The sequence below is a fragment of the Deinococcus aestuarii genome (genome assembly GCF_018863415.1).
In the GTDB taxonomy this organism is placed as follows: domain Bacteria; phylum Deinococcota; class Deinococci; order Deinococcales; family Deinococcaceae; genus Deinococcus; species Deinococcus aestuarii.
Genome location: NZ_JAHKSN010000021.1, coordinates 1 through 91519, shown reverse-complemented (window position 1 = coordinate 91519; position 91519 = coordinate 1). Strand labels below are relative to the sequence as shown.

Below are 91519 nucleotides of genomic sequence, written 5' to 3'. Positions count from 1 at the left end.
GCAGCCGAGGGCGCTTTCCCGGCTGCCCGTTCAGCCACGGCCCAGCCCGCTGGGCGGCATCTGCACCCGGAGGACCACGTCTGGCCTCCCCGGAGGTTCCCCATGACCCATCCCGCCCCCCTGCCCCGGGTCGAACTCCTCCCCCTGCGGCCTGCCCTGCCCGCCGGGCAGGCGACCGAACTCCCGGTCCTCGCCCGCCTCCATCCCGCGCCCGCCCCGCAGGCCAGCGAGGCGCGGCCGCCCCTGAACCTCGCGCTCGTCATCGACCGCAGCGGCAGCATGGACGGCCGCGCGCTTCGGATGGCCCGCCTCGCCACCCAGGTCGCCCTCCGCGCGCTGGCGCCGCACGACCGGGTGAGTGTCGTCACCTTCGATCACACGGTGCAGACCCTCCTGCCCCCGCAGCCGGTCACAGACCCGGAGGCCCTCTGCGCGGAGATAGATGCGGTCACCGCCGGGGGTGCCACGGCCCTGCACGCCGGCTGGCTGGAAGGCGCCCTGCTCGCCGCCCAGCACCACGACCCGCGGGCCCTCAACCGGGTGCTGCTGCTCAGCGACGGGCGGGCGAACCGGGGCGAGACGCGGCCCGACGTGATCGCCGGGCACGTGCGGGCCCTCACCGCCCGCGGCGTCGGGACCAGCACGGTCGGCCTGGGCCGCAGCTACGACGAGGACCTGCTGCGCGCTATGGCCGACGCCGGGGACGGCAATTACGAGCACATCGAGGACGAGGCGGCCCTCCCGGGGTTCTTCGCGGCGGAATTGCACGGCCTCACGCGCACCACCGGGCACACGGTGAGCCTCGGGGTCGAGCCCAACCCGGCGCTGGGCCAGGTCCGCACCGAGCTGCTCAACGACCTCCCCGCCACGGCCCTGGGCCGCCGGCAGCTCCCGAACCTGGTGGCCGGACACCCGGTGGAGCTGGTCTTCACCCTTCAGGTGCCCGCCCAGCCGCCCCAGCCGGATCTGGGACTGACGCGGGTGCGCCTCGCCTGGACCGGCCGGGACGGCGTCCGTCGGCGGGTGCGGGCGCAGCTGAGCCTGCCGGTGATCAGCCCGGAGGTGTGGGCGGCCCTGCCCGAGAACGCGCAGGTGCGCGTCGCCGAGCAGTTGCTGCGCGCCGCGTGGGCCCGGCGCGACGCGGTGGGTTTCGCGGACCGGGGAGCGGTGGAGCGTTCGCGGGAGACCCTGGTCCGGCAACGCGGTCGGTTGCAGGCCTACGCGGCGAGCCCGGCCGTGGCGGCCGAGCTGGACGCGCTGGAGGCCCTGGACCTGGACTTCGCCTCGGACGTGACCCTGGCCCGCAAGCGCGCGCTGAGCCAGAGTTACGACCGCAGCCGCAGCAAACCCCAGCGCGGGGACTGATCCCGGGGGCCCAGCTGAGGGAGGAGACGCGCGGGGCGCCTCCTCCCCTGCAGGGTCTGGGCCCGGCTCAGGCCTCGCCCTCCGGCGGGCCTCCATCCAGCTCCCGTTGCAACTGCTGAAGCAGCCCCACCACCCGCGTTCGGCGCGCGCCGTCCAGGCGGTCGAGCTGGCGGGCGCCCAGGCGGCCCCGCACCTCCGCGGCCAGGGTGCGCCAGGCCTTGCCCTGGTGGGTGTCGACCACACCGGTCAGCTCCTTGAGGGAGGCCCCGGCCAGGGCCCTGTCCAGCAGCTCCGCGCGCAGCGCCGGGTCGGCCTGGCGGTGGATCAGCAGGGCGCTGCGTCCCGCGATCCGCCCCTCCCGCACCGCCGTCAGGAGGTCGTCTGGCAGCTGCAGCAGGGGCAGGTGGTTGGTGGTGTACGACTCCCAGGTCAGGGTCCCCAGCTGCTCGAACAGCCGGCGCAGCGCGGCCGTCTCCTCCGGAAACTGGTCGGGCGCGTTCCGCAGGGCGTGCAGCCGCCGCCCCACCTCCTGGGCGAGCTTGGAGGTGGTGGCCCCGGCACCCACGTCCAGGCCCAGCGCATCCACCACCAGCAGCAGGCGGTAGCTCGCCTCGTCCACCGGGTCGAGGTTCTCCCGCTGCAGGTTCTCCACGGCGCTGAGCCGCCGGGCCTCCCCGTCGTCCAGCGTCACGATCAGGCACGGCAGGGTCCGGGGCGCCTCCCCCTCCAGGCTGGCGACCTCCTCCGGGGTCAGGGCCAGGGACGCCGCCACCTCCGGGTCGCTCGCCCGCCAGCGGCGCTCCCCCGCCACGATCTCGTAGTGGCCGCCACGGGTGGGGTGGGGGCGGACCACCAGGTTCTGCCGGACCCCCTCGGCCCGCACGCTGCGGGCCAGGGCCAGCAGCGCCGACCGGTCGAAGCTGCGGCGCGGTTGCCAGGGGGCCGGCACGAGCTGCTCGCGCCGCAGCTGGCGCAGGGTCCCCTGCGCGGCCACCCGGCTCAGCCCCCCGTCGAGCAGGTCCTCACGCGCCATGGTCGCCCCCCACCTCCCTGAGAAAGCGCTCCGCCACCGCCATCACCTCGGCCCGACCCTCCCCCTGGTCGAGTTGGGGCACCGGGACGGCCCGTTCCATCGCCGTGGGGTAGAGCCCCGGGCGCTGCTTGATCACACCGAGCGTGCTCCCGAACTGTTCCGTGATCTCCCCCATGTACCGCCGGGCGAGCACGGTGTTCGGGGCCTGGGTGATCACGGGCGGCAGCACCCGCAGCCCGGGGTTGAGGCGGTGGTAGTGCCCCTTCTCCACCCGGGAGCGGATGAAGGTGCCCGCCCGCAGCCCCTTGCGGTTGGGCGGGATAGGCAGCAGCACCCGGTCGGCCGCCAGCAGGGCCAGCGTGGCCATGTCCCCCAGGGTGGGGTTGGTGTCGATGAAGACGAAGTCGTACTCCCCGGCCGCCCGCACCTCCTCCAGCGCGTACCGCAGGCCGACGACCATGCTCACGTCGGCCTTCAGTTCCTTTTCCAGGTTGTAGAGGGTGATGCTGCTGGGGATCAGGTCGAAGCCGAAGGTCGGACGAGGCCGGGGCAGCGCCCCCGTGCCCAGCACCGCGGGTCCGACGGTGCAGGCGAACGAGTCGTCCGCGTTCTCGAACTGCTCGTCGACATCCACGCCGAGGCTCACGCTCAGGTCGGCCTGGTGGTCGGCGTCGATCAGCAGCACCCGGTGGCCCAGGAGGGCCAGGGCGGTGCTCAGGTCACGCGCCGTGGCGCTCTTGGCCACGCCGCCTGCGTAGCTGTGGATGGTGGTGATCAGGGTCATGGCTTCTCCTGCCGTTCTGGAATCACGTGATTCTAACGTCACTCCGGCCCGGCGGCCGCGCGCCACAGCGCCCCACCACAGGTCAGGCAAAAGCGGCCCGGCGGATAGCGATACCTTTGGTCCGAACCGGCACCGAAGACCCCCGAAATTGCCCGGCTTACGGTCGGCCGATGGGGCGGCACCGTAGCGACACCTTTGGTCCGTCCCAGGTCTGAGGGGAGAAAAGGTGCTCTACAGCGACATTTCCTGGTAGCGATACCTTTGGTCCGTTTTCGCCACGGGTAGCGATACCTTTGGTCCCACGCGAACGGGGAGCCTAGCGATACCTTTGGTCCGTTCTGGGGGTTTCTGTCGGCTGAGGCGATGTTCTTTGCGCTACGGCGTGTTTTCGCGGCCAAAGTTATCCACAGCGATACCTTTGGCCCCTTCCCCCCCAGAACTAGCGATACCTTTGGTCCGTTTCCCCCGGAACTAGCGATACCTTTGGTCCGTTCGGGACGGAAAACACCGTCCTGGCGGGGGGAGACGCCTGCGCTTGTTGTTGTTCTTTTATATCTTTTAAACAGAAAGGAACAACACCCATGCGACCAGCCAAAAAACCGGGTCAGGTCACGCTCCTTGACGAGCGCAACATCGCGCGGCTCGGCATCGTCAGCATCCAGACCCGGCTGGGTCCGGAGACCCGCTGGACCAGCGAATTCCAGATCGGAGAGCGCCGCTACCGGGTGGAGGGCCGCTCGGCCGACGGCCGGCCCCGGGGGGGCGACACCAACGTCATCCTCGGCATCGAGACCCTGTTCGGCCTCAAGGGCACGCCCGAGGACAACTGGCTGCACACCAGCGCCTACGAGTTGCGGGAGGCCAGCTTCCTCGCCAACAACGGCAAGAACTACCACCGGCTGCGCGAGTCCCTCCTGCGGCTGTGGTCGACCGGGTTCATCGTCAGCGAGGGCTGGGTGGCCGACACCGGCCGGACGACCTGGGCCAACCAGACGCTGCGCCTGATCGACCGCATCACCTACTGGGACCAGAGCGAGGGAGCCGACCCCGACGCGGACCGGGCCCGGCAGCTCGTTCCGGACGCCACCCTCAGCATCAAGCTCGGGGACCAGCTCGCCGCCAGCATCCGGGCAGGTTACACCCAGGCCCTCGACGGCCGGCTGCTGCACCAGATCGAGCAGCCCCCCGCGCGGGCGCTCTACCGCCTGCTGGAGGCCCACCGCTACCGGGAGACGGGCGTGCGCGCCGAGAGCATCTCGGTGGGCCTTGAGGACTGGCGCGCGGCCTGCGGCATCAGCGACGGCAAACCGTCCCGGGTGCTGCGGACCCTCGACGAGGCCCATCAGGAGCTGATCGCGCAGGGCTACCTCGAGGAGGTGCGGCCGGAGGGCCGGCGGGGTCAGCTCACCGTCACCTACGTCTTCCGGGCGGCCGACGCCCCGGACCCCTCGCTGGTGCAGGCCCTGCGGGAGGCCGGGGTCTCCGCCCCACGCGCGAACGTCCTGGCCAAGCAGTACCCGGACCGCGTTCCGGGAGCGCTGACCTTCCTGGAGCACCGCCGGAGCGTCAGCACGACCCCTGTGCGCAATCCGGGCGGCCTGCTCGCCGACTACCTCGAACATCCCGAGAAGTACGTGGTGCCGGAGGGGGTCGGCCCGACACCTGCCGAGGAGCCGGAACGCGTCCGGGAGCGCCAGGCGCGCGACCGCAGGGCCCAGGAGCAGGCCGCCCAGCAGCAGTTCGAGGCCGAGCAGCAGGTGCTCCTCTCGCTGCCGCCCGAGGAGCAGTGGACGGCGGCGGCCCCCACCCTGAGGACCCTGCTGTTCCGGCGCCTGCGGGAGGGCGAGTGGCCGGAACTCGAACGCCTCTGCCGGGAGGGTGACCTCTCGGCCACCTCCCTCGTGCGGGAGGCCAGCGCGTACGCGGCGCGCGGCCAACTCCCGGAGTTCCTGGCGTCCCTGCGCCAGCAGTTTCGGCCGGCCTCGCCGTAGGGCCTGTCTCGACCCTGGCGGTTTCCAAGCTTCCGCGTAGTAGCCAAACATCCAAAAACGTTCCCGTTCAGGCCAGGAGCGCAGACGGGAGAAACCGACGTGACAACGGCCGAAGAGGGTAGGCGCCCGCGTAAGAGCGGCGTCGAGGCTGGCACCTTGGCCGGTAACTCATGTCCCCACTTGTCTGGTCAGTGAAGGGGAGGGCTTCGACGACGTGGCCCGGCAGCTTGAGCACGCGGCCCTGGTATCACCGTACATCTGGACCAGATGGGGGGACGAAGATCTGCGGCGGAGCCCACCTGAGAGCTCACCGTCGAACACGTCGCCCCGTCAGCATCCTCCTCAGCATCGCACCCTACTTAACATGCAAGTTTATTTTGGTGAACTTATGTGTTAAGATTGTCGTATGCCGCCGATCGACCCTATCCCGAACTTCGACCAGCGCGGCCTGCTGCCGGCGGGTGACTACCATGTCACCTTCGACCAGATCCGGGACTCTCATCTCGTCCGGGGTGACGGTTCGAGCGTGACATGGGATGTGGACTGGCGCCGGACGCTGGTCGACCACTGCGAGGTGATGGTACGGCAGTTGTGGGCGGCCGGGGTCACCACGGTGGTGCTCGACGGCTCCTTCGTCGAGGCCAAAGACCGGCCCAGCGACATCGACGGCTACTTTGAGTGCGACATTCGTGAGCTGGCCGCGCTCGTGGGACGGCTCAACGACGGTGATCCCGCGCGCCTCTGGGACTGGAATCCGGACCGGCGAACGCTGGACGCCGCCACCGGGAAACGTCAGTTACCGATGTGGCATCGCCACCACGTGGAGTTGTACCCGCATGTGGGGCAGCCCTCCGGCATCCCCAGTCGGCACGGGCATCCCCAGCTCTTCCCGGCCGCTTTTCGGCAGCAGCGCGGCACGTATGAACCCAAGGGCGTTCTGGTCGTGGTTCAACCACAAGGAGGAGTGCAATGATCAGGAACGACGCAGAGTACAAGCGGGTCCTCCAGCAGATCGAGGAGGGCCGGGCCCACTTCCACGCCCAGCGGGCCAGCTTCCAGGAGCAGGGCGTTCCCGCGGAGGCCGCCGACATCGCCCTCCAGGCCACCGAGAGTTTCCTGCTGGGCCTGGAGGAGGATGCGGCCGCCTACCTGAACGCCAAGAACGGCCACCTGGCCCCCCTGGACGACCTCAAGCACATCGGGCGCTGGCTGGTTCATGCCCGCATCGCCCGTGGGCTCTCACAGAAGGAGCTGGCCGAGCGCCTGGGGGTCTCCGAGGCACAGGTCTCCCGCGACGAGCGCAACGAATACGCCAAGGTGGGTGTCGACCGGGCCCAGGCGATCCTCGACGCCCTGGGGGTTTCGCTGCGCATCGTGGAAGAGCGGCCGGTCCTCATCCCCGGGGCGGAGGGCGCCGCCTACACCATCCCCTTTGAGCCCCACGGCGTGTCTGTCGCCGGCTCAGAGGTGGACAGCGAGCTGTACCGCATCGCGGGAAATTTCCGGGCCAAGAAGAATCTGTCGCCTGAAAAGTCGCGCCAGATCGCCCACGCCCTGAACCACCTGCTGAATTCGCTTTCCGACGACGACGTTCCGGCGACGAGACAGGAGTAGCCCTATGGCCAAGACCGACCCACCGTTCACGCACGACTACCTTGAACATCTTCAAAGGAACGCCGATACGCTGCGCGCACGGGTGGGAGCCGGTCCGGACGGGCCACTGGACCCTTTTGCCCTGGCGGTGGTCTTTGGCGCCCGCATCGAGTACCTTCCCGTGGACGTCGACCCCAGCGACTTCTCGGGCATGGTCACCATGCGCGGGGGCCGCCCCGTGATCGTGCTCAACCGGAGCATGGCCCCGGAGCGCCGGACCATCACCCTGCTCGAGGAGTTGTGCCACCTGCACTACCGGCATCCGGTGGAGGAGTGGGACGGTCAGGGGCGGCAACACACCAACGCCGTCGAGTCGGAGGCCTACCAGACCGGGGCCGCCGCGCTGCTGCCGGCCGTCGTCGTGGCCAAGGCGGTGTACAAGAACCGCGCGGCCGCCGACGTGGCCCGCGAGTACGGAGTGAGCACGGAGTTGTTCGAGATGCGCGTCAAGGTCCTGGGCCTGTGGCGCCACTACCAGGGGAGGAATGCCGCATGACGCCTGAGACCCAGCATTCGACGGAAACAACGCTGCTGAGGCGCTGGGAAGCCACACGGCCCGCGTCCCTGCGCGAGTTCGACCAGATTCCGATGGTGGGCGTGGACCTTGTGGAGAGCGTCAAGGCTGTGGCGCCGCGGCTGGCTGATCGGCGCGTCGTCTTCATGGGCGACCATGACGGCGTCAGTGTGCTCACCGGGATGTTCGCCTCCCGTGGTCTCGTGCCGGCACCCAGGAGCATGCACCTGCTCGACTTTGACGAACGTCTGGTCGAGCGGGCCCGGCAGGTCGCGGCGGAGTACGGTTTCTCTCACCTGCTGACCGCCGAGCTGTACAACGCCTTCGACGCGGTGCCCGCCCACCTCGTGGGCGCTTTTGACGCGTTCTACACGAACCCGCCCTACGGCATGAGCAACGGCGGCGAGAGCGTCCGGCTGTTCATGGGCCGGGCCATGGAGATGGCGAGCGCCCCGGGGTCGCTGGGCCATGTCGTGCTGCCCTGCGATCCCCAACGGCCCTGGACTCAGGATGCCGCCGCGCGCACCACGGATTTCGCCGAGGCGCACGGCTGGGACACCGTGGAAATGCTCTGTGAGTGCCACGGCTACCACCTCGACGACGACCCGCAGTTGCGCTCTGCGCTGCTCACCCTTCGGGCACGCGGGGGACACCGGGCACGCCTGCCGTGGCAGGGCCGGGACGTGGACCACCACGAGATCGCCCATTTCTACGGGCGGTCCGTCGCGCCCCCCTACCCCCGCTACATCCGGAGTGACGGGCGACGCGTGCACTCCACACCGGTGGCGTCCTAGTGCAGGAGGAGACGACGGCGCCAGCCACCTGGATTTTTCAGGCCAACCCCCGGGAGTACGACATCGCCGCGTCGCTGGCCACCGAGCGGGTGGAGCTGTGGAACCTTCGCCAGCACGCGTCCAAGGTCAAGGTGGGCGACCGCGTGCTGGTGTGGATCTCGGGCCGGGAGTCTGGCATCTACGCGGTAGGTGAGGTGATCAGCGCCCCGGTGGACCAGCCGGACTCTACCGTGGGGCGGCAGTACTGGAAGTCCGCGGGCGGCCACCAGGTCTGGCCGCGCGTCGAGGTGCGCTACAGCCGGGTGCTGCTCGACCGTCCCCTGTACAAGAAGTACCTGGAGTTCGATGTGGCGCTGAACAGGCTGGCGATTCTTCGTCAGCCCCGGGGCACGAACTTCGCCGTGACGGCAGACGAGTGGGAGGCCTTGAACAGTTGGTTGTCGAGCTAGGCCCTGTGCAGGGCGCTCATAGGGGTATGAAAATGTGTCAGTTATGGACGTAGAGGCACTGCAACAGGACCTTCGCCGGTTCTCGGCGCGCCGCGGCTGGGGGCGTCACCACAACCCCAAGAGCCTGGTGATGGCCCTGACCGTGGAGGTCGCCGAGCTGGTAGAGCATTTTCAGTGGCTCACGGAAGACGAGTCGTTTCGCCCTGCCGATCCGGAAGGCGTGCAGGAGGAGGTGGCCGACGTTCTGATCTACCTGATCCAGATCGCCGACCAGCTCAACATCGACATCGCCGAGGCCGTGAACCGGAAGATGCAGCGGAACGCCGACAAGTACCCTGAACCGGTGACCGTGCTGCGGACCGACGGTGGTCTTCACTCCCTGACTGAAGTGTGTCAGCGCGGCCCGGATGGGGCGTGAGACGAAACCTCCTCGGGAACTGAGCACGCGCAAGCGGCTCGCGTGGTTCATGACGTCATGCAGCACGGTATCCAGCAGGCGCTGCCCCTTCTCTTTGCGGTCCCCGAAATCCGGGTCTGGCTGCACGATGGAGACGACAACCGGAAGTTCTTGCCTGGGAGACGCTGCCAGAATCCACGGGGCATCTACCTGGGTCCCAGCCACCTCCAGCGACGCGCCTCCGGACCGGAGCCGCTCGTGCCGCCGCAGGTGCTGTTCCTGAACTCGGTGTTTTGCTGCCCAACCCGACGGCTTCTGGAGCCCGAAAGGGTGCAATAGGTATGCCGGGTGGATTTCGTCCCGGATGGGATGGAAAGCCCCAACGGTTGTTTCAGGGTAGATGTGATGAGAACGCGCACACGTACGCCGTGGGGATAGAGACCCACGAAGGCTTCGTCAAGGCCGTCACCGCTCAGCAGGAGTACGCCGACCTGTTCTTCTCCCCGGATGAGCTGATCCCGTACCTCGCCTCCAACGCTCACCTTCCCGTCAAAGGCTGATTCAGCCAGTTCCCGATGGCTGGTCGTGCCGAACATCCTCCCGGATGGCGTGGACATGAGCGGACAAATAAATGCTCCCCAGTCCCACCTCGCGCCGTTCCCGGGACCAGGCACGCTGGTCGTTCAGAACGCCGCCGCAGATCAGTTGGGACGCAGCAGCTCCCAGAGGGGCATCCCGAGCGCCCCCGCCAGGGCGGACATGTTGTCGATCGAGACGTTGCGTTCGCCCCGCTCCAGGCCCGCGATGTACGACCAGTTCATGTCCGCGAGGGCGGCGACGTCCTCGAGGGTCAGCCCGCGCCGATGACGCTCGGCTCTCAGCCTCGAGCCGAAGACGATCCGGTCGGCGCTGGGAGGACGTTTGGTACTGGGCACCGCCCCAGCGTCCCGCCCTGGCGACGGCCGAGTACAGTCGATCGACGTACTATCAGTCGTAGTACAATACGGAAGTACTTCCCCCAGGAGAATGCATGCGAAAAACGATGTGGTTGACCCTGCTCAGTCTGCTGACGGCCGCCGGCGCGCAATCCGCTCCCCGGGCCAACGTGTTCGCCATCGACGTGGTGCCGGAACAGCAGCAAATCGCCGTCAGCCTCGACGTCGATCTGGGATTCCCGCTCGGCAAACGGGTGGCCGTGCTGGAACTGGACTGCGCCAAGAAGACGCCGGCGAAAGTGACCGGGTACAAGGAAAGCTTCGAGGGGTACGGCGAGGACCCGGAGGGAGCCAAGGGTGTGCTCGCGGCCAGGGTCGTGCAGGTGGCGGGCCAGAGCGCGACCGTCAACGCCTGGTACCGGCCGCTGACGTTCTCCTGCCAGCAGGGGCGGGTCACCCTCGACTACAGCAAGCTGGCGGCCGATCCCGCGGCCCTCTTCGCCGTCCACGGGATGGATACCCGCCTCAACATCGAGCGTGTCGCCACGAGCACGAGCCTGTCCTTCACCGTGCCGGTGATGTCCCGGGCGGGTACGGGCGGCAACGCGCAGTCCGCCGGCGTGAACATCCGTATCCGGTCCTCCGGGCGCCGGGTCATCGAGGCCGTGAACGTGGGGGGCGTCGCTCGCAGCGGCAAACAGGCCCTGTTCCTGTACAACGCGGGGACCAAGACCCTCGCCCCACTGCAGTACGGAGGCGACGACGCGGGGGCACGGAAGGTGGTGGGCCAGGCGGTAGGCAACACCGTCGAGCTGTACTACGCGCCCGACTACTCCGTGCCCACCGGCTGGCGCAAGACGACGATCGACCTGATCAAGTCGCTCATCTGGTGGGCGCCGGCCTCGATGCCCGCCGGGGCGAAGTTCGCCCGGTAGGAAGCGGTTCAGAGCGGGCGACGTTTCGACGTCGCCCGCTTTTCTTGGTGCCGGGCCTGGGAGCGGCACCCGCTCACCGGCGGAGCAAAGCATTCACCCGGTTCCCGGGTGAGGGGGAGGAGGCAGTCGCCAGCGACTGACTTCCCACTCCGGTCCCTCCGGGCCGTTGGAGCCGCCCATGCCCACACCGCCGCCCCTCACCCGCGCCCACGTTCGCCTGCTCGGCCTCGCCCAGGCCGCCCCGACCCCCCCGCCCGACGCGGAATCCGCCCTCTCCGCCGTGGTCGTCGAGCCCCACGCCCGCCGGGCCCTGATCCGGCAGCTGTACCTGACCGGCCGCGCCCAATGGGGGGTGACCTTCGGGGAGCGGATAGGGGAGACCCTGCACGTCCACCACGCCGCGCCCCACGGCCCCCGCTGGGCGGAGCCGCCGCCCCAGCCCTACGCCTACGACACCCGGTACCTGCTGGGCTACGTCGACGCCCTCGTCGCGGAGCACGGCGGCCGCATCGACTGGCAGGGCGTGTGGCGGGTGGCGCCGGACAGCCGCTCCCCGGACCTGCGGGAGGTCCTCGCCTGGGTGGGCGCCGCCGCCGGGCAGGGCCTGTGCGACGACCGGTCCCCGCTGCTCACCGCCGGCTGGCTCGAGGGGTCGCTCTCCGTCCGGGCCTACCACCTGCAGGACGACGAGCCCCTCGAACTGCCCGTCCTCGTCCTGCGCTGAACGCCGTTCCCCCAGGCCACCCGACCCGGGTGGCCTGGCCCCTTGTGGAGGTCCCGACCATGGCCAGACACGACCCCGACCGCTACTGGGTGCAGATCAAGACGCCCAGCTACCCCGCCGTCCGGCGCCTCACGCGCCGGCTCCAACCGCTCGCCGGGGGCCACACACTCTGTGGTCCGGTGACCGAGGCCGTGTGGCAGGTCCGGCCCACGACGGAGCTCCTCGTCCTCTCCGACGAGGAGCTCCGGATCGACGGTGAGGTCCTGCACGCCGAACTCAACCACCTGCCGACCCACGCCTACTGCGCCCTGGTCGCCGGCTCGCCCGAGTTCTCCCAGTACGGCCACCTCGGCCCCCTGTACGACCTGGTGCGGCGGCCGGCCGGCACCTGGACCGTCACGTCGTTCACGGCGCTGCTGGAGGAGACGGTCCGCGCCGGGCGGACGGGAGACCGGGAGCCGCGGCTGGTGGTCCCGCCCCGGACCTACGCCGCCGAGTGGTGGCCGGGGGAGACGTACCTGGGCCTCACGCCGCGGGGACACTGGATGCTGGCCCTGACGTTCCGCGCCTCGTACCGGCCGGCCGGGCGAACCCGGGTGAAGGTGGCGGTCGGCCTCGACCTGGGCCTGGACCCCCTGACGGTGGCGTACGACCGCACGGGTGAGAGCCGCATCTTCCCCCCGACGTCGCTCGAGCACCTGCGTTCGCTGGGCCGGGTCACGCTGAGCGCCCCGGCGCGGCGCCTGCTGCACCACCTGGTGTACGCGTCGGGGCGCCAGGACGCCGAGCGCGTGATCGGCTTCCTCAACTGCACGGCCAGCCACGTCTACGCCGAGCGGCTCACCCACCGCGGGATGTCTCCCGGGTTCGTCCACACCGCCCGGGAACGCGCGGTCCACGACCACCACTTCAGCCACCTCAGCCAGCTCCTCCACACGTCGGGGGTCGTCTTCCGCCGGGTGCCGGCGGCCTACACCAGCGTGACCTGTGCGCGGTGCCTGGAGCGCGACGGCGTGGAGGTCCGGGGCCGCCGGGAGGGCCGGCGCTTCTCCTGCCCGCGGTGCCGCAGGACCGTCCACGCCGACGTCAACGCCGGCCACAACGTGCTGCTGAGGGGCCTGCGGCTCCCGCCCCTGCACCGCTGAGCAGGCTGGAACTCCGTCCTGACCCAAAGCCTTCTCCACCCGCCCGGGGGCTGTCCCAGAAAAAAACACACTAACTAGCTGGGCACCCGCCCGTCTTTCTGGCTTCATCTGATGTTAACCTAAAAAAGTGCCTCAAACCGACGTTCCCGGCCTCCCCCAGCTCATCGTCCTGGGGGAAGCCGTGGGCCTGGTCACGGGCACCCTCACGGTTGATTCGGAGCCCTGCTCCTGTGGAGGGCCCCGTCGCCGCGACGGCCACGTCTCCATCAAGCTGTGGGACCTGCCGCGGGGCCGGGAGCCGACCAGGCTGCACCTGACCGCCCAACGGTGGTGGTGTCCCGCCGGATGTGCCCAGCCCGACCCCTGGGGGGCTGTTCAGGCGCGGAGCGTCGGCGGACGGCGGCCACGAATGACCCAGCGTCTGCTGGATGAACTGACGGGACGTCACCTGCGCGGTGCTCCCGCGAGCACGCTGGCGGCCTGGTGCGGCGTGACCGCGTCCGGGCTGCGCCCGCTGCTCAAACAGGTGACCGAGGAGAGGCTGGCCCGGCCCCGGCTGGCCGCACACTGGGCGGCCGTGACCCACCTGGGAATCGACGAGCTGTTCTGGCAGGGCCGGGTGTTGTGCGTGGTCGTCAACCTGGTGAGCGGTGAGCTGCTGGACATCCTGCCCGACCGCGAGAAGGACACGCTCAGGGCGTTCCTGACCGAGATGAACAGCCTGCGGCCGGGCTGCGGGGCCCCGGTGGTCGCGACCGACATGTGGCTGCCGTACCGGGAGGTGCTGCGCGAGGTCTATGGCGCCGGCTTGAGTCACGTTTGCGATCGATTTCACGTCCAGGCCAAGGTGGGGATGGACCTGAGGGACGCGGTCCGTCTCATTCTCCCGGCGTCGGCCATGCGGCCCAGGCAACTGCGTCGGGTCAACGAGGCGTTCGTGCAGGCGCTGCGGTCAGGTGAGGTTCGCCTCCAGGTCGAGGGGATCACGGCGCGGGAACGCGAGGTGCTCGCCACCCTCGTGGAGCTGGCGGTGCAGGCGGCCGGGATCTGGCGAAGCGCCACGGTCGAGGAGGCCCAGGGGCGGCTGTCGGACTGGATGTGGCAGCGCGCCCTGACCCAGCTGGCGTTCCGACAGGAGGGACGAACCGGGCAGCCGTTCGCACGCCTGGAATATCTGCTGCAGGCGTGGCGTGAGGAAATCCTGGCGTACTTTGATCCCGCGTGCGCATTGCCGGGCGGCAGGCGGCCGTCCTCGGGCCGGGTGGAGAGTGCCAACGGGCGCCTGCGCCAACTGCTGCGGGAGAGCTGGCACGCGCGGCGACGCCCCTACGCGGCGACCGCCCGGGACTGGGACGAGCAGGGCCAGTACGAGCGGCTGTGGGTCAGGGCGATGCACGGGCTCAATGTGGCGGCCGGGCCCCCTGAACGGCTGTCCGTCCGGCTGCGGCCGGGCGTTCCCCCCTGCCCGTGCGGTGTGCCCGCCGAGCGCCTGGCGGTCACCTGGTCCTATCAGGCCGCGCTGTGGGACCGTCCCGCCGGACCACATCACGTCCGCGCCGTGGCGGAGACGGCCGCCACCCGGTGCCCGGAGTGCCGCCGCCGAGGCCGGCTGCGGGTCGACGTCCAGCACGGGATGACGCGGGCCCTGCAGGCGGACCTCCGGGAGTGGCGCCGGGAAGGGCTCAGCCTGCGGACCCTGCACCGCATGACCGGCGTCTCGGCCGGGCGGCTGCGGGCGGCGACCGAGAGGGCCCTGGGGGCGCCGGCCGTGAGGCCCCCGGGGCTGATCGGCCTGCAACGCTGGCGGTGGCGGGGCCGCGACCGGTGGGTCGTCACCGATCCGGAGCAGGGGACCCTGGTCGACCTGCTCGAGGGGCCGGAGGAGGACGATTTCGGCGCGGTGGTGGCTGAGCTGCGGGAGTGGCTGACCCTCGCCCACCGCCGGGGCACCACCCACGTGATGGTGGGGGACCTGGCCTGGGCCGGCCACCTGCCGGGTCCCCTGACCGGCCTGGCCGACCGGTTCACGGTGATGACCGCGGCCCACCGGGCGCTGCGCGAGGTCCTGTGGCGCGTGACCATGTCCCTCCCCGTCGCGGCCCGGCGGGCGCCGGAACTGCACCGGCACCGGTTCGTCGTGCTGGCCAATCCGGACCGCTACCGGCGGCTGGAGGACCACCTCGCCCGACCGGAGCTGCTGGCGAAGCGGTCGGTCCTCCAGCACCGGTTCCAGGCCGTGCAGGTGGCGACGGCGCTCGTCGACGAGCTGCGGACGCTGTTCGCCCTGACCGACGAGGACGCGCTGCGCGAAGCGCTCGACACCTGGCTGGAACAGGTCGACCTCCACCGGACCGTCGAGGACACGGTGGTGGGGGCCAGGAGCCTGCGGTTCGGGTTCCGGGACGCGGCGGCGCTGCTGGAGGAGTACCGGGACGCCGTGGTGGGGGGGCTGCACCTGCAAGCGGCCCGCGGCCTCAGCCTGGGGGCGTCGCGCCGGTTGCTCCGGAGCCTGAACGAACATCCGGCCGCGGCCCAGGGCGACTTCGAGTTTCTGAGACGTTCTGCCCTGTACACCCTGGGGGGCCGCCCGTGAAGGGGCCCCCGTTAAGCGGCGCCCAGGAGGCGGTGCGCGTCGCCCCCACCGTCCGCCGCATGCATGTCGGGGCGGTGGCCGGGGCGGGCAAGACGCGGGTGCTGCTCGACCGGGTCCGGTACCTGGTCGGTCAGGGTGTGGAGGCGCGGCGCATCTGGTTCGTGGCGTTCAGTCGGGCCGCCCGGGGCGAACTGGAACGGCGCCTGAGGCGGGAGGGCCTGCACTGCCGGCCGCAGACCCTTCACGCCCTGTGCCTCGCTCAGCTCGGGGGCAAGCGGCGGGTCGAGGTCCTCGAGGACCGGCATCCCGCCTGGAAGGCCGTCGTCGCGGAACTGGAGCTCGTGCACACCAGGTTCGATCGGCCCCTGACCCGCGTCCTGGAGCAGGTGTGGCAGGTGCCGCCGGAGCAGCTCGACCCCGCCCGGCGGCGCCTGCGCGAGGACGCCGGGCGGCGGCTGCGCGCGTTGGACGCGGCCGCCGGGCGCCGGCACCTCACCTTCGCCGGGCTGCTCGCGGAGGTGCGCGCGCGGTGGGGCCGCGATCCGCGGAGCCTGGACGCCCTGCGGGCCCAGTTCGACCACCTCATCGTCGACGAGGTCCAGGACATCTCGCCCCTCCAGGCCGAGCTGGTCGAGCGGCTGGCGGGCGACCTGCCGCTCCTGACCGTCGGGGATCGCGACCAGTCCATCTTCGGTTTTCAGGGCGCCACGCCGGACGTGTTCGACGGGTTCGCCGCCCGCGCCGACCGAGGTCACGTGCTGGACGTCACCTACCGCTCCCCGGCGCAGCACGTCCTGGCCGCGGAGGCGCTCACCGGGCGGGTCATGGTCCCTGCGGCCGGCTTCCGCGGCTCCCTGGCCGTGTACCGCATGGACAGGTCGGCCGACCTGATCGAGGGGCTGGTCACGGTGGTCGGGGGCATGGCCGAGACGGCCACGACCGCCCCCGTGGCCGTGCTGGCGGCGACCAACGAGGAGGTCGGCGCCGTAACGGGCTGGTTGCGGGAGGCGCACCTGGTGGTGAGGGCGTCCAGCGAGCGGGACCGGGTGTCCGACCCGTACTGCCGGGACGTCCTGTGGCCGGTGGCCCAGTACCTGGCGCGGCGGGCGGACCCGCGGGGACCCCACCCGCTGCTCGCCCTGGCGCCGACCGACGACGCGGACGAGCGGGACCTGCTGCACGCGGCCTGGCGAACCGGCCGGACCGTGAGCGAGGTCCGGCGGGTGCTCGCGAATCCCCGCCTGGGGGAGCTCCTGGGGGTCTGGGAGCACCTGCAGGACTGGCGGGGTTCCCTGACGGAGCTGCCCGATATGTTGCGGACGGTCCTGCCCATCCCGTGCAGCGACGTGGCCCGCCATCACTGCCTGCGCGCCGAGGACGCTCAGGACCTGTGCAACCGGCTCGGCGCGCAGGTGCCCGAGGGGGGCGTGCAGGTGGTCGTCAGCACCATCCACGGGGCCAAGGGCCTCGAGTGGCCGCAGGTGGTCCTGTACGACGGTGGGCAGGCCCAGGGCCGGGACCCCCGGACCCCCGAGGAGGAGCAGGAGGCCGTCCGGCTGCGCTATGTGGCGGTCACGCGCTCCACCCGGGACCTGGTGGCCCTGCTGCACCGCGACTGCCACCCGGCGTACGACCGCATGTTCGCCCCGGAGGTGCTGGGCCGGATCCGCCGTCTCGAGGAACTTTTCGGCGAAGGCCCGGCAGGGCACCTGGACGAGACCCGAGTCGCCGCCGACCTGGCCGCGTCCGCGCCGGTCCTGCGCTACCTGCGGGAGTTCCCGGCACACCTCCCTCCCGAGAGGCGGCGGCGGCTGGACGCGGTCCTGGGCCGTGACCCGGGGGAGGACCGTCCCCCATCCACGCCCCCGCGGGTCAGGCGGATTCCGCTGGTCGGGAGGCCGGCGCGGCCAGAGGCGGATTGACGCGGCCCATCTGACCCGGACCTCCGAAGAGCCCGCGGGCGGCGGTGGACGTGGGCTTTCGAACCCTCCCGCCTAGCGGGACCCTGATGGTCATGGAGCGGAAGTCCCCGGTGGCGCGCGTGGTCCCCGTTCCGGCTCGTGGGACGTGGGCGACGAGGTGGGCCCGCCTCAACCAGGCAGAGAGGAGGTGACAGCGTTCACCCGCCACAGGCGGGTCAGGGTGCGGCCGCTTTTCGTAACCGAGGTTCGGAAAGACGCCACTCATCCTGAGGTCCCCATGACAACCTACGTCTCGATCACGCTGGAGCTCCTGTCGTCCGTCCCCGATGGCGAGGCCGTGCTGCTGACGGGCCGCTACGCCCGCCACGCGGAGGGGGCGGTTCTCGCTCAGGGTGAGCGCCGCCTCTCCCTCATGGGCGTGCCGTTCGGTTGGGTGCCCCCGCAACACGCCTGGATCGACATCTGGGGCATTCTCCTCCAGGGTTCGCGGCGACGCCTTCTCGTGCACGACGCCCGGCCCCACGGTGCAGCGTCTCCCGTGCCCGCCCCGAGTGCCCAGCCCCTGATCGGGGACGATCTGTATGTGCTCGCGCGGGTGACGCATGTGGGGGGTCAGCAGATCGCCACAACCGCGGACCACCGGGCCTACCTGCTCCTCGGTGAGGAGGTGGATGCCCGGATCTACGGCCTGCTGGGACGGGTCCTGACGCTCGACCCGCCCACTCTGCGTCTGGCACAGGCGCTCCCGCTGCTCCCCGTGGTCCCTGGCCCCCCAGGTGAGGAGGCCTGAAGGCCCACGGGGAGGCTGAACGCACGGCGCTCACGTGCTGGCCCCAATCGTCTTCAGCCGTCTCTCCTCTGGAGTCTCCGATCGAGGGTATACCGGAGACCGACCGGTTGACAGGCAGCCCGAAAAGGGTCTGGCAGTCCGGCCCGTGTATGCGGCACCCGGCCATTCACGGACGACGGGAGAGCCGGAGTTACTCGCGCTCCTGGCCCCCTGGACCCTTGTGCGTCTGGGCGGTCGCCAACAGGTTCTGAACACGGCCGTCGTACGCGAACTCGCCGTGATCCGTGTAGGTCAGGTTTGCGAAGCCGGCATGCGCCGGATTGATAAGGTAGTTGGTGCTGAGCGGGACGACGACGCTGGGGACGGCCAGGGCCAGGCTGCGCGCCTCCCGAACCCAGAGATCGCCGAAAGGCCTCGTTTGTGCGTAGTCGTGGATGTCGATGGTCGTCGGCACGTGTTCGACGCTGCCGTCGGGAAGCGTGAGGCTGAACAGCCTGTACCCGCTGAGGGTCGGGTAGTTGTGCCAGTACGCCAGAATCTCCATCGCCACAAGCGCGGGATGTTCCGAGGTGTAGGCGACCCGGACGCCGGCGCTGTTCCAGCGCGCTTGGCCCGGCGTGGGGATGAACGGGTGCGGGTTCCTCTGCAGGGCCAGCCGGTGGGAGAGCCGGTAGACCCTCAGAGAAAGGCCCCATTGAGGAGCGACTCGACGACGTTCTCGACCTGGCGCTCGCCCGTGCGGGTGCGGAGCAGGTCGAGGGGCGTGTGGTCATCGAAGGCCGGGCTGGGGGTGCGAAACCAGGTCCGGGCACCGTCGGGACCCAGCACCGCGGCGACGTTGGCGAACACCTCGCTCGCGGCGAGGGTCCGGTCGAGGACGTCGGGGCTGGGCTTGGTCCGGCGGCTGACGGTGCTCTCGCTCACGCCCAACAGCCGCGCGGCCTCCGCCTTGCGCACGCCGAACACCTCCGCGAGGCGGTCGGCGACGCGCCCCACGCTGACTCCGGCGGGGATGAGGCGGCCGTCACCACCGATGATGATGGCGATCACTTCGGGGGCGTCGACCCCGGTGACGTACTTGAACACCTCATCGCGTCCCCCGGCGCCCACATGTGGGCTGGAGGCGGGGCGACGGCGTGCCGTAGATGCTGAACTGGTCATCGGTCCTCCTTTTCACACTATACGCAATCTGCAAGATAATCGTCTTGCAGATTGCACAAAATTTGTGGAGAGGCACTCTGCGAGCGAGAGGACCACCGGGTCGCGCTGCCGGAGTTGGGCGGATGAGCCGTTGCCTCAGCTGCTTCCCACACATGTCGAGTGAACCTGCCGCTTTGATGACGGCCGCGAGTATCCGTGTGCGCCCTGAACTTACGTTCCGTGCTCTGTGGGGCGACCACCTTGCCGCCGCGCCCACTCTCTGGTCAGAATTTCGGCTGCTTCAAAAAACGGGGGGCAGATATAACGGTCGCCCGGTACCTCCGGGGGAATCAGTTCGCCGTGGTACAGTGACGAGCTGAGCATGGTCAGCCCGTGGTGGAGTGGTACAGTACCCGCGAGCTCGCGGGCAAAGGCCTGCTCAAGGTCCGACTGCTCCATGTAGTCGATGTTCTGAGGCGCTGCGACCAGCGAATCGATATTAAGCTTAAATTCGAACAGGAGCCGCAGGGCGGCGACACTCAGCACACCAGACGGCCCGGTACTGGAGTCGGCGACGGTCTGGATCGATGCTGCCAGTTCAGCCAGAAGCCCTTTGGACTCCCTTGTGTACTCGCGAAGTTCCTGGGGATCTAGGTAGTTCAGGGCGTACAAGCGCAGGTAGAGCGTGCGTCCAACCTTTGCCCAGGGCGTGCCCGCAGCTGCCATCGGAATAACTGCAAGAAGGCCGTTCCGGCCGAGAGCCAGGACCCGTTCTGGCGTTGAGGCGGGCTGGCGGTACGAGGCGTGTTGGTTAGGCAGGCCCCGCAAAACTCCCACGCTTTTGCGCAGGTTAGTCTCGATGGTGGCGGCAGCCAGCGGCGACGCACGGTACAGAGGAGGGGTAAGCGGCACGGACTCTCCTAACTCGGCGAGTGGTGGTGACGGTGGGAGCACCCTCCTCAGGGTGGAATTAGCAGGAAGCCACGGGCAAGGTCGTGGGGCAGGCGCTCGTCCTGTGTGCCGGTGGCCGCGTCGGCACAAGGAGCAAACGCCGGTTGTAAATATATACAACACCCTAGTTCCCCTCCGCAACCCCCCCTATCCTCCCCCCATGCCCCCCTCCGCCGACCTGCTGCGGCGCCTGCTCGAGCAGCAGCAAGACGAAGCTGTTCTTGATCTGCTCTCCCCGGAGATTTCGGTCAAACCGGCGACCAGGAAGAACGTGCTGTCCGGATGGCGGATTCTCCTGCGCTGGCTGCGGGCGGAAGGGGAGAGCGTGCTCAACCTGCGGGACCCGGAGGAGTTGGCGCGGGCGTACGCGGCCTGGCTCTGGCGAACCTACCCTGAGGCGCCCGCGACGGTGAACAACAGGCTCACCCAGGCGCGCAAGCTGTATCAGGCGCTTCAGGACAAAGGCCTCACCGAGCTCAACCCCTTCGTCCTCGTCCACGGCGAGGTGAACCACGCCCATGAACGGAGGCGCGTATACACGCCGGAAGAGGTCACCCGGCTCCTCGCTCACGCGAATAGGGAAGAGCAGGCCTTGCTCCTCCTAGGGGCCCACGCCGGTCTGACGGGTCCCGAGGTTCGTCGGCTGCGGTTCGAGGACGTCCATGCGCTGGGCGAGAGGATCCACGTGGGTGCACGAATCGTTACCTGTACCCCTGAGCTCCAGTTCGCGCTTCAGGCCTGGGCCGGGGCGAGGGGGGAACTGCCGCTGTACGGGATGAGGCCCCACGGCCTGTTGTTCGAGGAGGAGGGCAGGCCCGTCACGGACGCCCAGTTGCGCGCGAAGATGTTTGAACTCTGCCGGAGGGCGGGTGTCCACTACAAGGCCTGGCACGCCTTGAGAAATTCGGCTGGGGTGAAGATGCTCGGGGAGCAGGACCGCCGGAGCGTGACGGAGGCGCTTGGCCTGGGGGGGCGGATGGCACTCCGGCCCCTGGTCAAGTTGAGTGGGGGTGGGGACGCACGGCGGGGAAAGAAGGGTGGGTGAGAGGGGAGAAGCGGTTGTGTCTTCTTTGTATATATTGACACGGCTGGAGAGGAGCCTGACTCTTCTCTCTGAACCAAGCTGTGCCGACAGCGTTCCTTACTGGGGTCCTCGGCTCTGCCACAGTGTGCCCACCGGGACGGCGGAGAACCTGTCCCCGAACGGAATGGCGGCGTCACCTGTGTACAGCAGCACGCCCCGGTGGAAGCGGGCGCCAAGTTCTTCCTGCAAGGCCCGCAGGCCGCGGAAGTCGCCGGACGTCACCGTCCGCGCCGCCTTGACCTCGACACCCGCGATCCGGCCGTCCCGGTGCCCGAGCAGCAGGTCCACCTCCTGTCCCCCCGCCGTGCGGTAGTGAAAGGCCTGGGCCGCCACCTCGCTCCAGCCCAGTTGCCGCCGCACCTCCCCCACCACGAAGTTCTCCAGCAGCGCCCCGAAGAGGGAACGGTCACCCTCCAGCCGCGCGGCCGTCATGCCGAGCAGGTGGGCGGCCAGGCCGGTGTCCGGAAAGGTGACCTTGGGAGCGCGGATCACGCGCTTGCTCACGTTGACGGCCCAGGCCGGGAGGGGATCGACCAGATACAGGGCGCGGAGCAGGTCGTGGTAGCGCGTCGCCGTGACGTTGTTCAGGCCCGCGTCCCGGGCCAGGTCGCTGAAGTTGAGCAGGTTGCCTGTGCGGGCAGCGAGCAGGGCCAGCAGGCGGGGCAGCTCGGTCAGCCCGGCGATGCGGCTCAGGTCCCGGACGTCGCGTTCGATCAGCGTCCGCAGGTAGTCGGCGAACCAGGCGTCGCGGCGCCGGTCGCTCGCCCGCAGGGCGGCCTCCGGGTAGCCGCCGCGCAGGACGCGCCCGGTCAGGTCCGCCGGGGTCTCGCCCTCCAGGGGCCCGTCGCCGAACAGGGTAGCCGGAAAGTCCTCCCGCTGCCCGCCCAGCTCCCCCTGGGAAAGAGGCCACAGGTGGAGCAGCCCGAGGCGGCCAGCGAGGGAGTCGGCCACCTGCGGCAGGGTGAGGACGTTGGCGCTGCCCGTCAGCAGGAAGCGGCCCGGGCGGCGATCGCGGTCCACGCTCGCCTTGATGGGGAGCAGGAGGTCGGGAACACGCTGAATCTCGTCGATCAGACAGCCGTCCGGCAGGCTCTCGACGAACCCCACCGGGTCGGCCCGGGCGCTGGACTGCACGCTCAGGTCGTCCAGGGTGAAGCGCCGGGAGGGGGGCACGACGGCCTGGGCCAGGGTGCTCTTTCCCACCTGCCGCGCCCCGGTGAGCAGGGTCACCGGAGTGTCCGCCAGGGTCGCCTGCAGCTCTGCCAAGAGATGTCGCTCAAACATTCTGATAATCTAACAGCTTGTGTTAGATTGTCTTGCCACTGCGGGCAAACAGGAGGTGGGGTCTGCCGCAGCCGCACGTCCTCACGCGACCATCCCCCAGGCTTTGTTGGGCACCAGATTCTTGACGAACCTGTCAGGCACGCAGCACCGCCAGGTCGGCCCGGATGACCTTCTCCACCCGGCATACCCGGGCGGCGGCGAGCAGGGGCGAGGTCGCCCCCGGTGTGCCACCCGGTCCGCCACGCTCCAAGTAGGCTTTGAGGATGGTCAGGTAGGTGCCGCGGCCGAGCTTGTGGCGGCGGGCGCAGAAGTCGGCCACGGTCTTCGCGGCGTCGAAGGTGCGGATGGGCGTGCCGGTGCTGGTGTCGACGGTCTGGCCGTGGCGGTAGACCTCGTCGGTCATCCAGTGGAAGTGAACGCCACCGGCTCGGGGGGTCCAGCCGACGCTCCTCCTGGGCAGGGCGAGGTCGATTTCAAGGGGCTCGGCGGCCGTGAGGCGCAGGAGACTCGCGGCGCTTTCCAGACAGGCGACCGTCTTGGGGAAATGGAGCTGCAATTCGGCGAGGCGCTCGGCATGGCTGCCGGCGGAGCCGCCGGCCGAGGGAACTGCGTACACGCCACGCTCGACCCGTTCGAGCTGGCCCCGCTCCACCAGACGGGTGACTTCCACGCCCTGGAATCCCGCCCCCTTCAGTTGGGCCGCGGTCACCAGGCGCGCCCGCTCGGGAGGAGTCCGCCCCCAAAACGTCGCCCAACGTCGCTCGAGAGAAGTGTTCAAAGCTTCAGGCATGATTGACCTAAAAGCTATTACTTCCGAACACTTCTTTCTGTGGACTCCTGCGGAGGGACCAGACATCCGGGTAGGTGTTTATTTCAAAGTGGAGGAACTGGAGGAACACAGTCCTCGAGCTTGGAACACGGCGTGGAAGAGTTCAGCCTCCCGTCTGGCTGCAGGCTAATGTGAGGCAACGTAATTTCAGAACGCAGGCTCACCTCGTGTGAATGGATCGCCGGGCGACCCCTGGTCGCCCGATGCGTCTGTTGCGGCCTCAGAACATAAAGTCAAAGAGGCTGGGCATGGGTTTCACCTGCTCCTCTTGCTGCTGCTCGTCCTCCTCTGCCTCAGCGAGCTCGTAATCGGGCGTGTATTCCTTGAGAAGTGACGCGAAATGCAGCGGACCGGGACTGTTGATCCAGCTGCCGAAATGCGCGAATTCCGTTCGCAGCGCCTCCACGAACTTCGCGAGTTCATCGGGCGTATGCGTGCCCGGGCGGACGACGGTCACCTCGATGGCGTTCGGCGTGATCCACGCATCGTTCTTCGGGTGAATCACTTCTCCCTTGCCGTCGATCATGTCGCGGTATGCGCTGCGGGTGCGGCGCCCCTTGAAGATGCGCGAGCCGAAACTCAGGTAGGTCTGCATGCCGTCACCGGTGTCCGTGACCCGGTACAGGTCCCCAGAACTCCACGTGCTCGCCGGGCGAATCTCCCCGTCGATAACGACATCCACGTCACTGTCCTTGAGGACTTTCGGCGCGTGATCCGGGCGGATGCGGAGGATGGCCGCGTCCGGGAAGTCCATGAGCGCGTTGGGTTCATCATCCAGGGGAACGCTGCGTGGGTCGATGTTTTCATCCGCCAGCCACGGCCAGATGCCGCTGAGGGTGCCGGCGTCCGCGAGGACGATCAATCCCGGGTGGTTGCTCGCACGTTCCGCGATGACGCGGTGTAGGAACTGCTGTGTGAGGGCTCGGCGTTCCGCCATGGTTTCCTTCGGGTTGCGGCGCCGCACCAGGTAACTGGGGCCGTTCGCGTTGAGTTCATGCACCAGTTCGGGCAGGGGCAGCATGGGCGTCCGGACGGGCACATGACTCCCCTGGCTGAGCAGCAGCGTGCCCATGCAGGTGCCGCTCTGCGGGTCGAGTTCGATGGCGTAGGGGATGAAACTCGTCACGTTGTTCGTGCTGCGTTTGCGGTTCAGGCGGATGATGCCCACACCCAGCAGGGTCAGCGCGCGGGGATCGCTCGGCGGCGTGTCGAAGCTGAGGCGGATCTTCTCCTCCATCGCGTTCATCTTCCCGATGCTCTTCCATGCCAAGTCCCGCCACGCGTTGATCGTGCGGATGCGGAAATTTTGCGTTTTCGCATCGTTCAGCACGCCCGTCTTCAGACGAGCGCGGGGCAGCAGGTACTGCACCATCAGGTTCAGCTGCCGGTTCAGGGTGAGGCGCGCCGCACGTTTGTTCAGGGGATCATCCTTGCGGTTCTTCCCGTCGCGGGGGCTTTTGTACCACAAGTCAGCCATGATGATCACGCCGGTCACCGGCAGGTCCGGCCTGCCGCTCGCGTACTCGCGGACCTCTTGAACAAAGGGCGTCCACGCCTGCTCGCGCGAGGCGGCGCGGTCCACGGTCTTCATGTCGCGCCGGCCACCGTCCAGATCCCAGCGGCTGCCGTGCGTGCCGGCAGGAATGGCTTGCAGCTTGATGACGGCCTTGTCCTGCAGGGTCTGTTGAAGGATGTCACGCGCCTGCTCCGCGTCCTCCCGCAGGCCGGGACCGTACCCAAGGATGATGTGGTGGGCTTTGCCGTAATGCGCGTTGATGTCGTCCCGCACGCGGGTGATCCACTGGTCGAACGCCACCTGCGCTTTCTCCCGTTCACGCTCGAGGGTGGCAGCGCTTTTCTCCTTGGGTTTCTTACCTCGGGTGGGTCTCGGTTCAGTGTCGTCGTCGTCCTCGAAAAGAATCTTCCACGCCATGTCTGCATCGTTCTTCTCCCCGTAATGGGAAGGCACCTCCTCGATCCCCGTCCAGCGGGTGAGGCCGTGCGGGGCGAGGAGTTCCTCCAGCCGTTCAAAGGACAGTCGGGCGTCGATGACGGGAATGCCGCGTAGCGCAGCGTTGCTTTCCGCACGGCCATTCTGGTGGTTGATGACGATGACGTGCCCCCCAGCAAGGCCGTAGGCGCCGTTCATGGCGAGGGTCTCGGTGGTGCTGAAGGGCAGTCCGTAGTTGTCGGCGAGGGCCTGCCAGCCTTCATCGAGGCTGAGGTCCGGATTCACGCGGAACTTCAGGGCGCGCGTTTCTCCGTGCGGGAGAATGTACCCGCTGAGGTTGCGGAGGCCTTCTTTAGGTTCGCGGGCCCACACGAACTTCTTGTGTTTCACCTGCAGGACCGGCAGGGCGCGGGCCGGGTATGTTTCCACACTGATTTCCAGACCCAGGCTGAAGCGAATTTCCACGTCGTCGATGACGCGTGTCATGACGTCCGTCATCAGGACGGTTTCGCCATCACGCAGGTTGTCGGTCACCACGCGCCGCATGGGCCCCGCCTCCGGGTAGATCTCCTTCCCTTCGAGGAGACTGCCGGCATAATCAGCGAGATCCGCGTACAGGTTGCTATTCTTGGGTTTCCGTGTGGAACCCGTGAGGCGGTTCACTTCCCAGCCGTAGACATCGATGGGAATGTGGCGTGCCTGGACGGCTTTGTCGTCCAGGGCGAGGTCTTCGAGTTCACGCGCGAGGCGCTGGTCAATGTTCCCCTGAGTTTTCAGGATCTTCCCCGCCCACACGGCCACCGCGGCGTTCGCTTCCATTCGCGCGATGTCCGGCTCGGAGCGGGTGTACAGCAGCGGCTGCGGGTGGTAGCCGAGGCCGAGGTCATCCTCGGTGCGGATGACCCCTGTGTCCCGCACCTGGGTGCGAAAGCGCAGGTCCCGGGTGGGCAGGTTCGCGTTGCGCGGCAGCTTCGCTTTGAGGTCCGTGGTGATTTTCAGCGCGTCGGGCGTCCAGGTGCAGACCGTGACATGATGCTGCCCCACGTTGGGATGTTCCGGGTCGAACTTGAAGGCCATGATGACCGGGTTTTGCACGCGGGAGCGGGCGTTGCTGGCGGTGCGGGATTTCGACAGGCGGGGTTTCATGGTGCGGGTCATGCGGACCTCCAGGACGAGAGGGCGAGGGGAGGGGATCAGTCGAACAGGTCACCGTCGTCATCGAGGTGGATGGGTGGGTAAAAGCCGGGGTCCTCGTCGGGAGCGCTGAATCCACCAGGGTTGAGGCCGTCGATGTCGGCGAACGCGTCCGCGAAGGGTTGGTAGAGGGCCTGCATCATCGCCTGGTCACCGGGATCCTGATGGCCTGAGACGTACCGGCTGAGGAGGGTCTGCATCATCAGGAGGACGCTGCTGCGTTCATCGTCCGCGCTTTGTCCGCCGGCGCTGTGGGGGGCCCAGGCGGCGTCGACGAAGTACACGTCCGCAGGTTGGCTGCGGCGGATAGCGCGGCCGATGGTTTGCAGGATGGGAATCAGCAGGTTTGCGCTGAAGGCGGGGATGAAGTGGTCCGGCAGGCGGCTCGCGCTCATGGAGCGGGACAGGAGCTTCATGGTGTCGGCGTACACTTCGCCGCGCTCGCGGAGGTACACGCCGTGAATGTCTCCCAGCGTGTGGTCCGGCAGGCGTTGCCTGTCGAAGGCTTCGGTGGCGCGGGCGATATTCGAAATCATCAGGCTCAGGTCACCCACGACGGGGTGGGGGCGGATGAGGAAGTACACGTTGCCGATCGCGGCGACACCGTTGTCCTCGTCGTCCGTGTTGAAAACGATGTTCACGCCGCGCCCGAGGGCCGTGAGCGGGAAAACGACGACGCGGATGTCCTCGTCGTGCCCGAGGGTCTCTACCTGGCCGCGCAGGACGTAATGCTCGCGGGAGTTGACGCTTTCGGGGAGTTTTTTGAGGACACCGCGGGTGCGGGCGGCGAGCGCCTCGTTCGTCTGCGCGATCTGCCGCACGACGTCCCGCACCTGGGAGTAGCTGTTCACGATCAGGGCGCACATGCGTGGCCGGCGTCCCCTCCCAGTCTGCATGTTCAGCGCGGCTTTCTCCAAAGGGCTGAGGCCACCGATACTGCTGCGAGCGAGATGCTGCACCATGAGGCGCAGGTGCTCGTCACGCTGCTTGCCGCCACTGAACCGCAGGTACTCCTTTCCATTGGGGTGCTTGATGGGCTGGAAGCGCAGGCGCAGCTGGATGTTGCTGTTCTCCTTGGGTTTCAGCACGTAGTGCGGAGGGACATGCACGTGGAAGGTGGTGCTGTCCGGCATCCACGAGGTGGCGCTGGTTAGGAGGACATTCACGCCCTGCTCCTGCAGGCGTCGAAGCAGCAGGCGCGGCGCGGTGTCCAGGATGAGGTAGCTGATGTTCACGCCGCTGTTGTCGTCTGCCATCTGGTAGCGGACGCTGGAGAAGGTGCCGAGGAGGTTGCGGGCGACCACGTGCTCCAGAGCGGTGCTGACCCGGGCGCGAACCGCCTCGGGGAGGATGTCGTAGTGACTGAGGGGCCGCGCGGCCCGCACCAATTCCTGGTACGCGGCGATGGTGAAGCCGACGGCGACATTCAGCCGGGCGAAGGGCGCGAGCTCCTGCCGACGTTTCGGGTCGAGGAGCTCCGCGAACAGCGTTTCAATCTGGTGGAGTTCCTCGGTGAGGTCCGTGCTGCGGGTGAGGCTGTGCAGGTAACGGGACAGCGCTTCTTGCAGGGCTTTCCAGCGGCCCTCGGCTTCCTCCTCGGTGATGCCGAGTCCCTCGGCGATGTGGCTGCTCTGTGACCAGGGGCGGCGCTCCTCAAAGAAGGTCGCATACACCGCGCCGTCCCATAGGGAGTAGATGGCGGCGAGCTGCTGAGGCTCCAGGGTGAGGTTGAGGTAGGAGACGGCTTGGTTGATGAGGTAGTTGGTCGTGAGCAGGCGATTTTGAAGGGGCACGCCAAGTTCGTCGCGGTGCTCTTCCTCGTAGGTGGTGATTTCCTCATGGAAACGCACGAGGTGCCGTTCGAACGTGTTTGCGGCGTACTGGTAGTTGTAGAGGAGTTTGCGGTCGTGCACGCTGAGACGGCCGGTCATGGCGAGGCGGGTGACTTCCTGCGCTTTGGCATGCACGCTCTCATCGTTGCCGTTGAAATACAGGGAGAGGGCACCCAGGTCGTCGAGGGTGCGTTGGGCGTCGTCCACTTCGTCCACGATGACGAGGTCGAAGGTGCGGGCGATCAGCTGGAAGTACTGGAGGCGCTCACGGGTGGTGTGGGCAGGGACGGTGGTATCGGCGCTGCGAATGTGCCCGAGCCAGACGTGGGCGTCCACCAGTTCCCGCTGGTTTTTCACGCGGCCACAGCGGCTCCACAGGGGACACAGGTGGCGAGTGTTGCGTTCCGCGTCGTAGATCTGCTCACAGGGCGCTTCAGAGGGGGTCCACGCTTCCCAGGCGGCGCGCTCATCCACGGCGTACGCGGGCAGGGGGCAGGTTTGCGCGAAGAGGTCCGCGCCGCCGTGCGTGTGGCCGAAGCCGCCGTCACCCTGCATCGCGATGAGTTCCGCGAGGCGTTCACCGTGGGTGCGTTGCGTGGTGACGCTGCTGCCCACCAGCATGGCGGCGCTGGTGCCGTAGCGGCGCAGGCGGTCCAGGTACTCGCGGGCCACCTCAATGGAAGGAAAGAAGACACACACGCGTTTCTCGCGTTCGGCGAGGTGGACGCACAGCAGGCTGATCAGGGTGGTCTTCCCGGCGCCGGGCAGGCCGATGAGGTGCTTGAGGCCACGCAGGTCCAGTTCGTCGTCGTCACCGAGGGGTTCCAGGCCACCGGGTGTGCAGCGGTACAGCTGGATGACACCGTCGAGGCGACTCACCCAGTTTTCGGCAGGCCAGCGGCCGTTGTTGTCCCGGTCGAGTTGATCGAGGGTATGGGCGGTGGCGCGCAACGCGCGAAGGCTGACGCGCAGCTCCGCGTCGGGTGTGCGGTTGAGGTTGTGCTGGGGGATGTCGTGGAAGTCGACGTGGGAGAGGCGGATGGGGACGCTGATGGGATTCGCGGAGGCGTTGAGGCGCGCGTTGAGGTCCCCTTCGGGGGCGAGGGTAAGGTTGTGCTCGCGTTGCACAGAGCCTTGCATCAGGTGCGTTTTGGCGGCGCGGATGATGGCTTCCTCACCGTCCAGAGGTTTGAACTGCAAGGTCTTCGGGTCAATGCGGTAGGTGAGGTCGAAGCGGGGCTGGGGATCACTTTGAGGTTTGAATTGATCTTTGTAGGCGTTGTCGAGGGTGCGGACCGCGACCTGCACGGCGCGGCGGGTCAGGAGTTTGCCGATGAGCTGCCGCGTGCGGCGAATGGCGGGCGTGAACGTCTGTGCCTGGTGGCTGCTTTCCACAGCACGGGTGCCGCTGAGGACGAGGGGCAGGTGTTCGAGCGTGGTCTCGCCCAGCAGTTCCATCAGGGCGCAGGCCCACTGAATGCGTTGGGCTTTTGGCCAGAGCCGGGTGGCGTCAGGCATGGTCGCCCTTCAGGGCGGCAAGCTTATCCATGGCTTCTTCGACACTCAGAATTTCCAGGTCGCGTTTCAGGGTGGTGTTCAGACGTTCTCGGAGGCGGGGGATGTAGCTGTCGTCACGGACCCGGCGTGTGGCGATGGCGAGGTACTTGTGTTTGTACAGGCGAAAGCGGCCAATGCCGGAGTTGAGCTTGTCGGCGAGGCGGAGGGGGTCGGTGTAGTCCTTGATGTCCACGCCGTGCTCGGTGCCGATGGCGACGTCACAGGCGTCACTTTGCGGGTAGAGATGCACCTTCGGGTGGAACTGGGTGAGATGGCGGTAGAGACGCAGTTCCTCCTGGGCGGGGTCGCACCAGTAGCGCAGTAGGGCGGAGTGCGCAATGTACGCCTGATCCATGGGGACGGGTGTGGTCTGGGTGGTGGTCGGGTTCAGGGAGCGGCAGGTGGGGAGGCGGCAGCGATTGTCGCGGATGGGCCCCTGGCAGTGCTCACAGCGGAGGACGGTGCGGTTGACCGTATCGAAGGGATGCACGGGTTGATAGACGCTGTCGATGAATTGCGTGATCTCACTGGCCATCTGCACGCGGGGATTGCGTTTGAGCTTCAGAAGTTCACTGGTGGTGACCAGAGGGTGTTCCGCGATGAAGCGCCGAATGCGGGTGTACATGTCGTCACGATGGCTCTCGTGGAGGCGGTCCAGGGCGTCCTGAAAGCGGCCGTGCCATTGGACCTCGATAAGGTTCTCGAGGTGCCCGCCCTGCTCGGCCAGGAGAGCGCAGTCGGGGCTGGGGGTGTACAGGTCGTCCTCGATCAGGATGACGTCGTGGTGTTCGGGATGTTCGGCGAGGGGACGGGGTGCCCAATCGCTGAGAGGCTGAGTGCAGGCATGGAGGAGTTCGTGAACGCTAGAGAGGTTGATGGTGCAGCCGCCGAAACGGAAGTTCATGCGGCTGAGGTATGCCTGCGCCTGGCGCAGGCTGAGGGGAATGTCGGTGTAGATGCCGACGAGCTTGCCGTGGGTGACACGGTTGTACTGGTCGAGGATGGCGGCGGCGAGTTGCTGAAGGACACGGTCAGTTTCAGTAAGGTCCGCTGTCAATTCTGCGGGGGCGCTGCTTGTGGCAGGTGCGGGGGTGATGCCGGTGAGGGCGGCCAATAGATCCGTGTCGGTCTGCTCGTGCAGGTGCTGCCGGATGAGGGTGTTGGGCAGGTCAAGGTCGCGCAGCTGTTTCGCGCGGAGGATTTCCAGAAGGTTGTGGCCGGTGAGAAGGCGCTGGTGTTTGGTAATGAGGCCTTTGGCGCGCCAATCGCGCAGGACACGCTCGTTGGGGAGGTCCAGCATGAGGTCCAGCTCGCTGGCGAGTTGGGGCAGGACTGCCAGGGCGGCTTGAACGGTGCCAGTCCAGCCCCGCCAGGAGTCGAAGGGGGTCATAACGTGACCGTATAACAATTACATGGTGAATGTCAAAACCGCAGACGCTTATTTTACAGCTTTGATGTAATTAAAAGGTCAGGCTGGGGTGCGGCGTATCTGGGTTTCCTCCCCAAGAACGGCCTTTGGGCTTGCTTCCGCCTGTGGTCTTCACTGAATCTTAAGAAGCCACCCAACAGCCTCCTTGAGTGTGGGAAGGGGGAAATGCCACGGCCAGGTTGAGATCACGCGTCAGGCCGCGCGACTCATACTCTGAGGAGCAGCCTCAAGCTGGCCTCCAAGATCGCTGGGAGCCGTCGCCGCAGGCTTTCAGGTTAGAACTAATTTCCCTTGGTTCTAAAATGCAGCCGTGCCCACCGACCTCGCCTTCCTGCGGGACGCCCTGAGCTACGCCAACCTGACCGACCAGGGCCTGCGGGTCCGGGCGGTGGAGGCCGCGGCCACCTACGACGTGGACGCCCTCGTCCTGATCACCCAGGCGTACATGACGACCGCCAGCCGCCAGGGCGCCCGGACGAGTGCCAAGACCCTGGCGGCCTACACGCTGGCCGTGCGCGACTTCGTGCCCTGGGCCCGGCACGGCGGGATGATGCTGCTCCGCCCGGGACGGCGCGACGGGGCGCGCTACCTCGCCCACCTGCAGCGACGGCCCACCCAGGGCAAGGGCAAGCGCGGCGTCCTGGCGGCCGCCACCATCGCCCAGTACACCGCGGGGGTGCGGGCCCTGTACCGGGCGCTGCGCTGGGCGGGCGCGACGGAGGTCCAGCCCTTCGACGAGGTCTACGTCCCCGCGGACCCCACGCCCGGCATCGTGAGGAACCCGCCGTACCTGGCCGAGATCGAGGCCGTCCTCCCCCACTGCGGCCCCCGGCTCGCCGCCCTGCTGCTGCTGTGCGCCCACGCCGGCCTGCGGGTGGGTGAGGCGCTGGGAGTGGGGGCGGGCGACATCCAGGGGAATCGGCTGACCGTGCGCGGCAAGGGCGGGAAGGTCCGGCGGGTGCCCCTGGGAGCGCGGGTGCGCGCGGCCCTGGGCGCCCTGCCGGTGCTGGACGCGAACGGAAGATATTTCGACTGGGACTACGGCCAGGCATCCTACCGGCTGCACCAGGCGTTCCGCACGGCCGGCCACCGGTGGCGCGGCTTCCACGCGGCCCGCAAGACGTCCGGGACGCGGCTGTACCGGGCGACGAAGGACTTCACCCGGGTCTCCCTGTTCCTGGGGCACTCCTCGGTCGACACCACCCGGCGCTACGTGGCGGTGGAGGAGCATGACGTCGCCGCCGAGGTGGAAGGCTGGTGACGGGAGGCGACCCGGCCCGCTTTCCAGCGTCGTCGGTCGTCCACCGCGAACGGGCTCATGTCCACGAGGGTGACGGCTCAGCCGCCGGTGGACGTCCGGCAAGCACCCTCCGGGAGGTGCTCAAGCGAGAGGGCCCGCCGCGACACCCAGGACCCCTGACGTAAACGTTTCAGATCTGACTCGATTAGGGACTACAATCGAATCATGGGTGGCGGGGAACCGGTGTACGCGCACGAGAGACCTGAGTGGCCGAACTTCCACTGGGACGCCTCAGCCTTCGGGGCCACGCTGGCGGACGTCCACTTCCGGCGGGGAGCGCTGATCACGGCGATGACCGCCCTCGGGTTCGACGCCCGACAGGAGACCGTGCTCTCCGTTCTCGTTCAGGACGTCACCAAATCCAGCGAGATCGAGGGCGAACACCTGGACGTCACGCAGGTGCGGTCCTCCATCGCCCGGCGGCTCGGCATGGACGTGGCCGGCCTTCCCCCGGCCGCCCGCCACATCGAGGGCGTCGTCGAGATGCTGCTGGACGCCACCGGGCGCTTCGATGCGCCGCTCGACGCCGAGCGGCTGTCTGGCTGGCACGCGGCCCTGTTTCCCAGCGGCCGCAGCAACCTGAGAAAGATCATCGTGGGGGCGTGGCGCGACGACCACGAGGGGCCGATGATGGTCCTGAGTGGACCCTTGGACCGCCAGCGCGTGCACTTCGAGGCCCCGGCGGCGGAACGTGTGCCCCAAGAGATGGACCAATTCCTGGCCTGGTTCGGCACGGCCCGGCTCGACCCGGTGGTCCAGGCCGCCGTGGCGCACCTGTGGTTCGTAACGATCCACCCGTTCGATGACGGCAATGGCCGGATCGCCCGCGCCATCACCGACCTCGCGCTGGCGCGGGCGGACGGCACCGACCAGCGGTTCTACTCCATGTCGGCCCAGATCGAGCGGGAGAGAACGGCGTATTACGAGGTGCTGGAGGTCACCCAGCGGGGCGGGATGGACCTCACCGCCTGGATCGTCTGGTTCATCGACCAACTGCAGGCGGCGCTCACCTCGGCCGAGGGTGTCCTGGAGAGGGTCCGCCACAAGCAGGGCTTCTGGGACGTGCACCGTGACGTGGAGCTGAACGGGCGTCAGATCAAGGTGTTGAACAAGGTGCTGGATGGCCTGAACAGCAAGCTGCGGTCGAGCAAGTACGCGGCGCTGGCGGGCTGCTCGAAGCCCACGGCCGTCCGCGATCTGAATGATCTGGTGGACAGGGGCATCCTCCGGGTGGACCCGGGGGCGGGTGGCCGCAGCACCAGCTACCTCCTGACCCGGGAAGGCGTTGGGCGACAGGGGGCGAGAACGCCCGACGTTGAAGACGGTTGACGCTGAGAGCTCGCTGGCCTCGGCAATCCCAAGGGTCTGCCGAGGGTCAGGCGTTTATCACCTAACTTGACGGTCATCTGCAGTTCCCCACCCAGCGCCTCAGTACGTGCCCGCGGCGCGACGATCTCGGTATGGTGGACGTCGCCGCGCTTGATGCGGGAAACGCGGGACTGCGAGCTGCCAGCCGCTGTGCCAGCATCTCCTGAAGGGAACGGCCTCCACTTCTCTGAAAGGGATGGCCACACCGATGGGGCCGTCGTCTCCGAACACCAGGGCTTGGCTGGCAGGACAAGGAAATGATCTCTTCGGAATGAGGAGTGCCGCGCCCGATCTCCATTCTCCAAGTGGCTTCACTCCACGGCGGTCAGGTGATTGCGGAAGAGGGGCAAGAGGTGAGGCTGACCAAAACGCTTATGGAGCCGTGATCAACCGGCGCATGTAGGTTCTCTCCGCGCTCGCCATACTTTCCCTCGCTCGGCAGTGAGAGCGGCGGTTCCTTCGACTTTGGATCGAGTGGTCGCGGGTTCGAGTCCCGCCACCTGGCAACGGGTGTAGCTCAGTGGTAGAGCGCTTGCGTCCCGCCGCGCCATGTTCTCCGGGCGTCCAGCACCGCCAGTGGGCAGTGAGTTCTCCGGTTCCTTCTCTTGGACAGAAACCGACACCGGAGGGCGACGTTCTCCCACTGGCCCTTTTCTTGCCCCGACAAAGGAGGTCATGCCCATGAGCTTCATCAACCGCCTCAAGAACAAGACGGCCAAGCCGCACCTGAACTTCATGGGCGGGCCGTCCTACGACCTCACCGACCCCCTCCAGACCCTGCGCGTGATGGCCGCCAGTTGCTTCTTCGGCGAGCCCATGTATTACGCCCGGGATGTTGCGGATACCCGTCCGCAGCGCGTGCACCCTGGCCGGCTGGATGAGGCCCATCTCGCCCACCTGAACGCCACGCTAGGCGCTCTGGACCCCCAGGACTGGCGCGGCCTCACGCCCGCTCAGCGCTTGGAACGGGCTATCGACGCTGCCTTGGTCGTCGACGCCCCTGGCACCCTGCGGCTGGCCGCCGAGTTGCGTGGGGAGTGGAACATCCGCGTCACGCCCCAGGTCATCCTGGTCCGCGCCGCCAACCACATCCAGGTGCGCGGCACGGGTCTGGTCCGGGAGTACGCGCCGCAGATCGTCCGCCGCCCCGACGAGTGCGCCACCGGTCTCGCGTATCAACTTGCCGCCTACGGCAAGCCCATTCCCAACAGCTTGAAGAAGGCGTGGAAGACGGCGCTGGAGGGCGTGTCCCCCACCGCCCTGGCGAAGTACCGCCTGGAAGGCCGCGGTGTGAAGACCCTCGACGTGGTGAATCTTGTCCATGCCTCCAGCCCGGCGATTGATCAGCTCATGCGGAGCGAGCTGAAGCTGGACGGCGAGACCTGGGAGAGCCTGATCAGCGCGCAGGGCAGCGGCCAGGCCCAGTGGGAAGAGGCGGTGAACGTGATGGGGCACATGGCCCTGCTGCGCAACCTTCGCAACCTGTTTAAGCATGGCGTGGCCCCCGAACTCTTCACCGGCAAGCTGGTGGAGGGGGCGGCGAAGGGCAAGCAGCTCCCCTTCCGCTACTACAGCGCCTACCGTGCGGTGCAGGAGGTGAAAGCTCCTCAGTCTGTCCTGAGCGCTATCGAGGACGCTCTGGAAGTCAGCCTGGGTGAGTTGCCCCGCTTCCCGGGCCGGGTGATGAGCCTGTGCGACAACAGCGGCAGCGCGCAGGGGACGGCGACGTCGAGCATGGGTCGCATGCAGGTGAGCACCATTGCCAACCTCAGCGCCGTGCTCACGGCTCGCCGGGCGGACGAGGGGTACGTCGGTGTGTTTGGCGACCGCTTGGAAACCTTCCGGGTCGAAGGCAAAGTCATGCCGAACCTGGAGCGGGCGGAGCGGCTGGCGAAGGACATCGGGATGGGAACGGAAAACGGCATCTGGTTGTTCTGGGATCGGGCGATCCGCAACCGGGAGCACTGGGATCACGTGTTTGTGTACAGCGACATGCAGGCCGGGCACGGCGGGCTGTACGGCACCCACCCGAAGGCGTACCGTGACTACATCTGGCCGGGCGGCGGGCACTACATCGACGTGCCCAAGTTGATTCGCACGTACCGGGAGCAGGTCAACCCGCAGGTGCTGGTCTACCTGGTGCAGGTGGCGGGCTACGCGGACACCATCGTGCCGGAGACGTACCGGGGCACCTTCATCCTGGGCGGGTGGGGCGACGGATTGCCGAGGTATGCCCACGCGATGAGTCAGAACTTCAAGGCCTGAGAGCGCCCCGCAAGGGGCGTTTTCGTGTCTGCCCGCTGCGCCACCTCGCGTAGTCCCGTGTGGGCGGGATGGCCGATGTTCACCCTTCTGGCCTCGGTTAGGCTCCGCTGCGGCAGCCCGGAGTCTGCCGAACAGGAGAACCATCATGGCCGAACGTCACGTCATCAAGGAGCGCGCCCGCCTCTTCCCCCACGAGGGCGCCGACCGCCTCGAACTGTGCAAGGTCGGCGCCTTCCAGCTCGTCGTCCGCAAGGGCGAGTTCCAGGACGGCGACCCCATCGTCATCGCTCCCGAGCGCGCCGTCCTGCCTCCCCAGCTGGCAAAGCGGTATGTCAATTCGGAGACCGGCGCCTCGTACCTGCATGGCCCCGAGCACAACCGGGTCGGTCCCGTCCGCCTGCGCGGCGAACTCTCCCAGGGCGTGATCCTGCCCGGCGAAGGGCTGGAGGACCTCCCCTTTGGCGAGGACCTGTCCGAGCATCTGGGGATCACCTTCTGGGAACCGCCCATCCCGCTGCACATGGCCGGCGAGGTCGCCCCACTTCCGGTGGTGAGGCACTACACCCATCACGACGTGGAGCAGTTCGGCATCTACGCCGGGGAGTTCCGGGAGGGGGAGCCCGTCCTGGCCCACGAGAAGCTGCACGGCTCGCAAGGCGTGTACTACCGCACCGCGGCAGGGGAGTGGCTGGTCACCAGCAAGGGGCTGTCCCGCAACCGCCTCACCCTCAGGGAGAACGCGGGCAACGTGTACTGGCAGGCCGCCCGCAACGTCGGGCTGTTCGGGGCGGCGGACGCGGCCTTCCCGAGTGGCGAGGTGCAGGTGTTCGGCGAGGTCGTCCCGGTGCAGAAGGGCTTCACCTATGGGCAACGCCACCCGACGGTGTTCGTGTTCAAGCTCATTCACGAGGGCCGGGTATTGGCTCGCCCAGACTGGCCGACGTGGTTCGTGGAGCACGCCGTCCCGCGGCTGTACGAGGGACCCTTCGACGTGGCGACCCTGCGGGGGCTGCGCAACGGCCTGGAGACCGTCTCGGGCCAGGGGCTGCACATCCGCGAGGGGATCGTGGTGACGCCGCTCGTCCCGCGCCTCACCGCTGACGGGCGGGACCTGAGCCTCAAGCTGATCTCCGACGCCTACGCGAAGAAGGAGACCGGCGGGGGCCGCGCCAACCTCAGCAAGACCGCCGACCGACGCCTACGCGAAGAAGGAGACCGGGGAGGAGTACAGCTGATGCCCCTGCTCAATGTCATCGACGTGGAAGCGACCTGCTGGGAAGGTGAGCCTCCACCCGGTCAACAGAACGAGATCATCGAGATCGGCGTGTGCGTCCTCGATCTCGGCACCCTGGAGCGGGTGGAGAAACGCAGCCTGCTCGTGCGCCCCGAGCACTCCGAGGTCAGCGCGTTCTGTACCCAACTGACGGGCCTTACGGCCGCCGAGGTAGCGAGCGGTCTTTCCTTCCGGGAAGCCTGCGAGGTGCTGCGGCGCGACTTCGACAGTGCCTCCCGCCCGTGGGCGAGCTGGGGCGACTATGACCGCCGGCAGTTCGAGCGGCAGTGCGGGGAAGAAGTCCCCTCCCCGTTCTGCCCGGGTCACACCAATGCCAAGGGGGTGTACGCGGCCGGGTATGGGCTGAAGCGGGCGGGGATGGCCCGGGCGCTGAGGCACGCGGGGCTGCCCCTGGAGGGCACCCACCACCGGGGGGCGGACGACGCCTGGAACATCGCGGCGCTCATCGCCCGGATGGTGCGCGACGGGGTGTGGCAGCGGGCGGCCCTGCAAGCCCTGGTCGACCTCGACCAGGAGCTGGGCCTGCTCTGACGGCATCAGGCTGCGCACCCGGGCGTGCTCATGGCACTGGACGCCTGGGCACGTCCAACCCTGTGAGCACGGCTGGACGCCAGGGGCCAGGTGATCAGCACTGCCGGAGCACAGGGTCGTCTGGTCACCCGACCACGGCCAGGCCGCCGTCCTCGTCCGTGCAGGGCCCGGAAGGTGAGGGCCAGGGCACATCGGGCCGCCCCGCCGCAGTTCCGGGGCTACGCTGGGGCGGTGAAGCCTGGCCACCGGAACAACTCCTCCTGGTGGGGGCGTGGTTCCCCTCCGCACACCGGGCATGAGCTCGTCAGAGGAGCCTGCCCATGAGGCTGGTCTGCCTCTCCGACACCCACGGCCTGCACGATCAGGTCCGTCTTCCGCCCGGGGACGTCCTGCTGCACGCCGGGGACGTGAGCGGTCACGGGCGGCTCGACGAGATCGGCCGCTTCCTGAGCTGGTTCGGCCGGGTCGGCGACTTCCGGCACCGCGTGATGATCGCGGGCAACCACGACTTCGCCTTCGAGCGCACGCCCCACCTCGCCGAGGGGCTGATTCCGGACAACATCACCTACCTCAACGACTCGGGGGTGGAGCTGGACGGCGTGCGGTTCTGGGGCAGTCCCGTCACGCCCGAGTTCATGGACTGGGCCTTCAATCGCACCGACGAGGAGCTGCGGCAACACTGGGGACAACTTCCGGCGGGGGTGGACGTCGTGGTGACCCACGGGCCGCCCCGGGGCATCCTCGACCGGGTGCTGCTGGAGGGCCAGGCCGTCGGGTGTCCGCACCTGGGCCGGGTGATCGAGCGCCTGCGTCCCCGGGTCCACGTGTTCGGGCACATCCACGAGGGGTACGGCCGGGAGGAGCGCGGCGGCGTGCAGTACCTCAATGCTGCCGTGTGCGACACGCGCTACCGGGTGAGCCAGCCACCTCAAGTGGTCGACGTGGGGGAGGTGGGCGCGCCCACCTCCCCACGCTGGAGATAGCCTCGGTCATTGCACGGCTGGTCCATTGGGAACGGCAAGCCCACAGGTCCTCTCCCTCAACGCCGTGAGTCGGGAATCACCTCCTCGAGGGGCGGCCACCCGGTCATCCGTTGCACCCGGACGGTCAGGGCCGTCAGCTCCCCGCTGCGAACGGGATCAAGTACCAGAAGCTCCTGCTCGGCCCACGCCAGCCAGCCCTGGAACGCCTCGGTCCCGGCGTCGGGGGCGCCCTGCATCTGGATCTGTACCCAGTCGAGGTAGGCCCGCAGCCGCTGGCCCTCCTCCCAGCGCCGGGCGTGGGCCAGCAGCGTCTCCCGGCAGGCCTGCTCCTCCTCGCGCCGCCGCCGGAGTTCCGCCTGCCGCTGCGCCTCGATTATCCGCAGCCGCTGGGTCTCCAGCTCCTGCTGCCGGCGGCGCTCGGCCGCCACCGCCTCATCCCGTCGCCGCTGTTCGGCCCGGCGCGGCACCGCCCGGAACGCGCCGATGATCCCGGACATCTGGTCCTCCAGCGGGAGGGGTCCGTCGCGCCAGGAGGCCGTGGGCACGTCCCCTGTGGGGTCCAGCACCAGCAGGCTCAGCTCCCCCGTCCCCCGCGCTTTCTGCCGTGAGGGCGTGTCCCAGGTGGAGCGGGCGGGCAACAGCGGTAGCCCCTCCTGTGCCTGAACCTTCTCCTTGAGGCGCAGCCGGACCTGCTCGCCCGCCACCGCGAGGAAGGTCGAGCGGTGCTGCGCCGTGACAGTCATCCCCACGGCGCGGGCCTCCTCGATCAGCCGTGCCATGACCTGCAACGCCCGCGGCAGGGCGTCGCGGGAGACCATGAGGTCGAGGTACTCGGACGTGCCGGTCCAGGAGGGGACGAGGCGGCCCCACACGTCGGTGTCCGCCCCCTCGTAGGCCCGCTCGGTGCGCTGCACCACCCGGGGACGGGGGGATGTCTGCGCCACAGGGGGTGGCACAAAGGTGGGCCGCTCCGCCCTGGCCTTCTTCGGCGGGGTCGCGCTCTTCGGCAGGGGGACCCGGTTCACCGGCTGTCCCGCCCGCAGCCGGGCCCAATACCCGCGAGGGGGTTTGGGAATGTTGCGCCGCGCGCAGGCCCTGGTCAGGGCTGTGCCCGTGATGCCGAGGTCGGCGGCCACCTCCTCGGCCGGTTTGGACCACACCAGGTCGTAGAGCTCTTCACGGGAGGGCCAAACTCGGAACATGCTCCCAGCATGTCAGGGGCAGTGGACCCGGAGGGCACGGCGTTCCGAACCCGCCCCGGACATTCCTGGCACTCCGTGGAAATTGGCTCCCTGGTGCCGTCCGAGATGCAGTCACCACACCCGCCGCAGCCGCCCCCATGGTCCTCAGCTCCCGCAACCACCGCCACCTCAACAATGTATGGGGCGCGCAAGTCACAGCATCCGGCCGGGATAGAAAGGCCCAATGGGTGTCGTTGGGAAGATGGAGTCGGCTCGTGGCTCGCGGGCCTCTCCCCCTGCGCACGGCAGGGCATGGGGACGCCCGTCGTAGTTTCCACGCCCCGCGGAAGCGCTCGAACCCCCGGTCTTCCCCAGCACGTGAACTTCCACCCGGCCCAGCCTGTCTTCCGAGCACTTGTCTGTGAACACGAACAGTGAACAGGGGCGCCGCGCAGGCGAGGTGACCTGAGCCGGTGATTCGAATATCCCGGGCCAATCGGCTCACATCTGATCTGATTAAGGACTCTACCGAGTCATGGGTGTGACGCCTACGGACCCCAAAGGTCAGCCCAGCGTGAGGCGCTCGTCGGCGAGCCTGAGGGTGATCTCCAGTTCCCGCCGAGAGCCCGGGGGAAGGCCCGCAGGGTGACGATCTCAGTGTGGTCGAGGTCTCCGCGTTCGATGCGGGAGACGCAGAAAAGCGGGATGCCCAGCCACTGTGCCAGGCCCTCCTCGTTGAGGCCTACAGCCTGGCGCAGTTCAACGAGCCGGTGCGTCTGCAGAAGACGGCGGCCTGGCCGGTGTTCAGGTCCCGCTGCACGCGGGGCACCCAGGCTTCCTTCAGGTAGGCCGTCGGGTGCTCGTCCAGGTTTCCGAAGGCGCTGGTGTCGTAGTCCGGTCTGAAGGGCACGACGCGCAGGGAGACGGTCACGAACCGAAGCGTTCCCGGCTGCGGGCGGCCGCCTCCCGCAAGGCGTCGTTCGGGGCGGGCGGGTTCATCAGGGTCTCCACGAAGAGGCGCTGATCCGCCGCGGACAGTTGCAGGGTGCGGTGGGCCTCGAGCGTCTCCAGCGCGCGGGCATAGGCCGCCTGAATCACGAAGTCACTGATGGACAGGCCCTGCACGGCGGCGGCCGCGCCGATGGTTTCCTTCTTTTCCGCATCGATCCGTGCCTCGAGTATCTGTAATTTGGCTGCACCCGCCATGGTTCTTCATCGTACGACAGAGCGCTGTATAATGAGTCGACCTTCACTTTTTCTTAGGAGCCGCCGCGCTGGGAGGGGCGCCCTTCTCTCCGTTCTTTCTGGGCACCGAGCCCCTGTCAGCAGGGCACCAGGGGTGTGCGTCGCAGCCCCACGGTTCTCCCGTTACCGGCTGCCAGCCATCCCCTGCACCGCCGTCCTCGCCCACTCGGGCGCCGTCTCGAGGAACGCCCCCAGCGCCTGATGCAGCCGCCTCAGGGCCTCCAGCCCCTGCTCCAGCTCAACGGCCGACCCGGGGTGCGAGACCTGTGGGTTTCCCCGGCTTTCCGCCCCCAGCAATTCGCTCATGGGCAGGGCCGCCGCGGCCCGCTGGTCGTCGTACACATGGGTGTACACCTTCAGGGTGAAGCTGGCGTCCGCGTGCCCCAGCCGGTCCGCCACCACCTTGGGCGGGACGCCCCGCCGCATCAGCAGGCTCGCCGCCGTGTGCCGCAGGTCGTGGAAGCGCAGGCGCGGCACGCCCGCCTCCTCCATCAGGGCCCGGTAGGTGCGGTCGAGGTGGCGGCCCTGCACATAGTTTCCCGACGCCGCCGTGAACACGAAATCGCCGGGACGCGGCGCCCGTCTCCCCCGCTGTTCCCGCTCCCGGTGTTCCCGCAGGAGGTCGACCGTGTCCTCGGCCAGCAGGATGCGGCGGTGCCCGGTCTCGGTCTTCGGCTGGCCCACACCGTACCGTCCGGCCGCGTCCTTGACGAGGTTGTGCCGGACGGTAATCTCGCGGGCCTCGAGGTCGACGTCCCCCCAGTGCAGGGCCAGCAGTTCCCCCCGGCGCATCCCGGTGCTCAGGGCCAGGGCGAAGAGGGGGTACAGGCGGTGCCCACGCGCGGCCTCGAGGAACTTGGCCGCCTGGGCCGGGGTCCAGACCAGGGTCTCCTGTCGCCCGACCTTGGGCTTGCGGACGTTTTCCGCCACGTTGAGGGGCACGAGTTGCCAGCGCACCGCCTGGCGCAGGGCCATCCGCAGGGTGTGCAGGGACCGGCCCGCCCCACGGGGACCGTGCTCCTTGTGAAGTGCTTGCACCAGGTCCTCGATGTCCAGCACGGAGAGGGCGCTCAAAAGCCGATTCCCCGCGTGGGGTAGAACGGGGTTCAGGTTCTGCACATAGGTGCGGTAGGTCGACGGGCGCACGTCGCGCTCCTTGTAGGCCAGCCAGCGCAGCAGGAAGGCGTGCAGTGAGGCGGCATCCTCAGCGGGGGGCAGGCTGGGGGGCTCGGCCGTGCGGCGCCTCACTGGCCTGGCCTTCGGGAGGGTGCGCAGCAGGGCCGCGAGGGCCCGCTTGGCTTCCTCCCGGGTCTTGCGGCTCACCGACTTACGGCGCTGCTTGCCGGTGGCTGGGTCCTGGTAGGAGGCCAGACCCCGGTAGCTCACGACCTGGCCATTCAGGATCACGGGGTGGACGGTACCTTCGCCGGAACGTCTGCGGACGGTCATCCGACCGAGATGCCACGGGAGGGTGAAAGACTTCGCAGAGGAGTGTCCGGGTCAGGTACCGGTCTTCCTTCACACCCTGCCACTTTCTCCGAGTACCTGCCAGGGCCCGATGAGCACGCGGGCGGTAGATCAGGTCTAGGTCGAGACGGCAAACTCTCGGGGACCGTCGAACAATCGGTGGGGTTCACCTGAGGCGTGCATCCACGGCTCCCAGCCCCTGGCATGAACGATGAAGGGCCATGTTCGCGCGTACGTGGGACAACCAACCCCAGCGGAGATGCTCTCAAAGCCAGCCCAGCCACCCGCTCCCCCCGCGTCCCCGGAACACCCACAGCAAGAGGGGCTGCAACCGCAGGACCCACAGCGGCGCACCCAGAATGTCCGCCGCGAAGGGTTCCCCCCATGCCGCGCACTGCCGCAGGATCGCGAGTTCCGGCCCCGCCGGTGCCCAGGTCGCCGAACTTCGTCATGCCGTCCTCGGCCAAGCCGATCGTTGGGGAGAGGCTCGCGACACTGCCCAGCGGAGCGCCTGAAACGGTTGAGGCACGCCATCAATTCGGAACCCGGGGCAGCGCCAGCACGGGCGAGGGCAGGACATGGAGCGCATCTATTCAGGTCTCGCCCCCTTCGGGACCTCAATGCTCCGGCTTTCCGTGAAGCCGCGCCCAGGCCCCCGACTGCCCGAACCAGGACAGGAACGACGTCAGACGGTCACCCGTCCTGGTCACCTGCGCGCCCGCAGCCGCCATGTCGGCCTGCAGGGTGCTCAGGTGGCCTTGCAGGGCCGCTTGGGCGTCCTGCTGCCGCCTTTCCAGCGCCGAAGCACGTTCGGCGGCACGGGCGGCCTCCTCGGCGGCCGCCCGCTCGGCCCGCCGGGTCTCCTGCCGGACGGTATCCAGACCCTGTCGGACGCTGATCTCCAGGGCTTCGCTTCGCTGTTGCAGCTCCGCTCGCACCTGTTGCGTCAACTGGGCCGCTGCGGCCAGTCCGGTGGTCACCGCATCCAGTCCCGTCCGCAGGTGCCCGAGTTCCCGCTGCGTCGTCGCCTGCCCGGACTGGACCCGAGCTTCCAGGTCCTTGAGCCGGGTGTCGAGCCGGACAGCTTCCTGAGTCAAGGCGTTCTCCAACCGCTGCCCGACCTCATCGGTCCGGGCGTCAAGGCGGGCGCTGAGCTGGTCCTGCACGACCTGCAGGTCGGCCAGGGCCTGTCTGGCCTGGTCCTGCTGCGCGGCCCGAAGCTGCAAGACATCCTGTTGCCAGCGGTGCTCCTGGGAACGCACCAGTTGCTCGACCGCCTGAAAGCGGGTGCCGACGTCCAGCTGCAGGGTGTCGGCGGCCTGAGTCAGGGTGTCCAGCCGCTCGGCCGCCGTCTGCAGGTCCGTCCGCAATTGCCCGGTGTCCTGCCGGGCGGCCGCGACTTCCGCCGTGAGCCGCTCGTTCCCGCCCCGCAGGTGCTCCAGCTGTGTCTCCAGGGCAGCCAGACGCGCTTCAAGCTGCGAGGTTCGGGCGACGGCCCGCTCCTCAGCCTCGGTCAAGCGCTGCTCAAGGCGCTGGGAGGTGTCCTGCAGGAGGTCCAACAGGTCTCGCTCCAGCGTCTGGTGCTCACGCTCCAGGGCCGCCGAAACCTCGGCGACGCGCTGGCCCTGCTGCACGACGAGCCCGTGGAGCCGAGCGGACTCGGCCTGCAGGGTCGCATCGACGGTGTGCAGCAGCCGCTGCACCTGCTCTCCCGCCTCTGCCTGGAAGCCTTGTAGACGGGCTTCCAACCCTTCCCGGATCTCCGCGGCCTGCTGTTCCATCCGCCGGGCTGTGGCTGGGAGGGTCTCCAGCAGCGCCTGGAACTGTTCGTGCAGCTGCTGCTGAAGCCCCCCATGCTGCTCGTGCAGGCCCTGCTGGAGTCGAGCCGCGGCCTCCCCCAGGGAAGTCTGGGATTCCTGCGTCTGCGCCGCCAGGTGCCGAACGAGTTCGCCGGACTTCCCCTCCACCTGGAAGACGGCCGCGCCGAGCGCGGCCCGCAGCTCATCCTGGGCCGCCAGTCGCGTGGCCTCCAATGTCCGCAGCGTCTCCTGCTCACGCTGTTCCAGACGCTGGACCTGCGCCACCAGGTCGGGCAACTGCCCCGCGGCCAGCGCGATCACGTCGAGATGCTCCCGCAGCCTGGTCTGCAGGGCCGCGAGTTCCCCCGCCTGGCCCTCGAACCACGTCTCATCCAGATACGAAGCGGTCATTTCCTCACCTTTTCCTGGCGCCGCGCGCCCTGAGTTGTCGTCTTCGGTCTCGTCACCGGACCGGCCACGTCCAGCAGTCCCTGGGCGTGGCGCACCATCCCCAGCAGCGCCCAGCTTCTTTGCAGACGATCAGCCAACCCAGGCTCTTCCTGGCGCAGCACCTCGACCGCCAGCGGCTTGCCCCTGGGGTCGTCGAACGGTCCGCCCACGGCCGCGCACACCCGGACCACCAGCCCGGGCTGGGTCTCCTGCAGTGCCGCGAGGTAGGCATGCAGCTGCTCGGCGGAGGGGGGGCCCCGGCGCATGACCGTGACGGCCCGCTCCACCAGCTGACCGGCGCCCTCCAGTTTCCCGGCCTGCGCCTGCAACGCCGAGCCCACAAACAGCAGGGTGAGGTCGTTGGGCCGCTGCTCCAGCAGGTAGGTCGCGCGGCCCAGAATGCTGGTCGCGGCCCCGGCGGCCACGCACTGTTCCAGGAAGGCGACGACGTGGGGAAGCTTGAAGGCCCCGCCCTGCAACGCCTCGAACGTTTCCCCGACCGCGATCAGTTCCTTCTCCTGGGCACTCAGGGGCTGGCGGGCCCGTTCCACCTCAAAGGCCAGGTCCGGGACGCAGGAGTCGCAAAAGCCGCAGGCGTAGTCCTGGTCGAGCGGAGTCGTCTCGAAAGCGCTGCGCAGGAAGGCCCGGCGGCACTCGCCCGGCGAGAGCGCCGCGAAGCGGTACAGGTTGAGCAGGCTCGCCAGCCGCGCGTCGCGCACCGTCGTGTACAGCGTCTCCAGCAGCCGTGGGGCCCCGTAGGTCACGTAGCCCTTCGGGCCGGTCAGCATGGAGGCCCGCCACTGTTCGAAGCGGCGCAGCGAGGCTCCCGGGGAGCCGCTCATCTCGTCGTAGGCTCGAAGCTCCTGCTCCAGGGCGTCGACCGCCTCCGCCGCCTTCCAGTCGGGGTTGATGGTCACCACGTAGCAGGAGGTCCGTTTCTGGTAGCCCCGCACCAGCCCCAGCGCGACCAGGCGCGCCAGCGCACGCTCGGTGACCCGCTGATCGTGCTGGCCGCCCTTGCCCTTGGCCCAGAAGACGTCCACGGTGCGCCGCCCTTCCACCTGCGCCGTGATCGCCTTGATCTTGTCGAACTCCTCGCGGGCCGAGGGGAAGCTGTTGTTGATGAAGGCCGCCTGCTGCCCCAGATCGCACAGCTCGGTCAGCCGGTAGGGACACTCCAGCTTGTGGTACCCGTCGGCGTTCCGACTCAGGCACGGGAGTGGAACGGGTTCGCCGGGCTTGAGGTTCGTCAGCCGGCCACTGTCCAGCCACTCTGCCCGGCAGCCCGCGTGTGGCAGCACCGTCACCATCGCCACGTGGGCATGCTGACCGTCGCGCCCCGCACGTCCGGCCTCCTGGTAGTAGCCCTCCAGGCTGCCCGACATGACGTGGTGGGCGACCAGACGGATGTTCGCCTTGTCGACGCCCATGCCGAAGCCCTTGGTGGAGACCAGGACCGGCAGGCGGCTGTCCAGAAAATCCTGCTGGGTCTGGGCCACCCGCGCATTCCAGCTCGCCGCCGGCAGGGTGTTGATCTCCTGCCGCTCGAAGTGGGCCTCGCAACGGGTGCAGTACGGCCGCCCGTAATCCAGGAAGAACGCGTGGCTGCCGCAACGGGGACACGCCCCCGGCGACACGCTCCCCGAGACACCCAGGTGTCCGGCCGGGAAGACGGTCCCGAGATGCTCGGCCACGACCGAGTTGTTGCCGCGGAACAGGGCCCGCTCACGGTTCTCGGTGTAGGGCACGAACACGACCGCACCCGCCTCGAAGCGGGCATCCTCACGCCGCCGACCAAGCAGGTCCTTCGGGAAGAGCCGTGGCAGAACCTCGCGGAAGACGTTCGTCAGGGCCGTCAGCCGGGCCTGGGGTCCCTGACGGCCATCCACCGCGTGCACGCTGAAGCTCAGCTCGGGCCGGTCGCTGCTGTGGTGATGCACCGTGTTGTCGCGCGGGATCTCCAGCGCCCGCATGACGTCCTGGCGCACCTGGTCCGAGGCGGTCGCCGTCAAGGCCAGGATCGGCACGGGCTGCCCGGTCCTCGCGCCCAGCTCATGGCTGAGCCGGCGCACGTCCATGTAGGAGCTGCGGAAGTCGTGTCCCCACTCCGAGACGCAGTGCGCCTCGTCCACGGCGATCTGGGCCACCTGGTTGGCGGAGAGCAGCTGCTCGAGGTAGCGGCGGAACTCGTGCGTGCCCAGACGTTCAGGTGCGCAGTAGAAGAGGCGGTAGCGCCCGCTGCCGAACTGCCCGAGCACCTTCCGCTGATCCGCAGTGTCGCCGGTGATGCCCGCCGCCCCCACCACGCCCAGCTCCCGCAGATGCGCGAGCTGGTCCTCGATCAGGGCCTTGAGGGGGCTCACCACCAGGGTGACGCCCGGCTGCAGCAGCCCCACCATCTGGTAGATCGCGCTCTTGCCGTACCCGGTGGGCAGGATGACCAGCAGGTGCTCGTCCCCCAGCGCCCGGGAGAGCGCCTCCGCCTGCTCGTCGCGCAGGGCCGGGTGCCCCAGGAAGCGCGAGAACATGAAGTCGAGCACCTCGCGGGGCCAGACGACCGCCCGCCCGATGCCCTCGGGCTGTGTCATCTGGTGCTGGACGGCCTCGACGCGCTGCAAGACCGTCTCTGCGGCCCAGAAGGCGCCCAGTTCGGCCGGGGCCACCGCGTCCACCGCGCCCACCACCACGTCCGCCGTCTGCACCGGGGTCCACCGCAGGGCTGCCAGCGGGGCGCGCGCTCCGCGCGTGAGGTGCGCCCCCAGGTAGAGCCCCTCCAGTTCCCCGGGGGAGGGGGCGTCCACGACGACGTCCGGCAGCGCCCACTCCTGGCCGCGCAGGGCGCGGGTCGCCACCAGCAGTTCCAGGGCATCCCACAGACCCAGCCAGGGCAGAGGGTCGTCCCCGAGGAGCCGGACCCGCAGCGTGGCCTGCCCGTCGGCGATCGCCTCGCCCAGCCGCGCCAGCCAGGCCAGCGACCACAGCCGCACCTGCACCGGCCCCGCGGTCAGCCAGCGCTCCCAGTGGGGTCCCTCGGGGCGCAGGGTCAGCCCGGCCTTCTTCAGCCGGCGCTGCAGGGACCGGGGGCGCGCGGCCGAGAGCAGCATCTCCGGCTCGAGCTCGGTCTCCTGCTCCCCGGCGGTCCAGTGCAGCGGCATGGCCGGCACGGGCGAGAGGCCCCCCGGGGTGGGGAGCCACCGCTCGAGCTGGGCCATTCCCGCCCGACGCAGGACGTTCCCCCCGGGAGTCAGGGGGTGAACGTCCTCGCCGAGCCCCTGAACGGCCCCCTCAGTCCACGCCGCGAGCGTGACCCCCACCTCGGCCCCGGCGAGCAGGCGCCCGTCCCCCCCCACGGTCAGCGGTGCGCCGTCCCGCCGGGCGAGGCCCAGCAGGGCCTGCTGCAGGTGAAAGGGCAGGCCCACCCAGGGGGAACCCTGCGGCCACCCGCGGGGCTCCCAGCCCACGCGGGCCGCGAGGCCGGCGGCCGGGGCCCTCACGAGCCGCCTCCACCCAGCCGCAGGGCCCCGGCCAGATCGAGGTCCGCGGCAAAGCGCGAGAACACGAGGCCGTCGATACGCCTGGCCTCGTCCAGGTCACCGGGGGGCGCGACCATCAGGTTGGCGACGCGCTCGAGCGGCAGGATGCACCCGAAGCAGCCCTCCCCCTCGCAGGTGCACGCCCGGGCGCGCCCCAGCAGGGCGCGGGCCGCCTCGATCAGCGCCGGCAACGCGTCCTCCAGCGCCCGGGTGATGCCCGTCCCGCCCGGGGTCACGTCCCACACGAGCAGCTCCAGGTCGCCCACCTCCGGGCAGGCCACCACGCCCACGCCGAATTCCTGGGGATCGACCTCCAGCAGGTCCGGGATGGCCTTGACCAGCGCGAGCATCAGGGCGCGGTGCGAGGCGCCGTCTCCTCCCCGGAGCGTGAGCCGCGCCATGTCGGTGGCGAAGGTGTGCCGCTCCAGGTCGTGGGCCTCCCAGCGCCGGGGGTCCTCGGGAAGCGCCGGCAGCTGCTCGGACACCGGCGTCCAGTGCTCCTCCCAGAAGGGACGCAGGGTGGTGCTTCCCCCACACGAACAGGGGCCGGCCACCTGCAGCTCGTGCTCGTGCAGGCTGACCTGCAGCACCGGGACCGGCCGCCGGGGGTCCAGGTCCGGCAGGTGCCGGGGCCGGTCCCGCCCGGGTGCCTGGGCCAGGAGGTCCGGCAGGGTGGTGGTCATCCGCTCCGGGAGGGTGTAGGCGGTCCACAGCGGGTCGTCCGGGCGGCAGGAGGCCGCCCACGGGAGGCGCGCCGTCCAGGGCACCAGGGAGCCCACCTGCCAGGCGTGCTGCCGGACCCGCTCACGGTCCAGCACCTCGACGGCCACGGGTTCGCGGCGCCTCATCCTCGGGGACCGGAAGCGGCGGCCGGTGGACTCGCACAGGGCCTGGGCCACCTGCTCGGCGCACTCCGCCCCACCGTCGGCGAGCCTCACCTCACCGACGCCGACCTCCAGGGAGAGCGGACCGCAGGCCACCGCCTCGTCCAGCCGGGTGGGCAGCGCCCCGAGGCGGATCTTCGCCGTCCGGGTGCGGGGCGCGTACCGGCCCGGCGGGAGCGCGCGCTCCTCCGGCGACCTCACCCGGCAGGCGAGCACCTCCTCGGGGGCCAAGGTATTCTCCGTGACGTCCCGAACGGCGATGATCACGACCGGTTGCGCGAAGGCCCCCGGTTCGTCCCGCAGGGTGCCGCGCCGCCAGCTCAGCACCCGGTAGAAGCGGTCGCCGCGGGCCGCGCGGCCCTCGCGGGGCCACTCCCGGTAGGCGGCCTCCGGGCTGAGGCGCTCGAGCAGCCAGTCAGCCTCCTCGGTGGCGGTGAGGTTCAGCTCGTCGGGTCGGGGCTGGCCCGCGCCGCCCACGGCGACCACCACGTGGGGCTCGGTCCCGTCGCCACGCAGCAGGGGGGCGCGGACCCGGTGCACCGGGAGGTCGAAGACCGGGCGCAGGGCCTCCTGGTCCTCGGGGTGCAGCCCCTCGGGGAAGAGGGTGTGCAGCAGGGCGGGCCCGGAGTCACGCCCGGCGCACTCCGCCTCGTACCGGGCCCGCTCGACGTGCCCGCTCACCAGGATGGGGTTGTGGGGGTGGAGGTAGACCGGCTCGCTGTCACGGGCGAGCAGGTGACGCAGGGTGTCGGGGCGCGCGTAGTAGAAGTCCGCCGGCGAGTCGCCGGGCAGAAAGGCGAGGTGGCCGGTCCCGGCGCGCCCGGCCCGGCCGACCATCTGCTTGAAGCTGTTGCGCGACCGCGGGAAGCCCACCACCGCGACCATGTCCAGGTCTCCGATGTCGATCCCGGCTTCCAGGGTGCTGGTGGAGGCCGCGATCAGGGGCCGCGCGTCCTGGTCACGCAGCCGCTCAAGCTCGGCGTGGTAGTTCTGCATGCCGCTGTAGAAGGCGAAGGCTGTGGGGGCCGCCCGGTGGTCCGCCTCGTGGCGCAGCTCGCGCGCGATCTCGCGCGACGCCGCCCGGCTCCCCGCGAAGATCAGCCCCTTGCCCTGCCGCTGGCGGATCACGTCGCCGAAACCCCGCAGGGCTCCCAGGTGCGAGCGGTGCGTCCTCCCCGCCCGCGGCTGCGCCACGTAGAGGTGGCGGGGGTAGCGGGGCGCGGTGGACGCCCCGGCGACCCGGAAGGTGTCACGCCCCGTCAGCAGCCGGGCAAAGGCCACCGTGTTCTGCAGGGTGGCCGACGAGAGGATCAGGGTGGGCGGCACCGGGCACAGGGCCAGCAGGCGGCGCAGGAAGCCCGACATGTGCGCCCCGAAGGGGCCGCGGTAGGTGTGCGCCTCGTCCAGCACCACGTAGCGCAGGCCCGCCGCGAAGGCGTGGACCCACGGGCGGTCCAGGGCGTGGTTCAGCTTGTCGGGCGTGGCCACCAGGAGGCGGGGCACGCCGTCGGTGGGATCCACGTCTTCTCCGCCGTAGTGCCGCCCCAGGGAGGGCGCGTCGTCTCCCATCCGTCTCCGGACGCCCTCCAGCGTCTGCAGCTGGTCGGCCGAGAGGGCGCGCAGTGGGTAGAGGAAGAGCGCGTTGCCCCCCTGGTGCAGCACGCCCTCCAGGACGCCCGGCAAAAAGGCCAGGGTCTTGCCGCTCGCCGTCGGGGTGGAGAGCACCACGTCGTACCCGCCCGCGCGCGCCCCGCGGATCAGCCCCAGGGAGAGGGCCTGGTGGAGGTAGAGCCCGCCCTCACGCGCGCGGGGGTCGAGCCCGGCCACCACCCGGGGGTCCAGGTCCAGACTGCCCAGGGGGACGCTCACGCCGTCCCGCGCGCCCGCGTGCTCGGGGGCAGGGACCGCTTCCAGGTCGCCCAGGTGCAGGGCCCGCTGCACCTGCTCCGCCCGGACCGGCACGGGGCGGGGCGAGACGCCCCGCGCCTGCAGGTCCTGCGCGAAGCGCGCGAGCACGGCGTCGTGCAGGGCGCCCGGCAGTTCCGGGGGCCAGGTCCGGCCGGTCCAATCCAGCAGGGTCTCCAGGGGCAGGGAGCGGCAGACCACCCGAAACTGTGCCTTGGAGAGCCGCGCGGCCCGGTCCGCGAGGGCCTCCGGTCCTCCGGCCAGGGCGTCCACCAGCGAGGCCGACCAGCTGTCGGGCAACCACGCCTCGACCTGGCGCTCGGGCGGCAGAGCCCACACCGGCACGAAGGCCGGGCCCTCCCGCAGCCCCACCAGGCCGTCCAGCTCGGCCGGAAGACGGCCCTCCTCGAGGCCGGGAACCGTGAGATCCATGTCCTCGCCGGTCTCCAGGTCACGCAGGACGCCGCCGTGAAGCACCCAGGGGCGGGCGTCGGCGGACAGGCCCTGATCCGAGGTCAGCAGCACGACGTCGCGCGGCAAGGCGGCAGCCGGAGCCGCGTTCCCCGGCCCTTCCGGCACCAGCGAGGCCATCACCCGGCGCGCCTCCGCCAGCGTCTCCCCGGGGTCGCCGTCCCCCAGAGCCTCTTGCAACTCTTCCAGGGCGTCGCGGATGCGCTTTTGCATGCTGCGCCGCAGGGGCTGGTCGGCGGCCGGGAGCAGCGGCAGTTGCTGGCCCCAGCGCTCCAGCAACCCCTCCATGCGGGTGACCAGCGCCCCCGGCTCCAGGTTCCAGGCGGCCGGGTCAGGTTCCGCGGCAGGCCGCTCGGGTAACGAGGCCCCCGGGGGAATCTGGCCGCCCCGGAGCTTGTCCACCGCGATGCGCGCGAGGGGCGAGCGGGCGCCGGCGCGGTCACGTTGACGCCACGCGACGGCACGGGCCATGACACCGCCGGCCGGGGCAGCGGAAGCGGCGCTGAGGGCTTCGAGGCGTGCCAGCACGCCCTCCAGCTGCTCTTGCAGGTCGGCTTCCCGCCGCTGGAACTGCGCCTCCTGCTGCTGCCGCGCCTGCCGGGCACTTTCCCGCTCGCGCTCGAGCAGGTCAGCCTGCGCCTGCTGGGCTGCCTCCAGCGCCCGCTGCGCCTGCTGGGCACGCGTCTTCCAGGACTCCAGGCGCCTGCGGGCGGCCTGCACCTGCCGGGCAAAGACCTCCTGGCCAGCCTGCCGCGCGGCCGCCTCGGCGAGTTCCTGCTGCACCCGGGTATGCTCGGCGCGCAGGGCCCCGAGTTCCGCCTGCTGCTGGTCACGCTCCGCCTCCAGGGCGCGCAGCCGCTCGAGGTGGCCAGGCAGTTCGCTCTGCAGGCGGGCGAGGTCGCGCATCGTCGCCGCCGCTCGCTCCTCGGCCTCCCGGGTCTGCTGCTCCCCGCGTGCGGCCGCCTGCTGCAGGGCCTCCATGCGGCCGAGCTGGTCCTGCCGCTCGGCCTGCAACTCCGCGATGCGGGCCTGGTCCTCCGGCCGGTTCAGGCTGAGTGCGGCGAGCTGGGCATCCGCCTCGGTGACCCGGGCCTCGAGCTGCCGGACACGTTGGAGGTCCGCGGCGCCCTGGGCCCGCAGCCGCTCGAGGTCCCGCGCCTCCTGATGCTGGCGGCGCTGCACGCGCCGGACTTCTTCCTCAGCCTGACGCCGGGCCTGCTCCGCCTGCTCGACCAGCCGCTGCACCTCGCGGGCATGGTCGGCCCGCATCTGTTCCATCCGGTCCTGGAGCTGCAGCACCTCGCGTTCGGCCTGTGCCACGCCCCGCGAGGACACCACCGGGTCGAAGTAGAGTTCGCCCAACTCGATGAGCCGCGTCTCCGCTTCCACCTCCAGCACCCGTTCCTGCGGCGCGTGCAGGGTGGAGGGCAGCAGGCGCAGGGTCAGGCGCGTGCCGGGGCGGACCGTGAAGGAGAAATTCCCGCGGGTGTCCACCTGCAGGGGTCGCTTCAGGCCAGTGGCCTCCACCTGAACACGCTGCAACGCCGTTCCGGTGGTGCGGTCGACGGTCTTGCCGGTGATCTCGGCGACATCGATGGGGGTCAGGCCGAGTTCCTCGGGGAGACCCAGGTAGTCCCCGGGCTCCCAGACCCGCTCGTCACTGCGAAGGGCGCGCAGCGCGCCGAGGAGCTGGGCGTTGCCCAGGGCGAGGTTCACCCAGTTGTCGGGACCGATCCGACACTCCGGGTGGGCCGCAGGAATCAGGACCAGCGGGTAGACCTTCAGGCGGTGGGCCCTCACGCCGCGGCGCCCGCCCAGCCAGGTGTGAACGTCCTTGGCGATCCGGTTGGCCTGCTGGTAGGGATTCTCCTTGCGTCCCCCCTTGGGATTGCTGAACGCGTTCAGAACGCCGCCGTCGTCGGTCTTCCAGGTGCCGCTGGCGCTCCCGATCACCGGGTTGCGCTTGTCCTTGACCTCGATGACGTCGACGCCGCCGGGGCTGAGAATGACGCAGTCGGCCTGACGGCGCTTCCCACCGTCGCTGACGACCTCGACCAACGCCAGGGCGTCGTCGCGCTCCTCGAGCAGGGCCTGGAGCTGCTCGAACAGGCCCTTCGGCAAACTGCTGACCGTGTGGTTCGGGCCGGCATAGATGCGGGTCACCTGCGTAGGGTCTTTCTGAGGGTTTGGGGCCTGCCGCGCTTCATCGGCCCCATGCTAGTCAGCCTCTCTTGCTGTTCTCTCTCAACGGGCGCCCCTGCCGCCACGCTGTCGCGGGATGCGGGCGGCGGGCAGGGACGTGGCCCGCGGCCGGCGAACCTTGTTCCCCGGCCTGGGCAGGTCGCCCAGCAGCCTGGCCTGGCAGACCATGCAGCAGGTGAGCCAGCAACTCGACGCGCGCCCGGAAAGCTGACGGAGCCCTCGGTGGGGCGGCCAACGCGGGTGGACCACCGGGGCTTGTTCCTGTGCCCGGGCACGCCGGCACCGTTGGGCCGCCTCCGCGTCCGGAGGCGGTGCTCACCCGCCCGACGGGTCGGGAACGGCCTTACTCCAGCGGGCGCGGCAGGTTGCGGGCCTGGACGACACTCTGGGCCAGCGGGTCGTCGGGATCGTGGAGGTTGGGCAGGGGCACGCCGAACTGCACGGCGAGTGCGAACGGGTCTTGCCGGACATAGGCGCCGAAGGCCTGTCTGGCGTCGGTGAGGAGGTCTGGCAGCGGGCGGGCTTGAGCCCGGTGGGCCCGGGCAAATTCCAGGAATGCCGCCTCAAAACGCTCCAAGAACTTGGCTTCCAGGTGGGGCCCTTGCGCTTCCAGCTGCGGTCCCAGCTCGTGCTGGGCCTGCCGTTGAAGGGACCGGAGTCCCCGTTCGATGCCGTTCCGGTTCGCCACCGGCAGCACGTACAGCCCGGGTGACCCGTCGACCGGGACCGCTAGGGTCTCGAGTCCTCGCTGCGCCCGGTGCTTGAGCCGCCGCAGCCGCCGGGCCAGGTCCGCGTCGCTGGCGATGAACTTCACGGCCGGGTAGCTCACGCCCGGCAGGTTCGGCATTCCCAGCCACCTCGGGGAAAGGGTCAGCTGCCCGTTCAGCAACTTGAAGCCCACCTGCAGTGTCAGGGTCGAGAGGGCCTGCTCGGCGAGCAGGGAGGCGTACACCTCCCGGTCCTCCTGAAGCCGGATCACCTCTCCCTCGGTGGCGGGGCGGTCGAAAGGCTCGCTCCTGTCCCAGAGGGCATGCAGCCGGTGCAGCCCGCTGGAGGTCAGCGGGTGTGGGCCGCTCATCGCCTCGTAATTGCCGTGGCCCCCCGTGTCCCCCTGCCGGCCGCGGCGGGTGAGATTGGCGCTGCCCAGCCACACCACTCCCCCACCCGGCGTCTCGCGGGCGTACACCTTCGCGTGCAGGTGCGAGCACCGCCTGACCTCGACCCGTCGGTCCAGGAACTGCTGCACCGCGCCGAAGCTCGACATTCGGTTCAGGAAGTCCTCCGGGCGTCCTCGCAGGAGCAACCGGTCCCCAGGTCGGACCAGGTTCAAAAGGCCTTGCAGGTCCGTGTCGCCGCTGTTGACCCAGGGCGAGACCAGCCACCGGCTGCCAGGTCCTTCCAGGTCGGCCAGGGCGGTCTGCCAGCCGCTCCCGATATGCACAAGATCAGGAATGAGGGAAATAAGCTCAGGATCGCGGGAAGGGGGACGGTTCAGATGGAGCCTCCAAAGGTGGGGTGTGCTCGTCTTGGCAGCGGCGGGCTGTCGGTGCGGACACTCCCGCCCAGGCGCTGGAGGAAATCGAAGATCACGGCCAGAGGGACGGCAGACATGACCGGGGGCGACGTTCGCCCAGGCTGTGTCCTGCTTCCGGGCGGGGAACAGCCCCGCTGCACGCTCAACGCCTTGAACACCGCGTCCACGGGGTCACTGTAGAAGGTGGCCTAGACCTTGGAGAAGCGCTCAGCCGATCTCACCCGCTTCCGGACGGGACGGGCGGTGGGCACGCGTGGCTCCCAGTAAGCGGTGACAACCTAGCACCACAACCTACGACTGACCTCCGTTCTTCATGGGATTAAGGGTGAAAGCGTCCGCGGCTCCCGGCTCTTGAGAAGATTTGCGGCTGCCCCTTGATACTGAAGTTTGTAAGCTGACACATGGCACTCTCGCTGAATTTGAATCGTGCGGGAACCCGGCTGCCCCTCAACGTTCCTGTCGTGGTGAACGGTCAAGGCGCCACGTTGACAGGCTGCTGGAGTGACGGCTACGTGGAGGTCCATCAGGGCCACCAATCGCGCATCGTCAACGTCGTGGACCTAGCGCGGGAGGAGCCGGCCCTGATCCAAGCCTTGAGTGTGCTGGTCCAGCACGTCTGCTCAGATCAACTGGCAAATGCGAAGATTCGCTTGATGAGCACGGCCGCCGTCAAGGCGAGCAGGATCACAAGAAGCAACAATGCTTCCCACCGCCCACATCAGGCGTCACACGATCAGCGGGCCCCCGGGTGGAAAACGAACCGCACACAGGGCATGGTGCTGCTGTGGAGTCAAGTGGGCGACCTGACGCTGGAGGGCGTGACTCCCGATGGACGGGAGTGGCTGATCTGTGGGCACCACGTTCCATTCACGTTGATCGTAGAACGCTGTCCAGACCTTCTCCCTGAGCTGCTCCTCGCGGCCCGTCCCGCTCTAAGAAACTTCGCTGGATTTGTCCAGGCCGTTCGCGCAGAGTCCCCTTCCCTCCGGACGCACCCGAGGTTCCGTGAGCCGCCCACCGCGACCAACGTGGTGCTGAAGCACGCCTCCACCGGGTTTGAGTGGGTCGCCGACGCGTTGGCGGCGCACCGCAGATCCCCGCCGGCGGAACTGCCGTTCTTAAGACCCTTGCATAACCGTGCTCGGCACGTCCGCTAAATACTTGCCTGCGACAGGGGCGGCTGCGCCCTATTGCACGCCGAGCGCCTTGAACACCGCGTCCACCGGGTCGCTGTAGAAGGTGACCTGGAACTTGGAGAAGAGCTCCGGGGGCACGGTGGCGAGGTCGGCAGCAGAACTCATGGGGAGCAGCACCCGTTTCCCCCCGGCGTCCAGGGCGAGTTGCAGGCTCGCGGCGAGGTTTTCCACTGAGCTGATGGTCCCGCCCAGTGTCATCTGCCCGAGCAGGACGAGCTGCGGCTGAAGAGCTTTGCCCAGCGCAGCAGAGCACAGGGAGATCAGCAGCGCAAGGCTGATGTGTTTCGGTGCGCCGTTGCCCTGCACGTCCACCAGGTGCAACAGGTAGTCCGAGCCGTCCGGGTTGATGCCGCCGCTGACCCGACTGGAATTCGCCTTGAAGTAGTTGAACGCGATGTTCACCGCGTCGCGCGCCGCAGAGGCGCTCGCCGTGCCGGTCCGGACGAGTCGCCCGTTGCCAGGTGTGGCCTGCAACTCCACCCGGTACAGACCGAGCATGCCGCCCTCCGCTGGACTCACCGCATGGGCGTGCCCTGCCTGTAGCGGCCCTTCAGGAATCAGGGCTCCGCTCGACTGCTCGGGAAGCGTCACGTGGTGCTCGTCCAACGTCTCGAGGTCGATGTAGCTGAAGTGCACGTCGTAGAACTCCATACCGCCGATCTTCTTGAGCTGCTCCTTGACCCGGCGGCGCACGCCCAGGGCATACACCAGGGCGTCGCGGACATCCTCCTTACCGCACTGTCCGTCCGGGTGCAGCAGCTTGAGCAGCCCCGAGGTCGTCTTGCGCACGGCCCGCACGTCACGCTGATTGAGGTTATTGCCCAGCCGGAAGTGGCGGTCGATGGCGTCCGCGTAGGACACTTTGCGCAGCTCCCGCACCCACTCCGCGAGGTAGTCCACGATGAAGCCGTACTGGGTGGTGAAGCTCTCCGGGCGGAACTTGGGGATTTCCCAGCCGGGGATGTAGGCGTGAATGCGGTCAAAGAACGCCGTGTCGATCATCGCGGGCGGGAAGGGTGCGAGCAGGTGCGAGGTCTTCACCAGGCTCTCCACGCTCTGGTTGATGTTCCCGACGAACACCATGCTCGCGGGCGCAGCAATTTCCGCCTTGCCCCGCGCAAAGGACCCGGAGTTCATGAAGTCCTTCATGATCTGGATGCCATCATTGTCCTTGAAGTTGATGCCCGCCACCTCGTCAAAGGCGACGACGTCCCACAGGCCGACCAGCCCGACCTGCCGCCGGGCCATATTGTAGAAGAGGTTCGCCACGGTCGTCTGCCCGCCGCTGATCAGAATGCTGTTGGGGCTGATCTCCTTGTACACATGGCTTTTGCCGGTGGAACGCGGGCCGAGCTCGACCGAGTTGTAATTGTTCTCCGCGAGGGGCACCATCCGCGCGAGCAGGTGCCACTTGACGTGCTGGGCGAACACGGTGGGCTCCATGCCCACCGAGCGCAGCAGCACGTCCATCCACTCGGCACGGGTGAATGCCGCGCGGCCCGCCCGCAGCTCCTCCATGTCGGTGGCCGGCATCTGGATGGGCTTGAGGCTGGCGAGGAGAAAGGGGCTGGGCTTGTGGCTCGCGTCGTACTCCAGTTGCAGGATGCACCAGATGCCGCCCGCCAGCAGTTTCTCGTACAGCTGGATGACCACCGCGTCGACCTCGACGCCCGCCACGCCCAGGTTCATCAGCTCGACCTCGTAGCGGTCGGCCTTCTCGTTGAGCCGCGCGCTCACCCGGTCGATGACCGTGTACCGGCCCAGTTCCCGCACCTTGCTCTTGACCTTCTCGGCCTCGTCCGGGCGGACGTAGTTCTCCGCGAGGATGCGCTTGACGCGGGTGACGCCCTCCTCGATGGTGGCGTCATCGTCGGTGGCGCAGTACATCCCCAGCAGGTACTCCAGCACGTAGATCGGGACGTTCGCGCCCTCCTTGATGCGGGCGGTGAGGTCCTTGCGCACGACCTTGCCAGGGTAGGTAGCGTTGAGCTTGCCGTTCAGGTCGTCCACTAGAAGTCTCCGAAGTCATTCTGAAAAGCGATGGCAATTGTCCACGGTTCGCGCAGGAGTTCTACGCCGTCCTCCGTGTCCGTGACGCTGAGAAAGTAGGTGGCGCCGACGTCTGGACCCTGCAGGGTGACGGACAGCCGGGCGACCTGCTCGCGCTCGGACGGGTGCGGGCTGGCGCTCTCGAAGGTGAGCTGCTTGACGTCGGTCACCTCCCGTCCCGCGGCGTCCACCAACCTCACCGTGACGGTGCGGGGCCGCACCCGTTCCGCCACCGCCTCGGCCTGCACGAACGGCACGCTGAACAGGGTGTTGGTGACGCGCCGGGAGCGCGCGACCACCTCCACGCCGACCTTTCGGCTCGCCTGCGGCCCCCCGGCCGCGCGCTTGTGGCGGTACGTGAGCACCGGCACCACCATCTCCTGCAGGCTCGCGCCGCCGTGCACGTACTGCGCCCCGCCGCCCGCCACCCGGTAGCGCAGGGTGCCTCTGGGAAATAGCGCGGTGACCGGCGCCGTCATCGGTTGGTACGCCTCCAGAGACACACGCAGATTGCCCTCGGCGGGCGGCAGGTTCTGACCGAGCACGCTGCGCCGCTCGGCGCTGACGTGGGCACCCTTTACGGGCAGGGCGAGCTTGTCCGCCTCCTCGACCACCTGTCGTTGGTACAGGAAGCCGTGGTCGCTCGTGACGATCACGGTGGAGGTGTTCAGGCTGTTCGCCAGGCGTTTCACCGCCCGGGCGAGCACCTCTAGCGCGGCCTGGCAGGCGGAGAAGACGTCCCGTTCGCTGGCGGGCTTGTCCCCGACGACGTCGATCGCGTCGTGGTAGAGGTAGATCAGGCGCTTGCCCTCGAAGAGGGCGCGGCCCTCGTCGACGCTGAGGGCCAGCAGGTGGTCGAGCTTGAGGGTTGTGCTGGGAAATCCCGCCCGGGCGAGCTGTGCGGCCCGGTCGTCAGCGCGTGTCGGCTCCCCGTCCCGCAGGACATGGTCCCCCTCGGCGTCCCAGGTCAGCCGCTGCCCCGGAAGCAGGGCGGCCATGCCCCAGCGGGTCTGGCTGGGGAGGGTGGACAGCATGCCGCCCAGGGTTGGGTCCCCGCGCAGGTCCGCGATGATACGCTCGCGCAGTTCCGTGGCCACCTCGTAGCGCAGGGCGTCGCTGATGATGACGACCACGCGGTCCCGGTCGTTTTTCACCAGCAGGGGCTGGGCGTGCTGGCTGAAAAACATCCACTGCCGCTGGGCAGGTTTCAGCCGGTCCGGCAACCGCTCGTCGAAACTGTCCGTCCAAGCCCCGTTGACGCCCTCTAGAAACCAATGGACGTACACGTCCTCCACGGCCTTTGTCAGCCCCGCGAGCAGGTCGCCGGGCGTGCGGTCGAGGGCGGTGACGTACTGCCGGTAGAGCCGGTCGAAGACGTGCAGATGGGCAGCGTAGCCCTCAAAGAGCACCGCAGCGTCGGCAGGAAACGTGCCGCTGAACAAGCGGCGCTGCTCGAACAGCCCCGCGGCGGCGATCACGGCCGCGTACTCGGCGGCGTAGCGCCCGGCGTGGTGCAGGGTCTGCCGGGTGCGGGCCACCGCCAGCACGCCCTGCAGGTTGATTCCGGAGGACTGAAGGGCCCGCACGAGGGCCCGCAGCGCCACCCGCTCCAGCACGGGGAACGTGTCGGCGTGCTGGTACGCCTCCGGCTCCTGGCCCTGCGCCCAGGCCTCGATGCCGAGGTCTGCCTCGACCTCCAGGGTGAGTTCGGTCAGGCGCGGCGCGTCCCGAACGTCCCGCTGCCACGCGGAGATCAGGGCGTAGGCGGGCGTGGTGTTCGGCAGCCTCATGCCCACCAGGGCCGGGGGCACCATTCCCCCGAGCTGCTGTCCGAGGTGGGAGACCAGCAGCGACAGGAACAGCCGCCGCAGGGTGGGAGCTTCCGCGCGAAACAGCGTGACCTGCCCGGCGAGCTCCCAGAACGCCCCCACGAGACCCAGCCGCGAGAGCTCGGCCCACACCGGGTTCTCGGCCTCATCCAGGCCCCCGGCGAGCACCCGGCGCACCACCAGCGAGCCCTCTGCGACCTTTTCTCCCACGGCCACGGCGAGGAGACCGGTGAGCAGGCCGCGCTCGTCCACATCCGGGGGCAACATCAGCCCCGTGAGGTCACTGATCCGCTTCTTGCTCGCGAAAAACTTCGGGTGGGCACGCACCACCGCCTCCAATGACCGGCGGCGGTACCCGAGGTCCGCGAAGACCATTGCCGCGCGATCGGCATTGAAGAGCACGCCGGTGCATTCCAGGTCGAGCAACCAGTTTTCGGTGGGCGGCGGTGGCGGTCCAGGTGAGTAAAGCAGGAAGGGCTGCTCCGGCTCCTCGACGACAAGGCGGCGCTTGAGGGCGAAGGGCGTCCCGGAGAGGGTGAACACCTCCACGCCGCTGAGGTGCAGTTGCGAGATCTCCTCCCGGAAGTCCCCCTCCGGGTCGTACCAGAACACCAAGCGCCTCCCGTGGTGTGCCCAGCGGCGGTCGTCCTCGAACAGGGCCTGGAGCGCCCCCCGCACCCGCTCGGGGTTCAAGAAGACGCCCCAAGCGTCACGGCACGGACGGCAGGCCCCACCTTCCCCATGGGTACACGGAAGATGCCCGCGGCACCGGAGTAGGCGATGGGCGCCTGGAAGCGACGCGGATGGGCGAGCTGCCACGCGTACAGGCCCTCTTCCCCCTCCACCTCCTCGACGCCGACCACGTCCACAAGGCCGACCAGCGCGCGGTAAGGGAGGGCGTCCGTGTCGACATCCAGCCCCTCGAAGTTCTCCGGGACGACCGTGCCAGAGGCGTGCAGCAGCAGGGGCCCCATCTCCCGCAGCCGGCGGGAGCGGTACTCCAGGTTCTTCTCGCCGCGCAGGATCAGCTCGACCCAGGGCTGCTGGATGCTGAGGGCACGCAGGGTCTCTGCCGACAGGTCGACAGGCGCGGGTCGGGCGGGGAAGGCGAACTCCGCGCGCTGCGGCAGGTCCTCCGGTGGGAGGGCGATGACCACCTCAAAGGACACCTCCAAACCCTCGGCGGCCAGCCGTTCGGCCACCTGCTGTTGAAGGGCCTGCATGGTGTCGGCCACGCCGAAGTGGGCCCAGAACTCCTCGAACGAGACGACGACTTCCCCCGCCTCGCTGGCCTCGACGCTGCGGATAACTTCCTCAATGGCCTTCTTGCTGATCTTCATGCACGACGCTCCCGTAATCCGTGATTTTACGGTCGGGCCGTCCCGTCCGCTCGGCGAGGAGGACTTCTTACGCAGAGGATATGGACGCCCCACCGGTCCCTGTGAATTTCACCAGTGCGGCGATGAGGTCGTCGTCACCTAACCTCACCTTCCCGGTCGCGTCGTCGTGGAGGGCCTCCCCCAACAGGCTGCGGAGTTGCTCGTCTCGGGCGTAGAAGTATTCCTGAAGCAGTGGCACGAGCTTGTGCCGCCAGCGGAACGACAGGTCACGGACGCTCAGGGTCGGTCCCATCAGGTAGGCGTGGCCGACCCGGTGATCTGGGTCGAGCGCCGCGGTGAGGCCTTCGTTCAGCGTCGTGAGGAGCCGTTCGGGGGACAGCCCTGTCCCCTCGACCAGCCCCTTCAGGAGTTCCGGCCTGGGCGGCACCTCGATAAAGGTGAAGCGGCGCCGCAGGGCCACGTCCATCAGCGTGATCGACCGGTCCGCCGTGTTCATGGTGCCGACGATGTACACGTTGCTGGGCACGCTGAAGCGGTTGTCCGGCGCGTCAGAGTACGGCAGGGTGACCGCGTAGCGCCCCAGGGTGCCGGGTTCCGCCCGCTTGTCGTCCTCCAGCAGGGTGATCAGCTCGCCGAAGGTCTTGGCGGTGTCAGCGCGGTTGATCTCATCGATGATCACCACGTGGTCCTGGTCGGGGTTCTCGTGGGCGGCACGGCAGATGCGTTTGAATGCCCCGTCCCTGATCTCGAAGCCCCCGCTGCGGGTCGGACGCAGGCCCTCCACGAACTCCTCGTAGGTGAAGGCCGGGTGGAACGTGATCAGGTGCAGGCCGGGGGAGAGAGCCGTGTCCCCCGGCAGTTCGGCGACTTCCGGCTGTTCGTCACGCAACCGGGCGACCTCAGCCCGCCCCCCCTCGGTCAGGGTCCAGGCCGATGACGCGGGGTCATTGCCCGACCGGGTGAAGACGGAGGGCCTGTGCCGATCCACCGTCCCGCCGTCTTCCGGGCGGGAGTGGCTCTGGAGTTGCCGCCAGACCGTGCTGCTCACGGAGTTGTTGTCGGGGCGCTGACCGGCGAGCGCCTGCACCTCGGGATGCTGGAGGAGTTGGGGGACGGTCGCCTCTTCCAAGTCCGAGAGCGCCAGGGCAATGACCTCCCACCACCGCTGGGCCTTCGCAGGGCGAGATGACACGGTGGTGGTCTGGGGAGAGCCCAGCCACGCCTGGGCGAACTCGCGTGCCGTGAAAGTCTTGCCGGTGCCCGGCGGTCCGTACAACACGATGTTCCTCGTGTGAGAGGCTACATCCATGAGGTACTGCACCTCCTCGCTCCACACGGCATTGGGGGGTCGCACGTCCCCTGACACGCCTCCAGCCCAACCCAACTCCTCCAGCCGGGCGGTGTTCTCCGGCGAGCCGTCCCGCGCCGCGTACGCCCCGAGGACGGCCTGAAGGGTCGATTCTGGCAGAGAGGTGACCGTCTTGACGGCCAGCAGGGGGAGATCCGCGGGCAGTAGCAGTTCAGCCGTGAGCAGCCACCGCACACGCCGGGCATGGGCCCAAAAAGGCGAACGGTCCCCCAGGATTTCCGGGGTCATCGGGTTGAATTCTGCGCCTGGCGCCAGGTATGGCCCGTCGATCAGCCCGACCGCGGCCACAGTTTTCATTCCCCGGTTGACGAGCACCACGTCGCCCTCACGCATACGGTGGGCAAAGTTGACGGCCGAAGACGCAAAGCCGCGGTCATCGCCCACCTCGGCGAGGGCCTCCGGCATATCCTTTGGCAGAACGGTGCTGAGGTCGGGCAGGTGTGACCCGATGAACACCGCGTCCCACTTCAACGCGTCGCCCAGGAAGGCGGACCCCTCCCCTACCGCCACCTTCCAGACCTGACGTCCGAGGGAGTCGGCCAACTTCACCGGCGGAAACTCACTGTACAGGAAGCGCATCAGGCCCACGGTGTCGTAGGGCTCCGTGCCCGGCACCGTCCGCAGGAAGGAGAGCAGTTGGTGATTCAGGGCTGCCTGGTCGCCGGAGGGTTCCTGTCCGAAAGCGCGCAGGAACCCCTGCAAATGCTCGGGGTTGGTGATTGGCAGCAGCCGGTCCGGGAAATACAGCGTCAGGGGTTTGAGGCGCAGGCTGTAACGCGACTCGCCCATCGACGCTGTCGCCTCGTCAAGCCCGACGATGTCGCCCCCCTCAAGATGCTCGGCACCCTCGGCAATGGCGCCCAAAATGCGGCTGCGGGCGTCCTCAGGGCTGCTGAACGCGGCATTGACGACGTACTCCTGCTGCTTCTGGCTCCAGTACACGCCGAATTTGCTGGACGTCCCGCCACGAATGCTGCCGAGCATCTGAGTTTTCTGTTCGAGCCAGTAGCAGAAGTTGTCGGCGTCCCCGCGCCCGATGGCGTACTCCTCCAATGGAAGGTCCTGCAGCGTCTCCAGCGGAAAGCGTGTCTGAAATGCCTCTCGAATAGCACGGTGTTCGTCGGAGACCGTCGTGGGATGGGTCTCAGCCCATGCCCGAAGGCGGGTCGAGAGCTGCTCAGGGGAAACCGTCTTCACAAGTGGAGTCCTTGAGTTTGGAGATGGGCGCGGAGTTGCTGGTGCAGTTGCTCCCGGTGGGTGCGGAGGTCGGGCTTCAGGTCGAGACCGGCGGCGGAGATCCGCAGCGGCGGGGCGCGGGTCGCCTCCAGTGGGCCGAATCCCACCTCACCCGGGTAGAGCAGCAGGACCCGGTCGCAGCCCAGGTGACGGGCGTAGGCGTACATCTGGTACAGGTCTCCCCCACCGGGCTGGCCCTCTGGCCGCTTGTTCTTGAAATCCACGATGAGACGCACCTGTCCGCCCTGCGTAATCGTCAGGTCCGGCTTGAGTTGCTGAACATTCCCCGAAAAGAGGTACTCCCCCGCGGCCCCCGGGCGCTGGGGATGCCCGACGTACCCAGTGCCCTGCAGGACCTCCTCGACGAGGACCCTTTCCAGAAACCGCTCGTACAGGCGGTCCATGTTGAAGGTAAAGGCCTGGCCCCGCCACTCGCCGGCCTCCTGAAAGGCGCCCCAGCCCTCCAGGAGCAGCCACACCAGGTTCAACGCGGGCTGGTACCGGCGTTGCAGGCGGTTGAGCGTGAAGGCCTCCCGGTCGCGCGGCACCGAGGGCCAAGACGTGACGCCCGCCCCCTGCAACCAACCTCGCAATTCCGCGACCTGCTGGCGCAGGCGGGGGGTGGAGACCCGGGCCGCGAGCCGCTCCAGCACCAGCAGGAACAGGCGGTTGACCGGGTGGTTGGTGGTGAGGTCGGCGTACTCGACCGGGAGCCTCGACGGGTCGCCGCGTCGCAGGTAGGCGGCCACCCGCAGGCGGCCCCGCAGGACGGGGAGGTCCTCCTGCACCGTCTGGGAGCGCCGCAACAAGCCCCGGTGCAGCTCGGGGCGCAGGGTCGCCAGCAACAGGGCGGCCAGTTCGTCTTGGAGGTCCGTCGAGTCCAGGTTCAGGTGGGCGGGGGGCAGCGCCCAGTCCCGGCCCTGCGTGCGGGCCAGCATGAAGAGCGTGTTGCGGGTGCCGATCTCTGCCTTGGGCACGACCTGCACCGTGAAGGTCGCCAGCGCGAAGACGCCCACGTAGGGTCCTGCCTCCAGGCGCGTGCCCTGCGGCGTATCGACGATCTGAAATGCGCCCCCCCGACGCTTGTTGACACGGAACACGGCGACGCGGTCGGCTTGGGTCAGGTGCGGGAGCAGCAGGGCCTGCCGTTCGGCCATCACCCGAACGGGCCTGGCCTCGCCCTGCCCCTGGGGGGCGACGGGAGGAGCTTGCAGCGAAGGAGACGTGACCGCCATGCCTTCAGCCGTTCGGGGCGTCTCCGTGACCCCTACTCCTCTCGAACCGCCGTTGTGGCCTCTGTTCACCAGGGGCCTGAAGCACGGCTACGACCTCGTTTCCGTCCAGCACCTCGACACGGCTCCCCGACCGGACCAGGGCCAGCCATGCCTCGAAGTGTGGGGCGACCAGATGCACGGGCACGCGGGTCACCTGTGGCGGCGCGGAGGGAGGCGGGCTCTCCAGCGGCGCGGAGACTCCCAGATGTTTGATCAGGCGTGACTGAATCGCTCCCGGCTGGCGGCACAGCAGGTCCGAGAGTTCTGCCACGCTGTACCCCGCTTTCGATAGGGCCAGCAGCAGGGCGTCTTCCCGCTCGGACCAGGGCAGGTAGGCGCGGCGCATGTGTCGGCGCAACTCCTGAACCCTCACGTCCTTGTGTTCCGGGACGGGCTCGTTCAGGAGGGCCGTGACCTCCTCCACGAGTTCAGGCGGAACAGGGCGCACGACGGCCTCAACCTTCCTGTTCCGGCAACGAGCGGACCTGCACCATGCCTGGGTCCGCGCCCTGCTCCTGAATCCACACTTGCGCGGCCTGCCGCGTTGGGAATGACAGCGCCGCGTCCTGCCTGTTGGTGTAGAACATCCCCGGCCAGTTGAGCCAGATTCCATAGGGTGGAGCTCCTAGCGCTTCTCCGTCTTCCAGGGCACGCGACGACGCAGAGGAGTCCTGTTGCACCTGAGATGCCGCGGGGGAGGCAGGTTCCTCCACCTCGTACACCTCCAACTCGCTCATGGCGATGCCAACCAACCCGCAGAAAGCCCTCAAGTCCTCGACGCTCAGGAAGGCGTACTTCCGTAGGGTCTTACCGGAAGCTCTGACGCGGGCATTCCAACGCCTCACGCCCCCACCGTCTGCCCCGCCAGCAGGTCCCGTTTCCATTGGCTCTTCTTCTCCAGATCGTCCATCTTCAGGTCGGTGCCGGTGTACACGAGGTCTTGCAGGCCCCCCAGCGCCCTTCCCGTTCGGTACTGCTGGCCCGCCGCGCTCATCAGCCAGTAGTTGTAGGCCACGCCGTCGTCGAGATCGAGGGTGATCTTCAGGTCGGCGGCGTGCTTCAGGGACCCGTCGTACTTGTGGACCTCGGCGATCTGCTCGCTGACCTCCTTGATGCGCTTGTCGGCCTTCCGCTTCGCATCTGTGCTCCCCGCTGCGTCCTTCTCGCTCTGCGCCCGCTCCAACGCGGCTTCGAGCTTGCGTTGCAGGGGCATCAGGTAGTCGGTGCGCAGCCGTGCCAGCGTTCCAGCGTCGTAGCGGTGGAGGTAGACGAGCGCCCCGAAGCCGCGTTTCCTGCCCGACGTGAAGAGCCAGTAGATCGGGCGTTTCTTGTACGTCTGGATGTGGTCGGACATGAATTCGGTGGCGAAGTAGCGGCGGATGCGCCCTTCTGCCGTCTCCCCTGCCCGCTGGCCACCCAGGGCCGCCGCCACCCATTCCATGTTCTCGGCCACCTTCTCCGGCGCGAAGGCGACCCGCAGGAACTCGGCGAAGCGGCCCGTCACGTCATCCTCGAAGTGGCCGTCCAGGGTCACGGGCAGGATGCCGTCGGGGTCGGCGGGGAAGCGGGTGTGGCGCCCCGGGTCGAAGGGTTGCCCCGCGTGGATCAGGCCGGGTTCGTCCAGTGAGTAGCGGCCCATCATGCAGCCCACGGCATAGGACAGCAGCGAGCGCACGTCGCGGCCCAGGTCGGCGCGGCGAATGGTGATCTGGTCGTCGGGCACCTCGGGCGTCAGTTCGTCCTGCAACCCGTAGGCGTCGATCCAGTAGCGGTTGTTCTCCTCCTCCAGCCGCTGCAACTCGCGGAAGGCCGCCTCCGCCTGAGCCTGCCAGGTGGAAAAGGCTTCGGAGAGGGTCGCTGCGCCGGGGCGCAAGAGGGGGTGGGTGGTGAAGTCCCAAGAGGTCTCAAAGTTGTCCCAATCGGTTTTGGATATATCGACAAGACGTTCAGTAATATGACTGTTTGCTGGTTCGACTGATAGATGGGGTATGTTTGATACAGCACCTTCCGTATAATCCGTTCCGGGAGACAAAAATTCTAAGACCTCGCTTGCGACGCTCGAATTAACGAGACCCAAGACTTGAGAGATCTTCTCAGCTTCTTTAGGGAAGTACATTGAACCCTTTGACTCAAAGGTGAATCCAGTAGGGACAAGACGGGCAGAAAAATCACCTGCGGAGCTTGACGTCCAAGTAAAACCAAGCTTGTAAAAGTATTGTATGTTCTGCGGCCTGCTTTTCAACCTACCTCCTTCGTCCTTAAAATTCCTTATTTCTACACCGTCGTACTCCCAATTCAAAAAATATTCTGAGTTCCCATACCATTTCCTATAATCGCCACCCTTAGTACAAGGCCACCATTTATTGCCCATACCTGAGACTGAAGATTTGTGAATGCCTACTTCATGCCAGAACCTTAAAAACTGATCATTGTTGCCGGTTTTAATCCCTTGCCTAGCCTTACCCTCATCTCTCAGAAGGTTTCCCCTAAACGCGCCCAATAGAATGTTACTGCTCCAAAATGCAAGGGGTTGGTTAGGAATGACCTCAAAGTCCTCGATACTGCGAAGTATCCTCTTACTTTTGAAGAACCGCTTCTCGATTTCTTCATTTTTAGAAACTTTTGAGAACTTACCAAAGAGCTTAAGAAAAGTAGTCTTTTCTTTTAGATTTTCCCCGGCACCTACGACAAAGGCACAACTACCCCTATCCGAACCAAAAACTCCCCTGCCCAAGTATATCAGTGATGATAGGAAAAAGTCTTCTTTCAGCTTTTTTCTGACAGCGTTAAAGGCTGGTAGAAACATCCAACTCGGATTTGTAATCATAGAAAAGTAAGCTGCCTCTGACAACAAGTTGAAGCATATTTGAATGAACACACTGCTCAAATCAGCGCCTATACTCGGAAAGCGAGCGTCAACATAATTTGAGATAATATAGTTGTAGTTCCCACTTCCCATGTATGGTGGGTTCGCCACCACTGCGTCATACTTCCGGCTCAGCAACTCGGCCTGCTTCAGCAGATGGCGCAACTCGTCCAGTGCCCCGGCGTCCAGCCCTCCCCTTTCCTTCAGCCAGTGCAATTGCGCCCGCAGCCGCTCGGCGTCGAAGGCGGGCGGGGTAATCAGGCTGCCCAGGTGGTCGGCATCGGCAAAGGCGTCCACCAGCGGCTGCCAGTCGTTGGGGTTGAAGGCGTCGGCATCGGTCAGGCCACCGCTCAGAACGGCGAACTGGCCGAGCATGTCCCTGCTCCCGGCGTTGGGCAGCCGCTGGTGCCGGGTGGACTTTACTTGCAAGATGTTCAGCGCGGGCATCTCGCGCCGGAACAGGCGGCTGTTCAGGTCACGGGCCTTCATCACCACAGCGAAGCTCGCCAGTTGTGCGGCGCGTTCGTCAATGTCCAGGCCGTGCAGATTGTGTTCCAGGATCAGCGCGGGAATCTCGCGCTCGCTGTAGCCCCGCTCGCGATAGATGTGCGCCAGCAGGTCGAAGGCGTACACCAGGATGTGCCCGCTGCCGCACGCCGGGTCCATCACGGTCAGGCTCTCGGGGGCCAGGTCGGGGTTGGGCGGGGCCGGGTTCTCGCTCTCCAGGTAGTACGGCATGTGCTCGCGCAAGCCGCTCTCCGGGTGCGCCTCCAGCCATATGCGGCCCAGGCTGTTCTCCACCATGTAGCGCACGATCCAGTGCGGCGTGAAAAGCTGCGTGGCGGCGGGAATGTCGCGGGGGCTGTACTTGCCCTTCTGCGCGAACACCTCGTCCTTGCGCTCGGAGATGTAGAACTGGTAGAGCCAGCCGACGATCTCGATGTCCCCCCAGTCCTCCTCCGGGACATCGGACACCATGCGCCGAACGAAGGAATCCTGGTTCAGCAGCGTGTCGGGCAGGAATAGGTCCAGCCACGCCTTCTCCCGGCTGAACAGGAAGGGCATGGGGGCCTCGAAGGTGGCCGAGTGCGCGACGAGCAGGCGGCGGTAGACCTCGCCGGGTTGGTACAGCCGTTGCCACTCGGCTAACAGGTCCGGCGTGACGTTCGGCAGGTCGCCCTGCGCGGCGAGGGTCATGGCGTCCCGCAACAGGTTGGGGTCGGTCTGCCCCTCCTGGTCGCTGGACAGGGCGCGCTCGGCGTACCCGTGGACCTCCATGTACCGCAGCGCGGCAAGGCGGTTGAACCACGTGTAGGCGATCTCGTCCACCAGCAGGAGGTACTTCTCCTTCGGCGTGCCCGAGAGGTCGTGGAGGTGCCGAATCAGCGCGTCGTACTGCCCGATATCCGTGCTGCTCAGCGTGAGGGTCTGCCCGCCGACGATCAGGCCGCCCTCGATGCGCTTCGGCGTCTCGATCCCCTTCTCGGTGACGCCGAAGAGGGCCAGGCGGGCGCGAACGAGGTCGTGGAGGTGGCGGCGGGCCCACTGGGCGAAATTTTTGACGGCGGTGCGGTTCATTCGATTCGGACCCTTTCGCCGTTCTGCACGGCCTGTTCAAGCTGGGTTTTTAGGGCGCCCAGGAACTGCTCGATGTCCTGCGCGGATTCCAGGTAGGGGGCGGCGGTCATGCTCCTGACCTTCAGGGTGCGGATGGGCTTGAGCGCGGGCTGTGGGGTTTCGCCCCCGCTGGGCTGGCCCCCACCGGGTTGGGATGTCACCTTCCGGGCGCGCTCGTTGATGGCCCGCAGGATGTCCCCCTCGACCCGGGCGGCGGCGTTCTGCACGGCGATCTGGGACGATTCGGCGGCGTCGATCGTCCGGGCCGCGTCTAGGCGACCGCGAACCTCCAGGATCGGGCCGGTGAGCTTGCGGGTCTCCTCGGCCCCGAGTTCCCCGGCGATCGCCTGCAACCGCGTGACTTCCTCGTCCAGCACCGCCCGCACCTTGGTTTTGGACTCGGCCAGCAGGTCCTCGACGTGGGCCTTGACGGGCTTCAGCAGGCCGGACAGTTGCGGGATGACCTTGACCGGGTCGGGCATGGCGAGCATGTCGCGGGCGCGCTTGATCCGGTCTTGCAGCTCGGGCGCGTTCACGCGGGTCAGGTCGGGTTCCAGGTCGGCCAGGTCGCGCCGAACCTCGTCGAAAATCTTGACCTGCGCTCCACCGTAAAAGCTCTGGAGCTTCGCCCGGAGGTCTATCCAGTCCTCCAGCGCCTCTTCCCGGGCCTGCACCTCACCCAGCAGGGCGGCGGTGCCCGAAGTCGCCAGCAGGGCGTCCAGGGTGGCTTGCGGCTCCTTCAGGGCGGCCCCGAAGGGATAGCCCTGTCCCGCCTTCTCTTGAGAGCGCGTCAGCTCCTCCCGGTCACGCTGAAGCTGCGCGCGGTACTCGGCGGCGAGCTTGGGCGCGTCGGCAGTGCTGAGCTTGTCCGCGTTCGTCAGGTACTCCCGCGCGAGCTTGCGGGCGGCCCCCAAGGTCTTCGGGTCGATGGCGTCGCTGAGGCGCACCACGGTCTCTTCCTGCCCGGCCTTCTTGAGGAGGCGCCCCGCCAGCCCCGGCTCGCCGGGGTCGATGGGCTTCTGGGCCCGGTGCAACTCCACCTGGCCCTTCACGACCAACGTGGCGAGGACGCCCAGTGCCTCTGGCTCCGTCCAGCCGTAGGGGCGGCGGGTGAACTGGTCGAGCAGGGTGCGGACAGTCACGCGCACGTTCCGCAGGCCCTGTTCTCCCAGCCAGCGGGCCATGTCGTCCAGCGCGAGGTGGTTGGGGTCCTCCCCGTCGAGGTTCTGGCTGTCGTCGGGCGTCGTAAAGGCGCGGGCCACGTCGCCCTCGGTCTGGTGTGGTTTTTCCAGAAACTGCCGTTTGGGATACCCGTTGTCGATCAGGGCGCGCAGCGCGCCCGTCAGCACCTCCGTGTGGTTCCCGCCGGGACTCCCCAAGCGGCTGCCCAGCACGTACACGCGGGCGTTCGTCACCGCCTGCCGCAGGTTGGTCTCGATGCGGGCCTTGCGGGCCGCGTTCTCCTCCGCGCGGGCGCTGATGATCTGGCGCATGGAGGGCGTGTTGTCCTGACCGGATTTGCGGGCCACGTACTTGTCGGTGCGGACCATCTCGGCGAGTTCCTCGAAGAGCAGCCGGTCGTCCGGAAGGATTACCAGCGCCTCGATGCTTCCACCGACCAGCACCGCGTTCGACTGAAGGGCCGCGAGGTTGTCCGCGGAGAAGTCCTGGAACCGCTCGGCGTAGGGCGTGACCACGTGCAGACCGATGTCGTGGGTGGCCGCGCCGAAGGGGCGGTCGTCGAGCTTGCGGTTGAAGGAGTACGGGTGGTAGGCGTCGTACTTCAAAGAAGTGGCGGGGTACACCGACTGCCACACCCGCTTTTGCAGCTCGGCGTTCAGCTCGCCCTCGGTCACGTCGATGCTCTTGATCTCCCGGCCCACGTCCTGCTCCTCGTTCGTCAGGAACGTCCACACCTCCCCGTTGCGGGAGATCAGGGTCTGCTTCTCCAGCCGGGCGAGGGACGCCTGGATGCGGTCCCGCAGGGCCAGCTTGTCCTCGTCCACGTGGCTCAGGCTCAGGGTGGTCAGGTTGTCGAGGTTGGTCCTGATCTCTTTGACGTGCTTGAGCATGAACAGTGTCTTGAGGAGGTGGGTGTCCTGCGGCTCCAGCGCCGGGTTCTCCCTCGCCTGGTCGATGACGCGGCGCACGTTCGAGTCGAGAAACCCCTCCACGGCGCTGTAAAAGACCTCGAAGGGCACCAGCGAGCCCAGGGGCCGGTCGCCGTACGCCCGCGCCGCGTCCTGAAAGGCGTTGAGCATGCTGCGCTCGCCTTCCGAGAGGTGCTTGCCGGAGTGGCCCGTCTGCCGGATGGCGGTAAAGGCCTCCTGCAAGAGCTTGAACTGGTAGGGGATAAAGGGGTAGTTCGCCACGAAGCTCTCGGCATCGCGGTAGCCGAGCAGGGTCGCGTCCTGGTTAAAGGTGATGAGGTTTTTCAGGGTGGCCTGCGCCGAGTCGTACAGCGCCCGCAGGGCCCGCTCGCCGTCCTCGGTCTTGCCCAGCAGCCGCCGCCGGATCACCTCGTCGGTGTTCGCGCTCGACAGGCTGATGCGCGTGTTGAAGCGGCCCTGAATCTTCGAGAAGTCGTTGCCCTTGCCCTTGCCGTCCAGCACCCGGTCGATGTCCTCCTGCGAGGTCACCAGAATCCAGGCACGTCCCGGGGCCTGCGTGCCCAGTTCCTCCGCCACCGACTGCAGGTTGAGCATCAGGCTGCTGTTGTCGCCCACGTACTGGCCCACCTCATCGACCATGAACAGCACGCGGTGGGCCTTGCCGCGCCGGTGGAGGTAGTCGCGCACCTCCCGGGCGAACTCCTCGGCGCTGGGATCACGCTGCACACCCAGGCTCTCCAGCCAGCGCTGCCCCTCTTCCTCCGTCAGCCCGGCCGCCTCGTGCAGGGCCCGGAGAATCTCCTCCTGGTGGAAGGCCCAGCCGTCACGGACCTCCGTCCAGGGCGCCCCCGCCGCCGCCTCGAAGGCCGCCTTGAAGTCCGCGTACTTGCCGCGCTTGTCGAGCATGCGCTCCAGGGCCGCCATCTCGGGGCTGCTCGCCAGGTACCCCAGGTGCTCGTCGAAGGCCTTGTGCATGACCTTCGCCACGGCCTCCTTGGTGGTCTTGCTGCTCGCGTCCGCCTTGGCGTCGATGTTGAAGAGGATCACGTCGGTGTGGTCGGCGGCGCGCGCCGCCCTCTCCACCATCGCCCGCACGAGGGGGTCGGGCAGCTTCTCCTCGTCGAAAAAGGTGACGGCCCGGTGGCCGCGCACCTCCCGGTTCGCCAGCAGGTAGGACAGGATCTTCAGGAAGTGCGACTTGCCGCTGCCGAAAAAGCCGCTGATCCACACGCCCACCTTGTCGGTGGGCTTTTCAAGCGAGTCGGCATAGTGCTCAAAAAAGCGCCGGAACTGGCCGTCGAGCTCGCGGGTGACCACGTACTCGTCGAGCTCCTGCACGACGTTGCTGTCGTCCTGCTGCCCGGCCTTGATGACGCCGTTGATGCCCCGGTCGATGCGCCGGAAAAACAGCTCTCCGATAGGGAGGTGGGGGATGCTGGTCATGGGTTCACTCCTTGGGAGCCCTCGGGCAGCAGGCGGAACGCCCGGTAGTAGTTGTCGTCCTTGAACAGGCCGAAGAGCCGCAGTTGCTGGCCGTCATAGGTGCCGGGAAAGAACATGACCACCGGCACCTGATCCAGCCGCTCGTGCAGGTTGTTGAGGATGCTGTGCGACCGCAGCAACGGGTACGCGGCCCCCACCTGGGTGAGCAGCACCAGCTCGGCCCCCTGGGCCTGCCGGGCCACCGCGTCCGCCACCTTCCCCGGGGACAGCAGGGGCTTGAGGGCCCCCTGCAGGGCCGCCGGGCCCCGCGCCTCCTCCAGCGCCAGGGCCTTGTCCAGGTACCCCCGCTCCTCCAGCAGGCCGAGCACGGTGCGGTAGAGGTCGACCACCTGAACCTGAATGCCCCCCGCCTCCACGACCTGCACGACCTTCGGCAGCGCCCGCTGGACGTCGGGGTCCCGCTCCGGGGGGTAGTCGAAGATGTAAAACCCGATCTCGTTGCCCAGCCCCCGGCCCCGCAGCAGCTTGGGGTCAAGCAGCGCGGGGCCCAGGGCGCTCAGACGGCCTTCCAGGCTCACTGTAGGGCCTCCAGCAGCGGGAAGAGGAGCGGGTCGAGGCGCTGAACGGCCGCCCTGACCTGTGGCGCGAGGTACTGCGGCAGGATCTCGAATTCGCCCTTCCGGCGTTCCCGAAGCACACCCGCATCTACAAGAAAGCGGGTGAGGTTGCCCCGTGTCTTCTGCGCGGTGGCGGGAGACCAGGTGGCGACCTCCCGGTGCTGCTCGGCCTGATGGGTGAGAAAGGCGCGGGCATCGGCGTCCGTGACCTGCCTGTCGAGGCGCCGCCACTTGTGCAGCAGGACGTCCGCGAGAAAGTCACGCAGCAGGGGCTTGCGGCGGGTCACGAGCGCCAGGACGAGGGTGCGGCGCGCCTCGAGGGTGCCCTGCGCGAGGTCGGGCAGCAGCTCCCCGGGGAGGTCTCCGAAGCGGCCCCTCAGGGCCGTCAACACGGTGAGCTGGCTGCTGGCCTTGCCGGGGCCGAACAGCCGGCCCTCGCGCGCCGCGAGGCGGAGGTCCTCCCAGGTGGCGCCGTCGAGGAGCGCCTGCGCCACCTGGGTGCTCTCGGCGAGCAAGAACTGGACATTGGTGAGCGCGGTGGGGCCGGGCAGGGTCACGGGCATGCTCCTGCAGGATAGTGAGGTGGGGCGTCGCCGGGCCGGCCACCGGGGGGCCCAGGCGGCGGGACGGAACACGGTGAGCGCCATGCCCCCAGTGTGCGGCCGGCCCGCGTCACTGTCTGACGCGCGCAGCCGCCCTCAGGCCGCGTCATGCCCTGCCGTCAACAGCGCCCTCAGGAACCGGCTGGCCTCGCCGGAGTAGGTCAACAGCAGCCAGTCCCGGGCCCGGGTGGCCGCCACGTACAGCAGGTGCCGCTCCTGGGCGATGAAGTCCTCCTGGTCCCCAGGGTCGGTGAGTTCCGCAAGCCGCTGCGCCGAGGGCAGGGCTTCGTCGTTCAGCCCCACGACCGCCACGGCCCGGAATTCCAGGCCCTTGGCGCGGTGCATGGTCGAGACGCTGATCTTGCGGGGATCGGTGGCCTCGTCACCCTGCCCCACCACGGCCGCCGCGTGGCCGGTGATGGCCTGCACCCGCGCGGCGGTCGTCACCGGGTCGTGCCGCGTGAACACGGCGATCTCGGCGGGGCTCAGCCCACCGGCCAAGCGCTCTTCCAGCCAGCGCCCGAGGTGGGCAAACTCCGCCTCCGGGTTGGGCAGGTGAAGCACCGTGGGCGGCGGCCCCTGGAACCGCGAGAGGGTCAGGCGCCGCTCCACCGCTTCGTCGGCGTCCCGCAGGGTGCCGGGCAACACCCGGTCGGCCAGTTCCCGGATCTGCCGCGAGGTGCGGTAATTGAGCTTGAGCCGCGTGCTGCGACCCTGAAAGTTCAGGCCCAGGGCCCGCATGGAAAAGGCCCGTTGGTAGATGCGCTGGCCCTCGTCCATCGCCAGCAGCAGGTGGTCGGCCGCGCCCCCCGTCAGCGCCAGCAAGAAGCGCACCTCGCTGGGCCCGAGGTCCTGGGCCTCGTCCGCGATCACGTGGTCGAAGAGGGGCGCCCTGCCGGCCAGGCCCGCCGTCACCGCGTCGCACAGGGTGCGCCACGTGAATTTCCCGTCGGCAGCCAGCGCCGCCCGCATCTCCTGGGCGACCTGCCAGACCTCCTGCCGGCCTCTCACACCGAGCGGGGTGCCCCGGCCGGTACGCCGGGCGTCCCGGTACTCCTCCCAGGTGCGCAGTCCCTGCGCCTCGATCACGCCCCGCCACTCGGCCAGCAGGAACTCGGGGGACAGGCCGCTTCCTGTCCGGCGCGCCGCCAGCTCGAAGCGCGCCCTGAGGGCCGCAGGGCTGTCCTCCGGCTGCCGGGGCGGCAGGCCGAGCTCCGCCTCCAACTGGCGGGCCAGGGCGTGCACGGTGACCACCGTGATGTTCTGCCGCGCCCCTGGGGAGAGGGCCAGGGCGCCGAGCAGTTCCTCCAGCCGGATGACCAGCGTCCGCGAGTAGGTGGTGAGGAGCACCCGCCCGCCTGCCTCCGCGAGGCGGGCCGCGCGGTGCAGGGCGACGACGGTCTTGCCCGTTCCGGCGCCGCCAGTGAGTCGGGTGGCCCCCCGGAAGGAGCGCTCCACCACGCTGCGCTGCGACGGATGCAGGAAGACGGTCCACTCCTGCCACGAGCCGCTCAACGCCCGCTCGAGGGCGGACTCGTCCTCGGCCACCACGAAGAGCGAGCGGGCGTCCGGATGCAGGAAGGGGTCTCCCGCGGCGGGGGCCGGGGGCGTGACGAGGTCCCCGGCCAGCAGCCCCAGCAGGCGTTCGGCCACCTCCTCGGGCAGCAGTTCCAGCAGCTCGTGGGCGTTGCGCTCACTCGCGTGCCGCACCGTCTGGACGAGCCGCTCGGGCACGCCCAGTTGCAGCAGGTACGCCGCGTCGTAGCTCCCGAAGGGCCGCTCCTCGGTGACGACCTGCGTGATCACCTCGGTGCGCTCCTCGGTCACGGCGACCTGCATCGCCCCGGTGTGCGGGTGAACTTCCAGCCGCCGCCGCCGGGCCCAGTCGTAGGCCCGGTCGTGGTGATCGGCGTACAGCACCACGTAGTCCTCTCCCTGGTGGTAGAGGATGACGCGGTAGTCCATGTTCGGGGAGATGCTGTACAGGTTCGGGCTGTCCAGGCCGTGCCAGCGCAACCCGTGCCGGGGCCGCTCCCCCATCTGCACGTCGAGGTAGAGCTGCATCACCGCGTCCCGCACGAGCTTCTGGTCCTGATTCGGGAGCTGCCCGAGCCGCCGCACGAACGGCTGGGCCAGCACAAGGCGGGTCACAGCCGCCCTGCCGCCTGCAGGTGCGCCCGCGTCTCCTGCGCCACCCGCTCCACCGTCAGGTGCTTGAGCCAGGTGCTGCCCTGGTAGCCCTGCGGCACCGGCTGACCCGGCTCGCACACGACCACGGCGTTCGGCGGCGCGCCCCACATCATGATGGCCGTGCCCCGCACCTGGCGGCCCTGCATCATGTCCATCTGCACCTCGTCAGGAGCCGGAACCTGAAGGTCGGCCAGCGCGCGGGCCAGCGGGTGATACCGGGCACTCATCAGGGGCCAAAGCGCTTCCCAGCCCGTGGGAATCTGGGCAGGCTCGCCGGTCGTCTGGGCGGGCGGCCCGACTTCCTCAGGAGAGGCGCCGGCGGCCACCGGCGGCGCCCCCACCTGCGCCGGCTCCACCACCGGGGAAGGGGCCAAGGGCTCCTGGGACCGAGGCGTCTCCACCTGCGGCTCCGCCGTCCACCCACCGAAGACGACGTCCGCCGCATACGCGTCGAGCAGCCTCAGCATCAGCCGCACCTGCCCGGGGACGTCGTGTTCGGTCAGCAGGGTTTCCAGGGTCAGGACGGCCTGCCCGTCCACGCCGGAGAGCCGGGAGAGCGGATGCGCGGTTTCAAAGGACTGGGTCAGCGCAGGGGTGGGCGCGGGGCGGGGCAACCGGCACTCCAGCTCGCCGATGGACACGCCGCCCACCCGCTTGACCCGGAACTGCCCGTCTTGACCGTAGTACCTGAAGGTCAGGGCCCCGCCCTCGGCGGGGCCGGGGAGGTAGCCCTCCTGCCGCAGCGCGGCGCAGACGGACTCGGTGGTGAACATGCGGTCAGAGTAACGGAGACGTGGCGGCCGCGGGACCTCACCTGCGTCACCTGCTGTCGCGCGGCGGTGCTACGTTGCGCTCACCTGCCCTCCGCCCTCCGTCCCGACGAGGTTTCATGACCCGCACGCTGATCACCCACCCGTCCCCCAATCTGCTGCGGCACCTCGCCCGGGAACACCTCACGGCGCGGCCCTCCCTGACGCTCGTGCCCAACCTTGCCGCGGGCCGTTCCCTGCGGCAGCTGACGCGGCGGGCGCTGCCCACCATCACCTTCGCGCAGCACGCCCGGCGCCACCTCGCGCGGGCCGGGTGGTCCCCCCTCTCCCCCGCCGAGCGGGAGCTTCGCCTGCGCGAGCTGCTCACGCGGCTGGACCTCGAGTACTTCGGGCCGATTCTGGACCGTCCGGGCACGGTCGCCGCGCTGCACCAGGTCATCCGGGCCCTGTTGCGCGCCGACGCCGCCCGGTTGCCGGGCGGCCGGAGCCCGCGTGAACGCGACCTCGTCCGGCTCCACCGGGGCTGGGTCCTCGAACTGTTGCGGGACGAGAGGTACGACGCGGCGGTGCCCGAATTCTTCGCCTCCCGGATCGCGCTGGAGCCACAGGCCGTGACCCTGGCCGGCTTCGCGTACCTCGACGCGGCCCAGACCGCCTACCTGGACCGCCTGGCGGCGGCGGGCAGCGCGGCCTTTTTGCCGGCCACCGGAGTGGGCGAACTCTCGGAAGCGCGCCGCACGGCGGCGGCCCTGCGCGGACGTGGGTGGACCGAGGTGGACGGTCCCGGCACCGGCCACGACCGGGACCCGCGGCTCTCCCGGGTGGGCGACCAGGCCGCCCGAGCCGCCCTGCCCGGGACCGGGGTGCGCGCTCCGGACGTGCCGGTCCTCGCGCTGCCTGGCGTCGTCGAGGAGACCCGGGAAGTGCTGCGCCAGGTCAAGCGGGCCCACCAGGAGGGCGGGCTGCCCTGGCACGACCTCGCCATCGTTGTGCGCGACGAGGCCGCGTATCTGCCGCCGCTGCTGGAAACTGCGGAGCGGTACGGCGTTCCACTGCTCAGCCAGGCGCGTCAACCCCTCCTGTCCACGCCGCTGGGGAGCTTCCTGCACGCCTGGGTGGCCGCAGGGCTGGGCGACTGGGCCTTCCCGCTCACGGTTCAGGTGCTGACCCATCCCCTGGTCCACCTGCCCTTCGACGCGGAGGAGGCGAGGCGGGCCATGGGTCGCCGGACCCCGAGGGGATTGCAGGCCTGGGGCGACCGGGCCGAGACCTCGGGGCTGGCCTGGCCAGAGCAGGGCAGCGGCCTGGCGTACCTTCAGGGCGTGACGCGGGCCCTGCAGACCCTCGGGGTGCTGGGCAGGCAGCGCCGCGACCCCCACCTCGGCACCGCCCTGGCCGCCCTGCAACAGGCGCTGCAGCCCCTGGCGCTCCTGCCCGTGCTTCCCCGGGCCCAGTTCCTCGGGGCACTCCAGGCCGCGCTGGCCGAGGCCCGCGTCGCCGTCGTGCCCGGCCGGGGTGGCGTGCGGGTCGCCACGCCGCTCGGTACCCTGGGGCGCTCCTTCGAGGCGGTGTGGGTCCTGGGCCTGAGCGAGGGGCTCTTTCCCCAGCCGGTGGGAGACCCGCCGCTCCTCGACGCACACTTGCGGGCCTTCTGGTCGCAGACGGGCGTCTACCTGCCCGGCGGCATCGAGTCGCAGGCCATTGAGCAGGCCCTGTTCTTCCACGCCCTGGCGTGTGCCCGGGACCGCCTGACCCTGACCCGGCCGGAAGTCGTCGGCGGTGGCAAGCTCGCGTCCCCCAGCCCCTTCCTGCAGGCCTTCCCCGTTGGCGAACTGCCGGCGGAAGTGTACGCGGGAACCACTCAGGAGGAGCGTATCCTGCGGGCCAGGACCGGCACCCTGAACGACGACCGCGTCACGTCGGCGGCCCGCCTCGAGGAGGTGCGGGAGCACGGCGTGGACCAGGGGCCCCGCTTCCCGGGCGTCGTGAACCCCGACACGTGGACGTGGAGCGCGAGCCAACTTCACGCGTTCGGCGCCTGCCGGTACCGCTGGTTCGTGGACAAGGTGATGCGCCTCGGGCCCCCGGCACAACCACACCGTGGCCTGGACCCGCTGGGGCGCGGCAGCCTCTACCACCTCGCGCTCGAGAAGCTGCTTCGGCCCTTTGTGGGGGAGCCGGCACCGAGCCCGGACGATCTGGCCCGGCGGGTCCCCTCTGCCCTCGATGAGGCGGCCGCGGAACTCGTCGGGCGCGGGGAGGTTGACCTCGGGCCGATGTGGCACGTGGAGCGCGGGGACCACGTCGCCCTGCTTCAGGGAGCCGTGCGCGCGCCCGACTTCCTGCCGGCGGGCCACCGGGTGGAGGCGCTCGAACAGGAGTTGGAAGGGCACGTGTCCGTCGAGGGCCAGCCCTGGGCCTTTCGAGGGTACGCCGACCGGGTGGACCTCGCGGCGACCGGGCAGCGCATCGTCACCGACTACAAGCTGAGCAGCCACATCGGCCGCGTGCGGGACCAGGGCGGGCGGCTGAACACCGAGGTCCAGCTGCCCGTGTACCTCGAACTTACGGGAGCGGCCGTGGGCCGGTACTTCAGCCTCAGGAGGGCCAAGGTGCTGCACGCCACGGGGCCGGGGCAACCCAGCCCCAAGACGTCCTGGTCGGCCGCCCGGGAGGAGGTTCAGGTCTTCCTGCGCGGCATGCGGGCCGACCTGCTGGCGGGTGACTTTCGCGCGAAGCCGGACCCTGAGGCCCAGGCCTGCCAGTTCTGCGACGTTCAGGCCCTCTGCCGTTTTCAAACCTTCCGCAGCGGGGAACCGGCGTGACCCTCACCCGCGAACAGGCCTGGATCAGCGAGTACCGGGGCAGCATCGCGATCGCCGCCGGGGCCGGCAGCGGCAAGACCTTCGTGCTGACCCGGCGCCTGCTCGGGCTGCTGGGCGGGGGGCTGCGGGCCGAGGAGCTCGTCGCCGTGACCTTTACCGAGGCGGCCGCCGCGGAACTGCGCGGCCGCCTGCAGGGGCTGCTGGATGAGGAGGCGCACCGACACGGGCAGCCGGTCGTGGTCGCAGCCGCCCGCGCCCTGCCACTCGCGCAGATCAGCACCATCCACGCGCTGTGTGCCCGCATCATCCGGGACCATCCCGTCGAGAGTGGGGCCGGGCTGCGCTTCAGGGTGCTCGACGAGGCGGAGGCGGCCGTGTGGCTCGACCATACCCTGCCGGACCTCCTCGGGGAGATCGAGGTGGAGGCCTTCGGCCACCTGCCCGCCGCGGTGGCCCAGGGGGCCGTCACGCTGATGCTGCGTGATCCCCAGCGGGCTGAGGACGCCCTGCGGGTCTCCCTCTCGGCCTACGAGGAGAACAAGGCCGGCCTGGAAGCGCGCTTGGCGCAGAGGGCAGCGGAGGTCGAGGGGGTTTGGGACCGGTGCCTGCAGGTGCTGGCGGCCCACGTCTGCCCTGTTCCGGACGACCCGCTGGAGCAGGCCCGGCGCGCGGCGCTGGGCGCGGCCGCCGTGACCGGCAGCCCGGCGACCCGGCAAGCGGCCATGCACGCGGCCCTTGCGGGCGTGCGCAGCAATGCCGGCAACGCCAAAGCCTGGGGCGCGGCCAAGGATCCGGTGTTGCGCGCGGTGAACCGCCTCCGGGAGCTGGCCGCCCCGGACGGCGCCCTGGAGGGTGAGCTCTGGCAGCTTCAGGCCGTTCCCGTGCTGGAGGGCCTGTACCGGCGCGTGGAGGCGAGGTTGGACGCCCTCAAGGCCGAGCAGGAGGTCCTGACCTTTGCCGACCTCGAGCGCCTCGCCGCGCGGGCCCTGTCCTTCCTGCACGTGCGCGAGCACTACACCGAGCGCTGGAGGGCACTATTCGTCGACGAGTTTCAAGACACCAGCCCGTTGCAGTGGCAGATCCTGAATGCCCTGAGCGCAGGCGGGGCGAACCTCACGGTCGTCGGGGATGAGAAGCAGAGCATCTACGCCTTTCGCGGCGCCGACGTCCGCCTCTTCCGCGCGGCGCGTGAGCAGATCGTGCAGTCGGGCGGGGAGAGCCGGGCCCTCAGCCGTTCCTTCCGGTCACACCGGGGGCTCGTGGAGGTGGTCAACACCTTTTTCCGGGCCTTTATGCCGGGCCCGGCCGGCCCCACCTCGACCGCCGCCACCTTCACGCCGCTCACCGCCCACCGTGAGGAGCCGCCCACACCCGGCCCGGCCTGCGAGATTCACGTGGTCGGCGGCCCGGAAGCCCAGCCCCTGCTGCGGTCGGCGGAGGCCAACCTGATCGCCCACCGCATCCAGAGCCTGATGGGCGAGGGCCGGGTCGTCGTGGGCGGGGGGACGCCCAGGCCCCTGCGGTACCGGGACATCGCGGTGCTGCTGCGCGCCCGCACGCACCTGGGCACGTACGAGGGCGCGCTGTTCCACGCTGGCATTCCCTACACGGTGCAGGGGGGCCGGGGCCTCCTCCGGCGCCCCGAGGTGCGCGACCTCACGCAGTTGCTGCTCTTTCTCGCCCGCCCGGGCCACGACCTCGCGCTCGCCGCGGTATTGCGCAGCCCGCTCGTCGGCTGGTCCGACGAAGAACTCCTCGAGGCCGCTGGACACCGCGCCGGGGCGCAGAGCCTGTGGTCGGCCCTGCAGGGGGCAGGCCGGGTCCCTTCCCTGCTCGCGCGCCTCCTCGAAGCCCGCGACAGTCGCGGCGCCAGCGCTCTGCTCACCCGCGCGCTGGAGGAGAGCGGGCACGCCGCCGTGATGGCCAGCCTGCCCGACGGCGCGCGCCGCCTCGCCAACCTGGACGCCTTTCTCGCGCTGCTGCACGCTTGGGCGGCCCGCGGGCAGGGCACCGTGCAGGCGGCGGCACAGGCGTTGGAAGACGCCCTGCGGCTGGACCTCCCCATCCCCGAGGCCCAACTCGCCTCCGACGACGCGGTGCAGGTGATGACCATCCACGGCAGCAAGGGCCTGGAGTTCCCAGTGGTGATCGTGCCGGACCTGCTCGCCCAGGGACGGGCCGACAGCGCGCCCCTGCTGATGGACGCCGAGCGCGGCCTCGCCCTGCGCGTGCCCGGCCTGAAACCCGAGCAGCAGCCGGAGCCGCACCGCCGCCTGCAAGACCTGCAGGCCGAGCGGCGGGCCGCCGAGCACGAGCGCATCCTGTACGTGGCCCTGACCCGCGCAGCGGACAGCCTGATCCTGACGGTCACCGCCAGGGCCGGCCAGCTGGCCGAGGCCCAGCGACTCGCGGGCCTCTTTCCCGAGGCGGACGTGGCCCGCTTCGCCTACGCGCCCGGTCAGATTCCCCGCCCGGCCCCGCAGCCCCGCCGTCGCGGCGGCGCTGTCCACGCGGGGGTGGCAGCCTCGGGAGTCGCGCTCCCCGAGACGCTCCCCGTGACGTCCATCGGCGTCTACTTGAATTGTCCCCGGGCCTTCTCGTTTCGGTACGTCACCGGCCGACCTCCCTTCACCCACCTGTGGGAACCCGAGACCCAGGTGCGGGAGGGAGGGGTGTCGGGTGCGCTGGTCGGATCGGCCGTGCACCAGGCCATCGAACTTGACCTCACCGAGGCGCAGGTGCTCGCGCATTTCGCCCACCTGAGCCTCGCCCAGCGGCAGGAGGTCGCGGCCCTGAGCGGGAAGCTGCGCGGGCCCGCCTACGCGGCCCTCGCCGGGTCCGTCCCGCAGCGGGAAGTGCCCATCACGCACACCCTGGACGGCCTGGTCTTCGAAGGCGTCATCGACGCGCACTACGGGGACTGGATCGTCGACTTCAAGACGGACCGGCAGGTCCACCCGGCCCATCACGCGCCGCAACTCGCCCTGTATCTCGAGGCCACCGGCGCCTCACGGGCCAGCCTTGCCTACCTGCGGCACGACCTGCTGCATGACCTCTCTGCCCAGGACCTCGAGCACGCCCGGAACGAGACACGGCGCATGACGGCGGGCGTGCAGGCCCATGACTTCGCTCCGACCCCCAGTGCCGAGCGGTGCCGCTTCTGCGCGTTCCGTCAGGTCTGCGACGCGGCGCAGTAGGCTGGGAGGGAGCGTCATGGAACTCGACACCAAGACCCGGCGGCTGCGGGCGGTCGCCCACCTGCTGGAGCAGGCGGAGTGCACCACCGCCGAGATCGTGCAGCGCCTGCACCTCGAGCCCCGCAAGCGCCGCTCGGTGCAACGTGACCTCGCCGAGCTGGTGGCCCAGGGCGAGATCGAAATCACGGCCGAGGGCCGCTACCGCCAGCGGCGGCGGTCTGGGGAGCTCAACCCGGTGCAGGCCCTCGCGGTGTACAGCGCTGCCCGGATGCTCTTTCACCACGCCGCCGAGTACAACGAGCACTACCTCGCGGCCCTCGAGAAGCTGGCGCAGGACCTGCCGGAACGGGCGAGGCGGGTGGCCCTGCAGGCCAACGAGGTGTACAAGGCGCGCCGGGGCGGGCGGGGCTCGCTGGTCTTCGAGGTGGCGGCGCAAGCGTGGCTGGACGGCCGGGTGCTGAGCTGCACCTACCAGTCGCAACGCCGCGCCACCCGGGTCGAACTGGAGATCTACTTCATCGAGGTGAACGCCCGGAACCGCGAGGCCTACGCCATCGGCGTCAACCGCCTGCGGGAGGAGCGGCAGCCCTACGTCTACCGCCTGTCGCGCATGCGGCAGCCCACCCTCACTGCCCACACCTATGACATCCCCGAGGACTTTCACCCGCTGCGCTTCCTGTCCAGTGCTTGGGGCATCATGCCCGGGGAACCCACCCGGGTGGAACTGTTCTTCAGCCCGGCGGTGCGCGAACGGATCGCCGAGGAGTACTTCGGCGCCCTCGCCGAGCCGACGGTGACCCTGAGCTCCGGCCACACCCGGGTCATCCTTCAGGTGGGCAATTGGCTGGAACTCGTGCCCTGGGTGCTGGGCTGGGGCGGCGACGTGGAGGTCATCGCCCCGCCAGACCTGCGGGAGCGGGTGGCGGGAGCACTCCGGCGGGGCGCCACGCTCTACCCCGCCGCTCCCGCGCCCTGAACGGGTGGCGCCAGCCCGGAGACCGAGGGCCGTCTCGAGTTCACCCGGTCCCCGTGACGGGTCACTCTCCCACAGCGGGTCCCCAGACCGCTACCGGACGTAGATCTGGTTGAGCAGATCCTTGGCGTGCCGGTCCGCGTCGTGCTCGATGCTGCTGTTCACGTACGTGTGGAGGCGCTGGCTGTAGGTGTGCATGGCCTGCTGCCAGTGGGCCGCTGTGGCGAGGTCGAAGTTCGTCTCCCCCTGGCCCTGCGCGGACACCGCCGCGGCCACGTACTGGAACTGGTAGGCGTGCCGGAGTTCGTGAAAAAGGGTCTCCAGGGCCTCTTTCGGGTGGTCCAGCTCGAGAACCCAGCCCCCGACGGTGACGAGGGTCACGTCGCCTTCGTCCTGGCAGCTTCCGTACATGCCGGGAGCCAGATCGAGATCGACCTCGAGCACAACGTTCTCCAAGCCAAAGCCCTCACAGTAGAGCTGGGCACAGGTTCCCAGCATCTGCCACCGTTCCCCCAGATCGCAGCGCCGCCACTCCTCGGGCTGGACGCCCTCGACGTTCAGCACCTCGGTGACGAAGGTGCGGGCGGCGTCCTCCTCAAAGGCCACACGCTCCGCGGCGCTCCGCTCGAGCTCGGCCTCGGAAGGACGCGCCGCGGGTTCACCACCTCTCCCCTCCCCCAGGCGGTCCCACCACCTCTGAAGGCTGTTGCACAGCAGGTCCGTGAACGACGGTCCCCCGAGCCGCGGGTGTTCCCGCGGCGGGCTCTTCCACTCCAAGGTCGGGGCGGCCGGGTATTCCACCGACGTTTCCCGGGGGGCCGGCCTCTCGTGAGGCGACCAAGTGTTCTGCGGGGAGGCAGTCTCCAAGGGCCACCACGCGGTCCCACCCATATCGCCGGTGGGGTCGACCGCCTCCTTGTGGGGCCAGGGGTCCGGCGGGCGTCCCTCCCAGGTCTCCGGGCCCGGCCAGCCGGGCGTCACGGGCTCCCACGCAGACCGCTCCCCGGAGGCGCTGGGGATGGACGGCCCCGGCGCGTCGGCGCTGGGCTCAAACCACGCCGACGCGTCCCGGTCCTGCCAGGCGTCCATGGACTCCCACAGCGCGGAGCGCAGGGTGTCGTCGGCTCCCTCGTACCTCGCCGATCCCCACTCCAGCACCTCCTCTTTGTGCTCGTGGGCGCCGAACTCGAAAAACTCCGTCACGGCCGTCCCCGAACGACGTCCAGCCGCTCCTGCAAGACCCGCAGGGCCTCCAGCTGCCGCGCCCCCACGCGCATCCCGGCCAGCTGGGTGGCGAGGCAGTAGGCCAGGTCGGCGCTCATGCGGGCGTCGAGCCGCAGCGGGGTGCCCGCCACAGCGTGGTTGACGAGCAGTGCGCCCAGCGGCAGCAGCTGTTGTGCGGGACTGCCCGGCGTGGCGGACAAGAACCGCTGTGCCGTCTCCTCCTGACCGCGCAGGGCCGTCGTGACGAGGTGCCCGTACTGGCAAGCCGCCTGGCAGTACCGGCAGCCGCGGCCCGCGAGCGGGCGGTGTTCCGGCGGGGCCGCCGAGGCGTGGACCGCCCGCAGGGTCTCGGCGGCCGCCTGCACCTGGCCCGGCTCCCCCCCGAGGGTCGCCTGCACCGCGTCCAGCCGCCCCCGGAAGTTGGGGTGGGCCCGCCGCAGGGCGTCGGTGACCGCCTGGGCCTGAGCCGGCGCGGCCCGCAGGGTCCGGCCCGCCCACGCCTCCCGCCGGCCGGGAGGCAGGTGCGGCAGCAGGTGGAGGGCCACCAGCACACCGTTCACGCCTCCTCCCGCGGGGCGGGGATCTGCACCAGGGCCGCGCGGTGGCCGGCCTGCACGATGGCCTGGCCCTGCTCGAGTAGCGGGATGGCCGCCACCTGCTCGGGGGTCAGCCCCATGGCCGCGGCCAGAGCCTCCTGGTCATCGCGGGCCTGCAGGCGGTGGACCACCTTGACAAAGGTGTTTTTCAGCGCGTCCGGGATCAGCTTGGCCGGCACCTGGTCCACGATGATCAGCCCCTCCCCGTAGGCCCGGACCTCGGCGAGCAGGTCCGCGAACGCCTCCGCCGTGTGGGCCTGCGGCGAGTGGGGGTCGCCCCGGGGGGCGCGCAGGATGCGGTGGGCCTCCTCCACCATCGTGACGTGCCGGAGCCCGCCGTCCGGGGAGGCGCCCTGCACGATGCGGTGCTCGTAGAGCAGGCCCATCAGGAGGCCCATCACCAGGCTCTTGTCCGCGTCGGCCGTCAGGGTGCTGAGGTTGACCACCGCCACGCCGTCGAACAGCTCGGCGAGTGGCGTGCTGCGCGGCTGGTCGAGCAGCCGGCCCTTGAAGCCCTGCCGCAGGCTGCGCAGCCGGTGCAGCAGCGCGGTCTGCAGGTTGCGGCGCACCTCCTCCGCGTAGCCGCTCTCCCGGTCCCCCAGGGTCCGGACGACCGCCTGCTCGAGGTCGCGCAGCCTGGGGGGCGGCAGGTCGGGCAGGCGGTCGTCGTCCAGCCAGCCCTGCTCCTCGTACACCCGCATCAGGGCGGCCTCCAGCAGGATCGGCAGCACCTCCTGCATGGGAAAGGCGGCCGTCATCACCGCCTTGAGCCGGTCGACGTGGCTCAGCACCTCGTAGCCCTCCGGCACCTCGAAGGGGTTCAGGGCGAGCTCGTCGAGCGCCTCGCCCTGGTGCCGGGTCCGGCCCGGGCAGTACAGGCGGACGGGCACGCCCCGCCGCCGCAGCCGCAGCCCCCACTCGAGGTACTCGGTCTTCGCCGGCTCGATGATCAGCAGGGGGGTCCGCCGCTCCAGCAGCTGGCCCAGCAACCAGCGGCTGGTGGTGCTCTTGCCGCTGCCGGTCAGGCCGGTGATGAACATGTGCCGGGTGAGGTCCGCGCTGGCGAGCCGGAGTTCGTGGTGCAGCGCCTCGCCGCCGTCCATCAGGTGCCCGAACTGGACCCCCTCGGAACGCGGGGCGAAGTCGGTGGCGAAGCGCGGTGGGCGCGGCCGGGCGCTGATGCCCGGCAGGTCGCGCCCCGGCAGGCTCATCCAGAGGGAGAGTTCGTTCGTGTTGAGCACGGTGGTCAGCCGCTGGTGGGCCTCACCGAGGGGGTGCGTCTGCTTGAGGCCGAAGACCGAGGGGTCGAGCATGGGAAACTGCAGCAGCTGAATCGCGGCGCGGGGCTTTTGCGGGCGGCGCAGGCCCCCCAGGTGCTGGATGCGGATCGGCTCGAGGTACGTGCGGGCCCCGGAGCCGACGCTGCGCAGGAGGCTGGCGCCCAGTTGGTCGGTGTCCTCGCCGTCGCTGAGCAGGTACACGCCGACCTCCCACATGCCCAGGTTCTGCCCGTGCCGCAGCCGCTCCGCGTGCAGCTCGAGGGTGCGCTCGAGCTCCTGGGCCTGGCGGTCCAGGTGTTCGCGCTGCACCGACAGGCCGGTGGCGTCGGCCAGCACGCTCCCCGCCGCGCTGACGTAGGGATGGGGCAGCCGCCTCATCACCTGGCCCGCCACCTGCCCGATCTGGCCCAACGTCTGCAGGGAGAGCGGGTGGCGCGCCAGGTACGCGGCACTTCCCCGGGCCCGCTCGTTCAGGAAGGAGGTCGAGGCCAGCAGGCGCAGGACGGCGGAGTCCCCCTCCAGGGCCGCCAAGCGGTCCCGGGGGTTGCCGGGCAGCGCCGGCCCCGTGCTCCTCACGTGGGGGTGCACCTCGGTGATGACCCGCATCACGCGGTCGTGGGCCAGGCGCAGGCCGTCCTCGGAGAGGGGGTCGGCCACCACGACCATGGCGAAGCGCTGCTGGCGCAACTGGCTCGCGAAGCGGTCCAGGGACTGCACCAGATAGCGCTCGGCGCCGTCCCTCAGCGTCGGAATCCCGGTCACGGCGCTCGCGTGGGTGAGCCCGGCCAGCTGCTCGAGCAGCCCCTCCCGCTGCGCGCGGTCCAGGACGGCCGTCTTCAACCCCGCCAGGTGGCTGCGGACGATCGAGGCCGTCTGGGTCAGCACCACCTCCGGCGGCGGCCCCACGCCCGAGGCCTCGCGGGCCACGCCCAGGTACAGCCCGTACCGGCCCGCCTCTCCCGTGAGCAGGAAGATCAGCCGGAAGCCGCTGTGCAGGGACGCCAGCGTGCTGATGGCGCTCAACACGCTCTGAAAGTCGAACAGGTGGGTGTCGTCCGCGCTGCCGGCCAGCAGGGGAACGTTGCTGAGCTGGACAAACCCCCAGTCGACCTGCGGGTCCAGCCCCTGCGGCGTGATCCAGGGCAGCGGCTCGGCCGAGTCCAGCGCGCCCAGCAATTCCAGAAACTGACGTTCCACCTGGTGGCGCAGCGCGGATGTCCAGGGCGACGGGGCCGGGACGGCCGTCACGCCACCACCTCCAGCGTTCGCGTCTCGTCGGCCTGGAAGCCCCCGGCGTGCCGGTAGTGCCAGACGCCCCGGAGGGCCACCTGGCGCTCGTTCACCACCTCGAGCCGCAGGCGCACGGCGGCGCCCGGCAGCGGCGCGGCCTGAACCCGGACGGTGACGCCCCGCTCCTCCAGCGGCGTGTCGCCCCGCCTGAACACCTTCCAGCCGGGGCCCTGCGGCGGCAGGCGCAGGTTGACCTGCTGCCTGAACGACTGGCCGTCGGCGTGCTCGGCCTCCAGCTCGACCACCGCCTCCAGCGGCTGGTCCTTGGTCCGCTGCGCGAAGGTCACCGGGAGGTCCTGCGCGGCGAACTCCTGCGTCTCCGGCAGGCCCATGGTCATGACCTCGACGCTCGTCCCCGCGTGGCGCACCCGCACCGTCAGCGGGTGGGCCAGGGCGGGTGGAAGCCCCGCCGGGGACAGCGCGGCCCCCAGGGCGAGGGCGTACGCGCTGGGCGGAGGCGACGCAAAGCGCGTGACCCGGCCGGGGAGCTCGAGGTCGCCGACACCCGGCCAGGAGGACCGGTCGCCGGTGATGACCAGGAAGGTGCCGCGGGCCGGGTCGTACCGACCGGCGAGTTCCCGCCGGATCAGGGCGACGACCGCCTCCACCGCCGACCGGAAGACGCTATCGGCGACCTCGAAGCGGATCTGCCCCCTCCGGGCCAGCAGCGGCAGGATCAGCTCCAGCGCCGGCGTGTTCTGGAAGGTGTCCCGCTCCTGGATGTAGGCGTCCACCTGGCGTTGCACATCGGCCACCAGCGCGGGGGACAGGTTCGCCCCCGGGGGCAGGAGCTCGGCCAGAAGACTTCGCGGGACGTCCCAGCTCGCGGGCAGGGCGGAGGGCGGCCAGAAATGGTTGGTCAGGAGCTGGTAATTCCCGGAGGCGTCGGCCTCGACCACGGCGGCCGTGATGCCCGAGGAGGACAGGTCCAGGGTGATGATCTGCTGGGCGGTGGCGGGGTAGGCGGGCAGGCCGGCCGCCCGCGCGAGGACGGTGAGCGCCACGCCCTCCGGCAGCGCCTGCGCGGTCCCCGTGAAGCCCGGCGTTCCCTGCCCCACCAGAACCTCAAGCAGTTCCGCACCGCGTTCCAGCTTGTCCTGCACGGCAGGATGGGTTCTGACCTGAAGTTCCCGGGTCTGGCCGGGGTGAAGTGGCGGCAACGCGAACGGCTCGCTGAGTGGACTCCACTCCTGAGCCGTCTTGCGGTAGAGGGCGCAAACGACGCGATCACCGTGCGTGCCCAGAACGACGACCTCATTGTGCATACCCCGCCACAATAGACCGCACGGCGGCCCCCTGAGCCGGCATTTCGACGCGAGGGCGGCAGAAGTTCAGCCGCCACTCCCACCCGCCGACCGCTCGGCGCGGCCGAAAGACGAGGTGAATGCGCCTCTCGTGCGGCCACAACACGGCGCCGGCCCGGCTGAGACCGCCCCGCGGTGGCTGCGGAGTTCGCACGCCGGGCGACACCGGGAAGCGGCTGGCTGGAAGGCACCCATTCCGCCCTGGGGGACGCTTTCCCACCGGTGACTCCGCTCCCGGCACCGACGCCTTCCGCCCGCCCCTCCCCCAGGTCATGGCGGAGTGGGTGGCCCGCGGCCTGGTGATGAAGCTGGGCGCGGCGCTCCGCCTGCCCGGGACCACACGCGAGAGCGGGAGGCTGCCCGGTGCCGGGTGGACGTCGCGCCTTGACACCGGGCCGAGTTATGCGGGGCGTCAGCCGCTGACGTGGGCGGGGTGGACCATCCCCGTGGTGGGATGCCCAGCATGCTCACCTGTCGACCACCCGAACAGCCGACGTTCGGGCCCTGCCCACCGCAGCCGAGGGCGCTTTCCCGGCTGCCCGTTCAGCCACGGCCCAGCCCGCTGGGCGGCATCTGCACCCGGAGGACCACGTCTGGCCTCCCCGGAGGTTCCCCATGACCCATCCCGCCCCCC

General features: G+C 69.2%; 61 protein-coding genes and 1 tRNA gene. 26 read left to right on the top strand and 36 right to left on the bottom strand.

Annotated features, from left to right (window positions below; all coding sequences use genetic code 11):
• Positions 1 to 102 precede the first annotated feature (102 nt).
• Positions 103 to 1365, top strand: a complete 1263-nt coding sequence (locus IC605_RS19495) for a vWA domain-containing protein (protein WP_216328100.1) — start codon at positions 103 to 105, stop codon at positions 1363 to 1365.
• A gap of 67 nt (positions 1366 to 1432) precedes the next feature.
• Here the strand turns inward: IC605_RS19495 and IC605_RS25270 are convergent, their stop codons facing one another.
• Together IC605_RS25270 and IC605_RS19485 are read right to left on the bottom strand one after the other, a co-directional pair.
• On the bottom strand, positions 1433 to 2398 hold the full coding sequence (locus tag IC605_RS25270) for a ParB/RepB/Spo0J family partition protein (protein WP_216328098.1): 966 nt from the start codon (positions 2396 to 2398) through the stop codon (positions 1433 to 1435).
• On the bottom strand, positions 2388 to 3182 hold the full coding sequence (locus tag IC605_RS19485) for a ParA family protein (protein ID WP_216328096.1): 795 nt from the start codon (positions 3180 to 3182) through the stop codon (positions 2388 to 2390). The genes IC605_RS25270 and IC605_RS19485 overlap by 11 nt, the downstream gene beginning before the upstream one ends.
• A 581-nt stretch (positions 3183 to 3763) precedes the next feature.
• Between IC605_RS19485 and IC605_RS19480 the strand changes: the two genes are divergently transcribed.
• The 8 genes from IC605_RS19480 to IC605_RS25260 all read left to right on the top strand — a co-directional run bounded on the left by IC605_RS19480 (position 3764) and on the right by IC605_RS25260 (position 9540).
• Positions 3764 to 5173: a replication initiator protein A gene (locus IC605_RS19480; RefSeq protein ID WP_216328094.1), complete on the top strand. Its 1410-nt coding sequence runs from the start codon at positions 3764 to 3766 to the stop codon at positions 5171 to 5173.
• 406 nt (positions 5174 to 5579) lie between these two features.
• Entirely contained in the window at positions 5580 to 6146 is a 567-nt protein-coding gene (locus IC605_RS19475) for a DUF6932 family protein (RefSeq protein WP_216328092.1), read from the top strand.
• Positions 6143 to 6787 carry a helix-turn-helix domain-containing protein gene (locus IC605_RS19470; RefSeq protein ID WP_216328090.1) on the top strand — a complete coding sequence of 215 codons (645 nt, stop codon included), beginning with the start codon at positions 6143 to 6145 and terminating at the stop codon, positions 6785 to 6787. The genes IC605_RS19475 and IC605_RS19470 overlap by 4 nt, the downstream gene beginning before the upstream one ends.
• An 82-nt stretch (positions 6788 to 6869) precedes the next feature.
• Positions 6870 to 7322, top strand: coding sequence for an ImmA/IrrE family metallo-endopeptidase (locus IC605_RS25265; RefSeq protein WP_216328088.1), 453 nt, complete (start codon positions 6870 to 6872; stop codon positions 7320 to 7322).
• Positions 7319 to 8134: a bis-aminopropyl spermidine synthase family protein gene (locus tag IC605_RS19460; RefSeq protein ID WP_216328085.1), complete on the top strand. Its 816-nt coding sequence runs from the start codon at positions 7319 to 7321 to the stop codon at positions 8132 to 8134. The genes IC605_RS25265 and IC605_RS19460 overlap by 4 nt, the downstream gene beginning before the upstream one ends.
• On the top strand, positions 8134 to 8583 hold the full coding sequence (locus IC605_RS19455) for an EVE domain-containing protein (protein WP_216328083.1): 450 nt from the start codon (positions 8134 to 8136) through the stop codon (positions 8581 to 8583). Before IC605_RS19460 ends, IC605_RS19455 begins: the two co-directional genes overlap by 1 nt.
• Before the next feature lie 43 nt (positions 8584 to 8626).
• Positions 8627 to 9001 carry a nucleotide pyrophosphohydrolase gene (locus IC605_RS19450; protein WP_216328082.1) on the top strand — a complete coding sequence of 125 codons (375 nt, stop codon included), beginning with the start codon at positions 8627 to 8629 and terminating at the stop codon, positions 8999 to 9001.
• A gap of 407 nt (positions 9002 to 9408) precedes the next feature.
• Complete coding sequence (locus IC605_RS25260; protein WP_281416435.1) at positions 9409 to 9540, top strand: hypothetical protein; 132 nt, start codon at positions 9409 to 9411, stop codon at positions 9538 to 9540.
• 141 nt (positions 9541 to 9681) lie between these two features.
• Here IC605_RS25260 and IC605_RS19445 read toward each other — a convergent pair whose 3' ends face one another.
• The gene (locus tag IC605_RS19445; protein ID WP_216328080.1) at positions 9682 to 9915 is read right to left on the bottom strand and encodes a helix-turn-helix domain-containing protein; all 234 of its coding nucleotides are present in this window, start codon (positions 9913 to 9915) and stop codon (positions 9682 to 9684) included.
• A 95-nt stretch (positions 9916 to 10010) separates the two neighbouring features.
• On the opposite strand from IC605_RS19445, the gene IC605_RS19440 reads away from it, so the two are divergent.
• The 6 genes from IC605_RS19440 to IC605_RS19415 all read left to right on the top strand — a co-directional run bounded on the left by IC605_RS19440 (position 10011) and on the right by IC605_RS19415 (position 18024).
• Positions 10011 to 10850, top strand: coding sequence for a hypothetical protein (locus IC605_RS19440; protein ID WP_216328078.1), 840 nt, complete (start codon positions 10011 to 10013; stop codon positions 10848 to 10850).
• Positions 10851 to 11028: 178 nt separating this feature from the next.
• Complete coding sequence (locus tag IC605_RS19435; RefSeq protein ID WP_216328076.1) at positions 11029 to 11574, top strand: hypothetical protein; 546 nt, start codon at positions 11029 to 11031, stop codon at positions 11572 to 11574.
• Positions 11575 to 11633: 59 nt separating this feature from the next.
• Positions 11634 to 12719: a zinc ribbon domain-containing protein gene (locus IC605_RS25255; RefSeq protein WP_216328074.1), complete on the top strand. Its 1086-nt coding sequence runs from the start codon at positions 11634 to 11636 to the stop codon at positions 12717 to 12719.
• 409 nt (positions 12720 to 13128) lie between these two features.
• Positions 13129 to 15312 carry a transposase gene (locus IC605_RS19425; protein ID WP_216328072.1) on the top strand — a complete coding sequence of 728 codons (2184 nt, stop codon included), beginning with the start codon at positions 13129 to 13131 and terminating at the stop codon, positions 15310 to 15312.
• Entirely contained in the window at positions 15309 to 17234 is a 1926-nt protein-coding gene (locus IC605_RS25460; protein ID WP_216328069.1) for a UvrD-helicase domain-containing protein, read from the top strand. The genes IC605_RS19425 and IC605_RS25460 overlap by 4 nt, the downstream gene beginning before the upstream one ends.
• A 277-nt stretch (positions 17235 to 17511) precedes the next feature.
• On the top strand, positions 17512 to 18024 hold the full coding sequence (locus IC605_RS19415; RefSeq protein WP_216328068.1) for a hypothetical protein: 513 nt from the start codon (positions 17512 to 17514) through the stop codon (positions 18022 to 18024).
• A 190-nt stretch (positions 18025 to 18214) separates the two neighbouring features.
• Here IC605_RS19415 and IC605_RS19410 read toward each other — a convergent pair whose 3' ends face one another.
• From IC605_RS19410 to IC605_RS19400, 3 genes are all read right to left on the bottom strand, one after another.
• A complete protein-coding gene (locus IC605_RS19410; protein ID WP_216328108.1) occupies positions 18215 to 18706 on the bottom strand; it encodes an RES family NAD+ phosphorylase in 492 nt (163 codons plus the stop codon).
• Positions 18703 to 19185 (bottom strand): antitoxin Xre/MbcA/ParS toxin-binding domain-containing protein, encoded by a 483-nt coding sequence (locus tag IC605_RS19405; protein ID WP_216328066.1) that lies wholly within the window; start codon positions 19183 to 19185, stop codon positions 18703 to 18705. Before IC605_RS19405 ends, IC605_RS19410 begins: the two co-directional genes overlap by 4 nt.
• Positions 19186 to 19395: 210 nt before the next feature.
• Positions 19396 to 20076, bottom strand: coding sequence for a hypothetical protein (locus tag IC605_RS19400; RefSeq protein ID WP_216328063.1), 681 nt, complete (start codon positions 20074 to 20076; stop codon positions 19396 to 19398).
• A gap of 199 nt (positions 20077 to 20275) precedes the next feature.
• On the opposite strand from IC605_RS19400, the gene IC605_RS19395 reads away from it, so the two are divergent.
• The gene (locus tag IC605_RS19395; RefSeq protein WP_216328062.1) at positions 20276 to 21160 is read left to right on the top strand and encodes a tyrosine-type recombinase/integrase; all 885 of its coding nucleotides are present in this window, start codon (positions 20276 to 20278) and stop codon (positions 21158 to 21160) included.
• A gap of 96 nt (positions 21161 to 21256) precedes the next feature.
• Here IC605_RS19395 and IC605_RS19390 read toward each other — a convergent pair whose 3' ends face one another.
• From IC605_RS19390 to IC605_RS19370, 5 genes are all read right to left on the bottom strand, one after another.
• Entirely contained in the window at positions 21257 to 22483 is a 1227-nt protein-coding gene (locus tag IC605_RS19390; protein WP_216328060.1) for an ATP-binding protein, read from the bottom strand.
• 133 nt (positions 22484 to 22616) lie between these two features.
• Entirely contained in the window at positions 22617 to 23273 is a 657-nt protein-coding gene (locus IC605_RS19385) for a type IV toxin-antitoxin system AbiEi family antitoxin domain-containing protein (protein ID WP_246581063.1), read from the bottom strand.
• 259 nt (positions 23274 to 23532) lie between these two features.
• Positions 23533 to 26421 (bottom strand): RNaseH domain-containing protein, encoded by a 2889-nt coding sequence (locus tag IC605_RS19380; protein WP_216328056.1) that lies wholly within the window; start codon positions 26419 to 26421, stop codon positions 23533 to 23535.
• Positions 26422 to 26456: 35 nt separating this feature from the next.
• Positions 26457 to 29807: a pPIWI_RE_Z domain-containing protein gene (locus tag IC605_RS19375; RefSeq protein WP_216328054.1), complete on the bottom strand. Its 3351-nt coding sequence runs from the start codon at positions 29805 to 29807 to the stop codon at positions 26457 to 26459.
• On the bottom strand, positions 29800 to 31236 hold the full coding sequence (locus IC605_RS19370; RefSeq protein ID WP_216328052.1) for a restriction endonuclease-related protein: 1437 nt from the start codon (positions 31234 to 31236) through the stop codon (positions 29800 to 29802). Before IC605_RS19370 ends, IC605_RS19375 begins: the two co-directional genes overlap by 8 nt.
• A gap of 349 nt (positions 31237 to 31585) precedes the next feature.
• On the opposite strand from IC605_RS19370, the gene IC605_RS19365 reads away from it, so the two are divergent.
• From IC605_RS19365 to IC605_RS19335, 6 genes are all read left to right on the top strand, one after another.
• Complete coding sequence (locus IC605_RS19365; protein ID WP_216328050.1) at positions 31586 to 32536, top strand: tyrosine-type recombinase/integrase; 951 nt, start codon at positions 31586 to 31588, stop codon at positions 32534 to 32536.
• Between the two features lie 204 nt (positions 32537 to 32740).
• Positions 32741 to 33904, top strand: coding sequence for a Fic family protein (locus tag IC605_RS19360; RefSeq protein ID WP_246581062.1), 1164 nt, complete (start codon positions 32741 to 32743; stop codon positions 33902 to 33904).
• Positions 33905 to 34380: 476 nt separating this feature from the next.
• Positions 34381 to 34449: transfer RNA gene (locus IC605_RS19355), tRNA-Gln, on the top strand.
• A 175-nt stretch (positions 34450 to 34624) separates the two neighbouring features.
• Positions 34625 to 36208, top strand: coding sequence for a TROVE domain-containing protein (locus IC605_RS19350; RefSeq protein WP_216328048.1), 1584 nt, complete (start codon positions 34625 to 34627; stop codon positions 36206 to 36208).
• A gap of 145 nt (positions 36209 to 36353) precedes the next feature.
• On the top strand, positions 36354 to 38033 hold the full coding sequence (locus IC605_RS19345; RefSeq protein ID WP_281416431.1) for an RNA ligase (ATP): 1680 nt from the start codon (positions 36354 to 36356) through the stop codon (positions 38031 to 38033).
• 320 nt (positions 38034 to 38353) lie between these two features.
• Positions 38354 to 39016 (top strand): metallophosphatase domain-containing protein, encoded by a 663-nt coding sequence (locus tag IC605_RS19335; protein WP_216328046.1) that lies wholly within the window; start codon positions 38354 to 38356, stop codon positions 39014 to 39016.
• Positions 39017 to 39072: 56 nt separating this feature from the next.
• Here the strand turns inward: IC605_RS19335 and IC605_RS19330 are convergent, their stop codons facing one another.
• The 8 genes from IC605_RS19330 to IC605_RS19295 form a co-directional block, all read right to left on the bottom strand.
• Positions 39073 to 40218: a hypothetical protein gene (locus IC605_RS19330; protein ID WP_216328044.1), complete on the bottom strand. Its 1146-nt coding sequence runs from the start codon at positions 40216 to 40218 to the stop codon at positions 39073 to 39075.
• 721 nt (positions 40219 to 40939) lie between these two features.
• Positions 40940 to 41128 carry a hypothetical protein gene (locus IC605_RS19325; protein ID WP_216328042.1) on the bottom strand — a complete coding sequence of 63 codons (189 nt, stop codon included), beginning with the start codon at positions 41126 to 41128 and terminating at the stop codon, positions 40940 to 40942.
• Positions 41125 to 41403 carry a type II toxin-antitoxin system TacA family antitoxin gene (locus IC605_RS19320; protein WP_216328040.1) on the bottom strand — a complete coding sequence of 93 codons (279 nt, stop codon included), beginning with the start codon at positions 41401 to 41403 and terminating at the stop codon, positions 41125 to 41127. The genes IC605_RS19325 and IC605_RS19320 overlap by 4 nt, the downstream gene beginning before the upstream one ends.
• A 162-nt stretch (positions 41404 to 41565) precedes the next feature.
• Positions 41566 to 42849 carry a site-specific integrase gene (locus IC605_RS19315; protein WP_216328038.1) on the bottom strand — a complete coding sequence of 428 codons (1284 nt, stop codon included), beginning with the start codon at positions 42847 to 42849 and terminating at the stop codon, positions 41566 to 41568.
• A 677-nt stretch (positions 42850 to 43526) separates the two neighbouring features.
• The gene (locus IC605_RS19310) at positions 43527 to 45119 is read right to left on the bottom strand and encodes a coiled-coil domain-containing protein (protein ID WP_216328036.1); all 1593 of its coding nucleotides are present in this window, start codon (positions 45117 to 45119) and stop codon (positions 43527 to 43529) included.
• Positions 45116 to 48652 (bottom strand): DEAD/DEAH box helicase, encoded by a 3537-nt coding sequence (locus IC605_RS19305; RefSeq protein WP_343216673.1) that lies wholly within the window; start codon positions 48650 to 48652, stop codon positions 45116 to 45118. Before IC605_RS19305 ends, IC605_RS19310 begins: the two co-directional genes overlap by 4 nt.
• Positions 48649 to 54114, bottom strand: a complete 5466-nt coding sequence (locus IC605_RS19300) for a DEAD/DEAH box helicase (protein ID WP_216328034.1) — start codon at positions 54112 to 54114, stop codon at positions 48649 to 48651. The genes IC605_RS19305 and IC605_RS19300 overlap by 4 nt, the downstream gene beginning before the upstream one ends.
• Positions 54115 to 54496: 382 nt before the next feature.
• Positions 54497 to 55417, bottom strand: coding sequence for a phospholipase D-like domain-containing protein (locus tag IC605_RS19295; RefSeq protein ID WP_216328032.1), 921 nt, complete (start codon positions 55415 to 55417; stop codon positions 54497 to 54499).
• Between the two features lie 671 nt (positions 55418 to 56088).
• Between IC605_RS19295 and IC605_RS19290 the strand changes: the two genes are divergently transcribed.
• Positions 56089 to 56844 carry a hypothetical protein gene (locus tag IC605_RS19290; RefSeq protein ID WP_216328030.1) on the top strand — a complete coding sequence of 252 codons (756 nt, stop codon included), beginning with the start codon at positions 56089 to 56091 and terminating at the stop codon, positions 56842 to 56844.
• Between the two features lie 30 nt (positions 56845 to 56874).
• Here the strand turns inward: IC605_RS19290 and brxL are convergent, their stop codons facing one another.
• From brxL to IC605_RS19230, 13 genes are all read right to left on the bottom strand, one after another.
• Positions 56875 to 58893, bottom strand: a complete 2019-nt coding sequence (brxL, locus tag IC605_RS19285) for a protease Lon-related BREX system protein BrxL (protein ID WP_216328027.1) — start codon at positions 58891 to 58893, stop codon at positions 56875 to 56877.
• Positions 58893 to 61454 (bottom strand): BREX-1 system phosphatase PglZ type A, encoded by a 2562-nt coding sequence (gene pglZ / locus IC605_RS19280; RefSeq protein WP_216328025.1) that lies wholly within the window; start codon positions 61452 to 61454, stop codon positions 58893 to 58895. The genes brxL and pglZ overlap by 1 nt, the downstream gene beginning before the upstream one ends.
• Positions 61451 to 62101, bottom strand: a complete 651-nt coding sequence (locus IC605_RS19275) for an ASCH domain-containing protein (RefSeq protein WP_216328022.1) — start codon at positions 62099 to 62101, stop codon at positions 61451 to 61453. The genes pglZ and IC605_RS19275 overlap by 4 nt, the downstream gene beginning before the upstream one ends.
• Before the next feature lie 67 nt (positions 62102 to 62168).
• The gene (locus tag IC605_RS25455) at positions 62169 to 64667 is read right to left on the bottom strand and encodes an AAA family ATPase (RefSeq protein WP_216328020.1); all 2499 of its coding nucleotides are present in this window, start codon (positions 64665 to 64667) and stop codon (positions 62169 to 62171) included.
• Complete coding sequence (locus IC605_RS19265; protein WP_216328018.1) at positions 64664 to 65941, bottom strand: McrC family protein; 1278 nt, start codon at positions 65939 to 65941, stop codon at positions 64664 to 64666. The genes IC605_RS25455 and IC605_RS19265 overlap by 4 nt, the downstream gene beginning before the upstream one ends.
• Before the next feature lie 4 nt (positions 65942 to 65945).
• Positions 65946 to 66428 (bottom strand): hypothetical protein, encoded by a 483-nt coding sequence (locus tag IC605_RS19260; protein ID WP_216328016.1) that lies wholly within the window; start codon positions 66426 to 66428, stop codon positions 65946 to 65948.
• Positions 66429 to 66435: 7 nt separating this feature from the next.
• Entirely contained in the window at positions 66436 to 66567 is a 132-nt protein-coding gene (locus IC605_RS25240) for a hypothetical protein (protein WP_281416430.1), read from the bottom strand.
• Positions 66568 to 66821: 254 nt separating this feature from the next.
• The gene (gene pglX / locus IC605_RS19255; protein WP_216328014.1) at positions 66822 to 70424 is read right to left on the bottom strand and encodes a BREX-1 system adenine-specific DNA-methyltransferase PglX; all 3603 of its coding nucleotides are present in this window, start codon (positions 70422 to 70424) and stop codon (positions 66822 to 66824) included.
• A complete protein-coding gene (brxC, locus tag IC605_RS19250; RefSeq protein WP_216328012.1) occupies positions 70421 to 74017 on the bottom strand; it encodes a BREX system P-loop protein BrxC in 3597 nt (1198 codons plus the stop codon). The genes pglX and brxC overlap by 4 nt, the downstream gene beginning before the upstream one ends.
• The gene (locus tag IC605_RS19245; RefSeq protein ID WP_216328010.1) at positions 74014 to 74595 is read right to left on the bottom strand and encodes a DUF1788 domain-containing protein; all 582 of its coding nucleotides are present in this window, start codon (positions 74593 to 74595) and stop codon (positions 74014 to 74016) included. Before IC605_RS19245 ends, brxC begins: the two co-directional genes overlap by 4 nt.
• A complete protein-coding gene (locus tag IC605_RS19240; protein WP_216328008.1) occupies positions 74592 to 75197 on the bottom strand; it encodes a DUF1819 family protein in 606 nt (201 codons plus the stop codon). The genes IC605_RS19245 and IC605_RS19240 overlap by 4 nt, the downstream gene beginning before the upstream one ends.
• Positions 75198 to 75332: 135 nt before the next feature.
• Positions 75333 to 77387, bottom strand: coding sequence for a 3'-5' exonuclease (locus IC605_RS19235; RefSeq protein ID WP_216328006.1), 2055 nt, complete (start codon positions 77385 to 77387; stop codon positions 75333 to 75335).
• Positions 77384 to 78199, bottom strand: coding sequence for a hypothetical protein (locus tag IC605_RS19230; protein ID WP_216328004.1), 816 nt, complete (start codon positions 78197 to 78199; stop codon positions 77384 to 77386). Before IC605_RS19230 ends, IC605_RS19235 begins: the two co-directional genes overlap by 4 nt.
• Before the next feature lie 116 nt (positions 78200 to 78315).
• On the opposite strand from IC605_RS19230, the gene IC605_RS19225 reads away from it, so the two are divergent.
• The 3 genes from IC605_RS19225 to IC605_RS19215 are packed head-to-tail and all read left to right on the top strand — an operon-like array spanning position 78316 to position 85194.
• Entirely contained in the window at positions 78316 to 81021 is a 2706-nt protein-coding gene (locus IC605_RS19225) for a PD-(D/E)XK nuclease family protein (protein ID WP_216328002.1), read from the top strand.
• A complete protein-coding gene (locus IC605_RS19220; protein ID WP_216328000.1) occupies positions 81018 to 84218 on the top strand; it encodes a UvrD-helicase domain-containing protein in 3201 nt (1066 codons plus the stop codon). The genes IC605_RS19225 and IC605_RS19220 overlap by 4 nt, the downstream gene beginning before the upstream one ends.
• Positions 84219 to 84234: 16 nt before the next feature.
• Positions 84235 to 85194, top strand: coding sequence for a helix-turn-helix transcriptional regulator (locus IC605_RS19215; RefSeq protein WP_216327997.1), 960 nt, complete (start codon positions 84235 to 84237; stop codon positions 85192 to 85194).
• Positions 85195 to 85284: 90 nt separating this feature from the next.
• Here IC605_RS19215 and IC605_RS19210 read toward each other — a convergent pair whose 3' ends face one another.
• From IC605_RS19210 to IC605_RS19195, 4 genes are all read right to left on the bottom strand, one after another.
• Positions 85285 to 85797 carry a hypothetical protein gene (locus IC605_RS19210; RefSeq protein WP_216327995.1) on the bottom strand — a complete coding sequence of 171 codons (513 nt, stop codon included), beginning with the start codon at positions 85795 to 85797 and terminating at the stop codon, positions 85285 to 85287.
• 593 nt (positions 85798 to 86390) lie between these two features.
• Positions 86391 to 86975 carry a hypothetical protein gene (locus IC605_RS19205; protein WP_216327993.1) on the bottom strand — a complete coding sequence of 195 codons (585 nt, stop codon included), beginning with the start codon at positions 86973 to 86975 and terminating at the stop codon, positions 86391 to 86393.
• Positions 86972 to 89539, bottom strand: coding sequence for an ATP-binding protein (locus IC605_RS25450; RefSeq protein WP_216327991.1), 2568 nt, complete (start codon positions 89537 to 89539; stop codon positions 86972 to 86974). Before IC605_RS25450 ends, IC605_RS19205 begins: the two co-directional genes overlap by 4 nt.
• Positions 89536 to 90846: a hypothetical protein gene (locus tag IC605_RS19195; protein ID WP_216327989.1), complete on the bottom strand. Its 1311-nt coding sequence runs from the start codon at positions 90844 to 90846 to the stop codon at positions 89536 to 89538. Before IC605_RS19195 ends, IC605_RS25450 begins: the two co-directional genes overlap by 4 nt.
• Positions 90847 to 91519: the final 673 nt, after the last annotated feature.

What these genes read in the sequence shown, in the direction of transcription:
- IC605_RS19495 (WP_216328100.1), top strand. Translation starts at nt 103, where the DNA reads ATGACCCATCCCGCCCCCCTGCCCCGGGTCGAACTCCTCCCCCTGCGG.
- IC605_RS25270 (WP_216328098.1), bottom strand. Translation starts at nt 2,398, where the DNA reads ATGGCGCGTGAGGACCTGCTCGACGGGGGGCTGAGCCGGGTGGCCGCG.
- IC605_RS19485 (WP_216328096.1), bottom strand. Translation starts at nt 3,182, where the DNA reads ATGACCCTGATCACCACCATCCACAGCTACGCAGGCGGCGTGGCCAAG.
- IC605_RS19480 (WP_216328094.1), top strand. Translation starts at nt 3,764, where the DNA reads ATGCGACCAGCCAAAAAACCGGGTCAGGTCACGCTCCTTGACGAGCGC.
- IC605_RS19475 (WP_216328092.1), top strand. Translation starts at nt 5,580, where the DNA reads ATGCCGCCGATCGACCCTATCCCGAACTTCGACCAGCGCGGCCTGCTG.
- IC605_RS19470 (WP_216328090.1), top strand. Translation starts at nt 6,143, where the DNA reads ATGATCAGGAACGACGCAGAGTACAAGCGGGTCCTCCAGCAGATCGAG.
- IC605_RS19460 (WP_216328085.1), top strand. Translation starts at nt 7,319, where the DNA reads ATGACGCCTGAGACCCAGCATTCGACGGAAACAACGCTGCTGAGGCGC.
- IC605_RS19450 (WP_216328082.1), top strand. Translation starts at nt 8,627, where the DNA reads ATGGACGTAGAGGCACTGCAACAGGACCTTCGCCGGTTCTCGGCGCGC.
- IC605_RS19440 (WP_216328078.1), top strand. Translation starts at nt 10,011, where the DNA reads ATGCGAAAAACGATGTGGTTGACCCTGCTCAGTCTGCTGACGGCCGCC.
- IC605_RS19435 (WP_216328076.1), top strand. Translation starts at nt 11,029, where the DNA reads ATGCCCACACCGCCGCCCCTCACCCGCGCCCACGTTCGCCTGCTCGGC.
- IC605_RS25255 (WP_216328074.1), top strand. Translation starts at nt 11,634, where the DNA reads ATGGCCAGACACGACCCCGACCGCTACTGGGTGCAGATCAAGACGCCC.
- IC605_RS19425 (WP_216328072.1), top strand. Translation starts at nt 13,129, where the DNA reads ATGACCCAGCGTCTGCTGGATGAACTGACGGGACGTCACCTGCGCGGT.
- IC605_RS19415 (WP_216328068.1), top strand. Translation starts at nt 17,512, where the DNA reads ATGACAACCTACGTCTCGATCACGCTGGAGCTCCTGTCGTCCGTCCCC.
- IC605_RS19405 (WP_216328066.1), bottom strand. Translation starts at nt 19,185, where the DNA reads ATGACCAGTTCAGCATCTACGGCACGCCGTCGCCCCGCCTCCAGCCCA.
- IC605_RS19395 (WP_216328062.1), top strand. Translation starts at nt 20,276, where the DNA reads ATGCCCCCCTCCGCCGACCTGCTGCGGCGCCTGCTCGAGCAGCAGCAA.
- IC605_RS19390 (WP_216328060.1), bottom strand. Translation starts at nt 22,483, where the DNA reads ATGTTTGAGCGACATCTCTTGGCAGAGCTGCAGGCGACCCTGGCGGAC.
- IC605_RS19385 (WP_246581063.1), bottom strand. Translation starts at nt 23,273, where the DNA reads ATGCCTGAAGCTTTGAACACTTCTCTCGAGCGACGTTGGGCGACGTTT.
- IC605_RS19380 (WP_216328056.1), bottom strand. Translation starts at nt 26,421, where the DNA reads ATGACCCGCACCATGAAACCCCGCCTGTCGAAATCCCGCACCGCCAGC.
- IC605_RS19375 (WP_216328054.1), bottom strand. Translation starts at nt 29,807, where the DNA reads ATGCCTGACGCCACCCGGCTCTGGCCAAAAGCCCAACGCATTCAGTGG.
- IC605_RS19370 (WP_216328052.1), bottom strand. Translation starts at nt 31,236, where the DNA reads ATGACCCCCTTCGACTCCTGGCGGGGCTGGACTGGCACCGTTCAAGCC.
- IC605_RS19360 (WP_246581062.1), top strand. Translation starts at nt 32,741, where the DNA reads ATGGGTGGCGGGGAACCGGTGTACGCGCACGAGAGACCTGAGTGGCCG.
- IC605_RS19350 (WP_216328048.1), top strand. Translation starts at nt 34,625, where the DNA reads ATGAGCTTCATCAACCGCCTCAAGAACAAGACGGCCAAGCCGCACCTG.
- IC605_RS19345 (WP_281416431.1), top strand. Translation starts at nt 36,354, where the DNA reads ATGGCCGAACGTCACGTCATCAAGGAGCGCGCCCGCCTCTTCCCCCAC.
- IC605_RS19335 (WP_216328046.1), top strand. Translation starts at nt 38,354, where the DNA reads ATGAGGCTGGTCTGCCTCTCCGACACCCACGGCCTGCACGATCAGGTC.
- IC605_RS19330 (WP_216328044.1), bottom strand. Translation starts at nt 40,218, where the DNA reads ATGTTCCGAGTTTGGCCCTCCCGTGAAGAGCTCTACGACCTGGTGTGG.
- IC605_RS19320 (WP_216328040.1), bottom strand. Translation starts at nt 41,403, where the DNA reads ATGGCGGGTGCAGCCAAATTACAGATACTCGAGGCACGGATCGATGCG.
- IC605_RS19310 (WP_216328036.1), bottom strand. Translation starts at nt 45,119, where the DNA reads ATGACCGCTTCGTATCTGGATGAGACGTGGTTCGAGGGCCAGGCGGGG.
- IC605_RS19295 (WP_216328032.1), bottom strand. Translation starts at nt 55,417, where the DNA reads ATGTCGAGCTTCGGCGCGGTGCAGCAGTTCCTGGACCGACGGGTCGAG.
- IC605_RS19290 (WP_216328030.1), top strand. Translation starts at nt 56,089, where the DNA reads ATGGCACTCTCGCTGAATTTGAATCGTGCGGGAACCCGGCTGCCCCTC.
- IC605_RS19275 (WP_216328022.1), bottom strand. Translation starts at nt 62,101, where the DNA reads ATGAAGATCAGCAAGAAGGCCATTGAGGAAGTTATCCGCAGCGTCGAG.
- IC605_RS19265 (WP_216328018.1), bottom strand. Translation starts at nt 65,941, where the DNA reads ATGGCGGTCACGTCTCCTTCGCTGCAAGCTCCTCCCGTCGCCCCCCAG.
- IC605_RS25240 (WP_281416430.1), bottom strand. Translation starts at nt 66,567, where the DNA reads ATGTTCTACACCAACAGGCAGGACGCGGCGCTGTCATTCCCAACGCGG.
- pglX (WP_216328014.1), bottom strand. Translation starts at nt 70,424, where the DNA reads ATGAACCGCACCGCCGTCAAAAATTTCGCCCAGTGGGCCCGCCGCCAC.
- brxC (WP_216328012.1), bottom strand. Translation starts at nt 74,017, where the DNA reads ATGACCAGCATCCCCCACCTCCCTATCGGAGAGCTGTTTTTCCGGCGC.
- IC605_RS19240 (WP_216328008.1), bottom strand. Translation starts at nt 75,197, where the DNA reads ATGCCCGTGACCCTGCCCGGCCCCACCGCGCTCACCAATGTCCAGTTC.
- IC605_RS19230 (WP_216328004.1), bottom strand. Translation starts at nt 78,199, where the DNA reads ATGTTCACCACCGAGTCCGTCTGCGCCGCGCTGCGGCAGGAGGGCTAC.
- IC605_RS19225 (WP_216328002.1), top strand. Translation starts at nt 78,316, where the DNA reads ATGACCCGCACGCTGATCACCCACCCGTCCCCCAATCTGCTGCGGCAC.
- IC605_RS19215 (WP_216327997.1), top strand. Translation starts at nt 84,235, where the DNA reads ATGGAACTCGACACCAAGACCCGGCGGCTGCGGGCGGTCGCCCACCTG.
- IC605_RS19195 (WP_216327989.1), bottom strand. Translation starts at nt 90,846, where the DNA reads ATGCACAATGAGGTCGTCGTTCTGGGCACGCACGGTGATCGCGTCGTT.